This is a genomic window from Streptomyces vilmorinianum, from assembly GCF_005517195.1.
GTDB classification, from domain to species: Bacteria; Actinomycetota; Actinomycetes; order Streptomycetales; family Streptomycetaceae; genus Streptomyces; species Streptomyces vilmorinianum.
In genome coordinates this window covers 3887987-4001237 of record NZ_CP040244.1, presented here as the reverse complement: position 1 = coordinate 4001237, position 113251 = coordinate 3887987, and the positions used below count along the sequence as shown (strand labels likewise).

The window sequence follows — 113251 nt, the reverse complement described above, 5'->3', positions numbered from 1 at the left end:
CTTGGCGAGGGCGATGGGGTCGCTGTTCACAGGCGTGTTCTGGCTCATGGGGCCATCCTGGCCGCTGCCCGCCACCCGGCGTGAGTGCTAGAAATAGCATATGCCGCAAGGATCCTCGCATCACGGAGCGCACCGGGTCGTCGTGATCGTCGACGCGAACTCCAACCCCTTCGAACTCGGCTGCGCCACCGAGGTCTTCGGTCTGCGCCGCCCCGAGCTCGGCCGCGACCTGTACGACTTCCGACTCTGCTCGCCCGAGCCCCGCACCCTCATGCGGGACGGCTTCTTCACCCTCACGGGCGTCGCCGGGCTCGAAGCGGCCGACACCGCGCAGACCCTGATCGTCCCCAACCGCCCCGACGTCGAGGTACCCCGCCGCCCCGCCGTGCTCGACGCGATCCGCCGCGCCCACGCGCGCGGCGCGCGCCTGATCGGTTTCTGCAGCGGCGCCTTCACCCTCGCCGAGGCCGGGGTCCTCGACGGACGGCGGGCCACCGCCCACTGGCAGTGGGCGGAGTCCTTCCGCGCCCGCTTCCCCTCCGTACGGCTCGAACCGGACGTCCTGTTCGTCGACGACGGCGACATCCTCACCGCCGCCGGCAGCGCCGCCGCCCTCGACCTCGGGCTCCACGTCGTCCGCCGCGACCACGGCGCGGAGGTCGCCAACGCCGTCAGCCGCCGCCTCGTGTTCGCCGCCCACCGCGACGGCGGACAGCGCCAGTTCGTGGAGCGCCCGGTCCCCGACACACCCGACGAGTCCCTCGCCCCGCTGCTGGCCTGGGCGCAGGAACGCCTCGGCTCCCCGCTGACCGTCGCCGGCCTCGCGGCCCACGCGGCCGTCAGCCCGGCCACGCTCCACCGCCGGTTCCGGGCCCAGCTCGGCACCACCCCGCTCGCCTGGCTCACCGGCGAGCGGGTGGCCCTGGCCTGCCGGCTCATCGAGCGCGGTGAGTCCCGCTTCGACGTCGTCGCCCGCACCAGCGGCCTCGGCACCGCCGCCAACCTGCGCGCCCTGATGAACCGCGAGACCGGGCTCTCCCCGTCCGCGTACCGTCGCCGCTTCGGACCGACGGCGCCGACACCCTAGGAGCGGTACGGAGTGTGCTCCGCCGCCCAGTCCGCGAGCGCCCGGGCACAGTCGGCGACCGACTCCCGCCAGGTCCTGGCCGCGCCGTCGCCCGCCTCGTCGCTCACATGCTTGACGATCCTCATCGGCACCCCCGCGAGACCGGCGGCCGTCGCCAGGGCGTAGGCCTCCATGTCGACCAGCGGCGCCCGGGCGGCGAGCCGGGCCCGGGCCGCCTCGTCGGAGATGAAGGCGTCGCCCGTGGCCAGGGTCACGTCACCCCCGTCCGGGAGGGTCAGCGGGTCCCCGTAGGTCTCGCCGGTCAGCGTCGCGAGCAGCTCGCCGTCGAGATCGTGCTGGATCACCGTGCCCACGACGTGCGTCCCCGTCCACCCAGGTCGCAGCGCCCCGGCGGTCCCGAGGTTCACGACACCGGACGGGCGCGGCCCCCGGCCCAGTACCGTCGCGAGCGAGGTCGCCGCGTTCACCTTGCCCATCCCGGTCAGCAGGATCGGCAGGTCCGTGTCGAGGAACTGCGCCTCCTCCTTGACGGCCAGGACGAGCAGGGGCCGGTCGGCCGTGATCTCTCCGATGAGTTCCATGCCCCAAAGCTACCTGCCGGGACTTCCCGGCCGTGCTGAGAGACGATGGAGGTGTCCGTATGCGCCAAGGAGATCACCATGGCAACCGGAACAGTGAAGTGGTTCAACGCGGAGAAGGGCTTCGGCTTCATCGCCCAGGACGAGGGCGGCCCTGACGTCTTCGTCCACTACTCGGCCATCGCGACGACCGGGTTCCGCGAGCTCACCGAGGGACAGAAGGTCGAGTTCACCGTCGTCCAGGGCCCGAAGGGCCCCCAGGCCGAGAACGTCACCCCGGCCTGACAGAGGTCACATAGTCCAGCGCTCGCACAGTCCAGCGCTCACATAGTCCAGCGCAGCACCGCCCCCAGGCCGCCCGCCGGGCCCCGCATCCCCTCGGGGACCAGGAGCACGTCGCAGTCGGCGGCCGCGGCGGCCCGCAGGACCGCGTCGTCCGCGCGCGCCTGCTCGGGCCGGGGAACACCCATGGCCCGCGCCTCGCCGCGCTGCACGGCCACCTCGTCGACGCCCGGGCCGATCCAGACCTGGCGGCCCCCGTCGGAGGCCTCGGGGGTGATCAGCAACGTCGCCACCTGGTGGTTGCGCGCCGCGTCCACGACGGCCGGAATCCCCTCCGCGGCCTCCCCGGGCCCGGTGTCGACGGACGACTCACGGTGCTCGCCCGGCTTGCCCCGCCCCCGGTGGAAGCGTTCGAGCGCCCTGCGGAGCCGTTCCCGCGTGTACGTCTCGCAGGCCTGCGCGATCTCGCGGTCGAGGCCCGACGGCGAGGCGCCGGGTGACCGGCCGCCGCCCTCCGCCTCGACGGTGACGTCCTGGACGCGCTCGGGCAGCCGGTTGTACACGGCCCTGCGCTCACGGGGGTCGCCGGTCAGGACCAGGAGCTCGGCGCCGCTCTGCGGCCACTGCTGCACGATCTCGGCCGCGATGGTGTCGGCGGTCTCGTTCCAGGTGTTCTCGACCTTGTTCCGGTAGTGCCATTCGTACCGGTCCGCGGGAATGCTGCGGTGTCCGCGGCCCTGCCACTCCTTGCCCTGCGCCTGGCCCATGCTTGCGCGGCTCTGGCCGTCGCGCAGCTCCAGATCGGCGCCCGTGCGGTCGATGTACGCCACCAGGCAGGCGGGCGCGTCGCCGCGCAGGGCGGCCAGCGGCGCCACATGGGGCAGGACGGACCACGTCGCCTCGCCTGCGGGCGGGGGAACGGCGAGCGGGACGTCCAGGACGACCTCGGCGCCCGCGGCGAACAGGGCCCGGCCCGGCGGTGTCCCGGCGACGGGCTCGTGGGCCAGCCGCGCCATGACCGCCTTCGTGGTGTAGCCGTCGGCGCCCGCGTCGATGAGCTGCGTGGCGATGGAGCGCTCGCGAAGCTTCTGTATCTTCGCCGCGTCCTCGGTGGCGCGGGTCGTCTCGATGTACACAGAGGCCCATGGGCCGGGCCGGGCGAAGAGAGGCTTGAGGAAGCCGAGTTCCATGATGTCCCCCAGACGCGTGGAGTCCGGTACAGCCGGCTTGTGCGGACGGTCCCCGATTCCGTACGGAGCGTGGTGACCGCCGGATCCCGCTCAGCGGTCAGGGGCCGTCCACATCGCGCGGATGCCCCTCGCTCCCCGTGCCAAACGGCCGGTGCCGGAGTCAGTCCAGCCGGTCCGTGGGCGCGTACGGGCGGAGCTCGCGCACCGCCCGCTGCGGATCCGGGTCGGTGACGGCAAGGCGGCCGAAAGCGGCGTCGCGCCGCAGCTCGACGCAGACCACAGGCTCGCCCGGCTTCACCGCCGCGAAATCGCGACCGTCCGGAAGGACGCGGACACCCACGCACAGCCGGTCGGGGATCCAGAGACCTCTGCCCCGCAGTCCGCGCAGGGCGCGCCACCAGTCCGGTTCGACGCGCACCTCGCGCAGGGCGGACAGCGGCACCCGCACCGTGCGGCGGCGGGCGGCCAGTGTCTCCCGCAGGGACAGCCGGACGACGATGTCCGTGCCTTCCACCGAGACCCTGGCCATGACGCCTCACCGACCGTTCACGACGACAATCTCCTTCCATGATCGGGCCGCGTATGGGTAGGTGCCAGACGGGGACCGGGCTGAGGAGAGGGCCATGTCACGCGCAGTCGGTATCGACCTCGGAACGACGAACTCGGTGGTGTCCGTCCTGGAGGGCGGCGAACCCACGGTCGTCACGAACACCGAGGGCGCCCGGACCACGCCGTCCGTGGTCGCCTTCGCGAAGAAGGGCGAGGTGCTGGTCGGCGAGGTCGCCAAGCGGCAGGCCGTGACCAACGTGGAGCGCACCGCGCGGTCGGTCAAGCGCCATGTCGGCGACGCGCAGTGGCGCTTCCCGGAGAGCGGGGACATCGACGGCCGGCGGTACACCGCGCAGGAGATCTCGGCGCGTGTGCTGCAGAAGCTGAAGCGGGACGCCGAGGCCTATCTGGGCGAGGACGTCACGGACGCGGTCGTCACCGTGCCCGCGTACTTCAACGACAGCCAGCGCACGGCGACGAAGGAGGCCGGCGAGATCGCCGGTCTGAACGTCCTGCGGATCATCAACGAGCCGACGTCCGCGGCGCTCGCCTACGGCCTGGACAAGGAGAACGACCACACCATCCTGGTCTTCGACCTCGGTGGCGGCACCTTCGACGTGTCCCTCCTGGAGATCGGCGAGGGACTGGTCGAGGTGAAGGCCACCAACGGTGACACCCACCTGGGCGGTGACGACTGGGACCAGCGGATCGTCGACCACCTCGTGAAGCAGTTCAAGAACGGCTACGGCGTGGACCTGGCCAAGGACAAGATGGCGGTGCAGCGTCTGCGGGAGGCCGCGGAGAAGGCGAAGATCGAGCTGTCGGCGGCGACGGAGACGTCGATCAACCTGCCGTATGTGAGTGCGTCCGCGGAGGGCCCGCTGCACCTGGACGAGCGTCTGACGCGCGCTCAGTTCGAGCAGCTGACCGCCGACCTCCTTGAGCGCTGCAAGGCGCCGTTCCACCAGGCGGTGCGGGACGCCAAGATCAAGGTGTCCGACGTCGACCATGTGATCCTCGTCGGCGGATCGACGCGCATGCCCGCGGTCACGGAACTGGTCAGGGAGTTGACGGGCAAGGACCCGCACAAGGGTGTGAACCCGGACGAGGTCGTCGCCATCGGTGCCGCGCTGCAGGCCGGTGTGCTGAAGGGTGAGGTCAAGGACGTCCTGCTGCTGGACGTGACGCCGCTGTCGCTTGGTATCGAGACCAAGGGCGGCATCATGACCAAGCTGATCGAGCGCAACACCACGATCCCGACCAAGCGGTCCGAGATCTTCACGACGGCCGAGGACAACCAGCCGTCGGTGCAGATCCAGGTCTACCAGGGCGAGCGTGAGATCGCGGCGTACAACAAGAAGCTCGGGATGTTCGAGCTGACCGGTCTGCCGCCGGCCCCGCGTGGTGTGCCGCAGATCGAGGTCGCGTTCGACATCGACGCCAACGGCATCATGCACGTGACCGCGAAGGACCTGGGCACGGGCAAGGAGCAGAAGATGACCGTCACCGGTGGCTCCTCGCTGCCGAAGGACGAGGTCGACCGGATGCGCCAGGAGGCCGAGCAGTACGCGGACGAGGACCACCGTCGTCGCGAGGCCGCCGAGACCCGTAACCAGGGCGAGCAGCTGGTCTACCAGACGGAGAAGTTCCTCAAGGACAACGAGGACAAGGTCCCCGGTGAGGTCAAGGCCGAGGTCGAGACCGCCGTCGCCGAGCTGAAGGAGAAGCTCAAGGAGGAGTCCGCCGAAGGAGACCGGACGGCGGAGATCCGTACCGCCACCGAGAAGGTCGCGGCCGTCTCCCAGAAGCTCGGCCAGGCCATGTACGCCGACGCGCGGGCCGCCCAGGCCGCCGGCGGAGAGGCCCCGCACGGCGAGGCCAAAGCCGACGGGGGTGGCGGCGACGAGGACGAGGTCGTCGACGCCGAGATCGTCGACGACGAGGACGAACGGAGGAAGGGCGGCGGGGCCTGAGGCGTCAGCGGAAGGACAGGCCTCGTTCCGCCATGACCTCCCGAAGCACGGTCAGCGCTCCGGGTCCCACGCCGTGCAGTGCGAGGAGTTCGCTCTCGGGCACTCCGGCGAGCTCTTCGAGCGTGGTGTACCCGGCCGCGGTGAGCGCCCGGGTGGCGGGCGCGCCGATGCCGCGTGGAGGGTCCGTGCCCGGTGACTCGTTCGGCTTCGTCATGCCGCGATGGTGGCACGTACGGAGTCAGACCGGCAGCAGCCGGCCGATCAGTTCGCCCAGCTGCCGCGCGTTGCGGGACGGGTGCATCTCGACCAGCTCGGCGTAGGCGAGTGCGGCCGAGTCGCCCGTCGACCAGAGCGAGGGCGCCTCGGGGTTGAGCCAGTGGACGCGGCGGGCCCGGTCAGCGATGAGCTTCAGCGCCGGGAGGTTCGGGTCGCTCATGTTCGTCCGGGCGTCGCCGAGGACGAAGACCGCGGTGCGCGGGCCGACGGCGTCGGCGTACCGCTCGGCGAACTCGCCCAGCGCGGTCCCGTAGTCGCTCTGCCCGTGCCAGCCGGTCACCTCGGCCTCGTCGAGGATGCGCGCGCCGAGGCCCGCCGGGTCGGCCGAGCCCCGGGCGATCAGGTCGGTCACCTCGTCGACCCGGTTGACGAAGGCGAACACCCGTACCCTGCTGAACTGGTCGTGCAGCGCCTGGACCAGCAGCATGGTGAAGTTCGCGAACCCCGCGACGGACCCCGACACGTCGCAGAGCAGGACGAGCTCCGGGCGCCCCGGACGGCGGCGCCGCAGCACCGGCCGCATCGGTACGCCCCCGGTCGACAGCGAGCCGCGCAGCGTCCGCCGCAGATCGATCTGCCCGCGCGCGGCGCGCCGTCGCCGGGCCGCGAGACGGGTCGCGAGCTTCCGTGCCAGCGGCCGCACCGTCGCGCGCAGTTCGTCCAGCCGGTCCCGGCCCGCGAGCAGGAAGTCGACGCTGTCCGCGGTGCCCGCCACCGCGCGCCGCGCGACCCGGTCCCGGCCCTGCCGCTCGGCGACCCGCCGGCGCGCCTCCGTCCGTACCCGCTCCCGGAAGGCCTCGATACGGCGCCGGATCTCGTCGTCCGTCAGCCGGTCGGTGAACTCCGGTCCGTCCACGGCGGCTTCCCCCAGCATGGCCCGTACACGGGCGAGCAGTGTCTCGGGGCGCAGCCGGGCGAGCGTCTGGTACGAGGACCAGCCGTCGGAGTCCGGTGCGGAGCCGTACCCGCCGAGGCCGCCCACCGCCTCGCCCGCCAGCCGCGTCAGCGCCTGCCGGTCGTCGGAGGCCAGCGCGGCGGCCAGCCGCTCCCGCAGCGCGGCCGTGTCGAACGCCTCGTCGGCCGGCTCCGTCTCCCGCCCGTCGGTGAGCGGAAAGTACAGGTCGAAGACCCGGTCGAAGAGCGCGCGTTGCCCCTCCTTGTGGAGCAGCGTGGCGGCGAGCGCCTCCCGCATCCGTTCCCGGTCGGCGAAGCCCACGGCCTCCAGGGCGTGGCCCGCGTCCACGCTCTCGCCGGTGCCGATGGACAGGCCGTGCGCCCGCAGCGCGTGCACGAGACCGGTGAGCCGGTCCGTCACCCCCGCCGGCGGCGTGCTCACACCGCGTCCAGATCGAGCTTCGCGGCCGCCTTCAGGATGTCGTCCTGGTGTTTGAGGAGGACGCCCAGACTGTCGCGTACGACCGTCTCGTCGAGCGTTCCGGCGCCGAGGGCGAGCAGGGTACGGGCCCAGTCGATCGTCTCCGCGACCGACGGCACCTTCCGCAGGTCCATAGCGCGCAGCGCGCCGACCACCCGTACCACCGACGCCGCGAGGGCCGCGTCGAGCCCCGGCACCTTCGCCGTCACGATCCGGCGTTCCAGCTCCTCCTCCGGGAAGCCGATGTGAAGGAAGAGGCAGCGGCGCCGCAGCGCCTCGGACAGCTCGCGGGCGGCGTTGGAGGTCAGGACGACGAACGGGCGCCGGGTCGCCGTGATGGTGCCGAGCTCGGGAACGGTGATCTGGAAGTCGCTGAGCACCTCGAGAAGCAGCCCCTCCACCTCGATGTCGGCCTTGTCGGTCTCGTCGATGAGCAGCACCGTCGGGTCCTCGGAGCGGATCGCGGTGAGGAGGGGGCGGGAGAGGAGGAACTCCTCGCCGAAGATGTCCGTACGGGTCTCGTCCCAGGACTCGTCGCGGCCGGCCGTGATGCGCAGCAGTTGCTTGGCGTGGTTCCACTCGTACAGGGCGCGCGACTCGTCGACGCCCTCGTAGCACTGGAGCCGGACCAGACGGGCGCCCGCGACCTGGGCGACGGCCTTGGCCAGCTCGGTCTTGCCGACCCCGGCGGGGCCCTCGACGAGGAGCGGCTTGCCCAGCCGGTCGGCGAGGAAGACGGTGGTGGCGACGGCGGGCGAGGCGAGATAGCCGGCCGCGGCGAGGCGCTCGGCGACATCGTCGACGGAGGTGAAGTACCCGGTCGTCATGGCGTGGTCTCCCCGGAGCCGCAGAATTCCGTACTGGCCAGTAGCTGTGTGGTACTTGATCAGTTCGCGCACGGCTCCACAACCGTCCCGACCGCAAGTGCGGCGAAGGTCACGGGGGTGGGCCGGCCGATGCGGCGCGCGGTCGCGCGGGGCCGCTGGTCCAATGGAAGAGTGCGCTGCTCGGGGCGTCACGGCGGTGGAGGTGCGGTGTCGGAGCGAGCGGGGGCGCAGGCCTCCCTGGTCGAGGAGCATGCCGCGGTGCTGGCCAGGCTGCGTGCCGCGACGGACGCGATCGGGGAGATCGGCGCCCACCTCGACGAGACGGCCGTCTGCGAGGACCTGGCCGCGTTCCTCTGCCGCCACGGGTACGAGGCGGCGGCCGTGGACGTCCGGCCCGAGGAGGGCGCCACCTGGGTGCGCGCCGCGATGGCGGGCGATCCGAAGCTCGTGGACCGCCTGGAGCCGCGGCCGCACGCCGGGGCGGCACGGACGTATGCGGACGTGGCCCCCGGAGGCGTCGCCGTGCGGGTCCTGACGGTGCCCCTGGAGTGGCGGGACCGGGTCGTCGGTTCCGTGAGCGCGGTGAGCGCGCGCACCGGCGGCTTCACGGACCACGAGACGGCCATGGTCCACGACGCGGCCCGGCTCGCCGCCGTGCACCTGGGCCACGCCCGCCGGCTCGCCGCGACCGAGCGGACCGCGTTCCATCTGCAGCAGGCCCTCGTCGCGGAGCCGGGCCGGCCGCACCCCAATCTGGAGATCGCCGGCCGCTATCTGCCGGCCGGCGCCAGAACGCTGGTGGGCGGCGACTGGTTCGAGACCGTACGGCTCCACTTCGGCCGCAGCCTCCTGGTGGTGGGGGACGTGATGGGGCACGGCCTCGACGCGGCCGTCGACATGAACGCGTACCGTTCGGCGCTGCGGGACGTGGCCTCGACGGATCTTCCGCCCCATCGCGTGCTCCGCCAGCTCGACTCGGTCGTCGCGGACGACGGCGGCATGCGGCCGGCGACCTGTCTGCTCGCCCAGGTCGACCCGGCGCGCCGCGTGGCCACCTTCGCCAGCGCCGGGCACCTGCCGCCCGTGATCGTCGCCGCGGACGGCTCCGCCGACCTCGTCGAGCTCCCCGTCGGCCCGCCGCTGGGCACGGGCGTCGGCGGATACGAACCCGTGAACCGGACCCTGGCCCCCTCCGACACGCTCGTGCTCTTCACCGACGGACTGGTGGAACGGCGCGGCGAGGACATCGACGTCTCGCTCGCCCGGCTCTCCACGCTCCGTCTGCGCGCCGGTTCCGGCCCCGAGGAGGTCGTGGAGGAGGTCCTGGAACGGCTCGACGCCCGCCACGCGGAGGACGACGTCGCCGTGCTCGCGGCCCGGCTCCGCGAACGCCCCGCGCCCTAGCGCGACGGGGGAGCGGAACGCGCCCGAACCACCGCCAGGAGGAGGCCTTTTGTGACACCGTGCGCGCCGTGTGTCACGACAGGGGGCGCGTTTCACGCATCGGCGCGATTCTTTCCCCCGGACGCTTGTGCAAGGCCGTCCGTCCCGGCACGCTCCTGGGTATGAACACAGCCAGGCACGCCAGTGAACGTCTGATGAGCTGGCCCTCGCTGGTCCCCGGCCGCGCCCAGTGCGGCGCCGAGCTCGGTCTGCGCACCGCGACACACGAGATCGTGCACTTCCACGGCGAGCACGAGGCCGACGTCCACCTCACCCGCGCCATGATCGCGAAGCTGCGCCCCGCCCTGCTGGGGTCGAGCGCCGTGCGACTGCGCGCCGGCTCGGGCTGGGTGACGGTCCGTCTGGACATGGGCTCCGACATCGACCTCCTCGCGACCCTGGTGAGCGCCGCGCTCCAGGCCTCCAGCGGAGGCCCGGACCTCGCGCCGGACGGCTGCACCCGCGCCGGCGCGCTCACCCCCGGCGCGGGCGGCCGCTGAGCGCGCTCGTCACACCGCTCTCGTACCTCCGTTCGCCTACCCCCGTTCGGCGGCATGCCGGAGGGGTCCCGGCGCCCGGCGGGTAGTCCCCGTGGCATGCCCCCCACTTCCGGTGCGCCCCGCGACGGTGCCCCCGCCGAGCACGGTCACTGGCTCCACCGGCTCCACCGATCCCTCCTGACCTCGGTCATCGGGCTCGCCTGGAACCGCGGGCGCGAGGTGGAGCTGATGCACCGCGCGATGGGCTTCGCGGCGCTCAGCCTCCTCACCCTCGTCCCCCTGCTCATCGTCGTCGCCGCCGCCGACCTCGCCCGCGGCCAGGGCTTCGCCCGCTGGCTCATCCAGGGACTCGGCGTCTCCGAGGTCTCGCAGGAGGAGGTCGAACTGCTCTTCGGCAAGCCGGGACAGGCGCTGCAACGCACCACCGCCTTCGGTCTCGCCGCCCTCGCCGCCTTCGGTGTGACCTTCGGATCCGCCGTCCAGACCGGCTACGAACGGGTCTGGGACCTGCCCACCGCGCGCTGGCACACCATGTGGCGGCACGTCGTCTGGCTGGCCGTCCTCGTCGCCGCGCTCCTCCTCTTCGTCGCCACCCCCGCACCCGAGGAGTCCTCCGTGGCGGCCACCTTCGCCATCGCCCTCGGCGACGTCATCGGCGCCTTCCTCTTCTTCTGGTGGTCCCAGCGCTTCCTGCTGTGCGGACGCATCCGCTGGCGCGCGCTGGCCCCGGGGGCGCTCTGCACGGCCCTGGGGCTGTTCGGGCTGCGGATCTTCTCCCAGTTCGTCTTCTCCCCGCTGATCGCGTCCAACGCGGTGACATACGGTCAGTTCGGCACGGTCCTCGTGCTGCAGTCCTGGCTCGTCGGCGTCGGTTACGTCGTCTACGGCGCCGCCCTCGTCGGCCGCCTCATCCACGAACACCTGGTCCGCCGCCGGATCGACCGGCTCCCGGCCGAACTGCCCGACGACCTCGCGTGAGAGGGGACGGGCGCACAGGTCCTCACGTGGTCCGTCGCCCCCTGATCACACGATCCGGTGGACATGATCGCGGGGCGCGGGACGGGGGCGGCGGGACCGGTTGGATGGGGTGATCCACCCGGCCCGTCGAAAGAGAGCTGACCCATGGCGAACACCTGGCTGCCGCCCGCCGAGTACATCGCGACGCTGCCGAGGGCGACGGCGTACGCCTGTCTGTACTTCACCGACACCGACGGCCGGCCCCTCCAGCTGCGCGCCACGTACAGCCCCGAGCTGTGGCAGTGGCCCGGCGGCAACATGGACCCGGGCGAGACGCCGTGGGAGACGGCGGTACGCGAGTGCCACGAGGAGACGGGCATCGTCTTCGGGGGCGAGCCGAGGCTCCTCGGCACCCACTTCGTCGGCCACCGCGGCGAGGAGTGGCCGGCCAACCACATCGGATTCATCTTCGACGGCGGCGTCCTGACGGACGAGCAGCTCGCCGGGATCGTCCTCGACCCCGACGAGCACAGCGAGTTCCGCCTGCGCACCCTCGCCGAATGGGAGCGGGAGATGGCACCGGGGAACTTCGCGCGGCTCGCCGAGATCGACCGTGCCCGCCGTTCCGGCACGACCGTGTACGTGGAGACCGGCGCCGACACCTGAGCGGCGCGGCGGGGGCCGTCACCGGGACGGCCCCCGCGGTCTGCCCCCTCGTTCAGGCCCGGCAGCCGACCGGGTGGTTGATGTCGAGCACGAAGCGCTCGGGGGAGTGGAGCGTGAAGGTCTTGTAGCTGGGCTTGGTGTCGAAGGCCGCTCCGATGCTCACCACACCCTCGAAGTCGCCGGTCAGGGCGACACCCTTGAGCGTGGGCAGATAGATCTTCAGGAGCCGGGGTCCCTGGTAGACGGACTGACCGGACTCGTTGTGCGCGGCGGCGGGGGAGAGCCTGATCTCCAGGAAGTACTTCCCGGCGAGCGGCACCCGCTCGCCCGATCCGTCGTAGTACAGCGCGCTGACCGGAGTCACGGTGACCGGGGGCATCGTGCCCCGGACGTCGATGACGAGCCGGTCGAAGGAGGCGTGCCCGCCCCAGCGGGCGTTGACCACCAGGGCGGTCGAGGGCTGGGTCGTCGCCCGGGACTGCTCCGTGGAGGCGCCGGCGGGGATCGTCGCACCGATCCCCGCGGCCAGAAGAATGCCGGCGGCCACAGCCGCGAGGCTCTGACGGTGAAGCATGACGTCCCCCAATTTCTGTTGCTCCGGGGACAGTGGTGTCACTAGGAGAGACATCCACCTCAACCATACGGTTGCAGTGCAATTGTGGGGAATCATGATCATATGTGGGGAAGTGTGGCGGTCGAACTGGCGCCGGGCACCGGTATCGCCGCCCTGGCCTCGCCGATTCCGTTCGTCCGGGCCGCAGGCCGTAACCCACGGGCCGCTCGACAGTTGACCAGGGCATGAAGAAGCGCAGCATGCTCGCCATCGCCTCCCTCGCCGCAGGGGTCGTCACGGCCCTCGTCACCCCGCCGCCGAACGCGTCCGCGGCCGAATCCGGCGCGACCGGTGCGCCCGGCGTGACCGGCCTCCTGCAGGAGGACGCCGGGGTCGGCTCACTCGTGGAGGAGACCGCCCCGCTGGTCACCGACAGCGGCCTCAAGACGCCGGACGTCGGCGGACTGGCGTAACGCCCCCGGATCCCCGTACGCCGCGCAGGTGTACGGGGATCCGCCGTGTCAGGGAAAGCTCGCGACGGAGGCAGGCGGGTGAAGACGGTGACGCGCCCGGCCCTGCGAGGGGCAGCCCCTGTGCGCGGTGCGTGACTGGGAATGACAGGATGTCCCCATGAGCAACAACGTTTACTTCGACATCACGATCAACGACGAGCCCGCCGGCCGGATCGTCTTCAAGCTGTTCGACGACGTCGTCCCCAAGACGGCGAAGAACTTCCGTGAGCTCGCCACCGGCGAGCACGGCTTCGGGTACGCCGGCTCCCCGTTCCACCGTGTCATCCCGCAGTTCATGCTCCAGGGCGGCGACTTCACCCGGGGCAACGGCACCGGTGGCAAGAGCATCTACGGCGAGAAGTTCGAGGACGAGAACTTCACGCGGAAGCACGACCGGCCGTACCTGCTCTCCATGGCGAACGCGGGCCGCAACACCAACGGCTCCCAGTTCTTCATCACCACCATCGTGACCGACTGGCTGGACGGCAAGCACGTCGTCTTCGGCGAGGTCGTGGAGGGCCAGGACCTGGTCAAGAAGATCGAGGGCCTCGGCTCCCGCTCCGGCGCCACCAGCGCCAAGATCGTCGTCGCCGAGTCCGGCGTCGTCGAGGCCTGAGAAGGACCCGTCGCCGTACTTCCGCACCCCTGAGGGGCGTGCACCCGACCGCCCCCGCGAAGCAGTTCGCGGGGGCGGTCTTCCGTTCACGTCAGGACGCTCGGAACGGTCCGACGCTTCAGGACGCCCCGGGCCGCCGCCGCGCGTAATCCGGATGCGCTCGTCCGCTCCCGCCGGTATGGTCGGAGAACGCGAACGTCGAGCCGGGAGGTGAGCCCAGATGAACGACCAGCACTCTGTACGGGCCCTCCCTCGCGCCGTGTCTGTCTGACCGCACCGGGAGTGCCCGCCGGCCGAGCACTCCTGAGCGAAGGAACCATGACTGTCACGCCTTTCCGGATCTCCGTGTCCGACGACGTCCTGCACGATCTGCGCCACCGTCTGCGCCGCACCCTCTTCACCGAGCCGTCCGACTCCACCTACTGGGCCGCCGGTACCGACCCCGGCCGCCTGCGGGAGCTCGTCTCCTACTGGGCGGACGGCTACGACTGGGCGAAGGCGGAGGAACTCCTCAACACGTATCCCCACCACCTCGCGGAAGTCGCCGGACGCCCGGTGCACTTCGTCCATCTGCGTGCCCGCCGCCCCGAGGGCGCCCCGGCACCCCTGCCGCTGATCCTCTCCCACGGCTGGCCGAGCAGCTTCGTGGAGATGCTGCGCGTCGCCGAGCTGCTGGCCGACCCCGCCGCTCACGGCGGTGACCCGGCCGACGCCTTCGACGTCGTCGTCCCGTCCCTGCCGGGCTTCCTCTACTCGGCCCTGCCTGCCGGGCCGTTCACCCGCCGCGGGGTCGCCGAGACCTGGCACACGCTGATGACCCGGGCCCTCGGGTACGCGCGCTTCGGCGCCTTCGGCGGGGACATCGGCGGAGGCGTGACGCAGTGGCTCGGCGCCCTCTACCCCGGCGAGGTCGCCGGCGTCCACATCACCTCCGCCGTCGTCACCGGCGACTTCGAGGCGCATCCGCCCACCCCCGAGGAGCGCACGTACCTCGACGCGCTCACCGCCTACGACTCCGGCGACCAGGGCTACAGCGAGATCATGTGCACCCGGCCCGACACGATCGCCGCCGCCCTGAGGGACTCACCGGCCGGACTGCTCGCCTGGATCGCCGACAAGTACCGGGACTGGAGCGACTGCGCCGGGGACCTGGAGTCCCGCTGGGACAGGGACACCCTCCTGACGGTCGCCACCCTCTACTGGGCGACCGGCACCATCGGCTCCTCGTTCCGGCAGTACTACGACTACCACCACAACCAGCCCGTCCCGCCCGTAGAGGTCCCCGCGGCGGTCACCCTCAGCCATGAACCCGCCTGCGCCGGCTTTCCCCGAAGCCTCGCCGAGCGCACGCTCCACGACCTGCGCCACTGGAGCACACCGGGCCGCGGCGGCCACTTCATGGCCCACGAGGAACCGGAGCAGGTGGCCGCCGAACTTCGGGCCTTCTTCCGCCCGTTGAGGTAGGCGGCAGCCGGTGACAGGTCAGATCAGGGGCGCTCGACAGCCAGGGCCCGGACCAGCGCCTCCGTGAACCCCTCCGGGTTGTCGAGCATCAGATTGTGCCCGGCCCTCGGCACCTCGAACACCGGGACGCCGAGCGCGCGTATGCGCTCGGCGTCGGCATCCGGGAGGCTGTACTCGCCGACCAGGAAGGCCCGCGGCCGGTCCAGAGCGGCCAGCAGCTCCCCCTCCGCGGGCGAGGACCCTTCGACCAGGGCGACCGCGCTGCGGTGCACCGCGAGCGGATCGGCGAGCCGCAGCCGCGCCGCGTAGTCGGCCCGGTCCACCCAGGCCGGCATCCCCGCGAAGCCCTCCCGGACGAAGGACTCCTCGTCCTGGGCGGCGACCGGTGAGCTGAACATGCCCCCGCCGGGATACAGATTGGGCTCGGCCACCACGAGCCGGGCGATCAGATCGGGCCGCGCCGCCGCCAGCTGGACGGCGACGGCGCCGCCCATCGAGTGCCCGATCAGCTCCACCCCGGCGAGCCCCCGGTGCTCCAGGACCCGCGCCACGGCCGCGGCCTGCGACGCCATCCGGTAGTCGAAGCCACGCGGGCGGTCGCTCAGGCCGAACCCGAGCAGATCCACCAGGAGCGCCGGTCCGCCGCCCAGCGAGGGACGCGTCGCGATGTGCGCGAAGTCGGAGGCGCCCGTGCACCCGAGGCCGTGGAGATAGACCCGTGCGGGGCCGTCACCTCCCGGCAACTCGATCCACCTGATGTACGCCTGCGCGTCCGTCAGGAACAACTCCCGCATGACCAGCCCCCCGTACCGTGCCGTGTGCCGTTCTCGTACCGACCCGATCAGCGTACGGGGCGGCACCGACAACGCCGGATCGAGCGCGCGCGTCGCCTCAGGCGGGATCGCCCTCGCCTTCGCCCTCACCCTCGCCGTAGCGCCGCTCGAACTTCGCGATCCGGCCCTCGGAGTCCACCGTGCGCGCCTTGCCCGTGTAGAACGGATGGCTCTCGGAGGAGATCTCGACGTCGACCACGGGATACGTGTTGCCGTCGTCCCACTCGATCGTCTCGGCGCTGGTCGCCGTGGACCGGGTCAGGAAGGCGAACCCGGCGGAGCGGTCGCGGAAGACCACGGGCCCGTACTGCGGCTGCTCGTCCTGATGCACTCGTCCTCCTCGGGCTGCCTGCTGATGCCCCCAGCCTCGCCGTACGGCGCCCCGCCGACCAGCGCCACGAGGCCGACCGGGTGAACGCTAGGCGAGGTTCGCCCACCGGGCGGCCAGGAGGAGGGCGATGTCGTCCGGGCGGTCGGTGGCCTGACGGGCGTCGCGGACCAGCCGGTCCGCCGTCTCCGAGAGGGAGACCGCGCCCGTGGCGGAGAACGTGCGCCGCAGGCGCTCGATGCCCTCGTCGATGTCGTGGCCCGGCTGCTCCACCAGTCCGTCCGTGAACAGCGCCAGGACCGCCCCCGGGGCCAGCCGCAGCTCCGTCACCGGGTACGAGGCCTGATCGTCGATCCCGAGGACCAGTCCGCCCGGGAGCTCCAGCACCCGCGTCGTGCCGTCCGGCAGCCGTATCAGAGGCTGCGGATGCCCGGCCCGTACGGCCTGGGTGGCACCCGTCTCCGGATCGAGCACGACGTAGCAGCAGCTGGCGAACTGCCCCGGATCGAGGTCGATCAGCAGCCGGTTGGTGCCCCGGACCACGTCCTGCGGCGGGAGGCCGCCCAGCGCGAAGGCCCGTACCGCACTGCGCAGCTGTCCCATCGTGGCCGCGGCCGCGACGCCGTGGCCCTGGACGTCGCCGACCACCAGCGCCAGCTGCCCCTGACCCGTCTCGATCACGTCGTACCAGTCGCCGCCCACGTCCATGCCCTGGGTGCCGGGCAGATAGCGCGCCACCGTGTCCACCTTGTCGCGGACCGGCAGCCGGCGGGGCAGCAGGGCGTCCTGCAGCCCGCGGGCGAGGGCGGACTCGCTGTCGTACCGCCGGGCCCGCTCGAGGGCCTGGGCGATGAGTCCGGCGAGCGCGGTCAGGACCGTGCGCTCCTCCGGGCTGAAGCCGCGCGGCCGGTCGAAGCCGAGGATGCACGAGCCGACGGGGCGGCCCGAGGCGATCAGCGGCAGGAACGCGCGGGCTCCCGTGTTCGCGTCCAGGGGGAGGTCCGGATACGCGCGGCTCAGCTGCTGCATCGACTCGTAGAACAGCGGGCGGCCGGTCGTGAGCGTCTCGACGCCCGGCATCCGGGCGTCGAGGCCGACCCCGTCGAAGGGCTCCAGGAAGCCCGTCGGGAACCCGGTCTCCCACGCCAGGTACAGATGGCGGTCGCTCAGCAGATAGATCGCCAGCTGGCGGCCGCCGAACGCGGGCAGCAGCTCGTCGGTGACCACGGCCGACACCTGACGTGCCGTCACCGCCTCGGTCAGCGCGATGGCGAGCGCCACCGGCCGGTACAGCGCCGAGGCCTGGTCCGCGGGGGATCCGAGACCGACGTCGGGGCGGGCGAGCGAGCCGGGCTGGTAGGTGGGGTCGCGCTCCGGGCGGAGCACCGTCGTGACGCCGTCGTGGCCCGGGTAGAGCGACACCGACAGCCACGCCCGCTCGCCCGTGTGGGCCAGGAAGTGCACGGGCTCGTCGGACAGGAGCGCGGCCCGCAGATGTTCCTCGTACGCGGGATGACGGAACCACGGCAGGGCGTCCCACAGGGTCGACCCGGCGAGCGAGGAACGGGGGCGGCCGAGGAGGGCCTCGGTGAGGTGGTTGACGTAGGTGATCCGGCCCAGGCGGTCGATCGCCAGGATGGCCTGCGGCAGCCGGTCGGTGGCGTCGGAGCCGATCAGGCCGGTGCCGAGGTCGACCAGCGAGCCCGACAGCCGGCCGGGACGGTCGCCCGGACTGGCGCGGGCGGAGACCTCGAGGAGGTGGAGCCCGCCGTCGGGCCCCTTGAGCCGGATCCTGCGCGCCATCTGGGCGCCGGACTCCGCCGCCCGGCGGGCCATGGTCCACAGGGCGTAGCTGTCCTCCGGCGCGAGGCGCGCGGTCAGCGCCTCGAAGGTCCCGGGGAAGGGGGTGTCGTCACCGAGGATGGCCCGCAGCCCGGCGTCGGCGGTGACCGTACCGGTGTCGAGGTCCCAGTCGAAGTAGCCGATCCGCACGGGCTTCGTGCCGCCCGAGGGCAGCTGGACGCACACCGGCTCACCAGGCCATTCGACGGCGTGCCCGGCTTCGGCGAGACGCGCCAGGGAGGCCCCCAGCCGCTGGGCCTCCCGCGCCATCCGCGTGCGGTCCCGGGAATTGACCGGGACCCCGGGCGTGGGCGTGCGCAGCACCACGAGCACCCCGAACCGTTCGCGGCCGCTGACGACGGGCGCGTACAGGGAGGCGAAGGGGAACGGGAGGCTCGCCACGAGCTGCGGGAACTGCCGCATGGCCTCTTCGACGTCGGCCAGATGGACCGGCTGGCCCGAGCGATGGGCCTCGGCCACGGGGAACGGCCGGTTCGCGTGCATCCGCCACCAGGGCCGGAACAGGGCGCCGGGCAGCCCGGCGAGCACGGCCATGCGGAGCAGGCCCGGCGTCCCGGACCGCAGGTAGACACCTCCGGCGTATCCGCCGACCGCCTCGATCGTCCGCAGCGCCGCTTCGGAGAGGACCAGCGGCAGCGCGTCGAGCAGCCGCCCGTCGGTGTCCGTCCTCCCGGGTGGGTCCCCGGTCTCGGCCGACGGGTCGTGGCCGGCCACGCCGTGCGAGGTCACACAGTCAGGATGCTCCCCGGCCACGGGGCACCGCATCTCGGCCCGGGGCGCCGCGCGGTGCCAAGTCCGTGCGTACCGCCCGGTACGCCGCCTCGGGCCCTCGCGACGTCCGGGGGCGCACGCGCGCTCACCCCGCGCCGACGCGCGGGGCCGGCACCGTTGACCCGGCCGTCGGGGCTCGCGAGACTTGATCGCCGACGTCGGCGCCACGATGACGGCGTGCACAGGGACGGCGCGCACAGTGACAGAGCACTTCCACCACCTCGTGACCAGGGGGCGTGATGACGGGCCAGGTTCTTCCGTACGACGTACAGGGCAGGGGACCCCGGCGGGCCCTCCTGCTGCACAACTGGTTCGGCGACCGCACGACCTTCGACCCCTTGCGCGCGCACCTGGACGAAGAGGCCGGCACGTACGCGTTCCTCGACTGCCGCGGCTACGGCGAGGCGATCGGCACCGAGGGCGCGTTCACCATGGAGGAGGTCGCCGCGGACGCCCTGACCGTCGCCGACGACCTGGGCTGGGACTCCTTCACGGTGATCGGCCACTCGATGGGCGCCAAGGCGGCTCAGCTGATGCTCCTCGACGCGCCCGCGCGGGTCCGCTCGCTCATCGGGATCTCTCCGGTGTCGGCGGCCGGCTTCCCGCTCGACGGTGAGAGCTGGGAGCTGTTCTCCGGGGCCGCGGAGGACCACGCCCTGCGCCGGGTCATCATCGACACCACCACGGGCGGACGGTACGACGACGCGTGGCTCGACCGGCTCGTGGCGCGCTCGGTGGAACGCTCCTCGGCCACGGCCTTCCGCGCCTATCTCGACTCCTGGTCCCGCACCGACTTCCACCACCGTGTCAAGGACAACCCGGCCCCCGTCCTGCTCGTCGTCGGTGCCCACGATCCGGCACTGGGCGCCGCGGCGATGGAGGCCGGCTGGCTCCAGTGGTATCCGAACGCCCGCCTCGAAGTCCTCGCCGACGCGGGCCACTACGCCCCGGAGGAGACCCCGGAGGCGCTCGCCACGGCCATCGAGGACTTCCTCGCGGCCTGAGCCTGAGCCTGAGCCTGAGCGGGCCGCGCCCCGCAGGGCAAGACCGCCGCGGACCAGCGCGGGCGGCGCGGACCGGCGCGGGGCGGGTTCGTGCGGGAGCATGGACGGGAGAGGCAGGTGTCATGGATCCGTCCGACGCGTCCGTGATCACGGTGGTGGTCGCCGCCGCCGCGCTGGTGTGCCGAGCCGCGGTCCTCGAGATGCGCGAGCCCGGCACAGGCCGCCGCGCGTGGGCCTTCGCCACCGACCGGCGCGCGCTGGGCACCGGCCTGGCGACGGCCGTCGCGCTCGGCGCCGTGGGCTGGGTGACCGTGGGCGCGGGCGCGGCGGTGTGGGCGGGACTGGCCGGGGTGCTCGTCGCCTCCCTGACGGCTCAGCGCCGCACCCCCGGGGAGTGAGCGCCGGGCCGGGGCTCAGGCGGGACATCCGCACGACTCCCGGTACGTGAGCTCCGGCTGGAGCCGGATCGAGCGGTGCCGTGAGGTCAGGGTGCCGTCCATCCGGCTCAGCAGCAGCGACATCGCGGTGCTGCCGATCTCGTACGCCGGCTGTGTGACGGCCGTGATCCCCGGACGGAACAGGTCCATGTACGGGAAGCCGTCGAAGGCGGCGAACGCCACGTCCCCCGGGATGTCCAACTCCCGTGCGCGCAGCGCCTGGAGAGACCCGATCGCCGTCTCGGTGCTCACCGCCACGAGCGCCGACGGCGGCTGCGGGCCGGCGAACAGCTCGTGTACCCGCGCGCGCGTGTCGGCGGCGAGCCCGCTGCCCCACAGCACCAGCTCGTCCTCGTACCCGATCCCCGAGGCGGCGAGCGCCTCCCGGTACCCCCTGCACCGTTCCTCTATCGTCGCCACCGCCCGGTCGCCCGCCGCGAGGGCGATCCGGCGGTGACCGTGCCCGACGAGGTGCCGTACCAGCTCGCCCATGGGGTCGGCGTTCTCGACCCCGACCTGGTCCGTGGGAAGCGCGCCCAGGCGGTCCATCACCACGAGCGGGATGCCCTGGGCGCGCACGGCTTCGAGCCCGGCCCGTTCGGACCGGCCCACGGGGGCGACGACCAGGCCGTCCACCTTGCGCTCCGCCAGAACCCGCAGTGCGCGCCGCTCCAGGGCGGGATCCTCACCGGAGTTGGCGAGGAGCAGGGTGTAGCCGGCCTTCGTCGCCTCGTGCTCCACCCCGCGCACCATCTCCGCGAAGGCCGGCTGCGCCACATCGGAGACGATCAGGCCGATCGAGTCGGTGCGGGAGCGGCGCAGCGCCCGCGCCACGCTGTCGCGCTGGTAGCCGGTGGCGCGTATCGCGTCCTCGACGCGCTCCCTGGTCCGCGGATTCACCGGTCTCGTCGCGTTGATGACATGGGACACCGTCGAGGTGGACACCCCAGCCAGCCGTGCGACGTCGACGATCGTCGCCACCGTTGCTCACCGCCCGTCGTCGCCGTCCGACGAGCCTGTCTCATCGAAACGTTTGCGTGCTTCTTGCCGGATCGTGGCACGGGCTCCTCGGGAGCGTCAACGGTCCTGCGCTGCCGTTCTGTTGAGCGTCGTGGAAATGATCGGTGCGCACCGTCTTGACAGCCGCGTCATGCCGGGTACTTTTCATCGAAACGTTTGCCACCCGCTGAGCGACCGGCCCATGACGCCGCGTCAGCAGAGGTGGCCCCCCCCCACGCGTACGTCCTCACCCTCACGGAGCGGAGAACCAAGAATGTCAACGTTGACACCAAGAGCCGGCGGGCCGGGACCGCGTCGTATACGCCGCCGGCTCACCGGCACGGCCCTGGCCGGCGCACTGCTCGCCGCCACCGCGACCGGATGCGGAGCGGCCGTCGACGGAACCGGCGGCCAGGGCTCCGGGTCCGGCCAGGGCGTCATCACGCTCTCGATGCAGAACCCGAACATCAAGGACCAGGACCCGGCGACGTACGCGCTCGTGGAGGCCTTCAACGCCAGAAACCCCCAGCTCAGGATCAACCTGGTGGGGCAGCCCGTCGAGCAGCACCAACAGCAGATGACCATCGCCGCGCAGAGCGACACCCTGCCCGAGGTCTTCTGGGTCTACGACTCCCTGGCCAGGAACATGGTCAAGGACGGCAAGCTCCTCGACCTGACCCCGATCCTCGAACAGAAGGGGCTGGGGCAGAAGTTCAAGCCGAGCATGGTGGACGGCTTCCGCCAGGGACAGGTCCAGTACGGAGTCCCGTACCAGGCCCTGGTCACCGGCTTCTACTACAACAAGCAGATCCTCGACCGGCACGGCGTTCCCATGCCGCGTACCTTCGACGACCTCCTGGCCGCCTCGAAGAAGCTCAAGGCGGCGGGCATCGTCCCGATCGCCAAGGGCGCCAACAGCTCGGCCTTCAGCGTCTGGTCGTTCCTGACCATGCTCAGCCGGCACGGTTTCGAGGAGAAGACGCCCGCGATCCTCGACGGGACCCTCGGCTACGACAACCCCGACTTCCTGCGCTTGTACGAGCACATCGCCGAACTCGCCGACGCCGGGGCCTTCCCCTCCAACGTCTCCACCCAGACCTACGCCCAGGCCGTCGCGTCCTTCACGGCCGGCAAGGCGGCGTTCCTCGACTCCGGTGTGTGGGAGGCCGCGAAGATCCAGAAGAGCCCGGTCGGACCGCACACCGGCTTCTGGGCCGGACCCGAGTTCCCCGACGGCGTCGGCGACCAGCGCCTCGCGATGAACGCCCCGTCCGCCCCCTTCGTGGTCAGCGCGAAGGTGAAGAAGGACGACCGCAAGTACCGGGCCGTCGAGGCGTTCCTGCACTTCTACTACAGCGACGAGGGCCAGCAGATCCTCGTGGACAACGCCCAGCCGCCGGTCACCACCTACCGCCCGAAGGTGAACACCGCACGCGACACCGTCTTCGCCGCGGTCCTCGACGAGGCGGGCCGGCCCGGCTGGTCCAGTCCCTCCGTCCAGCCCGACCTGGCGGTCTCCGCGGCCACCGCCAGCGCCATGTACGACAGCCTCTACGGCGTCATACAGAAGGCCCTCACGCCGAAGGAAGCCGTCGAACTCGTCCAGCGCAGCATCACCTAGGCCTCGCGGCCCTGCCCGTACGACAGGAACGGCATGAACTGGCTCACCACACGCCGGCAGTTCACCCTGATGATCGCCCCGGCGTTCCTGCTCTACACCGTCTTCATGGTGTACCCCATCCTGTACTCCCTGTACTACAGCTTCACCGCCTTCGACGGCGTCTCCTCACCCGAGTTCGTCGGGACGGAGAACTACCGCGCCATGGCCGACGACAGCGCCTTCTGGACCTCGCTCCGCAACACCGGTGTCATCCTCGGCCTCTCGCTCCTCCTGCTGATCCCGCTCGCCTTCCTGCTCGCCGTTCTCCTCAGCGGCCAGGTGAAGGGAAGCGCCGTCCTCAGACCGCTCGTCTTCGCACCGGCGATCGTCGCCCCGATCCTGGTGGGACTCGTCTGGATCTTCATCCTCGACCCGGACATCGGCCTCGCGAACGCCTTCCTCCTCGCCGTCGGAGTACCGGCGCAGCCGCAGTGGATCGGGGGCAGCACCCTCAGCCCGTACTCCGTCGCCCTCGTCCATCTCTGGCAGCAGATCGGCTTCGTCGTCACGATCTTCTACGCCGGGATCCGCATGCTTCCCCGCGAGGTCCTGGAGGCCAGCACCCTCGACGGCGCCAACCGGTTCCAGCAACTGCGCCACATCGTCGTACCGATGCTGCGCGAGACGTTCGGCATCGTCACCGCGCTCGTGGTGACAGGCGTGTTCAAGGTCTTCGAGCTGGTCTACGCCCTGACCGGCGGCGGGCCCGCCCACCTCTCCGAGGTACTGGTCAGCTACATGTACCACATCACCTTCACCACCCAGCAGTACAGCTACGGCATGGCCCTGGCCGTCGTCGTCTTCCTGATCGGCGCCGTCGCCTCCGCCCTCACCCTCGCCGGAATGCGCAGAAGGGCGGCAGCGCGATGAACGAGCCCAGGAAGCCGCGGACGGGACGGATCGTCGCCACCGCCGCCGCGTATCTGATCACCTTCGTGATCCTCTTCCCGCTGCTGTGGATCGCGCTCCTGTCCTTCCAGTCGAACGAGAACATCCTGAACCGCTCGTTCTCGCTCGACGATCTGAGCCTGGCGAACTACCGGCAGGCCACGCAGACGCTCAACCTGCTGGTGATGTACAAGAACACGCTGATCCTGGCGTTCGTCTCGGTGACGGCCGGGCTGGTGATCTCGTTCATGGCGGCGTTCGCACTCACCCGCATGGTCTTCCGTACCACCAGGCGGCGTGTCCAGAGCTCCCTGCGCTACTACTTCCTCGCCGGGCTCGCCGTTCCCGTCTACGTCCTGCTCTTCCCGGTCTACCGGATCGACATCGCGCTCGGCCTCTTCGGCACGCACGCCGCGCTGATCCTGCCGTACATCGCGGTCACGATCCCCTTCAACATCCTGCTTCTCACCGGATTTCTGCGGGAGTTCCCGGAAGAGATCGAACAGGCCGCCCTCATCGACGGGGTCGGGCTGTGGGGCATGGCCTGGAAGGTGGTCTTCCCGCTGATGCGCCCCGTGCTCGCCACCCTGGCCATCCTCAACGTCATCTACGTCTGGAACGAGTTCCCGTTCGCGGTGACGCTCATCAACGACCCCACACTGACCACCGTCTCGCTCGGCGTCTCGCAGTTCCAGGGCGTGTACAGCGTCGACTACGGCGCCATGATGGCGTCCGCGACGCTCGTCCTCGTCCCCCAACTGGTCGTCTACGCCCTCTTCCAGCGACAGGTCATCTCCGGAATGACGGCCGGCGCCATCCGCTGAAGCCCCACCCCCCGCCCCCATCCCCCCGCCCCCATCCCCTCGCACGCGATGTGGAGGAACCCCGCCATGCCCTCGTACCCGTCCCGCCGCACCCTGCTCGCAGGAGCGCTGACCGCCGCCGTCGCCGCGCTCGTCCCGAGCCCGCCCGCACTGGCCTCGCGCCGCCCGGCCGGTGCCACGCCGCCCGCGACCTCGCCGCCCGCGACCTCGCCGCGCCGAGCGGCGAACGCTCCCGCGTACCAGCCGATCGTCGGCCTGCTCTGAAGCCCTTCCCGCGCCCTACCCATCTCTCCCGAGAGGACGACAGCGATGGCTGACACCGTCTACGACGTGACCACCTGGCCCGGGGCCTCCGTCGACGCCCGCACCGACATCGGCAGGGTCGTCAACGAGATCATCGCGGACATCAAGACGCGCCAGACCACCCAGAACACCCGGCCCGGCGCCGTCGTCTACATCCCGCCCGGCCACTACGACCTGAAGACCCGCGTCGTCGTCGACATCGGCTTCCTCACCGTCAAGGGATCCGGTCACGGCTTCCTGTCGGAGGCGATCCGCGACGAGTCGGTCACCGACTCCTGGGTCGAGACACAGCCCGGCGCGAGCCACATCAGGGTCGTGAACACCGACGGACACAAGGAGGCCTTCCTCGTCCAGCGCACCGGCGCCCCCGCCACGGTGGGCCGGCTGGGCAGCGTCGTCTTCCAGGACTTCTGCCTGGACGGAGTGGCCTCCACCAAGCCGTACACGCCGGGCAACACCAAGACCGGCATCTCCGTACAGTCCGATAACGACGCGTTCCGCATCGAGGGGATGGGCTTCGTCTACCTGGAGCACGCGATCGTCGTGAAAGGCGCCGACGCGCCGAGCATCACGAACAACTTCATCGCCGAGTGCGGCAGTTGCATCGAACTCACCGGCGCCTCACAGGTCGCCAAGGTCACGAACAACTTCCTGATCAGCGCCTGGGCCGGCCACTCCCTCTTCGCGGAGAACGCGGAAGGGCTCCACTTCTCCGGCAACACCGTGCTGTGGGCGGCCAACCTCACCCTGCGCAACAGCCACCGTGCCTCGATCACCTCCAACAAGCTGCTCAGCAACTTCCCGAGCATGGTCGCCCTCCTCGACGGCAGCTCGGAGAACCTGATCTCCGCCAACCACTTCCGGCGCGTGCACGGCGACGGCAGCAGCACGCGCTACGACGACCTGTACGGCCTGGTCCACATCGAGGGCGGCAACAACGCCGTGACCGCGAACCACTTCTCGTACGACGTCCCTCCGGCGAACATCACCCCGGCCGGCGCCGCCCCCACGATCATCCTGGTCAGGAGCGGCGCCGCCAACTTCCTCTCCGGGAACTGGCTGGTCGGCAACGTGCCGGTGAAGGTCGTCCTGGACGCCTCCTCGACCGGGACCCGCGTCCTGCACAGCGCGCTCGCCTCGCAGCTCACGGCGTACACCACCGACCACGCCTTCGTCGCCACGCCCTGAGATCCGCGCCGAGTTCCGCCGAGTTCCGCCGAGATCCGCCGAGATCCGCCGAGTTTCCCTGAGTTCCTGAGCTCCCCTGAGACCCGCATCCCCGAAAGGCACACGCATGTCCCCGCTCGACCATCTCACCCGGGCCACGTCCGCCCGCACCGTCCGCGTCTCCAGCTGGGACCAGCGCGGTCGCAACCAGGACTACTGGACCACCCCCGCCCACTCCTCCCGGGTCCTCGCCGACATCGAGGGTCCGGGCCGCATCACCCACATCTGGATGACGCAGTTCTGCCGCCGCGCGTACGGCCCTGGTCTGATCGACCCGCTGGAGGCCGACACCGTCGCCCCCGTCATGGAGATCCACAACGCGCTCGGCGTCAACTGGGAGGAGCCCGACCCCGACTACTACCGCAAGGTCCTCATCCGGATCACCTGGGACGACGAGGAGCAGCCGGCCGTCCTCGTCCCCCTCGGAGACTTCTTCGGTGTCGGACACAGCATGCCCAACAGCTACCAGTCCGCCCTCTTCACCGTCTCCGCCAAGCCCGAGGAGTCGCTCGTCTTCGGCGGCAGCGCCGCCCTCAACTGCTGGGCCCCGATGCCCTTCGACCGGCGAGCCCGCATCGAGATCGTCAACGAGAACGACCTGCCGCTCCAGCAGTACTTCTACATCGACTACGAGCTGTACCCCGAGGACCTGCCCGAGGACACCCTCTACTTCCACGCCCGCTGGAACCGCAGCAACCCCTGCAACGGCTGGGGTCCCGACCTCCAGACCAACAGCCCCGAGGTGAACATCGTCGACGACACGGGCGAGGACAACTACGTCGTCCTCGACGTGGCGGGCCGGGGCCACTACGTCGGCTGCAACCTCTCCGTCCACCACCGACAGGGCAGTTGGTGGGGCGAGGGCAACGACATGATCTGGATCGACGACGACTTCCGCGAGGACGGCACCACCGTCTTCCCGCCGTCCCTGCACGGCACCGGTACGGAGGACTACTTCAACCACGCCTGGGGCATGCAGCGCAACGCGTACCTCTACCACGGGGCGATCGTCCACGAGGGAGACGTCCCCGGCTACGCCGTCAACTACCGCTTCCACGTGACCGATCCGATCCGCTTCGAGGAACGCATCAAGGTCTCCGTCGAGCACGGCCACGGCAACCATCTCTCCGACGACTGGGCCTCCACGGCGTACTGGTACCAGACGCTGCCCTCGCCGGCTGCCTCGATCCCGCCCGTCGAGGACCGCCTCCCCGTGCGTCCGGCCGCCCCGGCGCGACCCGAACCCTCCCCGCGCCACGGCACGGTCGCCGAGGAGATCGCCGAGATGCGCGCCCTGCGGGACGCGCGCTGGCAGCGCTACCAGGAACGTCTCGCGGAGCGGACCCGGCAGCGCGGCGCCCGCTCGCTCGCCGAGTCCGAGGCCAATGTGCGCCACTCCGCCGACCTCCGCCGCCGCTTCGACGCCCGGACCGGCCGCGTCGCCCCGGCCGGGGACTGACGAACCCCCCGGAAACGCACACGGACGAACTCCCGGAAAGGCACACCACCATGACGACCACCGGACCGGATCCCCATCTGCCGGCCGTCCACCTGCGCCCCCCGCGCGGCTGGGTCAACGACCCCAACGGCCTGGTCTTCCACGACGGCCGCTACCACGTCTTCTTCCAGTACAACCCCCACAGCGCCCGCCACCAGGACATGCACTGGGGCCACTTCACGAGCACCGACCTGCTCCACTGGGAGCCGCTGCCGATCGCCCTCGCCCCGGACCCGGCCCCGGACGGGGACGACGCCGGCGGAGTGTGGTCCGGCAACGCCGTCTCCCACGAGGGGCGCCTGAGCGTCTTCTACGCGGCCAGACACCCCGACCGCTGGTACCAGCCCGTCGCCGGAGCCGTCTCGACGGACGGGATCACCTTCACCAAACACACGGACCTGCTCGTACCCGAGCCGCCCGACGGCCTGGTGATGTTCCGTGACCCCTACGTGTGGCGGGACGGCGACCGCTGGCGGATGCTCGTCGGCGCGGCCCTCGCCGACGGGCGGGGCGCCGCCGTCCAGTACACGTCGGACGACCTGGAGAAGTGGACCCACCAGGGCATCTTCTTCGCGAGCGCTCCCCGGCCCCTCGCGGGAGGCGCGGACACGGAGGAGGGCTGGGAGTGCGCCCAGTACGCGCCTTTCGGGGACGGCCGCGGCGCGTTCCTGGTCTCCGCGTGGGACCCGGAGGAGGGAGCGCGGTGCACGGCGGCCTGGACCGGGCACGAGGCCGCCGGCGGCTTCGGGGGCGGCTTCGGGGGCGCCTTCGAGCCGGACGGGGAACCCCGGCGTCTCGACCACGGGCCGGACTTCTACGCGCCCGCCCTGCTGCCCGCCCCCGACGGACGCACGCTGATGTGGGCCTGGAGCTGGGAGGCCCGCGACGAGCCGCGGGTCGGTGCGCCGAGCGCGTGGACGGACGCGGCCGGCTGGGCGGGGATGCTCACCCTGCCGCGCGAACTGAGCCTCACGGCCGAGGGCCGCCTCGCCCAGCGCCCCGCCCGTGAACTCCTCGGACTGCGCGGCGCCCGCCTCCTGGAGTCCTCCTCGGCCAGCGGCCCGGCGGACCTGGGCCCGATCGGCCCCGCGACGGACCTGGTGGCACGGCTGGAGGGCGACGCCGGACTCCGCGTGGTGACCTCGGCCGACGGCGCCGAGTACCTGGAGATCCGGCGCGACCCCGGCACCGGCGAGATCGCCGTCGACCGGACCCACGCGTCCCTCGACCCACGCGCCCGGCGGGGACACTGGCGCCTGCCCGGCCCGCGGGGAGACGCCCCGGCCGAGCTCCGCGTCCTCCTGGACCACTCGATCGCGGAGCTCTTCACCGCCGAGGGCGAGGCGCTGACCGTGCGCTTCTACCCGGTGGGCGGGGCAGCGTGGCGGCTGCGCTCGACGGGCACCAGCACCTCGCACTGCACGGTGGACGCCTGGGAACTGGGGAGTAGGTTCGGTTCCTGTAACGGACCCTGACGAGGAGCAGCGCCAGTGACCACCGACAACCGCATCGGACCGCCCTCTTTCGGCAGCGAGCGCGACACCCTGCGGGCCTTCCTCGACTACCACCGCGCGACGCTCGCGAGGAAGTGCGAGGGGCTGAGCGACGAGCAGCTGCGGGAGCGGTCGATGCCCCCGTCCACACTGACGCTGCTCGGCCTCGTGCGGCACATGGCCGAGGTGGAACGCGCCTGGTTCCGCAGGGTCTTCGAGGACCACGACGCGCCGATGGTCTGGTCGCAGAAGGTGGACTTCCAGGCCGCCTACGACGCGAGCGGGTCGACGAGGGCCGAGGCGTTCGCGGCATGGGAGGCGGAGGTCGAGCACTCCCGCCGGATCGAACACGAGGCGGAGTCCCTGGACCTCGCCGGGCACCAGCCGCGGTGGGGCGAGGACGTCTCCCTGCGGATGGTGATGGTGCACGTCCTGCTCGAGTACGGCCGCCACAACGGGCACGCGGACTTCCTCCGCGAGGGCGTCGACGGCACCGTCGGCGCCTGAGCCTGCGGGGGCCGCTGCCGCACCGCTGGCAGCGGCTTCAGGCCGGTGGGAGGCTGGGCAGAGGAGGCCGAACGGCTGAGGAGTGACCAGCTGAGGAGTGACCATGAGCGCAGCCCCGGCGGCCGCGCGGGTGGACGAGGCAGCCTTCCAGGAGCTGGAGCGATCCTTCTCCGGCAGGCTGGTCCGCGCCGGCGACCCCGCCTACGACGAGGCCCGGCGGATCTGGAACGGGTCCATCAGCAAGTTCCCCGCCCTCATCGCGTACTGCACCGGGGTCGCCGACGTCGTCGCGGCACTGCGCAGCGTGCGCAGCAGCGGACTGCCGGTCGCCGTCCGCAGCGGAGGCCACAGCTTCCCCGGCCAGTCGCTGTGCGAGGGCGGGATCGTCATCGACCTGTCGGCCATGAACGGGATCCGGGTCGATCCCGAGAACCGTACGGTCAGGGCCCAGGCCGGCGTGCTGCTCGGGGCGCTGGACCGCGAGACGCAGCACTTCGGGATGGCCGTGCCCGCGGGAATCGTCACGCACACGGGCCTCGCCGGGCTCACCCTCGGCGGTGGGATCGGCTGGCTGATGCGGAAGTACGGGCTCACCGTCGACCAGCTGCTCTCGGCCGACGTGGTCACCGCCGACGGGACCTTCGTCACCGCGAGCGAGAACCGCGAACCCGAGCTCTTCTGGGGCCTGCGCGGCGCGGGCAGCAATTTCGGCGTGGTCACGGAGTTCGAGTTCCGGCTCAACCCGGTGGGGCCGACGGTCCTCGCCGGGCCGATCCTGTGGCCGCTGGAAGAGGCCCCCCACGTGCTGTGCTTCTACCGGGACTGGATCACCGACGTCCCGGACGAGCTGACGACCATCGTCGTCCACCGCAAGGCCCCACCCCTCCCGGCGATCCCGCCGGAACTGCACGGCAGGCCCGTCATCGCGGTGATCAGCTGTTACGCGGGGGACATCGAGACGGGCCAGGAGGTCCTGCGGCCGCTCAGGGAGTTCGGGACGCCCCTGCTCGACCTGTGCGCGCCCAAGCCCTATCTGCAGCACCAGTCCATGTTCGATCCGTCGTTCCGCCATGGATGGTGGTACTACGTACGGTCCTGCGACATCGAGCGGCTCAGCGACGAGGTCATCGGCATCAGCGCGGCGCACGCCCTGCAGCTCCCCTCCCCGCTCTCGACGTGCAACATCTTCCACCTGGGTGGTGCGGTCGCCCGTGTGGGTGAGGACGAGACCGCGTGCAGCGGGCGGGCCGTGGGCCACACCTTCAACATCAACGGCAACTGCGTCGACGCCGAGGGCTTCGTCGAGGCGCGCACCTGGGCGCGCGAGTGGTGGTCCGCGCTCGAGCCCTACCACGCGGGTGTCTACGTCAACTTCCTCATGGACGAGGGCGCGGAACGCGTCCAGCAGGCCTACGGGGCCGACAAGCTCCGCCGCCTGCGCGACCTCAAGAAGGAGTACGACCCGGCCAACCTCTTCCGCTCCAACCAGAACATCGCCCCCTCGGCCTGACGGCGCCGCCGTGACCGGGCGAGTGTCAGTGGTGGGTGCGATGCTGCCGGTTATGGACGAGCTGATGCGAGGCCGCGTGTACGGCGCCGACCATGACGATCCCGATCCCGGCCCCCGACCGGGGCACGACTACCGCGAGCTGGTGGCAGGCCCCCTCGACGGCCTCCTCCTCGACGTGACCGGCTGGACGCCGGAGCAGCTGGCGGAGGGGGCCGCCCTCGCCACGGAGATCGGCGCCTACGGCCCCGGCGGCCACGCCCGCTACGGCCCGCGCGAGGGCGACACGCAGCGCTGGGACTGGGAGGGTGACACCCGCTAGCTCCGGCCGCCTTCGGGCCAGGGAAAACCGAGCCGCTCCGCGTACTCCCGGCTGCCGCCCCCGATCCGGGCGAAGGTCTTCGGATCGGTCGTCTCCAGACTGTACGCCCGGTGGAGCGGTATCTGCTGCCGGGCGACACCATCCCGTGGATCAGCCTTCGCCTGCCCTGAGCGCGGCCGGCAGGAACCGGGGTTCCGGCCGGCCGCGGGGTCATGCGCGGGCGTCCGTCACAGCGCCGGGTAGGCGTTCTTCATGAGCTCCTGGAACTGGGCCGAGAACCACTTGCCCGCGAGCGGGGCGTCCGGCAGCGAGCCCGACATGCTGTTCCCGTTACGGATGTTGCCCGGGTACGTCGGGTCGCACATCCGGTCGAAGCCCTTGCCCTCGTCGTTCGGGATCTCCTTGGAGGCGCCGTCGGACTCGCCCGGGGGCTTCATCCAGACGTACGCGTCGATGCCCGCGGCCGGGGCCGCCTGGGGCCGTTCGCCGAGACCGGCGCCGGACTGGTTGCACCAGTTGCCGGGGTTGAAGCGACGGTCGTAGCGGCCGCCGTTGACGTACGTGTCGACGCTGGTCAGCGCGCCCGGGCCGGTGGGCCGGGCGGTGCCGCCCCAGCCGTTGCGGGAGGTGTCGATCAGCATGCCGAGGTTGGTGTCGAAGCCGAGCGAGACGAGCTTGGTGCGCATGGCCTGGGCGTAGGACAGCTCGTCCGTGTACCGGTTCCAGTCCACCCACTTCGACTGGCGCACCGACACGCCGTTGACGGAATCCTCGATCGTGAAGTGGTCCTCCTTCAGCGCGCTGTAGTTGGCCGTGTTGACGATGAAACCGTGGACCTTGGAGACCGTCGAACCCTCCGCGGTGGCGGCCGTCTTGAAGAGCTCTGCCGAGGCGCCGAAGTTGTCGTCCCAGCCGAGCCAGCCGTGGTGGCCCGCGTCCACGTAGTTGTAGACGTTGGCGATCGAGCCCAGCTTGTTCAGCGCGTAGCCGACGCCCTTGATGTAGTTGCCGTTGGCCTTCATGACATCGCAGTTGGCGGTGGCGGTCGGGCGGCCGGACACGTTGGTCACCAGGTTCGGCAGGGAGTCGATCTCGACCGTGGTGACGATCCGCAGGCCCGCGTACTTCGGGTCGGCGAGGATCGCGGCGATGGGATCGATGTACTCGGTCTTGTACCGGTCGATCTCGGTCGGGCCCAGCTCGCCGTTGGAGGCGAGCGCGGCACAGTCCCGTCCCGGCAGGTTGTAGATCACCAGCTGGACGACGAGCTCGCCGCTGCCCTTCTGGGCCAGGGCCTCGTCGAGGTGGTCGCGCAGCCCCATGCCGCCGCCCGCACCGTTGATGGCGGCTATGCGGTCCAGCCAGACGCCCGTGGGCTGGTTCGAGACCTTGGTGCCACCGGGCTCGGCGGCGGCCTTCGCCGACCACTCGGGGTTCACGTAGACCTTGGCTCCCGCGTACGGGTTGTCCGCCTTGGAACCGGCCGGCGGCGGGGTCGTCGGGGGAGTGGTGGGCGGCGTGGTCGGGGGAGTCGTCGGCTCGGTGGTGCCGGTGCAGGCGACCCCGTTCAGTGTGAAGGTCGCGGGGACGGCGTTGGTCCCGCTGTAGGAGCCGTTGAAGCCGAAGGAGGTCGAACCGCCGGTCGACAGCGTGCCGTTGTACGACATGTTCGTGGCGGTGACGGCGGCGCCGGACTGGGTGATGGTGGCGTTCCAGCCCTGGGTGACCTGCTGGTTGCCCGTGTAGGACCATCCCACGGTCCACGCGGACACCGGGTCCCCGAGGTTGGTCACGATCACGTTCGCGCCGAAGCCGGTGTTCCACTGGTTGGTGATCTGGTAGTCGACCTTGCAGCCGGCGGCCGCGGCCCCGGCGATGCCGGTGCCCATGGCCGTGGCGGTGGCGCCGGTCGCGGCGATGAGGCCGAGGGCCGCCAGGAGGGCGGTGCGGCTGGTTGTGCGGCTCATGTTCGTGGGGTGCCTTTCAGTTCAGGGCGCGCAGATGGTCGCGCAGCCCGATGCCGAATGCGGTGGGTGTGCCGTCGTACGAGGTGATCAGCGCCGGTCCCGAGGAGCAGTTCCAGGTGTTCCAGGTCCAGCCGAGATAGGAGAGCCCGCGGTCGTCGAACCACTTCATGACGCGGTCGATGAAGCCGTGACCACAGGTGTTCTCGCCGATCTCTCCCGCCACGAGGGGGACCTGGGCGGCGACGGGGGCGAGGGTGCCGTCCCAGCACGCCTCGCTGGAGCAGGTGTTGAAGTTGTAGACGTGCCAGGCGGCGGCGAGATTGGCCGCCGGGTCGGTGGGGGCGTGGGTGAGCCACTGGCTGAGGTCGTTGGAGTACGCGATGCCGGGGACGAGGACGAGGTTGCGGGCGCCGGTCGCGCGCACCGCGTCCACCAGATCCTGCATGCCGGCGACCTCGTAGCCGATGCCCGGGCAGGTGCCGCCGTCGCGCCAGCACGTCCATGCCTGGGCGGTGGTGGACGTCGCCCGGTCGGGGTAGGGCTCGTTGAAGAGGTCGAAGACGATCCGGCGGTCGTGCTTGAAGGTCTCGGCGACCGAGGTCCAGAACGCCGGGGTGTACCGGGCGTTCGGCATCGGCTTCTGGCAGGACGCGTGCACGTCCGAGCAGCCCGCCGAGTTGCCGGTGTACTGGCCGTACGTCCAGTGCAGTTCGACGACCGGGGTCATGCCGTGCGCGAGGACGCGGGCGACCAGGTCCTTGACCGCGTCGACGTAGTTCGCGCCCCGGTACTCGGGTTTGATGTTGTCCAGGCCCAGCCAGCACTCCTCGTTGAGCGGGATACGGACGGTGTTGGCCTTCCAGTCCGCGATGGCACGGATCGAGGCGTCGTCGACGGGGCCGTCCCAGATGCCGTACCCCTGGACGCACATGAACTCGCCGCCGGAGCGGTTGACGCCGAGCAGGCGGCGGGTGGCGCCGTTCTGGTCGGTGAGCCGGTTGCCGGAGACGCTCAGCTCGGGCGCTCCGGTGACGGGGTCGGGCGGGTCCGTGGGGTCGGTCGGTGTGGGTGTCGGTGTCGGGGTGGGTGTCGGAGTCGGGGTGGGTGTGGTCGGGTCCGGCCCCGGATCGACGTTGCAGGCCGTGCCGTTGAGCGTGAAGGACGCGGGTGCGGTGTTGGCGCCCGACCAGGAGGCGATGAATCCGGCCGTGACGCTCGCGCCCGTACCGAGGGCGCCGTTCCAGCTCTCGTTGACGACGGTCACCGCCGAGCCGGACTGGGACCACGTGCCTCCCCAGCCCTGGCTCACCTTCTGACCGGCGGGAAAGTCGAAGCCGAGGCTCCAACTCGTCAGCGCCGTACTGTTGTTGGTGACGGTTACGGACCCCTGGAAGCCGCCGGCCCACTCGCCGACGACCTGGTAGCCCACCGTGCAGGGAGGTGCGGCCGCGGCTCCTGAGGCCGTACCGACCACGGCGAGAGCGGTGCTCGCCATGGTGAACGCCGCTCCGGCAAGCAGCGCGGACAGACGCGGGGGGTGTCGCATGAGCGACTCCTTGCAGCGAGGGCGCGTACCTGACGACGCGCCGACTGACGGAATCGCTCCCACTGGTGCGGCCAGACCGTAGCGGCAACTGGTGCCAAGCAAAAGAGGAGTTGACGAAATTCCTCGTCGAATGTCTTCGACTCTTCACGCGCCTTGACGGCCCAGCACCCCAACTGCACAGTGGGAGCGCTCCCACTGGTTCAGAGCTTGTGCCCATGCCTTCGCACACCCCACCTCCCCGAGCCGCGAGGAGATCCCCCCGCCATGCCACCAGGACGATCACGCAGGCTGCTGACCGCGCTGGCCGCCACGCTCTCCCTGCCCCTGGGCCTCACCGCCGTCAACGGCACCACCGCCCACGCGGCGGCGGTCCAGTGCAGCGTCGACTACACGACCAACGACTGGGGCTCCGGCTTCACCGCCGAACTGACCCTCACCAATCGCGCCACGACCCCGCTCGACGGCTGGACCCTGACCTACGACTACGCAGGCGACCAGAAGCTCACGAACGGCTGGAACGGCACCTGGTCCCAGTCCGGCAAGACCGTCACCGTCGCCCACGCCGACTGGAACAGGACCGTCGCGGCCGGGGCGGCCGTCACCACCGGCGCCCAGTTCACCTACAGCGGCACCAACACCGCCCCGACCGCCTTCGCCGTCAACGGCACCCCCTGCACCGGCGCCCACCAGCCCCCGGTCGCCGTCCTCACCAGCCCGGCGCCCGGAGCCGTCTTCACCGAGGGAGACCCGGTCCCGATGGCCGCCACCGCGGCCGCCGCCGACCAGGCCACCATCGGCAAGGTCGAGTTCTACAGCGACACCACGCTGCTCGGCACCGACACCACGGCCCCCTTCTCCCTCGGCGCCACCGGCCTCGCCGCCGGCTCCCACTCCCTCTACGCCAAGGCCTACGACAGCCTCGGCGCCTCCGCGGAGTCGGCCCCGGTCGGCATCACGGTCGCCGCCGGACCGGCGCTCGTCGCCACTCCGGCCCAGTTCGGCGTACGCCAGGGCGCCACCGGCACGTTCGACCTGAAGCTCTCCACCCAGCCGTCGGCGAACGTCACGGTGAGCATCGCCCGCACGTCCGGCAACACCAACCTCAGCGCCACCCCCGCCACCCTCACCTTCACCCCGGCGAACTGGAACACCGCCCAGAAGGTGACCGTGGCCGCCGCGGCCACCGGCACCGGCTCCGCCGTCTTCACCACGACCGCCCCCGGCCACGCCAAGGCCGAGGTCACCGTCACCCAGCTGGCCGCCGACTCCACCTACGACGCCCGCTTCCTCGACCTCCACGGGAAGATCACCGACCCGGCCAACGGCTACTTCTCGCCCGAGGGCGTCCCGTACCACTCCGTCGAGACGCTGATCGTCGAGGCCCCCGACCACGGGCACGAGACGACCTCGGAGGCGTACAGCTATCTGATCTGGCTCCAGGCGATGTACGGCAAGATCACCGGCGACTGGACCAAGTTCAACGGCGCGTGGGACACCATGGAGAAGTTCATGATCCCCACCCACGCCGACCAGCCGACGAACAGCACGTACAACGCCTCCAAGCCCGCCACCTACGCACCCGAGCACGACCTGCCCTCGCAGTACCCGGCCCGGCTCGACGGCGGTGTCACGGCCGGCGCCGACCCGATCGCCGGCGAACTCAAGAGCGCGTACGGCACGGACGACATCTACGGCATGCACTGGCTGCAGGACGTCGACAACGTCTACGGCTACGGCAACGAGCCCGGAAAGTGCTCCGCCGGACCGACGGCGACCGGACCCTCGTACATCAACACCTTCCAGCGCGGCCCGCAGGAGTCCGTCTGGGAGACCGTCCCGCACCCCACCTGTGACAACTTCACCTTCGGCGGACGCAACGGCTACCTCGACCTGTTCACCGGGGACGCCTCCTACGCCAAGCAGTGGAAGTTCACCAACGCCCCCGACGCCGACGCCCGCGCCGTCCAGGCCGCCTACTGGGCCGACATCTGGGCCAAGGAGCAGGGCAAGGGCGCCCAGGTCACCGCGACCGTCGCCAAGGCGGCCAAGATGGGCGACTACCTGCGCTACGCCATGTTCGACAAGTACTTCAAGAAGTCCGGGAACTGCGTCGGACCGACCACCTGCCCGGCCGGCACCGGCAAGGACAGCGCCCACTACCTGATGTCCTGGTACTACGCCTGGGGCGGCGCCACCGACACCAGCGCCGGCTGGTCCTGGCGGATCGGCTCCAGCCACGCCCACGGCGGCTACCAGAACCCGCTCGCCGCCTACGCGCTGAGCGAGTACGCCCCGCTGAAGCCCAAGTCGGCGACCGGCGCGGCGGACTGGGCGACCAGCCTCGACCGGCAGCTGGAGTTCTACCGCTGGCTCCAGTCCGACGAGGGCGCCATCGCCGGCGGCGCCACCAACAGCTGGCAGGGCCGCTACGCCCAGCCCCCGGCCGGAACCCCCACCTTCCACGGCCTCTTCTACGACGAGAAGCCCGTCTACCACGACCCGGCGTCCAACCAGTGGTTCGGCTTCCAGGCCTGGTCCATGGAGCGCGTTGCCGAGTACTACCGGCAGACCGGCGACACGGCCGCCAAGACCGTGCTCGACAAGTGGGTCGGCTGGGCGCTGTCGAAGACCACGATCAACCCCGACGGCACCTACCGCATCCCCTCCACCCTCCAGTGGTCCGGCGCCCCCGACACCTGGAACGCCGCGAACCCCGGCGCCAACGCGGGCCTGCACGTCACCGTCACCGACTACACGGACGACGTCGGCGTGGCCGCCGCCTACGCCAAGACCCTGACCTACTACGCCGCCAAGTCCGGGCACGCCGAGGCCGGGCGGGTCGCCAAGGCCCTCCTCGACGGCATGTGGACCCACCACCAGGACCCGCTCGGCGTCGCCGTCCCGGAGACCCGCGCCGACTACAACCGGTTCGACGACCCCGTGTACGTACCCAGCGGCTGGACCGGCACCATGCCCAACGCCGACCCGGTGAACGCGAACTCCACCTTCGCCTCGATCCGCTCCTTCTACCAGGACGACCCGGCCTGGCCGAAGATCGAGGCCTACCTGGCGGGCGGCGCCGCGCCCGTCTTCACGTACCACCGGTTCTGGGCCCAGGCGGATATCGCCCTGGCCATGGGCGCGTACGCGGAGCTGCTCGAATAACAGCCGCCCCGCCAGGAGACGGCTCCGTGTACGACGAGGCCGGACAGACCCGTTCACCGGGCCTGTCCGGCGACTCGTCCGTCTGGACATGCCGCTGAGCTGCCGCTTAGGGTCGGGGCGAGGCATCGGGCATGCTCCGCAGCCTCGCCCGGAAACTGCCGCGGAGAAGTGAATGGTCACCCTCGCCGATGTCGCCCGCCACGCCGGAGTGTCGGCCAGCACGGTCAGCTATGTCCTCAGCGGCAAACGGTCCATCTCGGCCTCCACCCGCGAGCGCATCCAGCGCAGCATCGAGGAGCTCGGCTACCGGCCGCACGCCGGCGCCCGCGCCCTGGCCAGCAGCCGGACCCAGATCCTCGCCCTGATGATGCCGCTGCGCGTCGACCTCTATCTGCCGGTGATGCTGGAGATCGCCATGGCCGTCACCACCACGGCCCGCGCCCACGGCTACGACGTCCTGCTCCTCACCGGAGAGGAGGGGCCCGAGGCCGTGCGCCGGGTCGAGGGCAGCGCGCTCGCCGACGCGATGATCGTGATGGACGTGGAGCTCGACGACCCGCGGCTGCCGTTCCTGCGGCAGGCCGAACGGCCCGCCGTGCTCATCGGACTGCCGGCCGACACGACCGGCCTGAGCTGCGTCGACCTCGACTTCGAGGCGGCCGGTGCGCGGTGCGTGCACCATCTCGCCGACCTCGGCCACCGGCAGATCGCCGTGCTCGGCGAGCCCCCCGCCGTCTACGCCCGGGGGACCGGCTTCGCCGAGCGCACCCTCGCGGGGCTGCGCGGCGCGGCGGACGAGCGGGGCGTCGGGCTGCTGCACCGGCCCTGCGAGGGCACCTACGCCGCCGTGACGGCCACCGTCGGCCGGATCTTCGAGGAACGCCCCTCCACCACCGCCCTCGTCGTCCAGAACGAGGCCGCCGTCGAACCCCTCCTCGCCCTGCTGCGTCAGCAGGGCCGCGCGGTGCCCGAGGACGTCTCCGTGGTCGCGGTCTGCGCCGCCCAGGTGGCCGCGCAGGCATCCGTACCGCTGACCTCCGTCGGCGTCCCGGCCCAGGAGATGGGCCGCCGCGCCGTGGAACGCCTCGTCGCCCACCTCGACGGGACGGAGGACTCCGGCACCGTGCTGATCGCCCCGGAGCTGACCGTACGGGCCAGCTCGGGACCCGCCGCCGCCCCGGCGCCGTCGACGTCCGGCCGTACCGAGAGAGCGCGCCGTGGTCACAGCCGTCGATGACGCCGCGACGGAGTTCCACGACTTCTTCGAGCGCCACTACGCCGAACTCGCCCGCCTCGCCCATCTGTTGACCGGGGAGGTCGACGGCGCCGACGACCTCGCGGCGGACGCGATGGTCGCGCTCTGGCACCGCTGGGACCGGGTGCGCGCGGCGGACCACCCCGTCGCCTACGCCCGGGGCGTCGTCGCCAACCTCGTCCGCAGCCGCATCCGCGGCGCCGTACGGGAGCGCCGGCGGATCGCGCTCTTCTGGGACCGGCGCTCCGAGCACGTCGACGACCCGGACATACCGGTGGTCGTCGACGTACAGACCGCGCTGCGCGCCCTGCCGTTCCGCAAGCGGGCCTGCGTGGTCCTGCGGCACGCCTTCGACCTCTCGGAGCGGGACACCGCGCTCGCTCTGGGCGTCTCGGTCGGTACGGTCAAGAGCCAGACCTCCAAGGGCATGGCGGAACTGCAGCGGCTGCTCGGCCCCCGGGCCACCACGGAACTGCTCGGCGGGAGGCACTGATGGACGACGACGCGATCCGCCGCCGGCTGCGCGAGGCGGCCGAGGCACACCGGCCCGACCGCGCCCGCATCCTCGCCCGCGTCGAGCGAGGCATCGCCGCGCCGCCGGAGGGCCCCGCCGACCGCCGGCGTCTGCCGGCTCCCTGGCCCCGTGCCCTCGCCGCGGCGGCCTCCGTCGCCGCGCTCCTGGTCGTCGGCGGCTTCGGGGCGGCCCAACTGGCCGGCCGGGACGATCCGCCGGCGGTCTCGCCCGCCCCACCGCCGCAGACACCCCTCCCCGCGCCCCGGGCCTCGGGCGCCGTCGACCCCGGCAGCAACCGCTGGTGGGCCCAGAGCAATCTGACGCTCGACACCCCCACCCGACTGAGCACCCTCACCGTCGAACTGCGCATCGCCCAGACCGGAGGCGTCGCGAGCACCGGCCACTGGCGCACCAGGGACGCCGAGGACTTCGCCGTCACGGTACGGGAGGAGGGCCCGGCGCTCGTCTACCGCTGGACCCTGAAGCCGGGCCGCACGGTCCCGCCGGGACGCCATGTCTTCGCCGGCCAGTACAACCACGCCGAAGGGGAACGCGACGCCACGGGAGACGCCTTCACCATCGCCACGACCGGCAGCGGCGGTGAACCGGTCACCGTACGCGGGGACTTCACGAACTCGGCCCGCTAGGGCGGCAACCCTTCGGCCGCCCGCGGCGACCGGAGGGCGCGGGGAATCACCCCGCGCCCTCCACCGAAGGGATCCGATGAGCTACCAGGGGAAGACACCCACCCGCCGCAGCGTCCTCGGCGCGGGCACCGCCGGTGCCGCCGCCGTCCTCGCCGGCGGCGGCCTGCTGGCCGCCGCGCCCACCGCCTCCGCCGCGGGCTTCGGCTGGAGCGACGACGGCAGCCAGTACGTGATCGACACGGGCGCCCAGCTCGTCTTCAAGGTGTCCAAGTCGACCGGCGACCTCACCTCCCTCGTCCACCGGGGCAAGGAGTACGAGGGTTACGGCGGCAAGCACTCGCACGTCGAATCGGGCCTCGGCGCCTCGACCGTCACCCTCTCCCAGGTGGGCGCCACGATCCTGGTCACCGTCGTCCACGGCACGCTGAGGCACTACTACGCCGCCCGCAGCGGCCGGAACAACGTCTATCTGTGGACCGACAAGGCCGACACCTCCTTCACCGCCACCCGCTTCATCGCCCGCCTCAAGCCCGGCGTCTTCCCGGGCGGGGGCCCGGACTCCTGGGTCGAGGCGGCGGACACCGTCATCGAGGCAGGTGACGTCTGGCGGCGGTCCGACGGACACACCCGCTCCAAGCACTACTCCGGCGTGCGCGTCGCCGACTACGACTACGTCGGATACACGACGGGCACGGTCGGCCTGTGGATGGTCCGCTCCAACCACGAGAAGGCCTCCGGAGGCCCCTTCTACCGCTCGCTGCTGCGGCACTCCAACGAGGGCGGTGTGGGGCTCTACGAGATTCTGCACTACAACCAGTCGCAGACCGAGCCGATGCGGTTCGGTCTCCAGGGCCCGTACGTCCTCGCCTTCACCGACGGCGGCGCCCCCGATCCGGCCCTGTTCGCGGCGAACCACGACACCGCGTGGGTGGACGGTCTCGGCATCGCCGGCTGGGTCGGCGCCGCCGGGCGGGGCAGGATCGCGGGCGTGGGCCTCAGGGGCATGGACGCGAACCACCCGTACACGGTCGGGTTCGCCAACCCCGACGCCCAGTACTGGACCAAGGCGACCGCGGGCACGGGCGCGTTCTCCTGCCGCGGCATGCTGCCGGGCACGTACACCCTGACCGTGTACAAGGGGGAACTCGCCGTCCACACCGGTTCGGTGACGGTCACCGCCGGCGGGACCGTCGCGCTGAACACCCTCACGATCGGGGGCGATCCGAGCGGCGCCCCGGCGATCTGGCGGATCGGCGACTGGAACGGCACCCCGGGCGGCTTCAAGAACGCCGAGCTGATGACGACCGCCCATCCCTCGGACGTCAGGGCGGCGTCGTGGACCGGCAACGTCGTCCTGGGCTCCGGGGACCCGTCCGCCTCCTTCCCCTGCTATCTGTGGAAGGACGTCAACGACGGGATCCTGGTGTACTTCCGGCTGACGGCCGCCCAGGCCGCGGCCGCGCACACGCTGCGCGTCGGCGTGACGACCGCGTACATCAACGGGCGGCCCCGGGTGACCGTCAACGACTGGGTGTCGGCGATCCCCTCGCCGCCCACGCAGCCCTCGACCCGCTCGCTGACCACGGGCTCCTACCGGGGCAACAACCACACGTTCACCTTCAGCGTGCCCGCCTCCGCCTGGCAGACGGACCCGGGGCAGTACAACGTGCTGAAGCTGAACATCGTCAGCGGCTCGACCGGGACGGGGTTCCTCAGCCCGGGCACCGCGATCGACTGCATCGACCTGCTGGTCTGACCGGGGCGTCATGGGGAGGGGCCAGATCTCTCCCCATGACGCCGGTCCGGTCAGTTCATCGTCGAGCCGATGGTGGTCGACCCGGTCGTCAGGAACGTCGTCGCCGGCAGCGAGCCGTCGGCCTTGCGCGCGCCGTACGCCGTGGTGGCGTCGGTGCTCAGGAAGGGCGGGGTGGCGATCCCGGAGTCCCAGTTGTTGCCCGCGGAGACCACCGAGGAGCCCCGGTTGGCCAGGCCCGAGCCGTTGCCCACCGCGAGGTTCTTGCCGAGCCGGGCGGCGCCCGTGGCGAAGTAGTAGCCCCACTTGCCGTTGGCGTACGCCGTCGTGCGGTTGATGACGATCGCGCCCCTGTTGCTGTTCTCCGTGAAGCCGTTGCCCGCGTTGTCCCAGGCGGCCGAGTTGTTGACGACATGGGCCACCACCTCGCCGTCACCCCCCAGTTTGTAGCCGTTGCCGTCGCCCGCGAAGGCCGTGTCGGACCAGCGGTTCCTGCCGTTGCCGAAGGCCCAGGTGTGCTCGACCGTCAGGGGGCTCGACCAGGACCACAGGTCGATGCCGTCGTCGGAGTTGTTGAAGAGCCGGGCGCCGGTGATCAGATTGCCGGTCCCCGAGCCGTACTTCACGGCGAGACCGTCGGCGTTCTCGCCGTGGTTGGCGGCGTCGTAATGCCCGTACGAGTCCAGGTTCCTGACGGTGTTGTCGTTGGTCGCGTCTCCGGTGAGCGTGAAGCCGGAGTCGCCGCCGTTGATCGTCCGGATGGTGTTCCGGCCGCAGATGGATGCGGCTGCTCGCGGTGCCGTCGGCGGTGGACTGGAGCGTCGCGGTCGGGTAGTAGGTGCCGCCGCGGACCTGGATGACCGTGCCGGGTGTGGCGTTCTTGACGGCATCGGCCAGTGCGGCCGAGGTGGACACGACGACGGTGGCGGCCTGGGCGGGGCCGGCCAGGGCGCCGAGGCCGGCGGTCGTGGCGAGCAGGGTGAGGGCGACGGCCGTGGTGCGCGTGGCTGCGTGACGAGACATGACGTGCGGGTCCTTATCCGTGGGTCAGGCGCGGACGGGGGTGAGGTTCCAGTCCCCGAGGTACGTGCTCCTGGTGGCCGACTCGGCCTCGTCCGGGGTCAGTTGGGGCCGGTTCTCCGGGACGGTGACCTCGGCGCCGGGACCGGTGTTGCGGTACTCGGCGAAGCGCTGGGCCTGCCAGGGGTAGGCCTCCCGCATGTTCGCGTACGGCGCCACGGCGTCGATCCCCGGGCCGAGCACGCTGTCGCGCACGACGAGCGACGGCCACGCGGTCGTGTCCGAGCTCGGCACCCAGGGGCGGGCCAGCTTGTAGAAGGCGTCCGGGGCCTCGCTGGTCACCCGGCAGCGGGTGGCCAGATAGCCGTACGGATTGCCGCGGGCCGTGGACGGGGCGAAGACGAAGCCGTGCGGGGCGGCCGCGAGGTCCGGGCGCAGCAGCGTCCGGAAGTGGCAGTGCTCGAAGACCGCGCGGGCCCGGCCGAAGACGAAGTCGACGTCGCCCTCCACGTAGCAGTGCGCGAAGAACTGGCGGGCGACGGCGGCCAGGGACATCGAGTCGGCGTACAGCGTGTCCTGATGGCCGAGGAACCGGCAGTGGAAGAAGGCGGACCGGTCGCCCTGGACCTTGATCGCGACGGCCTGGGTGCCGGGGTTCCCGGGGAGGTCGGTACGGAGGAAGTCGTTGGCGAAGGTGATCCCCCGCGCGGTGAACCCGTCGGCCTGGACGGTGGTGGTCGCCGAACCGCTCGTGCCGTAGGTGCCGCCGTCCGGACGGGTCGTGCCGGCCGCGTTGTCGTACACCACGACCACGTCACGCGGGTCCTCACCCGCCCCGAGCCAGGTCATGTCCGTACGGGCGGGGCTGACGGCGACGGTCTCGCGGTACGTGCCGGGGGCGAGGACCAGCGTCCAGCCGGAGCCGCTCGCGGCGGTCACCGCGGCTTGCACGGTGGTGTGGTCGCCGAGGCCGCCGGGATGGACGTACAGGGTGCGCTCGGTGAGCCGGGCGGAGGGGGAGCCGAAGCGGCCGAACGGCCCCGCGGGGCGGGCGGAGGCGGGCGCCGCGGCCAGACCGAGGGAGAGCAGTGCGCCGGCGCTCGCGGTGAGCAGCGCCCGACGGCTGGGCGAAGGCATGACAAAGCTCCTTGGGTGAGGGGAGGGAACGCACGGGACGAACAGGGGAGGCGGGGCCGGCGAGGCCGGACGGGGCCCCGGTGGGGCCGCCCCGGCCTCCGGTCAGTGCAGCTTGCCCGCGCCCGCGCAGTGGTCGACCAGGCCGGGCACCGCCTGCGGGACGTCGACCCGGGCGCGCAGCACCGGCGTCCAGCCGGCGCCCTCGCGCAGGATCTCGCCCGGGAACTGCGCGTTGTGGACCGCGAGCAGATCGACGGACCGGCCGTTGACGTGGTTGCCCGCCGTCGTGACCGGGGCGTCCTTCCACTTCTTCAGGATCCGCCCGGCGCCGATGCCGGCCGGTAGCGTGAACGCGTTCTTCTCCGCGACCAGCCGCGACTCCAGGCCGATGCCGAAGCTGTACACATAGCCCGACTCCGGGACCACGAAGTGGTTGTTGTACGCGTCGACCTGGCCGAAGCGGACCCGGGGCGCCCGCTCGATCACGTTCTTGAAGAGGTTGTGGTGCAGGGTGACCCGCAGCTTGCCGCGGTCGGTGGCGCCCGCGCTGTCGCTGTTGCCGATCATCAGCGTCTTGTCGTGGTCGGCGAAGACGTTCCAGGACGCGGTCACGAGGTCGGCGCCCCGCACGATGTCCAGCTCCCCGTCGTGCTGCTGGTAGATCTCGCCGTAGTACGAGGGCAGCGAACTGTCCGGGTGGGCACCGTCGGTGAAGGTGTTGTGGTCGATCCAGACATGCGTGGAGCCGTACACGACCATGCTGTCGTACTCGGAGTTCCACGCTCCTGTCGCACCGTCGGTCGGGTCCCACTGAGGGAAGCAGTCCAGCGGGCTCTCGACCGTCAGGTTGCGGATCACGACATTGTCGACGCCCTGGATCTGCAGGCTGCCGCCCACGATTCCGGCGTCCCTGCCGACACCCACGACCGTGGTGTCGGCGGGGATCTTCACCTTGATCGCCTTGCCCTGGGCCGTGGCGGAGGCCGCCCGCAGATCCTCCTGCGGACCACTGACCTCGTTCTCGTACCCCCAGACCGCCGGGTCGTAGTCCGCGAGGTACCGGGCGAAGTCGTAGCCGGGCGCCTCGAAGGCCGAGCAGCCCGCGGCGGTCGCGTTCAGCGTCCCCACGACCTTGACGATCCTGGGCTCGGTCCCGGGCGTCTCGAGCGCGGCCCGGAACTCCTCCCAGGTCGTGACGGTGAAGACCCGCGAGGCGTCGGCGGCCGCGCCCCCGGTCGTCCCCGTGCCCTCCGAGGCCCAGCCGTCCCCGGCCGGCAGCGTCCCGCGGGCCGGATCGGATGCGGCATGGGCGCCGGCCGTGGGGCCCGTGACGCTCAGGACGAGCGCGGTCGCGCCCACCAGCCACAGCTTGTTCTGACGTCTCACGTTCGGCTCTCCTCGGCATCGGGCCAGGTGATCCACCGGGTGGGGATCTCCTCGTCGAGTCGGCGCGTGTCGCTCGGTCCGAGCACGCGGGTGTGCAGCAGCTCGGCCGCGACCAGCCGCGCGACGGCGATCGCACCCGGCGGGTTGAAGTGGGTGTTGTCCTGCTCGGCCGGCGTCCAGTTGAAGTACGCCTTGGTCGTCTCCGGGCCGAGCTTCTGCCACAGCGCCAGCGACAGCTCCTGGACGTCGAGCAGCTCGACCCCTTCCTCCCGGGCCACCTCGCGCATCGCGGCCGGGTACTCCCCGAGGGTCCGCAGGGCGGTGCCGCTCGCGTCGAACCTCCGCCGCTCCACGGAGGTGGCGAGGACGGGCCGCGCCCCGCGCTCCCTGGCCCCGGCGACGTACCGGCGCAGGTTGTCCTGGTAGGTGGTCCAGGGCTCGGTGTAGCGGCTGGGGTCGGTGATCTTCTGGTCGTTGTGGCCGAACTGGATCAGCAGGAGGTCGCCGGGACGGATCGCCTCCAGGATCACGTCGAGCCGCCCCTCGTCGAGGAAGCTCTTCGTGCTGCGTCCGTTGATCGCGTGGTTGGCGACCGCGAGGTCCTGGTGGAGGAAGAAGGGGAGCGCCATGCCCCACCCGGTCTCGGGCGCGGCGTCGGCGTACTTCTGAGCTGCGGTGGAGTCGCCGGCGATGTACAGCGTGCGCATACGGTGATGTCCTCGGGGGAGCGCCGCGGCCGGGGCCGCGGCCAGGGCGAGCGCGAGGCCCGCCGCGGCCGCGACCACCTGACGGCGGGTCGGTGCGGCGGTCACTTGTTCTGCGACTTCCACTCGGCCTGCGCCGCGTTGAGCTGCTCGGCCAGCGTGTCCAGGAACTCCTTGGCGCCGGACTTGCCGAGCAGCACCTTCTGGAACCCGGGCTCGTTGTCGGCCTTGGAGATGGTGTTCCAGTCGGGCAGGTGGTACGGCAGCTGCACGATGGTGGCCTTGCCGCTGAACAGCACCTCGGCGGCGAGCTTGGTCGGCTCGGCCTTCTGGATCCAGGCGTCCCGGGCCGCCTCGGTGTTGGCCGGGATCGCGCCGGCCGACTCGTTCCACTTGCTGTTGGACTGGTGTGAGACGGCGAACTCGATGAACTTCCAGGCCGCCGCCTTGTTCTTGCTGGAGGAGAAGAGCCCCAGGCCGTCGACGGGGTTGGACACCATGACCCGCGTGCCGTCGTCCAGCGTCGGGTTGGGGATGCCGCGGAACTTCTCGGTGCCCAGCGCCTTCACATGGTCCTGGTAGGAGCCCAGGTTGTGGTTGAGCATGCCGATCTCGCCGCTGTCCCACTGCGCGACCATCTTGGTGAAGTCGTTGTTGACGTCGGCCGCCGGGGTGTTCTTCTTGAACAGCGCGACGTACCGCTCCAGAGCCGCCACGTTCTTCGGGTCGTTGACGGTCGTCCGGTCCCCGTTCCAGAAGCTGGTGATGCCGCTCTGGCCGTACATCGCGTCCAGCGCCTGGGCGATGGAACCGGCGCCGCCGCGAAGGGTGTAGCCGAACCTGTTCTTGTCCTTGGCCGTCAGCTTGTCGGCGGCCGTGTAGAACTTCGACCAGGTGCTGGGCTCCTCCAGACCGGCCGCCTTGAACAGGTCGGTGCGGTAGTAGAGGACACCGTTGCTCGCCGAGGTCGGGACCGTGAACAGCTTGCCCTGACCACCCGCGCTCTTGACGCTGTCGAGCATGCCCGCGTTGAGCCTGCCCTTGAGCGAGCTGCCGGCGATCCGGTCGTCCAGCGGCTCCAGCGCGTTCTGGGCCGCGATCCCGGCGAGCATCGCCGCCCCGACGCCGCCGACGTCCGGCAGGCCCCCACCCTGGATGGCGGTGTCGTACTTGGACTGCACCTCCTTCGAGGCGATCCCGACGTAGTTCACCTTGATGCCGGGGTTCGCCGTCTCGAAGTCCTTGATGATCTCCTTCCAGATGTCGGTGCGGACACCGCCGTTGTTGTCCCAGAAGGTGATCTCGCCCTTGCCGGAACCCTCGTTGCCCTTGTCGCCGGCGGCGCCGCTGCCGTCGTCGCCGCAGGCGGTGACGGTCAGGGCGAGCACGGTGGTCAGGGCGAGGGCGCCGGCGGCTCTGCGCCGCCCGTTGCGGAAGACGGTCATCGTCGGCTCTCTTCTCTCGGGGGAATCTCACTCGGGGTGATACGGAAGGTGGTGAAGACCGCGGTGCCGACGGGGCCCGTGCCCGTCGGGGCGGCCGCGAACAGGCCGAGCAGGGCGCCGACCCAGCGCCACGGCGTGGCGGCGAAGACCTGGCCGGAGGGCGTGAAGCCGTCGCCCGTGTCGGCGGAGAACCGGCAGCGGGCCCCCGCGCCGATCTCGATCCTCAGCCGGGCCCGGCCCTCGGGGGCGGGCCGCGCGAAGGCCGCGTCCCGCTCCCGCCCGGCCGAGACCGGCGCGAAACGGTGCACCAGACGGACCGAGCCGTCGGCCTCGCGCCGCAGCCCGATCCAGGTGTACGCGTCGCCGAGCACCGCGAGCCCGGCGCGGGCGCCCGGCTCCTCGGCGTCCAGGCGCAGTTCGACCTCGACGACGCAGGGGCGGGCGGGCATCCGCTGGGTCAGGACGTGCGGCAGCCGGCGCAGGTCGTCGCTCTCCTCCGTACGGCCGCAGCTCAGCCGCAGACCGTCCGCGGAGTGCAGGGTCGTCCAGCCCTCCCGGGGATTGGCCGTCCACTGCCACTGCCGTCCGAAGCGGCCACCGGGGAAGTCGTCGTCGGCGACGGGGGCCGACGGCGGCTGCGCCGGCAGCGCGGGCTTCGCGTGGACGAGGACGGGGGCGCCCTCGTCGCCGAGCACCGGCCAGCCGTCGCCGTCCCAGCGCATCGGCTGGAGATGGACCACCCGGCCGTACGCGCCGCGCTCCTGGAAGTGCAGGAACCAGTCCTCGCCCCGGGAGGTACGGACCCAGCCGCCCTGGTGCGGGCCGTTGACGTCCGTCCCGTCCTGCTCCAGGACGACCCGCTCCTCGTACGGGCCGAAGAAGCCACGCGAACGGAAGGCGCCCTGCCAGCCGGTGGCCACGCCCCCGGCGGGGGCGAGGATCCAGAACCAGCCGCCGTGCCGGTACAGCTTGGGGCCTTCGAGGGTGAACCAGCCCGGGATCTGATCACCGTCGACGATCGTCTTGCCCTCGTCGAGGAGTTCGGTGCCGTCGGCGCTCATCCGGTGGCCCGTGAGCCGGTTGCTGATGCCCGAGCGGGACTTGGCCCAGGCGTGCGCGAGATACGCCTCGCCGGTCTCCTCGTCCCACAGCGGGCACGGGTCGATCATGCCCCGGCCCGCCTTCACCAGCTGCGGGGTGGACCATCCACCGCGTACGGAACGGGAGTTGATCTGCCAGATCCCGTGGTCCGGGTCGCCCCAGAAGATCCAGAACCGGCCGTCGTGGTGGCGCAGCGACGGCGCCCACACCCCCCGGTCGTGCTGCGGCGAGGAGAACGACGTCTCCGGCAGCAGCCGCTCCAGGGCATGGCCGACCAGGGTCCAGTTGACCAGGTCGCGGGAGTGCAGCAGCGGCAGCCCCGGGGCCCGGCCGAAGCTGGACGCGGTGAGGTAGTAGTCCTCGCCGACCCGCAGCACATCGGGATCGGACCAGTCGGCGGCCAGGACCGGGTTGCGGTACGTGCCGTCGCCCAGGTCACCGGTACGCGCGGTGTCGCTCACGCGGTCACCGCCTTGCGCACGAGCGCCGCGGCCCCGTCACGGTCGAGGCGCCCGTCGGCGACGACGGTGACCACACGGCGTACCACCGTCCCGCCGGCCGCGACCACCAGCCGCTCACCGGAGGCGAGCGAGGAGCCGACCCCCGGGTACTCGGCGGCGCGCACGAACCACGGATCGCGCCGGGTCTCCTCGGTCGCCCCGGCGAAGACCAGCGTCCACCCCCGGCCCGCGAGCGCGACCCAGTCGGCCCGCGCGCCGTGCGCCGCGGCCTCGCCGTCCGCGTCCGGACCGAAGACCTCCGGCACCTCGCTCTCCAGCGGGGCGCGCCAGAAGAAGCCGCCGTAGGCCGCGCCCGGCCGGCCGTTGGTGGCCGGGCTGCCGAAGGAGAGCTCCTCGCCCGAGACGTTGGCCAGCGAGAACGTGAGGTCGAGCGCCCAGGCGGAGTCGTGGAGCGCGGTGGCCGCGACCGTCCGGTGCTCGCGGAGCAGGACCCGCTCCCCGACGGCCCAGCCGAGCTCCTCCACGAACCCGTCCGGGTCCCGGAGCTTGAACCCCTCGTGGCGCTGGACGCCGTGGTTGTCGAGCTCGGTCGGCCCCTGGCCGCGGACGAAGGTGCGTCCGCCCCAGAAGTTGAACCCGGCGACGTCGGGCACGGCGACACCGGCCCCGAGGTGGTGCGGATGGTCCTCGGGCAGCTCCTCGGTGACCGTGACGCCCGCGAGCGTGGAGACGGGATGCAGATACGGACGGGGGAAGTGGTCGGGCGCCAGGTCGGGCGAGCGGACGTACCGGGCGACCGTACGGCCGGCGCAGCGCAGCACCGTCGGGGGATTCATCGGGATTCCGCCTTCGGGGACAGGGCCCAGGGGGCATCGAGCTCGGAGAAGAGGCTGAGGGTGTCGGCGCTCGCCGCGACCAGGCCGTCGACACCGGGTACCACCCGGCGCGGGGCGCTCTCGCCCGGCTCGGTGCGCCAGGCGTGGGCCGGGATCTCCCGCGGGTCGGGCGCGAGCCGGACGGCCTCCACGACCCGCATGAAAGCCCCGGTCGCGTCGGGCGGCACGAGCAGGTCGGCGCCGTCGGTGAGATGGGCGACGAGGTTCTCCAGGAGGTCGCTCACCCCGTGGAGGGACTCCTCCGGGCCGTGCCCGGCCCGCTGGAGCAGCATCCGGTCCTGTTTGTACCAGAAGGTGATCCGGCCCCGGCTGCCGTGCACGACCACGTACGGCTCCGAGGACCTCTCGGCGCACAGCGTCGCCGCCACACTGACCTGGGTGCCACGCGAGGTCAGGACGCGGACGCAGGAGGTGTCGTCGGACTCCACCGCGTTGGCCCGCAGCAGCTCCGTCTCGATGTGCTCGACGTCCTCGGCGCGCGTACTGCCGTCCAGGGCGAGCGCGGTGGCGACGGCGTGCGCGAGCGGATTGGTGAGCGCGCCGTCGACGACGTCGACACCGTCGAGCCGCCGGCGGCCCGCCCAGGGAGCGCGCCGGAAGTACGCCTCGTCACGGACCCAGGCCCCGGCCCCGCCGACCCCGAGGAGCTCGCCGATCGCACCGTCCTCGATCAGCCCGCGGATCGCGGGGACGGCGTGCGAGCCGAGCGACTGGAAGCCGATCTGACAGGCCACGCCGGCCGCGGCCACCCCGTCCGCCATCCGCCGGAACTCGGCGTACGACGGAGCCGGAGGCTTCTCCAGGAGCAGGTGCGCTCCGTGCCGGGCGGCGATCAGGGCCAGGTCGGTGTGGGTCTGGATCGGAGTGCAGACGATCGCGATCCGGGCGCCCGTCGAGGCGAGCAGCGCGTCGAAGTCGGCGGACTGCTCGGGTGCGCCGAAGCCGTCCAGCTCCGCGGCGTCCAGCGGCCGCAGCTCGCAGATCCCGGCGAGCCGGACAAGACCCATCCGTTCGAGCCGGAGGATGTTGACGAGGTGGGAGCGGCCGTGACCGCGGGCGCCCGCGAGGACGACGGGGAAGGGGGTGTGCGTGCTCATCCCTTCACCGCCCCTGCGCTGAAGCCGGTGACCAGCCACTTCTGGATGAAGGCGAAGACGATGACGACGGGCAGGGCCGCGATCACACCGCCCGCGGCGAGCGCGCCCAGATCGACGCTGTCCGCGCCCATCAGGGTGTTGAGCCCGACCGGGATCGTCTGCTTCTCCTGGCTGCTGAGGAACATCAGCGCGAACAGGAAGTGGTTCCAGGAGTGGACGAAGGCGAAGGAGCCGACGGCGACCAGGCCGGGGCGCAGCAGCGGCAGCACGACGATCCGGAACGCGGCGAACCGGCTGCAGCCGTCGACCCAGGCGGCCTCCTCCAGGGAGTACGGCACGTTCCTGATGAACCCGCTGATCAGGATCATGGAGAGCGGGAGCTGGAAGACGGTCTCCGCGATGATGACGCTGCCCAGCGAGTTGATCATGCGTAGTTCGGCGAAGATCTGGAAGAGCGGGACGAGCAGCAGCGCGCCCGGCACGAACTGGGAGCAGAGCAGGGCCAGCATGAAGCCCTTCTTGATCCGGAAGTCGAAGCGGGCCAGGGCGTAGCCGCCGGCCAGCGCGACCACCGTCGTCGTCACCAGGGTCGCGAGACCGATGAGCAGGCTGTTCTGGAAGAAGGTGGCGAAGGCGCGCTCGGTCCACACCTTCTCGAAGTGCGCGGTGGTCATCGGCCATGGCACGAGCGAGGTCGAGCCGGCCGGGCGGAGCGCGAAGAGCAGGATCCAGTAGAAGGGGACGAGGGTGAAGACGAGATAGACGCCGAGCGGGAGGTAGATCTGCCGGCGGGGGACCTCGTCCCAGGCGCGGCGCCGCCTGCCGCGTACCGGCCTGGCCGGGCGCCCGGGCGGCGGGGCGTCGGCGGCGGGGGGAGGACCGGCCGGGCCGGCCGGTGTGCGGGTGTCCTGGACGATCACTTGCTCTCGCCTCCGAACTTGCTCAGGCGCAGATAGACCATCGAGCAGAAGAGAAGGATCACGAAGGCCACCGTCGTGAGGGCGGAGGCGTAGCCGAAGTTGTGCGCGTCGACACTGGTGTTGGCGATGTACAGCGGCAGAGTCGTCGTCTCGCCCGCGGGGCCGCCGCCGGTCAGGGTGTAGAGCAGGTCGACGTTGTTGAACTCCCACACCGCGCGCAGCAGCGTGGAGAGGATGATCGCGTCCTTGAGGTGCGGCAGCGTGATGTGCAGGAACTGCCGCAGCCGGCCGGCCCCGTCGACCTCGGCGGCCTCGTAGAGGTCCTTCGGCACGGACTGGAGGTCGGCGAGGATGAGGATCGCGAAGAACGGCACGCCGCGCCACAGGTCGGCGACGACCACGGCGGGGAAGACGGTCGCGGTGTCCGACAGCCACGACGTGCCGTACTCCCCGACGCCCAGATCGGCGAGGTAACGCGTGATACCGGTCTGGGAGTTGTAGAGCAGCACCCAGATCGCCGAGGTCAGCACCCCGGACACGGCCCACGGGGAGAAGACCAGCGCCCGGCCCAGGGCCCGGCCGACGAACGTCTGGTTGACGATCAGCGCGAGCGCGAGCCCGAACAGCAGCTGCAGGGTCACCTCGACGGCGACCCACTTCAGGCTGAAGGTCAGCGTCCCCCAGAACTGCGGGTCGTCGGTGAAGATGCGGGTGAAGTTGTCGAAGCCGGCGAAGCCGTTGCGCCAGGGCTTGGTCGGGTTGTAGTGCTGCAGGCTGTAGGAGAAGACGCTGAGCACGGGGTAGGCGATGAAGCCCAGCATCAGCAGCGCGGCGGGGGCGATCAGCAGATACGGCAGACGGCGTGGTGCCGCTCCTGTGCGGCGGCCGGAGGCCTTGGGGGCCTTGGCTGCCTGGGGCGGTTCGGTCACGGCTGTGGCCATGACGGCGGCTCCGTTCTCGGGCGCGAAGCGCTTCGCAGACAGTGTTCGACATCACGAACAAGGGGGAACGAGGGGCGGGACCGGGCCCGGGCGCGTCAGCTCGCGTACGGGTCCGGGGTCGTTCCCGGCCTGGCCAGGAACGCGAAGTCGCAGCCGGTGTCGGCCTGGGAGATCTGCTCGGTGTACAGCGCGCCGTAGCCGCGCTCGTAACGGGCGGGCGGGGCGGTCCACTCGGCGCGCCGGCGTTCCCACTCCTCCTCGGAGACGTCCAGATGCAGGGACCGGGCCTCGACGTCCAGGGTGATGAGGTCGCCGGTGCGCACCAGGGCGAGCGGCCCGCCGACGTACGACTCCGGCGCCACGTGCAGCACACAGGTGCCGTAACTGGTGCCGCTCATCCGGGCGTCGGAGATCCGCACCATGTCGCGCACCCCCTGCTCCAGCAGGTGGCGGGGGATCGGCAGCATGCCGTACTCGGGCATCCCCGGACCACCCTTGGGGCCGGCGCCCCGCAGGACCAGGACGTGGTCGGCGGTGATCCCGAGCTCCGGGTCGTCGATGGTCCGCTGCATCGTGCGGTAGTCGTCGAAGACCACGGCCGGTCCCGTGTGCTTGAGCAGACGAGGGTCGGCGGCGATGTGCTTGATCACCGCGCCGTCCGGGCAGAGGTTGCCGCGCAGCACCGCGACCCCGCCCTCGTCCGCGAGCGGACGGGCGCGCTCCCGGATGACCTCCTCGTTGTGCACGAGGGCGCCCTCCAACTGCTCGCGCATCGAGGGGTGCGCGACCGTCGGCCGGTCGAGATGGAGCAGATCCGTGAGCCGGGAAAGGAAAGCGGGCATGCCGCCGGCGAAGTGGAAGTCCTCCATCAAATACCGCCCGCCCGGGCGGAGATCGGCGAGCACCGGAACCGTCCGGGCGATCCGGTCGAAGTCGTCCAGGGTCAGCGTGACCCCGCAGCGCCCGGCCATCGCGATCAGATGGATGACCGCGTTCGTCGATCCGCCGAGCGCGAGGACGGCGGCGACCGCGTCCTCGTACGCCTCGCGGGTCAGGATCCGGGAGAGCCGCAGGTCCTGGTGTACCAGCTCGACGATCCGCATCCCGGAGGCGGCCGCCATCCGGTCGTGACCGGAGTCGACCGCCGGGATCGAGGAGGCGCCCGGCATCGTCACCCCGAGCGTCTCCGCCGCGGCGGTGAGCGTGGAGGCCGTGCCCATCGTCATGCAGTGACCGGGGGAGCGGGCGAGCCCGCTCTCCAGCTCGGCCATCTCGCAGTCCCCGATGAGACCGGCCCGCTTGTCGTCCCAGTACTTCCACATGTCCGTACCGGAGCCGAGGGTCTCACCGCGCCAGTGGCCCGGCAGCATCGGCCCCGCAGGAACGAACACCGTCGGCAGGTCCACCGAGGCCGCGCCCATCAGCAGCGCCGGGGTCGACTTGTCGCAGCCGCCCATCAGCACCACGCCGTCGACGGGGTAGGAGCGCAGCAGCTCCTCCGTCTCCATGGCGAGGAGGTTGCGGTAGAGCATCGGGGTCGGCTTCTGGAAGGTCTCCGAGAGGGTGGAGACGGGGAACTCGAGGGGGAAGCCGCCGGCCTGCCACACGCCCCGCTTCACCGCCTGGGCGCGGTCGCGCAGATGGACGTGGCAGGGGTTGATGTCGGACCAGGTGTTGAGGATCGCGACGACCGGCTTGCCCAGGTGCTCCTCGGGGAGATAGCCGAGCTGGCGGGTCCGGGCGCGGTGGCTGAACGAGCGCAGCCCGTCCGTGCCGTACCAGCGGTGACTGCGCAGGTCCTCGGGGCGGCGGGGGCCCGGCGGCTGCGCCGCGTGCGGGGCGGTGTCGCTCATGACTGCCACCCGGTGGCTATCGAGGCGACCTCGGCGCGGTCCGGCTCGGGCAGTTCGCGGCTCGGCGGGCGGATGTCGCGGCGGCACAGACCCAGCGCGGCCAGCGCCTCCTTGACGACGGTGACGTTGTCGGCGCCGCCGTTGGCGGCCCGCAGCTCCTCGAAGCGCCGGATCCGCTCCCACACCTTCATCGCGGTCGGGTAGTCGCCGGCGCGCAGCGCGTCGAGCATCTCCAGGGACACCGAGGGGGCCACGTTGACCAGGCCCGAGGTGAAGCCGGTGGCGCCGCTCGCGAAGTACGAGGGGGCGTACGGCTCGGCGAGCCCGGCCACCCAGACGAAGCGGTCGAGACCGGCGTCGCGGGCGAAGGCGGCGAAGCGCGCCGCGTCCGGGACGGCGTACTTGACCCCGATGACGTTCGGGCACGCGGCGCCGAGCTCGGCCAGGCGCGCCCCGCGGAGCTGGGCGTTGCGGATGTACGGAACGATGCCGAGCTCGGGGACGGCCTCGGCGATCGCCCGGTGGTAGTCGACCCAGCCGCCCTCGGAGACGTACGGGTGGACGGGCTGATGCACCATCAGCATCCGTGCTCCGGCCTCCCGGGCGTGCCGGGCGGCGGCCACGGCGGTCGGGACGTCGTGGCCGACACCGACCAGGACGGTGGCGCGGTCGCCGGCCTCCTCGACCGTCAGCTCGGTGACGCGCCGGCGCTCCTCGGGAGTGAGGGCGTAGAACTCGCCGGTGTTCCCGTTCGGCGTGAGCGTCCGGACGCCGCCGTCGATCAGCCGGCGCAGCAGCGCGCGATGGGCGGCGGTGTCCACCGTGCCGTCCTCGGCGAACGGGGTCACGGGGATCGCCACCACATCGGCGAGCGCGGTCTTCTCGGTCTGAAAGGTCCTGGTCACTCGGTCACTCACCGTCTTCGGGGAAGGCGCGTCGGACGAAGGACGCGATGTGGTCGTGCACGGCGAGGCCCGCGCCGGCGGAGTCGCCCGCGGCGGCGAGCCGCAGGATCTGTTCGTGCTCGGCCGCCTCGCGCTCCCAGGACGGTGTCGCCGCCCAGGCCACGGTGGAGACCAGGGCCGCCTGGTCGCGGACCTCGTCGAGCATCCGGCCGAGCAGCGGATTGCCGCAGGGCAGATACAGCGCCCGGTGGAAGTCCCGGTTGGCCAGGGAGCGTTCGGCCGGGTCGGCGGCCGCTGCGGCCCGCCGCAGCGCCTCGTGCGCCTCGTCGAGCGCCGCGGCGGAGGCGACGGTACGGCGGACCGCCTCCGGCTCCAGGAGCAGCCGTACGTCGTAGACGGCCCGCGCCATGTCGGCGTCGACCATGCGGACCGTGGCCCCCTTGTACTGGCTCATCACCACGAGACCGCTGCCGGCCAGCGTCTTGAGCGCTTCGCGCACCGGGGTCTTCGACACTCCGAAACGGGCGGCGAGTTCGGTCTCGACCAGGGCCTGTCCGGGGCTGAGGCCGCCGGTGAGTATGTCGTGTTTGATCGCCTCCAGGACGTACTGGGTGCGGGACGGGATGGGACTGGGGGCGAAGGTCATGACGCACTCTCAGATCTCATGTATCGCGTCTCATATATGACGTACGAAGTGCAACGCGCTTGAAGCTAGGGGGGTGTCGATGTTTCGTCAACGCTTCGCGCAGGATTCTTAGAAAGCGCTTGCTGGATTGCTTGGGCGCATCGATACGAAAGCGGCGCGGCGCCCCGGTCCGGGGCGCCGCGCCGTGTCACGGCCGGGGGTTCAGCGGACGGCGAGCAGATGCTCCAGGGCCAGCTGGTCCAGGCGCTCGAAGGCCATCGACCGCTCGGCCGCCGCCGTCACGTCGAACTCCTCGTACGCTCCGGTGTCCGCGAGCAGACCGGCCAGGCCGTCGGCGGCCGTGGGGACGGCGAGTTCGGGGAGGCGGGAGGCGGTCAGGGCCTCCTGGACTTCCGGGTCGGCGCGGAAGGCGGCGGCGCGCTCCTTGAGGATCAGATAGTTGCGCATACAGTTCTTCGCGGACTCCCACACCCCGTCGAAGCCGTCCGTGCGCACCGGCTTGAAGTCGAAGTGGCGCGGCCCCTCGTAGCCGGCCGTCTCCAGGAGGTCCACCAGCCAGAACGCCTGGCGCAGATCCCCGGCGCCGAACCGGAAGTCCTGGTCGTACTTGATGCCCGACTGCCCGTTGAGGTCGATGTGGAAGAGCTTGCCCGCCCACAGCGCCTGGGCGATCCCGTGCGGGAAGTTGAGCCCGGCCATCTGCTCGTGGCCCGTCTCCGGGTTCACGCCCACCAGTTCGGGCCGCTCCAGGCGCTCGATGAACGCCAGCGCGTGGCCGATCGTCGGCAGGAGGATGTCGCCGCGCGGCTCGTTCGGCTTCGGCTCGATGGCGAAGCGCAGGTCGTAGCCCTGCTCGGTGACGTACTGGCCGAGCAGGTCGAAGGCCTCCTTCATCCGGTCCAGGGCCACCCGCACGTCCTTGGCCGCGCCCGACTCGGCGCCCTCGCGGCCGCCCCAGGCCACATAGGTGCCGGCGCCGAGCTCGACGGCGAGGTCGATGTTGCGGATCGTCTTGCGCAGCGCGTAGCGGCGCACGTCGCGGTCGTTGGCGGTGAAGGCGCCGTCCTTGAAGACGGGGTGGGTGAAGAGGTTCGTCGTGGCCATCGGCACCTTCAGGCCGGTGCGCTCCAGGGCGGTCCGGAAGCGCTTGACCACGGCCTCGCGCTCACCGTCGGGAGCCCCGAAGGGGATGAGGTCGTCGTCGTGGAAGGTCACGCCGTACGCCCCGAGCCCGGCCAGCCGCTCGACCGACTCGACCGGGTCGAGCGCGGGCCGGGTGGCCTCGCCGAAGGGGTCACGGCCCTGCCAGCCGACGGTCCACAGGCCGAAGGTGAACCGGTCCTCGGGGGTGGGGGAGAAGCGTTCCGACATGGTCTGTCCCTCTTGTTGCCGTTCGCGGGGGAAATCGAGATGCGGCGAGGTCTGGTCGCCGTATTTGTTTTCTGAGATAACTAATACGGCACGGTGCGACACCGCGCCAGAGCCGCGGCCGGACGAGCACCGGCCGAAGCCCGAGGAAAGGTGAGGCCCCATGGCGGCGACGCCCCCCGCGCCCCCGGTCGTGATCGGCGTGGACAGCTCCACCCAGTCGACCAAGGCGGCCGTCGTGCACGCGGCCACCGGCGCCCTGCTCGCCGTCGGCCGCGCCCCGCACACCGTGACCGGGACGGACGGCGCCCGGGAGAGCGACCCCGAGCAGTGGTGGTCCGCGCTCCGCGAGGCCGTCGCCGCCGGCCTCGCCGCCGCGGACGTGCCCCCCTCGGCCGTCACCGGCATCGCCGTCGCCGGACAGCAGCACGGCCTGGTCGTCCTCGACGCCGCCGGCCGCCCGCTGCGCCCCGCCCTCCTCTGGAACGACACCCGCTCCGCGCCCCAGGCCGCCGAGCTCACCGCCGCCCTCGGCGGCCCCGACCCCTGGCTCGCCCGGACCGGCTCCCTGCCCGTCGCCTCCATGACCGCCGCCAAGTGGCAGTGGCTGCGCACCCACGAACCCGCCGTCGCCGCCTCCGCGGCGGCCGTCCGGCTGCCCCACGACTTCCTGACCCAGCGCCTGTCCGGCGTCGCCGCCACCGACCCCGGGGACGCCTCCGGCACCTGCTGGTACTCCACGGCGACCTCCGCCTACGACCCGGAGATCCTCCGGCTCCTCGCCCTGGACCCGGACCTCCTGCCCGTCGTCGCCCCGAGCGGGGCCACCCGCGTCGGCACCCTCACCCCGGCCGCCGCCCGCGCCCTCGCCCTCCCGGCCGGCGTCGCCGTCGCCGCCGGCACGGGGGACAACATGGCGGCCGCCGTCGGCCTCGGCCTGGGCGGCGCCGGACTGCTCGACCACCCCGTCGTCAGCCTCGGCACCTCGGGCACCGTCTTCGCCGCCACCCGCACCCGCCCCGCCGCACCCGGCCTCGCCGGATTCGCCGCGGCCGACGGCACGTACCTGCCCCTCGGCTGCACCCTCAACTGCACACTGGCCGTCGACAGGTTCGCGGCGCTCCTCGGCCTCGACCGCGAGGACACCGCCCCGGGCGACGGCCTGGTCGTCCTGCCCTACCTCGACGGCGAACGCACCCCCGACCTGCCGCACGCAACCGGCCTGCTCACCGGCCTGCGCCACACCACCACTCCCCGCGCGATCCTCGGCGCTGCCTACGAGGGCGCCGCCTTCACCGTCCTGCGCGCCCTCGACGAACTCCTCACCGCCTGCGGCCTCGACCCCTCCGACAAGGAGGTACGCGAGCGCCCCCTGCGCCTGATCGGCGGCGGCGCGCAGGGCCGCGCCTGGACCGACACCGTCCGCCGCCTCTCCGGCCGGCCCCTGGTCGTCCCGGCCGCGAGCGAACTCGTCGCCCTCGGCGCCGCCGCCCTCGCCGCGTCCGCCGCGACCGGCGAGGACCCGGTCGCGCTCGCCACCGCCTGGGGTACCGGAGACGGCGAGACGCTCCCCCCGGTCGCCCGCGACGAGGAGACCTGGCACCGGATCGCCGGCGTCCTGGACCGGGCCGCCCCGAGCCTCCTCGCCTGACCCGCCCCCCTTCGCACCCCCCTTCTCGAGGACCACGATGAAGTTCACCGACGGCTTCTGGCTGATGCGCGAGGGTGTTCACGCCTCGTACGCCACCGAGGTACGCGATCTGCAGCCCGGCACCGACCACTTCACGGCGTACGCGTCCGTCAAACGGGTCGAGACGCGGGGTGACACCCTCAACTCCGCCCTCATCACGGTGGAATGCTTCTCGCCCGCCGAGGGCGTGATCGGCGTCCGCCTCACCCACCACGCGGGAAAGGCCCACCGCGGGCCGGACTTCGCGCTGCCCGGGGAGGGCACGGGAACCGCCGCCGTTCGCCGTGAGGGCCCGGTCACCGAGCTGACGAGCGGCCCGCTCACCCTGCGCCTCGACCGCTCCGCGCCCTGGGCGCTGGAGTTCCTGGGCGCCGACGGCCGCGCCCTGACCTCGACAGGACGCAAGGGCACCGCTTCGTCACCACCGGCGACGGAACCCACCACATGATGGCCCAACTCGCCCTGGGCGTCGGGGAGAACGTCTACGGACTCGGCGAACGCTTCACCCCGATCGTCAAGAACGGCCTGGTCGTTCGGCCTGCGGCTGACCACGTCCCGCACCACGCCCTACGACGAGGCGACCGTCGCCTCCTTCGTCGACGGCATGGCCGAGCGGGACATTCCGCTCTCCGTCTTCCACTTCGACTGCTTCTGGATGCGCGCCTACCAGTGGTCGGACTTCCGCTGGGATCGCGATGGCGATCTCCATCATCACGGGCACGTACATGTCCGTGCGCAGCGGCACCATCAGGGCGATGATGCGGGACCTGCTGCTGGCCAGCGCGCGGCCCCGGCGTGCGGGTGGTAGCCGAGGCGCTCGATGCTGTCGCGGACCGCTGCCGGGTGACGGCGGAGATGGACCGCTTGCCGCTGAGGACGTAGCTCACCGTGCTGGCCGACACCCCGGCGTGCCGGGCTACCTCGGCAAGGGTGACCATCCACACTCCCGATCCTGTGAAGCGCTTCGATTTCTACAGCTCTGGATGAGAAGGGCTCTGAACAGCTAGACCGTATCTCGGAGGCTTCGCGGGTGTCCAGGCGTTGGGTCAATCTGTCGAATCGCTTCGACAGCGCCACAGCGCACGTCGAGGCTCAGGCGGCGGGATGCGGAACGACCGCGACCGGGCAGTGCGCGTGGTGCAGAACCGCATGGGCGACCGACCCGATGAGGAGCGACTCGATCCGGTGCCGGCGATGACGGCCCACCACGACGAGCCCGGCCTCCCGGGAGCCCTCGACGAGCTGCCCCGCCGCGTCCGACGGGACGACGTCGGAGACGACCTCGACGTCCGGATGTCGCTCGGTGAACGGCCGCAGACGCTCCTCCTGCCGTTGCGTCGTGTCCCGTACGAGATCGGTGGTGTCGTCCGCGGGCATGAGCGGCGGCACCTGCAGCATCGGCGCGGGCGGACTCGCGAGCATGACCGGCGAGGGCGGCAGCCGGTAGGCGGTCACCACCTCCAGGGCCACGCCCCGCTGCGCCGCGGCCTCGAACGCGAAGTCGAGGACCTCGTCGGCGGTCTCCTCCGGGTGGAGACCGACCAGGATCCGGCCCGCCTCCGTTCCGCTCTCCAGCGACGCCGCCCTCGCCTCGTGCGGAACGACGACCACCGGGCACGGCACGGAGGAGGCGAGCGCCCGGCTGGTGGAGCCGAGCAGCAGGCTCTTGAAGCCGCCCCGCCCGCGCGAGCCGACGACCAGCATCCGACCGGCCCTGGCCACGCCGAGCAGGGCGTCGGTCACGGTGCCGTCGAGCGACTCGTACCGTACGGGCACGGTCAGGCCCCGCTCCTCCATCCAGGCGCGGACGCCGTCCACCACGGCGTCCGGGATCTCGGGGACCTCGCCGAGGGAGGCGATGCGCGCGGCCCCGAGCTGGAAGGCCTCGGAGCGCACATGGGCGACGAGGAGAGGGGTGTCGAGGTCCTGCGCCGCGCTCAGAGCCCACTCCAGGGCCCGCTGGCTGTGCTCGGAACCGTCCACACCGACGACAACAGGCTTTTCGCTCATATCCGGATCATTCCTGAGAGATCCGGCGTCACGCCACTGCGACTCCCGGGGCGCCTTCTACGGGGTGCCGCGCGTGCGGACCGCGGTGAGGACGCAGCTGTGCCCGTACCGCCAGACGCACCCCACCGCCCCGAAGCCCGCCTTGCGCATCAGCTCCGTGTGCTGCTGCGCCGTCAGGCCGTTGTCGCTGCCGAGGTCCAGGCCACGGACCTCCCGCTCGGCGAGGAGCTCCCCGAACCGGCCGTCGGCGGCCAGGCCCGCCCACCATCCCCGCCAGTCCTCGGGCGGCCGGCTTCCGCGGCGTGCGTCGTGGCCCGAGGCCACCGCGGCGGCGAGCCGTCCGATCTCGTCGTCCTCGGGGAAGAGATGATCGGCGTTGACGAGCACCCCACCGGGCCGCAGCAGCTCGTGGACCTCCTCGTACACCGTGGCCAGGACGTCCACGGGCAGATAGTGCAGCGCCGTCGTGGAGACCACGGCGTCCAGCGGGCCGACGGCGGACAGCGCCGCCGCCCAGGGCCCGGCGCCGATCGGAGCGTCGACGAACCGGACCGCCTCCCCGTGCACCGCACTCCCCAGGGCCAGCAGCAGCGGGTCGTGGTCGACCGCCAGGACGCGGGCGTGGGGGAGCCGGGCCGCCAGCCGGGCGGCGAGCGAGCCGGGTCCGCAGCCGAGATCGGCGACGACGGGACGCCGCGTCCCGCGTGTGCTGTGGGCGACCACGTCCCCGACGACGTGGAAGCGTTCCTCGCGGGCGGTCGCGTAGAGCTCCTGCTGGCGTTCCCAGCGGTCCACCCAGAGACGGGCCGGGTCAGCCGTCACTTTCCGTGCCATGGTGCGTCCTTGCTGTTCGTGCGGTTCGTGCGGTTCGTGCGGTTCGTGCGGTTGGTGCGGGCGGTGCAGGCGCTGCAGGCGGTGCAGTAGGTGCCGGTTCGGGGGAGGCGGGCGCTTCGAGCGTGCCCGTCGCGGCGACCACGGCCGCGACGGCGGTCGCCGCGGCGGCCGCGAGGAAGCCCCACATGTGGCCGTCCGGCCGGTCGACGACGACACCGGTGACCGCGGAGCCGAGCGCGGCCATGGAGAGGTTGACTGTGGTGAGCCACGTGTACGCCTCGTTCAGCATGCGTTCGGGCACGACCCGGGAGACCAGCTCGGCCTCGACCGTCAGCGCCGGGGCTATGACGGCGCCGGAGACGAAGAGGACGGCGCCGAGGGCGTACGAGTTCGGCATCAGGGCCCATACTGCGTACCCGGCGGCGAGTGCGGCGAGCAGCGCCAGGAAGCGCCGGCCGAGGGAACCGCGGAAGGTACGGCTGCCGTACCACAGGCCCGCCGCCGCGCTGCCGATGCTCCACACGGCGATGAGGATCCCGGTCACGCTCTCCGCCGAGGCCCCGTCGTGCGCCTTGGTGTACGCGGCGATGGCGACGGGCGAACCGCCGAAGGAGAACGCGATGCCCGCCGCGCACAGCAGCAGCATCCGCAACGCGGGTTCCCGCAGCGGACCGATCCCGCGGGCCCCCTTCGTACCGCCCGAGGGCAGCGCCCGCATGGCCTGCCCCCGCGCCACCACGAACGTGCCGAACCCGGTGCACAGCGAGGCGAAGACCAGGGCGGCCGCGGGACCCGCCGTACCGCCACCGGTGCCCAGTGCCTCGCCGAGCGGGGTGCCGAGGAGCATGAAGGCGGAGAACAGCAGCGGCCCGACGACGAAGACCAGCTCGAACAGGGTGGATTCGGCCGCCATGGCGGCCTGCCGCACGCCGCCGCGCCCGCTCTCCTCGTTGGTCAGCGTGGTCCACGCGGCCCGCAGGGCGGGGCTGATCGCGGGGAACGCGGCGCCCGAGAGCGCGGCGACGCCGCACAGCACGCCGAGCGGCAGCCGGGCCAGGACCGCGGCGAGCAGCACCAGTTGGAGGGCGGCGTAGGCCGCGGCGTACAGCGGCAGGACCCGGCCCGCGCCGTAGCGGTCCGCGAGACGTCCGGCGACGGGCGCCGTAGCCGCCGTGGCGAGCGAGATCGTGGCGCCCACCAGACCCGCCTCGCTGAACCCCCCGGTGGTCTCCTTCACCAGGAGCAGCCAGGCGAGGACCGTGACGCCCTGCCCGAGGCGGGCGACGACTCCGCCCACCAGGAGCAGGGGAGCCCCCGGCACCCGCCACAGCCGCGCGTACTGGGCCATGCCCGTCATCGTGTGCCTCCAGAGGTCGCGCCGGCCGCGCCGGCCGCGCCGGCCGCGCCGGCCGCGCCGGTCACGTCGCCCGCCCCGGCCGCGCCGGTCTCGCAGGTCTCACCCGTCACCCGGAAATCGCGCGCGGTCGCCTCGACGGCGGCCTGGACGGCCGCGCTGTCCGGACCGCGGAAGCGGAACCGGCCCCCGACGTGTTCGTAGTACGCGTCCGCGGCGGGCAGCACGTCGCCGGGGCGCAGCAGCTCCTCCGCGTACGGCCCGGGCCGGCGGCCCGTCATGGGGATGACGCCGGTGATCCGGCAGGGGCGGGCCGCCGGGGCCGGCGCCAGCAGCCACCCGGCGGTCTCCGCCCGGGGCGCGGGCGCCCAGGGCGGCGGCTCCTCGCCCAGGGCGATCCGGAACGCGGCCTCCATCAGGTCGTACCCGTGCACCTCCCGCCACACGTACGGGATCTCCGCCCCGCCCACGCGCGCACCGACCTCCAGGAACGTCACGCGGGGACCCGACGGCGCCTGCGCGTCCACGAACACCTCCAGGTGGAAGGGCGTGGGGGAGGAGGTCAGCGCGCGCAGCGCCCGGAGGGCGAAGTCGCCGACCGCCGCCACGACCTCGGCCCGGTCCTCCTCGACCGAGCCGAGGGTGGACCCGTGCCGGAAGCCCAGACAGGAGTCGAGGTAGCGGGACGCCTTCCAGCAGAGCAGCTCGCGGCCGTCGAAGACGCCGTCCACGTGGTGGACGGGATGGGGGTTGTGCGCCTGCGCGATCAGTGGCCGGTCCTCGGCGAACGGCACGGTGTCCAGGTCCCGTTCGTCCGCCGCGACGACCACCCCCTCACTGCTGCTGGACGCCACCGGCTTGACCACGACGGGCCAGCCGTGGATACGCGCGAAGTCGCGCACGGCCGCCGCGTGCGGCGCCGGCGCCGTCGGCTGCACCGCGAGCCCCGCGCGCGCCACGGCCGCCGTCATCAGCTGCTTGTCCCGGAACGGCAGCAGCTCGGAGGGGTGTCTGCCGCGGCAGTTCCACTCCAGGGCCACCTGGGCCGCCACCAGGAGATCGTCCTCCTTGAGCGCGACCACCGAACGCGGGGCCCCGTGGCGGGCGGCGAGAGCGTCGACCTCCTTGCGGATCCGCGCGAGGTCGTCGGTGGCGGGCACGACGACGACCTCGGCCGCCGGGGCCGGCACGGCCGTCGCGCCGACCTCGGTGGTGACATACGTGACCGTGTACGCCTCGTGGTCGACGTACCGGTCGTAGTGCGCGTAGTCCGCCCGCCACCGGTGGAGGACCACGACGTGCGGCCGCCTCACGCGGCGCCTCCCGGGTCCGCCAGGCGGTAGAACCCCGCACCGTCCAGGTAGTGCACGGTGTTGAGGTCCCTGGCGAGCACATGCTCCGAGGCGTGCGCCAGGCCGATCATCATCGGCTCGGTCGTGTCGTCGACCGTCAGCGGGAGCCGCCCTCCCTCGGGGACGGCGATGTGCACGTTGTGGAAGCTCTCCAGCGCCTCCACCTGCGGCAGCAGCGGATACCCGGCGAGCGTGCCACTGACCGGAGAGGTCAGATAGGCCATGGCGACGTGCCGTTCCACCCGGTGCGCGTCCCCGACGGTGGCGAGGAAACGCTCCGGGCGTAGATAGGCGTCGACGGTCCGCTCGATCTGCGACTCGCCGGCCGCCAGCCGGGCGAAGTACGCGGCGTCCGCCCCGCACAGCCGGATGCCCGCCTCGACCAGACGCGGCCCGTCCGGCGTGAGCATGATCTCCAGATGGGCGGGCCCGTGCCGGACCTCCAGGGCGTCGAGCACGTCGAAGCCGTACTCGACCAGCCGGGCGCGCTCGGCGGAGCCGGGGTGCGTGGAGACCGCCGCGCTGATGCGGTCGGTGACGCCGTTGGCGGAGATCTTCATGTACCGCCACACGTCGGTGCACCGGTGACGCCCGTCGCGGCTCACGGTGTTGACGACGTACTCGGTGCCCTCCAGGTGCTCCTGCACCACGACGCCTTCGTTGCGGAAGGAGAAGATGTTCGTCGCGGCCATGATCTTCTCGTAGGCGGCGGCGGTCTCCTCCGGACTCGCGCAGAAGCTGACGTGATCGTTGCCCGCGCTGCGGACCGGCTTGACGACGGCCCGGCCGCCGAGTTCGCGGTGCCAGTCGGCGGCGTACCGTGCCGATACGGCCAGGTGCTGGCGGGTGCCGGGCAGTCCGGCCGCCTTGATCGTCTCGATCTGGGTGTGCTTGTGGCGGCGGGCGGCGCTGAGCCGGGTGCCGTTGGTGGCGAGGCCGAGGGCGGCGCTGAGCCGGTCGGCCAGCTCCACCCCCAGCTCGCCGCCGGTGAGCACGGCGGCCGGCCGGTGCGCGGCGACCGCCGCCAGCGTGGTCTCGAAGGCGCCGTAGTGGACGATGTCGTCGGCGAACTCCTCGGTGCGGAAGGAACTCCGGTAGACCGGGGGTACCTCCGGTGTGCTCTGGACCCGGACCACGGGGTGGCCCTCCTCTTGGAAGGCACGGGCCAGGCGCAGCGTCGGCGCGTACACGTCGACCATGACGACCGGGGCCTTCTCCCCGCCCTGGTCGTCGGCGTTGTCGTCTCGCATCGGTTCTCTCAGCTCTCCCGGTCGAGGCCGGCGAGGACCTCCAGCAGGTGGTCGATGTCGTCGGGGGTGTTGTAGACGTGCAGGCTGACCCGGACCGAGGAGTCCTTCTCGCCCGCGTGCCCCTGGCAGTGACCGTCCGCGCGGACCATCAGCCCGTGGCTGGCGAGGATGAACCCCAGGTCGTTGGAGCCGATGGAGCGGTGCCGGAAGGTGACGATGCCCTGGCGGCGCTGCACCGTGGACTCGGCGGTGAGGCTGAGCGGGCAGCCGAGGACCTCGTACGAGCCGAGCCTGCTGAGCCCGTCGGTGAGGCGGACGCCGAGCCCGACGGTCCACTGTTCGATCCGCTCCAGGCCCGCGTCCTCGAGCCAGTCCAGCGCGGCGTGCAGGCTGACGACGCCGCTGGTGTTGGGGCTGCCGCTCCACCCTCCCGGCTCGAACGCGGGCCCGCGCGCCCCCCGGGCCCAGACGGCGCCGACGCCGGGCAGGGCCATCGCCTTGTGGCCGGAGAAGACGGCGAAGTCGACGTCGAGGGCGCCCAGGTCCACGGGCTTGTGCCCGATGCTCTGCGCCGCGTCCAGGCAGACGACGACATCGGGGCCGACCACGGCACGGATGCGGTGCACGTTCATGTCGGCGCCGTAGACGTGGTGGACATGGGTGGCGGCCACGAACCGCGTGCGGGCGGTGACCAGTCGGGCCAGCGCCTCCTGGTCGTAGTCGCGGGAGTCCGTCTCGTACGGCATCTCCCGTACGGCGATCCGCACGCCGCGCTCGGCGAGCAGCCGCTGGGCCTCCAGCCACGGCACGGCGTTGGCCTGGTGGTCGGCGAACGGGACGACGATCTCGTCGCCGTCACGCAGGTACGAGGTGAGCCAGTCGCGCGCGACGGTGCGCAGGCCCTCGGTCGTCCCGCTGGTGAAGTGCACCGTGGACCGGTGCGGCGAGGGGTCGCGCAGGAACGCCTTCAGCCGCTCCCTGGCCTGTTCGACGATCTCCGTGGTCCGGTTCGCCCACGGGTACGTGCCCCGCCCGGCGTTGGCGTTGGTGGTGGTCAGATAGCGGTGCACGGCGTCGAGGACGGCCTGCGGCTTCTGGGCGGTGGCGGAGCTGTCCAGGTACCGCACGTCGGGGTGGCCTGTGACGATGGGGAACTGGGCGCCCAACTCAGCCTGCCAGGGGGCGAGCTCGGCGAGCGGCGGCGCGGGCGCGGACATGGTGTCGAGAGGCAGTGTCATGTCAGTCCCTCACCAGCGGAGCGCCGGCGTCGCGCCAGGCGATGATGCCGCCCTCGAGACTGCGCACGTCGCTGTGGCCCATCCGGGTCAGCAGCGCGGCGTAGCGCACGGACTGCTCGCCGACCGGACAGGCGAGCAGCACCGGCCGGCTGCGGCCGAACGGCAGCCCGCCGTACAGGAGTTCCGCGAAGATCTCGTCCACGATGTTCACCGAGCCGGGGATGTGCAGCGCGTCGAAGGCGAAGGCGCCCCGCAGGTCGACCACGAGCGGCCGTGCCTCGTCGATCCACCGCCGGGCCCCCGCGGCGTCGATCGTGGTGGCGGCGGCGAGTTCGGCCTTGGTGAGCGTGGCGACGGAGTTGCGGCGGGCGGGCTGCCGCAGGAGCTCGGGCCGCCGCTGCCGTACGTAGCTCATATAGCTCTCGACGCGGTCGCAGACGATGAAGACGGCGGTCCTGCGCTCCTCGCCGGTCAACTCCTCGTCGATGCCCCGCAGATGGCGGACCGCGCCGAAGTAGGCGGCGCCACCGGTGGGGCCCGCGAGCATGCCGCAGCGGCGGACGAGCGTGAGCATGCCGTCGATGGCCTCGTCCGCGGAGACGGACTCGATCGTGTCGTACGTGGCGGGGTCGAAGAGGCCCACCTCGTGGACCTCGTCGATGTTCCGGATGCCCGGGATGAAGTCCGACTTGTGGGCGACCAGGCCGATGACGCCGACGTTCGGGTCGTGGCCACGCAGGGCGCGGACGGTGCCGGTCGAGGAGCCCGCCGTACCGACCGCGGCCACGAAGTAGTCCGGGGCCCGCCCGCCCAGGTCCTTCACGATCTCGGGGCCGGTGGCCGCCTGGTGGGCCTCGATGTTCAGCGGGTTGTAGTACTGATCCGTGTGCACGTAGCTCTCGCCGTCGGCGGAGAGCATCTGGTGGATCTTGGTGAGCGGATCCTCGGTGTTCGTCGGGTCCAGGCACTCGGCCTGCCCGGGGAGTTCCTCGATCTCCGCGCCCAGGAGCAGCAGCAGGTCCTTGATCTCGGGGACCTTCATCCGGTTGGTGACGCTCTTGAACGGCAGCCCGTGCATGCCGGCGATGACGGCGAGCGCCTTGGCGGTGTTGCCGCTGGACAGCTCCACGACCGTACGCGTGCCCGCGCCCGCGCCGTCGCCGTCCCGGTCGGAGCCGGCCGCGAGCAGCGGCTGGACCATGTTCCAGGCCGCGCGGTCCTTGACGGAGCCGAAGGGGTTGAGCATCTCCAGCTTGGCGTAGAGATCGATATGACGCAGTCCGTGAATCTCCGGTGCTATGCGGACGAGCGGAGTATCGCCGATCGCATCGGTGATGGTGTCGTACTTCAACAGTCTTCCCCCGTGGAAGTGATGGGCCAGTAGTTCTCGTCGAGGCACCACTGCCAGCTGTCGCCGTCCCTGTAGGCGGCGACCTTGCGGGCGATGGGCTGGTGCAGCGCGTGGTCGGCGCTGAAATCCATGAAGTAGCCGGCGGTGTTGGCGAAGGCGAGCAGGTCGCCGACGGCCGGGCGCCGGGGCAGGAAGACCTGCCGACGGGTGAGGAAGTCCGCCTCCAGGCAGAGGTTTCCGATCAGGTACACGCCGACCGGCCCGCTGTCGTCCTCCCCGTGCGCGCCGGGCCGCGGCACGAGCACCGGGTCCATGAGGACGCCGTGCTCCTCCAGGCTGACGTCGGAGGCGTTCATCTCCAGACGTACGAAACAGTCCCCGCCCGGAGTGTCGCGGACCTCCAGGACCCGGGCGAGTGCGACACCGCACTGGTCGACCAGGGCGCGGCCCGGCTCGATGTGCAGGTCGTAGAGGTTCTCCAGGAGCAGCGTGGCCAGCGGGCGGCCCAGCGACTGGCCGCGCGTCGCGAGGAGTTCGTCGAAGTAGCGCGGACCGGACACGGGCCGATGGGCCGGGTAGAGACCGAGCGCGCCTCGCAGCGTCCCGCCTTCGTTGCGCAGCCCGTACCCGTGCCCCTGCCACGTCAGCGCGGGCCGCCGGCCGAGCACCGCGTTGGTCAGCTCCGAGGTGTACGCCTCCCACTGCGCGCCGTCGGCGAGGTAGTCCACGCCGAAGCCGCCGCCGATGTCGACCACGCGGGGACGAAGTCCCCTGGCGGCGCACTCGTTCATCACCCGCAGACAGCCCTCGAACGCGGTGGCCTTCTCGGCCGCTCCGATGGTGTCCAGGTGGTAGGCGACCCCCAGGAAGTCGAGGGACTCGCGGTGCTTGTCCAGGATGTCGAGGAGTCCGGTGGCCGCGGAGGCCGGTGTGCCGAAGCGGCTGCGCCGGCTCAGCACGGTGACCCCGGTGCTGTCGAAGTCCGACAGCCTGAGCAGGACGCGTACGGCGGGGAGCCGGTGCTCCTCGACGAGAGCGGCGAGCGTACGGAGTTCGCCGGCGGAGTCGACGTTGACGATGACACCGCTGCGTGCGGCCAGCCACAGGAACTCGGGGCTCTTCGGGCCGGTCGCCATGATGCGCTCCGGCGCGAAGCCGCAGCCGAGCGCGTGCTGCAGCTCGCGCAAGGAAGCGATGTCGATATGGGCGGGCGTGGCGGCGAGGCGCCGTACGAGCGCGCTGGAGCGGTTGGCCTTGTGGGCGAAGTAGACGGTGCCGGCGAGCCGGTGCTTGTCGTAGACCTCCTGGAACCGGCCGACGTTCTCGGCGATCTGGTCGGGCAGCACGATGTTCAGCGGTGAGCCGAGCGCACGCGTGAGCCGGTGGAGGAGCGCGGTGTCTTCGAGGAGGGACGCGAGCCGGGGCTCGAGTCGTGGGGCGAGATACAGCGGAGTGCTCATGAATGTGCGGACTCCCGGTCCTCTCGTAGGGGTGGACCCGGCGCGGACTCACCACGCTGCGGGGCCTGTTCGACCCTAGTACGCAACGACAATCATTTTCAATGAAGGAATGCAGTGCGCCGCTTGTGGAGGGCGCCGTGGCACGCGACGTATCGGGCGGCGCCCGGATCGGCCTCCCGCAGGAGCGGCTGCTCCCCGGTGCATGACTCCCGCACCCGCGCGGAGAGCGAGGGGAAGAGGGGGCAGCGATTCCGGAAGGCGCAGCCGGCGTCCCCGCCCGTCGAGGACGGCGGATCACCGCGCAGCACCACCCGGTCGCGGCCGCGCTCGCGCACCGGATCGGTCGTGGGCGAGGCGTCGACGAGCGCCTGGGTGTACGGGTGCCGGGGCCGCCCGAGCACGTCGCCGGCCGGGCCGCTCTCCACCACCCGCCCGAGGTACATCACGGCCACGTCGTCGGCCGAGCGGCGCACGAGACGGATGTCGTGGGACACCAGGACGTAGGAGAGCCCCATGTCCGCGCGCAGGCCGTCGAGCAGGTCCATCACCCCGGCCCGCAGGGGAACGTCGAGAGCGGACACCGGCTCGTCGAGCAGGATCAGCTCCGGCCCGGTGGACAGCGCCCGCGCGATGGCCACGCGCTGGCGCTGTCCGCCCGACAGCCGGCCCGGCCGGACCTGCGCGACGCTCACGGGCAGCTCCACCCGGCGCAGCAACTCCTCGACCCTGCGCTCGCGTTCGGCGGGCGGAGCGCCGCGCAGGGCGAGCGGCTCCGCGACGATGTCACCGACCCGCATGCGGGGGTCCAGCGAGGCCGAGGGGTCCTGGAAGACCACGCTCATCCGGTGCCTCAACTCCCGTCGCGCACGCGGAGTCAGCGCGGCGAGGTCGTGGCCGAGCACCTCGATCCGGCCGGCGGCGGGCGGACGCAGCCGCAGGATCTCGTGGAGCGTGGTGGTCTTCCCGCACCCCGACTCCCCGAGCAGCGCGAGCGCCCGGCCCTCCCGGACGGTGAGACTCACCCCGTCCACGGCGCGGACCGGCAATGGGCGCCCGCGGTTCCCGCGGCGGGGCGCGTAGTGACGCTTCAGCCCCTCGACCCGCAGCACGGGCACGCCGCCCGGCTCCGCCACGTGCCCCCCGGCCATCGAGCCTTCATGAGCGGGCTCCGCGACGGCCGGTCGTTCCATACGGCGTGTGGAATCGAGGAGTTGGCCCAGGCCCGGCCCGGCCGGCCGGTCACCCGACAGCAGCGCCCGCACCTCGCCGTGCTCGGTGAGCGTGCCGTCGCGCATGACCGCCACCCGGTCGCAGGACCGGGCCACGACCCCCAGGTCGTGGGTGATCAGCAGCAGCGCGCAGCCGCTCTCCTCCCGCAGGTCGTCCAGCAGATCGAGGATCTGTGCCTGGACGGTCGTGTCCAGGGCGCTCGTCGGCTCGTCGGCGATGAGCAGCTCGGGACCGGCGGCGATCGCCATGGCGATGGCCACGCGCTGCCGCATCCCTCCCGAGAACTCGTGCGGAAACGCCCGCGCCCGCCGGGCCGCCTCGGGAATCCCGACCTGGTCGAGGAGACGGACGGCCCGCTCCCGTGCCGCCGCGCGCGGCACCCTCCCGTGGATCCGTACCGCCTCGGCGATCTGCCGGCCCACCGCCGTCACAGGGGTCAGCGCCGCCAGCGGGTCCTGGAACACCATGCCGATCCGCCTCCCGCGGATCCGGGACATCTCACGGTCCGGCAGGCCCAGCAGCTCAGCCCCGTCGAACCGCACCGACCCGCGGACCTCCGCCCGCCCGGGCACCAGCCCGATCAGAGCCGAGGCCGTCACCGACTTCCCGGAACCCGAGGGGCCCACGACGGCGAGCGCCTCTCCCCGCCCGAGCGTCAGATCCACCCCGTGCACCGCCCGCCCGCGCCCCGTACCCGCGATGCCCGACGCACCCGAGGCGAAGGTGACCGACAGATCCGTCACCTCCAGGAGCGGCCGCGCCCCCTCCTCACCCGCCATGACCGTCCTCCCCGTCCAGTACGCGCCGCAGCGCCTCACCCAGCAGCCCCACGGCCGTCACCGTCACCACGAGGAAGCCGACCGGGGCCAGGAACACCCACGGATACGTCAGCGCCGAACCGCTCCCCACGGCCAGCAGCGTCCCCAGCGACACATCGGGTGGCTGGATCCCGAAGCCGAAGTAGCTCAGGCCCGCCTCGCCGAGGATCGCCGCGCCGACGTGCAGCGTGCAGTCGATCACCAGCAGCGGCACCAGATGCGGTACGAGATGCCGGCGCAGGATCCACCCCGCCGGCGCCCCCATGAAGCGGGCCGCCGTCACGAACTCCCGCCGGCGCAGACCCACCGCGCGGGCGCGGACGACCCGCGCCGTGAGCATCCACTGGAAGAGGGCGATGACCAGGACCATCCACAGCCAGGACCGCTCCCGCAGCGCCGGCGAGAGCACCGCGACCACCAGGAACGACGGCAGGACCAGGAGCATGTCCACGCCCCACATCAGGGACCGGTCGACCCCTCCGCCGGCGTACCCCGCCGTCAGCCCGACCAGCGTCGCGAGCAGCGTGGAGAGCCCGGCCACGAGCAGCCCGATGACCAGGGACTTCTGCAGCCCCCTCAGGCACTGCGCGAGGACGTCCTCGCCGAGCCGCGCCGTACCGAGCCAGTGGTCGGCGGACGGCGGCAGCAGGGCCGCGCCCGGGTCCTGGGTGACGTGGTCGTACGGCCACAGCCACGGCCCCACGACCGCCGCGCCGGCCAGGAACAGCAGCAGGACCGCGCCGCAGAGCGCGAGCGGACTGCGCACCAGCCGGGCCGGTACGGAAGCCGGAACGGAAGCCGGCACGGAGACCGGCGGCGAAGCCGGCGCCGATCTCGCCGTGGTCACGAGGCCGCCCTCCGTATCCGCGGATCCAGCACGGCAAGCAGCGCGTCGCCGAGCCACCCCGCCAGAACGACGAGGACGGCGATGAAGAGCGTGACCGTGGCGACGACGGTGGCGTCCTGCTCGTGAATTCCGGTGAGCAGCCAGTCGCCCATGCCGTTCCAGCCGAAGATCCGCTCGGTGAACACCCCGCCCGTCAGATGCAGCCCGAAGGTGAACGAGAACAGGGTGACCATCGGGATCAACGCCATCCGGACGCCGTGCCGCACCACCGCGGTCCCGCGCCGCAGGCCCTTCGCCCGCGCCGCCCGGAGGAAGTCGCTGCCGAGCACGTCGAGCATCGCCGCCCGCTGGTAGCGGCTGTAGAAGGCGGCCTGCGGCAGCGCCACGGCCAGCGTCGGCAGCGCCAGATGCCGCAGCCGGTCGCCGACCGCCGCCCACCCGGTCAGGTCCGCACCGGGCGTGGTCTCGGCGGAGAAGTACAACAGCTGGGTACCGGCGGCCTCGTTGACCGGCAACCAGGCCATCTTCAGGACCGTCCCCAGGACGAACACCGGCACCGAGAGCAGCACGAGCGAGCCGACCAGCGACACCCCGTCGCTCACCCGGCCGCTGCGCAGCGCGTTCCACACCCCGACCACCACCCCGGCGGCCATCGCGAGCAGACTCCCCGCGAGGAACAGCCGGACGCTGGTGCCGCAGCGGCGCCAGAGCTCGTCCGCGACCCGCTGCCCGCCGACCGTCTCCCCGAAGTCGCCCCGCGGCACCCCGGCCAGCCAGTCCAGGAAGCGCGCCGGCAGGGGAGTGTCGAGCCCCAGGCGGTGCGCCCGCGCGTCGATGACGGCCTGCGGCGGCCGCGGCTGGTGCCCCCTCAGCTCCGCGAGCGGGTCGAAGCTGAGGGAGGCCAGCAGATACGCGGTGAGGGTGGCGGCCAGACACAGCCCCAGCCGCCAGGCGAGCCGTCGCGCCAGGTGGACGGCCGTCGCGCTCACCGCCCGCCTCACTTCAGGAACCCGGCGCTCTCGAAACCGTACGAACCCAGGCCCCGCGCCCCGTAGTTCGCGAGCTCCGCACGGACCGCGTACGCGCCGGAGCCGGCGTAGAGCGGCAGGTGGTGCGCATGCTTCCAGGCCAGTACGTCGATCCGGTTCGCGATCTCGCGCCGCTTGCCGGCGTCGAGCTCGGCCAGACCCCGGTCGTACAGCTCGTCGATCCCGGGCACATGGATCCGCCCGAAGTTGCTGCCGAAGTCGTCGCCCTTCGGCTTCTGGAACACCGGCCGGTCGTGCGCGAACGGCGAGGCCGACTTCGTCCACTCGAACGCGATGAGATCGAAGTTCCCCGGCAGCAGGTACCCGTCGTAGAAGTTCTCCAGCGGCACGGTCCGCGTGCGCGCCTCGATGCCGACGGCCCGCAGCTGCTCGGTGACGAGGCCGGTGACCGTGCGTCCCACGGGCGTGGCTTGACCGATCAGCCGCAGGGAGAGCCTGCGGCCGTCGCGCTCCCGGTAGGGGCCGTTCGGCTTCCAGCCCAGGCGGTCGAGCTCCCGGCCGGCGGCCGCCGCGTCGAAGGGCAGCGTCGCGGAGTTGTCCCGGTAGCCGGGGTCGCCCGGCGGCAGAATGTGATGGCCGACGGGCTTCGCCCCGGGGACGATCCGGCCGACGAGCGCGTCGGTGATCGCTTTCGGGTCCACGGCCTGGGCGACGGCCCGGCGCAGCGGCTCCTCGGCGAGCGGGGCGCCCGCGGCCCCGTTGAAGGTGAGCTGCCCGGCCAGCCGCTCGGGCGCCTGCCGGATCTCCACCCCCGGCATGTCCCGCGCCCGGGTGAACAGATCGAGGTCCGCGCCGATGGGATAGACGTCGATGCCCCGGTTGGCCAGCTCGTCGGCGCGGGCGGCCGGGTCGAGGACCCGCAGCACGACCTGGTCCAGAGGAGGCCGGCGCGCCCACCACGAGGCGTTGCGCCGCAGCGTGACGGTCTTCCCGGTCCGGTCGATCCGCTCGACGGCGAAGGGACCCGAGGTGACCGACGGCGCCTCCAGCCAGCCCTTGTTGAAGGAACGCGCCGACGCCGTCAGCTCCTTGGGCACCAGCGGGCGGAACAGCCCCTGCCACTCCGCGAACGGCCTGCGCAGCGTGACCACGGCCACCTTGTCCGAGGCGCCCCGCTCGACCGACACGATGTCCGCGTACCCGACGTCGCTGTACCCCTCGTACGCCGTGTCCCGGCCGCTCAGCGCCTGCCACTGGCCGCGCAGGTCCTCCCAGGTGAGGGGCCGGCCGTTGCTCCAGACCGCCCGGTCCGCGAGGGTGTACGTGATGACCTGCGGCGACGTCGAGGTCAGCCTGGCCGAGGTGAAGAACGCCTTGTTCAGGGCGTGTTCGCCGTTCGGCGCCTCCGTGAAGGCGCTCGGCAGGATCGCCTCGGCCAGCTGCCAGGTCACCACGCGGGCACCGTTGACCTGGACAGGGTTGTAATTGGTGGGCAGCGCGTCCACCGGTACGCGCAGTGCGCCTCCGTCGCGCAGCGCCTCGACGGGCCGGGCGTTGATGTCCTGCTCGCCGCGCGCGGCCGGTGCGCCCCGCGCCCCGCGGTCGGGGCCGGACGGGCCGCCGCACCCGACCAGCAACGCGGCGGCGCAGGCGGCCGTCACCATGGCCGCCGTGATCGGCCTCAGGGTCCTGGACATGGTGCTGCGTCCCCTCCTTCGGGCCCTCCTGGGCCGTTCATCTCGCTATGCGGCGGTCGAGGCCGTGGTCGAGGTCCTGGTGGCGGGTTTCAGGCGTGCCGCGAGGCCGTGGCGTGGTGCGAGGAGCCAGACCAGCGCGAACAGGGCGGTGAGCACGACGACGACCGATCCGCCGGCCGCGAGGTCGTAGGCGTAACTCACGTACAGGCCGGCGAGGCTGCCGGCGCAGCCGATCGCCGAGGCGAGCAGCGTCATCGCCCACAGACGCTCCGTCAGGAGCCGGGCCGTCGCCGCCGGGGTGATCAGCAGGGCCAGGACGAGGATGTTGCCGACCGCCTCCAGCGACATGACGATCGTGGCGGTCACCACGCAGTACAGCGTCAGGTCGAGCGGGAGGACGGGCAGCCCGGCCGCCCTGGCCGTCTCGCGGTCGAGGCTGACGGCGACCAGCTCCTTGCGCAGCGCCAGGACGACGGCGACGAGGACCGCGCCGATGCCCGCGACCCGCCAGACGTCGGAGGAGTCGACCGCGAGGACCTGGCCGAAGAGGAACGAGGACAGATCCGTGGTCCAGCTGTCCCGCGTCGACACGAGCACGATGCCGAGGCCGAACGCGAAGGCGAAGAAGACACCGATGACGGTGTCCTCCTTCAGCCGGCGGTTCTGGGAGACGAAGGCGATGAGGACCGCCGTCGTCGCCCCGGCCGCCGCGCCGCCGAGGAGCAGATTGCCCTCGAAGGCGTACGCGAGCGCCACCCCGGGGAAGGCCGAGTGGGCCACCGCGTCGCCGATGAACGCCATGCCGCGCAGGACCACGTAGACCCCCACGACCCCGCACACCAGGCCGACGATCGCGGCGACCGCGAAGGCGCGCCGCATGAACGGCAGCTGCCACGGGTCGGTGAAGAAGGCCAGCAGCTCGCTCATGCGACCGCCTCCGGACGGATCGCCCGGTCGAGACCGAAGGCCCGCAGCATCTGCTGCGGATCGGCGAGGAGACCGGGGCCGCCCTCGGCGACGACCGTTCGGTTCAGGAGCACCACCCGCTTGCAGGTGCGGGCGGCCGCCGCCAGGTCGTGCGTGGTCATCAGCAGTCCTCTGCCGTCGGCGGCCAGCCGGCCGAAGAGTTCGTCGAGCAACTCCTGCGTGGGGACGTCGACGCCGGTGAACGGCTCGTCGAGCAGCAGCAGCCGGGGTTCGCACGCGAGGGCGCGCGCCACCAGGACGCGCTGGCGCTGCCCTCCCGACAGCTCCCCGAGGGGACGGCGGCGCAGCGCGGTCAGCCCGGCGAGCTCCAGGGCCGCGTCCGCGGCCGCCCGGTCGTGGGCCCGCGGCCGCCGGAGCCAGCCGATCGCCCTCGTACGGCCGCTCAGTACGGCGCCCGCCACGTCGATGGGGAAGTCCCAGGCGAACTCGTGGCGTTGGGGTACGTAGCCGACCCGGCCGGTCGTGGAGATCGCGCCGGCCGATGTCGCGGTGAGCCCGAGCGCCGCGCGAAGCAGTGTCGTCTTCCCCGCCCCGTTGGGCCCCAGCAGGCCGACCAGTTCTCCCGCGGACACGGTCAGCGAGGCGTTCTCCACGGCGGTGCGGCCGGTGAGGACGACGGAGACGGAGTCGATCCGCAGCAGTTCCTCGTCGGTGGCCGTCATGCGCCGCGCCTGCGGGTGAGGACGACCGCACCGGTCCCTACGACGGCGAGCGCGGCGGCCGTCCCGCCGAGGAGCACGGTGGAGCCCGCGCCGGTGGACGCCATGGAGCCTCCGGCGCGGGAACCTCCGGTCGCGTCGCCACCCGTCGTACCGCCGGTCGCCGACCCACCGGTCGAGGCGCCGCCACCCGTCGACGTACCGCCCGTGGAAGCCGCGCCACCGGTCGTCCCGCCGGTCGTGCCGGCGGTCGTGCCGGCGGTCGTGCCGGCGGTCGTTCCGCCCGTCGTGCCGCCGTCGGAGCCGCCCGCCGGGACCTTCGCCGGGTCGGTCGCCCCCACCGCGAACGCCACCGTCTCCGTGTCGCTGACCTTCGCGCCGTTCGCCAAGGTCCCCGACATCGAGAACGTCAGCCGGTACACGCCCTCCTCGCCGAAGGCCCAGCCGCCGTGCGCGTGGGTGTTCTGCGGTACGCCGAAGGCGTCCGGGACCCCGTCCCCGCTGTCGAACCGGACCGTCGCGCCGGACAGGCCGTCATAGTTGTACAGCGCGAAGTTCCCGGGGCCCTCGGCCTTCACCAGCTTGAACTCGACCTCGCCCTTGGCGGCCCCCGCCGCGATGTTCTCCGTCGACCAGCCAGGCCAGAGCAGCCCCGGCTGCTGCACCTGGTCGAGCAGCCAGACGGGTGCGCCGGGAGCGCCCAGGAACGCGAAGTCCTTGTTCGCCGGAACCGTCCTGCGGGCCTCCGGCTTGACGTGCAGCACGACGGAGGACGGCTCGCGCCAGACCGTCGTGCCCGGGACCGTCCCGTCCTTGACATGGATCTGCATCGTCCCGTCGACCACGCGCGCGGCGATGTCGATGTGCCCCTCGTCCAGGACCTTCCGCGCGGTCTCGACCGGCTCGGCGGGCGCGGCCACGAGCCGGGGCGCGGCGGCCGGAGCGGCCGGCTCGGCGACGGCGGGACCCAGCGGGACCTCAGGAGCCTCCGGGACTTCGGGAGCCTCGAAAGAGGGAGGGGGAGTGGGGGCGGGGGTGGCGACGGCCGCGTCCCCCACCCGTACGGTGTATCGGACCTCCGCGCTCAGCGGGCCGCTGCCCTCCGCCCCCGTGTCCGCTTCGGCCGTCAGGGTCACCAGATAGGTCCCGGCCGCGTCGAACGCCCAGCGCGTCTCGCCTCGTGCCCCCGCCGCCAGGTCGTACCCGTCCGGCAGGCCGTCGGAGCTGTCGAACCGTACGAGGGGCGGCGTACCGTCCCGCGCGTCCTCGGCCGCGTACGCCTTCAGCGTGCCGGGACCCTCGACGCCGGTCAGCGACCAGCGCACTCCGTCGCCGCGCACGGCCCCGGCCGGCAGGCCGGTGGTGTCCCAGAGCGGGCTCAGCTCCCAGACGTCCGTGCCGTCCGGCCCGGACACGCGATGGGTGTCGTCGACGTCGAGGACGCCGCCCGCCCCCAGGCTCAGCGTGCCGTCGGCCAGCGTGACCGGCGCCACGACGGGCGCGCCCTGCGCCGCGTGTTCCGCCGTGTTCTCCGTCGGCGGGACGGTCATCGCCGTCCCCCCGAGGGCCAGCGCGCCCGCCGCCGCGAGAGCGATCCTGCTGTTCCGTACGAGCCTCATCGGGCTCAACTCCCCTCCTGGCCCAGGCAACGGGCCAGTTCCTTCGCGTTGTGGCGCATCATCGAGACGTAGTCGTGGACCGTGTCGTCGAAGGAGTCGCCGTAGATCGTGCAGATGCCGACGCCCTCGTCCTCGGCGACGCGGCGCAGGACGTCCGCGCGCGCGGCCAGGTTGGGTTCGAGGAAGACCGCGGGCACCTTCTGCTCGCGGATGGTGTCGCGGAGCCTCTCGACCTCCGCGGCGCTCGGTTCTCGGCTCGGCACGGGCACCACGAAGCCCGCGACCTCCATGCCGTAGGCGTGGGCGAGGTAGCCGAAGGCGTCATGCGTGGTGATGAGCTTCCGGTGGGCCGCCGGAACGCCGGCGAGCGTCCGGGCGACGTGGTCGTCCAACTGGGCCAGCTGCTTCAGATAGCGCGCGGCGTTGCGCTCGTACGTCGCCCTGCCCTTCGGGTCGGCCTTGATCAGCTCGGCCTCGATCCGGCGTACGTACGCCTCCGCGTTGGCGACGTCCTCCCAGGCGTGCGGATCCATCTCGCCGTGCACGTGCTTGCCGATGACGGCCTGCGGCAGTACCCAGATGTCCGCGCCGGGCTTCCCGAGGAACCGGTACGCGCCCTCCTCGGGCACCGTCTCCTTCGCCCGGTCCGGCACGGAGAGCACGACCGAGTCGGCGGGGTGGTACGTCCGCTTCCCCGTCGCCGGATCGTCGGCGCGCACCTGGACGGACCGGGTCCGCGCGTTGAGCGCGACGTCCGCGTGGCCGCCGTCGAGCACGGTCGTGCCGACCGGGGCCGCGGTCCCGCCCACGACGAAGGTGATCGTGCCGCTGCCGACCGGCGTGGTCGTCCCGTCCAGCGCCTCGGTCCTGCCCTGCACGGTGAGCCGGTACGTACCCGGCTCGCTGAACACCCAGTTGACGTGGGTGTGGGCCTCCGGCGGCAGGGTGAAGGAGTCCTTCGCGTCGAAGCCGTCGGTGGAGTCGATGTATCCCTGCGGGGTGCCGAGCGTGTCCGTCAGGTACACGTGGAGGTCGCCCGGTCCCTCCAGCGCGGTGGCCGTCGTACGGACCTGGGTACCGTCGCCCGGGACCTCCCCCTCGACGGCCCAGCCGAGCCAGAGGACGCCCAGGCCCAGGTCCTCCTTGAGCTTGATGACCGAGCCGCCGTACTGCTCCAGCTTCTCGCTGATCGGCACCTTGGGCGTGCCCTCGGGCGCGTTGGTGTGGATCATCTTCATGATGCCGGGCTCCTCGAGGAGCAGGCCGTTGCTGAAGACGAGGTCGGAGCGGGCGATCCTGGCCGCGTCGCCGGGGCTCGGTTCGTACGAGTGCGGGTCGCCGTGGTGCGGGACGACGGAGCGCACGTCGACCCGGTCCCCGCCCACGTTGCGCACGAGGTCGGCGATGATCGCGGTGGTGGTGGAGACCGTCAGCTCCGCGGAGCCGCCGCCGGAGCCGCCGGAGCCGCCGGGACCGCAGCCCGCCGCCAGCGCGGCGGCCAGCGCGGCGCCCGCGACGGCCGTGCGGGTGCGCCTCATCACGCGGCCTTCCTGCGACGCACGTACAGGACGGCGGCGCCGCCGGCGAGGACCGCGGCGACGGCGATGCCGGCCGGGAGCGCGACGCCCGCGCCGGTCGACGCGAGCCTGCCGCCCGGGGCGGGAGCCGCGGTGGGCGCCTGGGCCGGGGACGTGGTCGGCATGGACGTCACCGGGGGAGTGGCGGACGGCGTCGGGGGGCCGGTCGGGGTGGGCGTCGGCGCCGGACCGTCCGTAGGCGCGGACGTGGATGTCGGCGTAGCCGTGGGGGTCCGTGTGGGTGTGGGCGTCTGACTGGGCGTCGACGTCGGCGTGGGCGTCGGGGTGGGCGTGGATGTGGGCGTCGGCGTCGGGGTGGGTGTCGGCGCGGGCGTCCCGGTGCCCGGCTCGACGGTCGAGGGATCCACATCGCCCACGACCACGGCCAGCGTCTCCCGGTCGGAGACCTTGGCCCCGGACGGCAGGGTGGCGGTCATCTCCATGGTGATCCGGTAGACGCCCTCGGTGTCGAAGATCCACAGCGGGTGGGCATGGGTGAACGCCGGCAGGGACACGGAGCCCGGTTCGGCCTTGGCGCCGTCGACGGTGACGCCGATCCGTATGCCCCAGTCGGGGTCGTCCGTCCACTGCCCGAGGACGAACCGGCCGGGGCCCTCGATCTCGGGGAAGGTGACGCTCACCGGTCCCGAGACATCGGCGGGAAGGATCTCCATGGTGTTCCAGCCGGGCCACAGCAGCCCTTCCTCCGACTCGAAGTCCTTGTCGACCCAGAGGCTTTCGCCGGGTTCCCCGAACCCCTCGAACTGCGGCACTTCCTCCCGCGGAGGGATGACGATCTCGTGGCGGGGATCGAAGTGCAGCAGCACGTCGGAGGGTTCACGCCAGACGGCCTGACCCGCGACCGTCCCGTCCTTGACGAGGTACTCGAGCCGCCCGTTCCGGAGCCGCGCCGCCAGGTCCAGATGGCCGCCGTCGAGCACGACCCTCTCCCCGGCGGGCGCCTCCCTGGGCGGTGTGTCCGCGGCCCGCGCGAGTGGCGCGGCGGCCAGCAGGGACAGGACGGCCGTGAGAGCGGCGGCTCTCGTCGTACGTGGCGGTAGCGAGGCCCGCATCGGGGGCGTCTCCTTCGGAGCGAGGGGAGAGGGCGGTTCGGCGAGTCGGGGCCGGGGGGCGGCCCGGCGGCGGGTCGGGCCGCCCCCCGGTGTCTGTGATCAGCCGACCTGGAAGGTGTAGGTGGCCGAGGTCGGACCCACCGGTGTGCCGTTCGTCAGCGTGCCTCGGACGGAGAAGGTCGCGGTGTACGAACCGGCCTGGGTGAACACCCAGTTGGCGTGGTCGTGCTCGCCCGCGGCGACGTCTCTGGTGTTGGTGAGGGTCGCGTCACCGCTGTCGTAGGAGCGGTTGCTCTTCGGGCACAGGCCGTTCTTGTACACGGTGAGCTTTCCGGGACCCGTGACGGATTCCAGCTTGACCTGCACCTTGTCGTTCTGGAACACGCCGGTGGCGAGGTGCTCGCCGGAGATGCCCGGCCACAGGAGGTTGGTGTTCTCCACCTGCGGCAGCCGGTAGACGGTGGAACCGGCCGTGCCCAGGTGGCTGTAGCACGTCCCGCTCGGCACGGTGTAGGCCGAGGCGGGCAGCGCCCGGAGGACCACATCGGCCGGCGCGTACTCGACGTCCGGCGTGACCGACTCGTCGTGCACGTGCAGTTCGAGACCCACGCCGTCGTACTCGACGTCGAGTACGTCGACATGCCCCTGGGAGAGAGTCGTTCCGGCCGCGTGGGCGACGGTGAGTCCGCCGACGGCCATGGCCGCGGCGATGGAACCGGCGACGGTGAGAGTGCGCGTGAAGGCACGCAAAGGAAGCCCCCCTTGAAGACGATTGATGGTGCGCGAACAAGTAAGACGATAATCGTTTTCATTAGCGGGGTGCAAGTGTCCCACGAGACAGGACGGCCCGGCGGAGAGCCGGGCGTGGGGGAGGGCTGGGCGTGGGTGTGGCCGCGGCGCGGGTGGTCATGCCGCAGACGCGGAGGGATCACCCGCGTCGCGCGCCCGGGCCTACCCGGACGTGGTGAAGCGTGCCCGCCACAGGTCGCGGAGCAGCGCGATCTCGGCCATGTGGTGGATGAATTCGAGTTTGGCCGCCGCCGGCACCGCGAGGAACGGGTCGTCGGAATCCGAGCCGTACGGGTACTGGGAGAAGCCGACCGTGTCGAGCTGCTCGTCGGTGAGGGCGGCGACGCTGTCGCGCCGGCGGTCGATCAGCGCCCAGAACCGCTCGAGTGCCAAGGCGGCGGAGGGGGTGAAGTCGACCAGCAGCTGGGGCTCCTGCCGCCGTTCACCGAAGGACCACTCCCGTTGACCCGCGAAGCAGGAGCGCAGGTGCCCCAGCCGCCACGCGATGGTGGTGACCGGCGTTTCGTCGGGCTCCGGCGCACCGGTGTGGGCGAGGACCTGCTCGACCCGCTCGACGCTCACGCTCCAGTCTTCGGCGATCTTGGCGACCGTCATGCCGCTCGCGGCTTGCCGGGCGACCTCGGCGTACTCGCTCGCCGGGATATTCGGTGCGCCCTTGTCGAGCACCCACTCGCCCGGCCCGTACGCCCTGGGCGTCGCCGCCTCGCCCCGGCGCCGGATCGACCAGGAACCGGCCACCGGCTCCCAGAGGTACTCCTCGTCACCGAGCCCCGTCAGCCGCACCTGGGCCATCTCCCTGGCCTGGTCGAACTGGTCGAGCAACAAGCCCAGAGGGTCCGTCCGCGCGCCCTCGGTCCCCATCACCGGCTCCCCTCGTCGTCGCGTGGCGTACCTCGCCGCGACAGACGGAAGTCAACGGCTCACCTCATGGGGCGCGAGCGTTTTCCGGCGGAGGAGTCACAATGGTGGCGGCGGGACCCGAGAGGCGGATCAGTGAGTCAACAACACGCGCGGTACGACGTCGTGGTGATCGGTGGCAGCGGAGTGGACACCGTCATCCGTGTCGATTCCCTGCCGGTCCCGCTCGCCGACTCGGTCGCCGTCGGTCCGATCGAGGAGTGGCCCGGCCACACCGGGGGAAACGTGGCCCTCGGCACCCGCGCCCTCGGCCTGAAGGTCGTGCTGCTCGACTGCGTCGGCGACGACTGGACCGGGGCGCTCGTCCGTGAGCGCATGGCCGAGGGGGACGTCGAGTTCGTCCCGGTGATCTCGCCCGCCGGCACCCGGCGCGCGGTGAACCTCGTGGACGCGACCGGGCGCAGGATGTCCTTCTACGACGCCCGGGACCCGGCCTCCCTGCGCATGCCCCGGGAGTTCTACCTGCCCCGGCTGCGGCGCACGCGCCATGTCCACGTGTCCATCATGAACTTCGCCCGGTTCCTGTACGACGACATCGAGGACCTCGGCGTCCCCGTCTCCACCGATCTGCACGACTGGGACGGACTGGCCGACCACCACCGGGAGTTCGCCCTCCGCTCCGACCTGGTCTTCCTCAGCGCGGCGGGCGCGGGCGAGGGAACCACGGCGCTCATGCGGGAGATCCTGCGCGAGGGCCGCGCGCGGACCGTGGTCGCCACGGCGGGGGCGGACGGCTCCTACGTCCTGACCAGGGACGGGGGCCCCACGCCGCACCACATCCCGGCGGTCGCCCCCGACGCGCCCGTCGTGGACTCCAACGGCGCCGGCGATGCCTTCGTCAGCGGCTTCCTCTACGGCAGGCTCGCGGGCCGCGACGTCCTGGACTGCGCCCGACTGGGCGCGGTGGCCGGAGCCCACGCCTGTACGGCCCCGGGCTCCACCGCCCTCATCGGTCCGAAGGCGCTCCTGCGGGCCGTGGCGGACTGATCCCGGACCCGGACACGGACCCGGACCCGGACACGGACCCGGACCGCGGTCGCCGGCCTGTCCACATCGGCGGCCGCGGACATCCCTGGCTCCGTCAGGCCGTGAAGGGCGGCAGCGCCGCGAACTCCGGTACCACCTCGACGCCCTCCGCGAGCGCCCCGAGCACGCCCCTCACCCGGGTCAGCGGATGGTCGGGGAACTGGGCGTCGTACTGCACGTGATCGGCGGCGTGGAACGGCAGTCCGCCCGTGACCTCCGGGGCGTAGGGATGGGCCCGGAAGAACGCGCCGGGGCCGACCTGTGCCATCACCATGGCCTCCCGCATCCCGGTCATCCCGCGCTCGGGTGCCTGGATCTTCACCACCGTGCTGCACTCCGCGCGCGGAACGGTGAAACTACCGATGAAGACCTGCCCGTTGGGCTGCCCCGGCAGCGGCAGCTTCAGTATCTGACGCAGCGCGGGCAGCTCGCCCAGCGACTTCACCGATGCCTCGATCAGCCCGCCGCCGGCGTCCGCCGTCATGCGGGTCAACGCGGCCCGCAGCGACGGGCCGTCGTCCAGCGACGCGGGCAGATCGGGGCGCAGCGCGAAGAAATGCAGCGACAGCACGTCGCCCGCGTCGCTGACCCAGACATCGGGTTCGACGAGTCGGAATCCCGGCAGGTCGACACCAAGAAGAGCTCTCATGACCGGTGATGATGACACCCGTACCCCGCGCGGGAGAACGCAGGGTACGGGCACCGGTTCACGGGCGAACGGCCGCTACCGCAGCGACGCGTGGCGCAGTGCGTCCGGGGCGAGCAGCCGGTCGGGCAGGACCGGCGGATGCTGCGGAGCCGCGCGGCGGGCGGCCGCCGCGGCCCCGGACAGGGCCCCGTCCACGTGCGCGTACAGCGCGGCGGTCACGGGGTCCGGCAGCGGGCGGCCCTGGTCGTCGAAGCGCTGGTACTTCATCAGGTTGTAGCCGATGGCGACCTGACGGCGACCGTCCTCCGTGGACAGGGCCCACGTCCCCGCGCCGAAGACGGCGCCGTCGTGGCCCCAGTACCAGCCGCCGCTCGGCAGCTTGAGCGTGTAGATGCCCAGGCCGTAGCGCATCTGCGCCTCCTCGCCCGGCTCCGTCTCGTACGCCGGCACGGTCGTCTTCATCTCGCGCAGCTGCGCCGCGCCGAGCAGCCGGCCGCTGAGCAGCGCGCGGTAGAAGTCGTTGAGGTCGCTCGTCGTCGAGACCATGGCGCCGGCCGTGCCGGCCCAGGACATGTCGTAGACGCTGTAGTCGCGCGGCGGGTCTATCAGACCGTAGAACGACTCGTACATCCGGGCGTGCGGTCCCTTGAGGGACGCCGAGCGCGGGAAGTACGTGTGGCGCAGGCCGGCCTTGCGGATGACGTTCCGGGTGATGTACGCCTCCGCCTCCTGGCCGGTCACCCGCTCCAGCAGCAGCCCCGCGAGGATGTAGTTGGTGTTGGCGTACGAGAACGTGCCGCGCTCCACGACGGGCGGCGCCGCGAGACCCAGGCGGGCGAGTTCCTCGGGGGCGATGTCGCGGAAGCGGTTCTCGTCGAGGGTCTTGCCGGGGTTCTCCAGCAGGCCGGGGAAGGCGGGAAGCACGTAATCGGCGATCCCGCTGGTGTGGTTGAGCAACATCCGCACGGTCACCTGCCGCCCCCGCTCACCGGGAACGACGTCGGGCAGATACCGGCCGACGGGAGCGTCCAGATCGATGCGGCCGGCGGCGGCCTGCTGGAGCACGGCGACGGCCGTGAAGGTCTTGGTGACGCTGCCGATCCGGTGCTCCAGGTCGGGCCGCGTGGGCCGCTGGGTGCCGACATCGGCGAACCCGGTGGCTCCCCGCCACCGCGCGGAGCCGTCGCGGACCGCCGAATAGGCGCCGTACATCCCCGCCTTGTGGAAGGCGTCGAGCGAGCCGCGCAGCGCGGCGCGGTCCAGACGGTCGAGGGACTGGACCTGGACCTGGGACTGGGACTGGACCTGGCCGGCGACCGGGGAGCCGTGGCCAGGGCCGAGGCCGGCGGCCTGTGCCGGTAACGCCGCGGCGGACAGGGCGAGCACGGTCGCCGCGGCGACGGCGTACAGGCGGGGTGAGGACATGGGTGGATCCTGCTTCCTTCGGTGACTGCGGTGATTCCATCCTGGTCGTGAGGGTTCGGCCGGTCCTCCACCCGCGGGAGGATCTTGTTCACAGGAAAGACATGACAATTGTCAGGAGTGGCACACTGGCCGCTGATCGTCCCGAGGAGCCCACCGTGCCGATAATCCGCACTCTGCGGCGCACCGTCCGCCGTGCCTACCGCCGGACCGTCGACCTGAGCCACCCGGCGCGCTCGCCGCTCGGGAGCTCCGTGGTCAACTGCGTGTTCTACGAGGACGGGGCACGGCAGAAGGGGGCGTGTCCCGCGGACGAGGCGGTGCGCCGGGTCCGCGGCTCCGGTGACGGATTCGTCTGGATCGGGCTGCACGAGCCGTCCGTTGAGGAATTCGCCGGTCTCGCCGAACTGTTCGGGCTGCATCCGCTGGCCGTCGAGGACGCCGTGCACGCCCATCAGCGGCCGAAACTGGAGCGGTACGACGAGACGCTCTTCGCGGTCTTCAAGACGGTCCGCTACGTCGAGCACGAGGAGCTCACCGCCACCAGCGAGGTCGTCGACACCGGCGAGCTCATGGTCTTCACGGGACCCGACTTCGTCATCACCGTACGGCACGGCAGGCACGGTTCGCTCGGCCCGCTGCGGGAGACCCTGGAGGCCGACCCCGAGCAGCTGGCCAAGGGACCGGCCGCCGTCCTGCACGCCATCGCCGACCACGTCGTGGACGACTACCTGGCCGTCGCCGACTCCGTGCAGAACGACATCGACGCCGTCGAGACAGCCGTCTTCAGCGAACAGGCGTCCCGCGGCGACGCCGGCCGCGTCTACCAGCTCAAGCGCGAACTCCTGGAACTCAAGCGGGCGGTGACACCGCTCGACCGCCCTCTGCAGACCCTGGCCTCGCAGCCGCTGCCGCTCGTCTCCGCCGACATCCAGCCGTACTTCCGCGACGTCGCCGACCACCTGTCCCGGATCACGGAGCAGATCACGTCGTTCGACGCGCTCCTCGACTCGATCCTGCAGGCGCATCTGGCGCAGGTGACCGTCGCCCAGAACGAGGACATGCGCAAGATCACGGCATGGGCGGCGATCGTCGCCGTCCCCACGATGGTCTGCGGGGTGTACGGCATGAACTTCGAGCACATGCCCGAGCTGCGCTGGACCTACGGCTATCCGCTCGTCGTCGGAGCGATGGTCGTCGCGTGCTTCCTGCTCCACCGGAGCTTCCGCCGCAACGGCTGGCTCTGACGGTCCGCCACCGCCGGCCCGCGTTCGGCGTCACCGCGGTGTCAGGACCGAGCGCGCAGGGCGGCCGTGTGGGCGCGGACCTGTTCGGGCGTGAGATAGGCGTCGACGTGCTCGAAGTCGGCCAGTGTGCCGGACCTGGACGCCAGGAATCCCGTACGGACGAAGTCGTCACCGGCCACGGCGTTGAGCAGCCAGTTGGTCATCACCCGGGTCTTGGCGACGTTGGTGCGCAGCGCCGACCAGTGGTAGGCGCGGGCGACCGCCTGGGCGGGTGTGCCGTGGAGTTCGACGCCGAGCGGCTTCGAGACGGCGTCCCGGCCGCCCAGGTCCACCACCAGGCCCAGATCCCGGTGGTGGTACGGGTACGTCTGCTCGCCCCGCAGCGTCGCGATGAGGTTGTCGGCGACCTGCTTGCCCTGACGAAGGGCGTGCTGGGCGGTCGGCGGGCAGACGGCGCCCTCCACCTTCCCGGCCAGGTCCGGCACCGCCGCGGCGTCGCCGAGGGCGTGCACCCCGTCCATACCGGGGACGGCCATGTCGGCGCCCACCACGAGCCGGCCCCTGTGCGTCTCCGCGTCCAGCGTGGCGATCAGCGGGCTCGCGGCGACACCGGCCGTCCAGATCAGGGTGCGGCTGGGCAGCACCCGGCCGTCGGTGAGCGTCACGGCCTCGTCGTCCACGGAGGCGACCGAGACCCCGAGCGAGACCTCGATCCCGCGCCGGCGCAGAATCTCCAGCGCGGCGCTGCCCAGCCGCTCGCCCAGCTCGGGCATGAGCTTGGGCGCGACATCCACCAGATGCCACCTGATCAGGTTCGGGTCCAGGCGCGGATAGCGCTTGACCGCGTTGTGGGTCAGCCGCTGCAGACAGGCGGCCGTCTCCGTCCCCGCGTAACCGCCGCCCACCACCACGAACCGCAGCCGCGCCGCACGCTCCTCCTCGTCCTGCCCGGCGTCGGCGAGATCGAGCTGGGCGATCACGTGGTCACGGATGTACACCGCCTCGGCGAGCGTCTTCATGCCCCGCGCGTGCTCACTCAACCCCGGGATGTCGAACGTGCGCGTCACGCTGCCGGGCGCCAGCACGAGGTGGTCGTACGGCTCGTCGACGAGCTCGCCGGTGATCGTGCGGATGACACAGACCTTCGCCCGGGTGTCCACGCCGACGGCGCCGCCCGGGATGATCCGCGTGCGGTGCCGCTCGCTGCGCCGCAACGACAGCGCGACCGACTGCGGGGTCAGGACCCCGGCCGCCACCTGGGGGAGCAGGGGGAGATAGAGCTGGTACGACAAGGGCGAGAGGAGCGAGATCCGCGCCTCCCTGTCGGTGAGACGCCGCTCCAGGCGCCGTACACAGGCGACCCCGGCGAACCCGGCGCCCACCACGAGAATCCTCGGTCGCGTCATGCTGCCCGCCTCCCTGCTCGTCGGTCTTCGAGAGCTGACCAACAGCTACTAACCTCTCCGGCCGACCGGGAACCCGGGCCGTCCGCCGAAGGGGTGACACGGGAACCCGGTGGCACGACAGGAATCATTTCATATTGTGATAAAAGGGATGAACAGGGACGGGGTGTGAGAACGGAGCCGAGGGCCGTGGGGAGACCTGAGGGCACAGACACCACCGGGCAGGCGGCGCCGCTCGCCGTCGCCGACTCCGCCGTCCTTCTCTTCGACGAGGGCGGCACCGTCGTCGGGCGCCCCCACGCGGCGGAGCGGCTGCTCGGACATCCCGGGGCGGAGCTGAGGGGCAGACACGTCGACTCCCTCCTCGCCCCGGGCGAGGCCGCACGCCTCCCCGCCATCGCCGAGAGCAGCGCGAGGGACGGCGGCTGGTCGGGCGTGCTCCTGGCACGTCACCGGGACGGAGGAAGCGTCCCCGTCGACGTCACCGTGGTGCCGCTCCCCGGAGAGGCCGGCCCGGCGCGCTGGCTGGCCATGGCCGTGCGCGCGGAGCGGACCCGCAGGCCGGACATGGAGCCCGCCCTGTTCGAGCGGATGCTCAGACAGTCGCCCGTCGGCATGGCGCTCGTGGACACCGAGCTGCGGTGCGTCTGGTCCAACACGGCCCTGGAGCTGTTCGGCGGCGGCCGCTTCGAGGAGCGCCGCGGCCGGCGCCTGGCGGAGATCCAGCCCGGGCTCGACGCGGACCTCCTCGAGGCGAAGATGCGCCAGGTGCTGGAGACCGGCGAGCCGGTCATGGGGTACGAGCACGTGGGGCGTACCCGGGCCGATCCCGACCGGGACCACGCCCACGCCATGTCGTTCATCCGGCTCGACGACGACAACGGCCGTGCCCTAGGGGTCTGCTACTCGGTCGTCGACATCACCGACCGCTACCGGGCGCGCCTGCGCCTGGCCCTGATGGCCCGGGCGAGCGAGTGCATCGGGCGCAGCCTGGACGTCATGGCCACGGCCCAGGACCTGGCCGACGTGGCGGTGCCGGGCCTCGCGGACTTCGTCGCCGTCGACCTCCTCGACTCCGTGCTCAGGGGCGCGGAACCGCCCACGGGCCCGACGGCCGGCGCCACCGCCGTACGACTGGTGCGCGCGGGCGGACAGACCGTGCGCGCCCGCGCCGCCGAGCAGGTCGTGGAACCGGGCGAGCCGGCCGCGTACCGGCCGGCGTCGCCCCAGATCGGCTGCCTGGCCCACGGCCGCCCCTGGCGTGCCGCACGGCTGGACGCCGCCGCCAGGGAATCGGCCCTCCCCACCCCGGAGACCGCCGACACCGGCGAGACCCCCGGCCCGCGTACGACCACCGCAGCAGGGGCGGCCACCCCCGCCGAACCCGTCGCCCACACGGCGATCGTCGTGCCGATCCTCGCCCGCGGCGTCACCCTCGGCGTCACCACCTTCTTCCGCGCGCGGCGCGACGAGGCGTTCGACGAGGACGATCTGCGGCTCGCGGAGGAACTCGTCGCCCGCGCCGCCGTCTGCCTCGACAACGCCCGCCGCTACGCCCGCGAGCGCGCCGCCGCACTCGTGCTGCAGCGCAGCCTCCTCCCGCACGGCGTACCGGCACAGGAGGCGGTCGACGCCGCCTCCTTCTACCGGCCGGCCGACGAACTGTCCGGACTCGGCGGCGACTGGTTCGACGTCATCCCCTTGTCCGGGGCCCGGGTCGCCCTGGTGGTCGGCGAGGTGCTCGGGCACGGCATCGAGGCCGCAGCCACCATGGGCCAGCTCCGTACGGCCGTACGCACCCTCGCGGACCTCGATCTCTCGCCCGAGGAACTCCTGGCCCACCTCGACGACCTCGTCGTCCAGGTGACGCGGGAGGGGCGGGAGGCCGACATCGTCGGCGCGGCCACCCCCGGGGCCGTCGGAGCCAGCTGCCTGTACGCCGTGTACGACCCGGTCAGCCTGCGCTGCGACCTGGCGAGCGCGGGACACCTCGCGCCCGCCGTCCTCGCGCCCGACGGCACGGTCGGCTTCCCCGAACTCCCCGAGGGCCCGGCCCTGGGCATCGGCGGACTGCCGTTCGAGTCCGTCGAGCTGCCCCTGGAGGAGGGCAGCGTGCTCGCCTTCTACACCGACGGCCTGATCGCCGCCCCCGGGGCCGGCAAGGACGGGCTGCGCCGCGTCCTGGAGTCACGGGACCTGCCCCTCGACCAGCTCTGCCGGAGCGTCGTCGACGAACTGGCGCCCAGCAGGCCGTACACCGACGACGCGGCCCTGCTGCTGGTCAGGACCCGCAGCCTGGCGGCCGGACAGGTCGCCGTATGGGATCTGCCCGCCGACCCGGCCGTCGTCGCCCGCGCCCGGGTGATGGCCGCGCGCCAACTGGCCGCCTGGGGGCTGGAAGAGCTCGCCTTCACCACCGAACTCGTCGTCAGCGAACTGGTCACCAACGCCATCCGGCACGCCTCCGGACCGATCCGGCTGCGCCTCATCCTCGAACGCACACTGATCTGCGAGGTGTTCGACGCCAGCAGCACCTCGCCCCATCTGCGGCACGCCCGCACGACCGACGAGGGTGGCCGCGGCCTCTTCCTCATCTCCCAGTTCACCCGGCGCTGGGGCACCCGCTACACGGCCGAGGGCAAGGTGATCTGGGCCGAGCAGCCCCTCGACCGGGACGAGACGGCCCTCGACGGGACCTCCGGCACGGCTCTTTGACGATCTTTATTCGATTGCCCGTTGCCGGGCCTCGTGCGACGGTGTGCTGCTGCCGCGCGGAGAGCCCGCCGGCGACGAGAGCGGAGATCAGCCTGTGCGAGCGCGTGCCGCCGACGAGACCGTGGTGACGAAGCAGGGATCGGTACGGGGCACGGTCGTCGACGGCCTCCGGATCACGCTGGGCATCCCGTACGCCGCACCGCCGTTCGGCGCCCGGCGCTTCCAGGCGCCCGCGGCCGCCGCGGCCTGGGACGGGGTGCGGGACTGCACCCGCTTCGGGCCCGTCGCCCCGCAGTCCGCGGAGCTGCCCGGCGCCCCGGTCTGGCGCCCGGACCAGGAGGACGTGCTCAGCCTCAACATCTGGTCGCCGACGGACGCCCAGGGCCCGCTGCCCGTGCTCTTCCTCATCCACGGCGGCGCGTACACCTTCGGGTCCTCGGCCCAGCCCGACTACGACGGGACCGCCCTGGCGCGGGCCGGCCTCACCGTGGTCACCTGCAACTACCGGCTCGGCTTCGAAGGGTTCGGGCACGTGCCCGGCTTCCCCGACAACCGAGGCCTGCTCGACCAGATCGCGGCGCTGGAGTGGGTACGCGACAACATCGCGGCCTTCGGCGGCGACCCGGACAACGTGACGGTGGCCGGGCAGTCCGCCGGCGGCGGCTCGATCGCCTGTCTGATGAGCATGGCCCGCGCCGACGGCCTCTTCCGGCGCGCCGTCGCGCACAGCGTCCCCGACGCCACGTTCCCGCCCCGGCTCGCCGCACAGCTGACCCGCGAGGTGGCCGACGCCGCGGGCGTCGCCCCCACCGCACAGGGCCTGCTCTCCGCGAGCCCGCAGGCCCTCGTCGAGGCATCGGACCGGGTGGTGGCGCGGTACGCGGCCGACCCCTCGTCGGGCTTCCTCCACTACGACACCGTCCTCTACGGCCCGGTGCTCGACGGCGAGGTGCTGACCCGCGACCCGCTCGACGCCCTGGCCGACGGCGCGGGACGGCAGGTCGACCTCCTGGTGTGTCACACCACCGAGGAGTACTGGCTGATGCGCGAGGTCGGCTCCATGCCGGCGGTCACCACCGAGGAGGGGATCCGGCGATTCGCCGAGGACTACGGTCTTCCCCCGCGCCTCGTCGAGGAGTACCGCGTCCTCATGCCGCAGGCCCCGGTGCTCGACGTGTTCCTCGCGATCGCGGGGGACGGCCTCTTCACCGCCCACACCGTCCACCTCGCCGAGGCCCATGCCCGCGCGGGCGACGGCGGTGGCCGCACGTACCTGTCGCGGTTCGACCGCCGGCGCACCCGCCCCGACGGCAGCCGGGTCAGGGCCTGGCACGCCGCCGACGTGCCCTTCGCTCTCGGCACCCTGGAGGCCACGGGCGTCGACTTCCTCACCGGCGGCCCCGCCGACGCGGACGACCACGCCCTGTCGGGGCGCGTGGTCCGCGCCTGGGCCGCCTTCGCGGCCACCGGAGACCCCGGCTGGGCCCCGCTCACGGACCCGTCCGCCCCCACGGTCCACGTCTGGGACGTCCCCCGCGACCGCACCGAGGGCGCGAGCGCCGCCCACGCCCTGTGGCGCGACGTGCGGATCGCCGCCACGGGATAATCGCCGGGACAGACGAAACACCCGACAGGCCGGGCCGGTGGCGGCACGGCAGGAGATGGAGAACCCGTGGACGTCCAGCACTTCGAGCGGATCACCGCGTTCATCGAGGCACGCCTCCGCCCGCTGTTCGACCCCGAGACCGGCAGCGACCACGGATTCGGCATGGACGACACCTCCCGCGCCCTGCGCGCCCTCCTCGGCACCGTGAAGGCCGCGGCGGCGGTCAAGGGCCTCGCCGACCAGCGCGCGACGGCCGACCCGGCGATGCGCAACATCATCGACCAGGCGCTCGAACACAACTGGGACGTCCTGCGCGGCGTCGCCCGCAACTGGGAGGACCACCCCGACTTCGTCCGCGCGTTCAAGCTCCACGCCTGGGACCTCGACGAGACCCCCGCCACCACGGCCTGACACAGCCGACCTCACGGGACGCTGTCGTGACACTCCGTCAGACTCTGCCCCCGGTCGGGTGAGTGCGCGGCTCCGGCGACAGGGGCGGGTGCGGAGCGGGTACGTATCGCCGCATTGCCGTCCCCCAGCGTCGGAGGATGCTGCCCCATGCCCGTCAGGAAGGTCCGACCCGGCCCGCGCCTGGTGACCGCCGCGCTGTGCGCGACGCTCGCACTCGTCGGCTATATGAAGGTGTCGCCCGAGGACTCCGCGCCGGCCGCCGCACCCGGCCCGCGCCCCGCCGCGGCCAAGAACGCCGGCCCGGCGGCGGCGCCCGGCTCGCCCGGCTCCGCCGCGTTCGGGGCCGGCGCGCCTCCCGGAGTCGGGCCGGTGACCCGTACGAGGATCCCGGACGGCACGAGCCAGGCGCTGGTGGTGACGGGCGGCTCGCACGAGACCAACGTCGCCACCGCCGTGCTGTACGAGCGGGACGACGCCGGGAGATGGCATCGGGCCGCCGGGCCGTGGAGCGCGCACAACGCGCTGCGCGGCTGGGCGACCGAGCACTGGGCGGACGATCTGCGCACCCCGATCGGGGTGTTCAGGCTCGGCGACGCCGGCGGGCGGCTGCCCGACCCCGGCGCGCTGCTGCCCTACGACCAGTCCGAGGAGTTCGCCTCCCCCGGCACCGGGTTCCTCGGCGAGCCCCTGGAGGGCTCCTTCGACTACGTGGTCGCCATCGACTACAACCGGACACCCGGAACGACTCCCCTGGACAAGGAACGGCCGCTCGGACAGGAGCGCGGCGGCGGCGTGTGGATCCACGTCGACCACGGCGGCCCGACCCAGGCGTGCGTCTCCCTTCCCGCCGACGCCATGCGCCGGCTCCTGCGCACGCTGAACCCGGCCAGGGAGCCGGTGATCGTCATGGGCCCCGCGGCCGAGATCGCGCGATGACCGGCCGGCCTCGCCCTCCCGAGGGAGCACGAGGCCGGCCGGCCGAGCCGAGAAGGGGGGATCAGCGGTGGGCGAGCCAGGAGGCCGCCGGCAGCAGCCTGCTGTCGTAGTCGAACAGCGCCTGGTTCTCCCAGCCGTTGCCCGACGACGGGTCCGCCGGGTTCCAGCCGTTGCCGGTCACGGCCGTCCAGGTCGGCTCCCAGTAGACGACACCGAGCCCGCGGCCGTTCGGCACGGCCTCCACCACGTTCATCACGTCCCGCAGCCAGGCCGACTGACCGGCCGAACTCGCCGCGTACCCGGAGACCAGCTCACCGGTGGTGTCGATGATGTTCTCGTGGCTGTCCTCGCTGTCCAGCCGGAAGGGGTACGCCGTCTCGGCGACCATGACCTTCTTCCCGTAACGGGCGGAGATGTCGTCCAGGTTGGCCTGCAGATCGGACAGCGCCCCGTGCCAGTAGCCGTAGAACGACAGCGCGATGACGTCGTACGGGACACCCTGCGCGGTCGCGTTGTCGAACCACCAGCGGTACAGGCTGTTGTCGCCGCCGTGGGCGAGGTGCAGCGCGATCTGCGTGGACGAGGAGACCGCCTTGGTGGCGTTGATCCCCGACTTCAGCAGCCCCGCGAGCTGCGACCAGTTGTCCGTCGAGCCCTGCGGCCACAGCATCCCGGTGTTGATCTCGTTGCCGATCTGCACCATGTCGGCCGTCGTGCCCTGCGCCTTGAGGGCGTTCAGCACGTCGTACGTGTGGTTGTACACGTCCGTCGTCAGCTGGCTGTACGAGTGCGAGGCCCACGCGGCGGGCTTGCTCTGCGCGCCGGGATCGGCCCACGTGTCGGAGTAGTGGAAGTCGACGAGGAGCTTCATGCCCTGCGCCTTGACGCGCTGGGCCGTCGCCAGGACCCGGGCCTTGTTGTTGTAGCCGTCGGCCGGATTCACCGACACCTTCAGGCGGCCGTAGGTGGCGCCCGCCGACTTCAGCAGCGACACGGGGTCGGCCGTGGCCCCGGCCGCGGTGCGGTACGTACCCCCGAGGTCCTCGCTCTTCTTCAGCGAGGAGATGTCGACGCCCTTGACCGTCAGCCCCGTCGAGCCGGCGGCGAAGGTGAGGTCGTCGACGTTGAGCCACTGGCCCGCGGCGGCGTTGGAGTTGACGCTGATCGTGCACTGGCCGCTCGTGACGTTGACCGAGGTGACCAGGCGTATCCAGGCGCCGTTGGGGGTGGGCGGCAGATCGGTGCGCTGCTCGGCGGAGCCGCAGTTGCGCAGCGCGAGGTAGGCGGAGCTCTGGCCGCCGCTGGAGCGCACCCAGGCGCTCAGCGTGTAGCTGCCGTTGGTCAGACCGGAGAGGTACTGGTACGTCTCCACCTGATAGGCGGAGGAGGCCCAGTGACTCAGCCGGTAGCCGCCGCTGTGCCCGCCGGCCTCCGTGAACGAGGCCGCGTTCCGGCCCGTCGCGGAGTAGGTGGACCAGCCGGACGGCGTGGCGGTTCCGGTGCCGTCGGCCTCGAAGCCGGTGTTGGTGAGCGTCGAGGCCGCCTGGGCCGGCTGCGCGGGCAGCGCCGCCAGGAGCAGCGCGCCGAGCGCGGAGGCCACGGCGACTCTCGATCGTGTACCTGACATGAAGGACCGCAGGGTGCGGGGAACGGCGTACATCGTCGATGTCCCTTCGACGGTGGAGGGAGGGGGCGGTGGTGCGGTGGTGCCGTTCACCCGGGGGCGCGCGTGCGAGACGCCCGCCCCCGGGGAGTCATGAGGGGGGAAGGAGGGTCAGGCGTCGAGCCGTACGACGCGGACCGACCCGGCCGGGACGGCGAGGTGACCGGCCGCGCGTTCGCCGTGGAGGAGCTCGGTGCCGGGGGAGTCCAGCGGCACCTTCGCGTCCTGCGCGGTGTGGTTGAGCGCGAAGAGGTAGTCGCCGCCCGTGCCGGAGCGGCGGACGACCTCGACGTCCCGGGGGAGCGTGTCGCGCGGCGCGATCCCCGCGTCCGCGCAGGCGGCGCCGAGGATCTCGTCGAGCGAGGCCGCGTCGAGCCGGGTGGAGACGTACCAGGCGGTGCCCTTGCCAAGACGGTGCCGGGTGACGGCCGCCCGCCCGGCGGCCGGCCCGTCCGCGTACGTCCACACGGGCTCCGCGCCGCGCTCCACCACGAACTCGGTCCACACGTCGGCGGGCAGCGTCGCCCCGCCCGGGCCCGAGATCCGTACCGACTCGCCCGCGCCGAGCGGGGACCACTCCTCCACGGTCAGACCGAGCACCTCGCGCAGGGCGCCCGGGTACGCGCCGGGGTGCACGGCGTCGTGCTCGTCGACGATCCCGGAGAAGTACGAGACGACGAGCGTCCCGCCGTTCTCCACGTACGCGCGCAGGTTGAGCCCCGCGGCCTCGGTGGCGAGGTAGAGCGCGGGGACGACGACCAGCGGGTACGCCGACAGGTCGTGCTCGGGGTGGGCGAAGTCGACGGTCAGGTGCCGGTCGTAGAGCGATTCGTAGAAGCTGTCGGCGCGCTCGCGCGCGTCGTGGTCCTCGGTGGGGCGCCACTCCAGGCCCTGCGCCCACCACGACTCCCAGTCCCACACCATCGCGACGTCCGGGACGGTGCGCGTGCCGCGCAGCGTGGCCAGCGAGTCGAGGTCGGCGCCGAGCCGGACCACCTCGCGCCAGACCCGCGAGTCCGTGCCGGCGTGCGGCAGCATCGAGGAGTGGAACTTCTCGGCGCCGCGCCGGGACTGGCGCCACTGGAAGAACATCGCGCCCTCGGAGCCGCGCGCGACATGGCCGAGGGAGTTGCGGGCCATCTCGCCCGGGCGCTTGGCGGGGTTGCGCGGCTGCCAGTTCACGCCGGACGTGGAGTGTTCGAGCAGCAGCCACGGGGCGCCGCCCGCCACCGAGCGGGTCAGGTCGGCGGCCATCGCCAGGTTGACATGGGTGCGGCGGCCGTCGGTGATCAGATAGTGGTCGTTGGTGACGAGGTCGACCTCGCGGCCCCAGGCCCAGTAGTCCACCGAGTCGCACTGGCTGAGCGCGGTCATGAAGTTGGTGGTGACCGGGACGCCGGGGGAGAGGCGGTGCAGGATGTCCCGTTCCGTGACGAAGTTCTCCCGCATGGTGGCGTCGGCGAAGCGGCGGTGGTCGAGCTGCTGGGCCGGGTTGCCGACGGTGGGGGTCAGGCGCGGCGGGTCGATCTGCTCGTACGAGGTGTAGCGCTGGCCCCAGAAGGCGGTGCCCCAGGCCTCGTTGACGGCGTCGACGGATCCGTACCGGCCCTCGAGCCAGCGCCGGAAGCGGGCCGCGCAGGTGTCGCAGTAGCAGGCACTGACCGGGACGCCGTACTCGTTGTGCACGTGCCAGAGGGCGAGCGCGGGATGGACGGCGTACCGCTCGGCGAGCTTCGTCGTGATCCGTGCGGCGGCCTCGCGGTAGGCCGGGGAGCTGTGGCAGATCGCGCCGCGTGAGCCGAAGGAGTACCGCACGCCCTCACGGCTGACCGGCAGCGCGTCGGGGTGGGCCCGGTAGAACCAGGCAGGCGGCACGACCGTGGGGGTCCCCAGGTCGACGCGGATGCCGTGCTCGTGCAGCAGGTCCAGGACCCGGTCGAGCCAGCCGAAATCGTATGCGCCCGGCTCCGGCTCGAGCAGGGCCCAGGAGAAGATTCCGACGCTCACCATGGTGACGCCGGCCTCGCGCATCAGCCGGACGTCCTCCTGCCAGACGCTTTCCGGCCACTGCTCGGGGTTGTAGTCCCCACCGAAGGCGAGCCGGTGCAGGCCTTGGGGAGTCATGTCCGGCATGGGTTGTCTCCTGAACGTCAGAACTCGATCATCTGTGAACGTACACACATCGGATCTCGATGTGGCAACGCAACATAACCGCACACGATCCACCATTGACAAGTGTCCGGAACGTTTCTCTACTGTGAACGCTCACAGATGCATGGCCGGTCCTCCCGCAACGGGAGACCGCTCGTCAGGGGAGGGGCTCCATGCCCATCGTTTCGCGCCACCGTGTTGTCGCCACCGCCACTGCCGTCGCCCTCGGCGCCGCCGCACTCACCGCCTGCGGCTCGCCCGAAGGCGAGGAGCAGACCGCGTCGGGTCCCGTCTCGCTCACCTACTGGGCCTGGGCGCCCAACATGGACAAGGTGGCGGCGATCTGGAACAAGAAGAACCCGGACATCAAGGTCACGGTCCAGAAGCAGGCGTCCGGCGACGACCTGGTGACGAAGATCATCACGGCGTCCAAGGCCCACCAGGCCCCCGACCTCGTCCAGGCCGAGTTCCAGGCCCTGCCGACGCTGGTCAGCAACGACGCCCTCGCCGACATCTCCAAGGAGGTCGGCGACGCCAAGGACAAGTTCGCCCCCGGTCTCTGGCAGCAGACCACCCTCGGCTCCGACGCCGTCTACGCGGTGCCCCAGGACTCCGGGCCGCTGATGTTCTTCTACCGGACGGACCTCTTCAAGCAGTACGGCCTGAAGGTCCCCACCACCTGGGACGAGTTCGCCGCCACCGCCAAGGCCCTGAAGGCCAAGGCCCCCGACAAGGCGCTCACCACCTTCTCCTCCAACGACGCGGGCCTGTTCGCCGGCCTCTCCCAGCAGGCGGGCGCCCAGTGGTGGACCACCCAGGACCAGAAGTGGAAGGTCGGCGTCGACGACGCGGCCACCAAGAAGGTCGCCGACTTCTGGGGCGGCCTCGTCAAGGAGGGCGCCATCGACAACCAGCCGATGTACACCCCCGCCTGGAACAAGGCCCTCAACACCGGGCAGCAGATCGCCTGGGTCAGCGCCGTCTGGGCCCCCGGCGTCCTCACCACCGCCGCGCCCGACACCAAGGGCAAGTGGGCCATGGCCCCGCTGCCCCAGTGGGACGCGGCCAAGCCCACCACCGGCAGCTGGGGCGGCTCCACCACCGCCGTGACCACCGACTCCCGGCACAAGGCGGCCGCCGCCACGTTCGCGACCTGGCTGAACACCGACCCCGAGGCGCTCGCCGCCCTGGTCAAGGAAGCCGGCATCTACCCGGCCGCCACCGCCGCCCAGACCGGCGGCGCGCTCGCCCAGGCCCCCGACTTCTTCGTCAACCAGCCCGACTTCTACACGCGGGCCGCGACGATCGCGAAGACCACCGCCCCCGCCGCCTGGGGCCCCAACGTGAACGTCGCCTACACCTCCTTCAAGGACGAGTTCGGCAAGGCCGCCAAGGCCAAGTCCGACTTCGCCGTCGCCCTGACCGCCATGCAGGCCGCCACCGTCGCGGACCTGAAGAAGCAGGGCTTCGAGGTCGCCCAGTGACGCAGCCCACCCAGGGCGTGCGCCGGTCGTACGGGGTCAAGCTGGCCCCGTACGGCTTCCTCCTCCCGGCAGCCGTCCTGTTCGCCCTCTTCTTCGCGCTGCCCATCGGCTACGCGATCTGGCTCAGCTTCCACAAGATCGAGGTCAAGGGCCTCGGTCTGGGCAAGGGAGCCAGGAGCGAGGTCTGGGCCGGTCTGGAGAACCACACCGCCGCCCTCACCGACTCCGAACTCGGCGCCGGCGCCCTGCGGATCCTCGGCTACGGCGCGATCGTCGTCCCCGTCATGCTCGGCCTCGCCCTGCTGTTCGCGCTCCTGCTCGACACCGAACGGGCCCGCGCCCGCTCCTTCTCCCGGCTCGCCATCTTCCTGCCGTACGCCGTCCCCGGCGTCATCGCGGCCCTCATGTGGGGCTTCCTGTACCTGCCGGACGTCAGCCCCTTCTCCTACCTGCTCGACACCCTCGGGCTGCCGCAGCCGGACCTGATGGACGGCGGACCGCTCTACCTGGCGATGGCCAACATCGCCGTCTGGGGCGGCACCGGCTTCAACATGATCGTCATCTACACCTCGCTGCGGTCGCTCCCCGCCGAGGTCTACGAGGCCGCCAAACTCGACGGCTGCTCGGAACTGCAGATCGCCCTGCGGATCAAGATCCCCATGGTGGCGCCCTCGCTGGTGCTCACCTTCTTCTTCTCGATCATCGCCACCCTCCAGGTCTTCAACGAGCCCATGACGCTCCGGCCGCTCACCAACGGCATCCCCACCACCTGGAGCCCCCTGATGAAGGTCTACAACGACGCCTTCACCGGCGGGAACATCCACGCCGCCTCGGCCACCGCCGTCGTCCTCGCCGCGGCCACCTTCCTGTTGTCCTTCGGCCTCCTGCGGGCCTCCAACCGTCGTACGAAGCAAGGAGCCACCCGATGAGCGGGCTCGCCTCCCCGCCGCAGGTGCGCAAAGCCGCCCCGGCCGCCGGCGCCACCCCCGGAACCTCCCTGGGCCCTCCCCCTGCCTCCGGCGGGGGGACCCCCAGCCCGCGCCGCGCCGCCCTGCTGCCCACCGCGGCCCTGGTCCTCGGCGCGCTCTACTGCCTGCTGCCCATCGCCTGGGTCCTGGTGGCCTCCACCAAGTCGGGCGCGGACCTCTTCTCCACCTTCACCTTCCTGCCCGGCGACGGCTTCGGCGACAACCTCGCCGACCTGGCCGCGTACCGCGACGGCCTCTACTGGCGGTGGATGGCCAACTCGGTGTTCTACGCCGGACTCGGCGCCGTCCTGTCCACCAGCGTCTCCGCCCTCGCCGGCTACGCCCTCGCCGTCTACCGCTTCCGCGGCCGCGAGACCTTCTTCAACCTGATCCTCTCGGGCGTGCTCATGCCCCCGGTGATCCTCGCCATCCCGCAGTACCTGCTGATGGCCGAGGCCGACCTGACGGACACGTACCTCTCCGTCCTGCTGCCGCTGATCCTCTCCCCGTACGGCGTCTACCTCGGCCGGATCTACGCTGAGGCCGCCATCCCCATGGAGCTCGTCGAGGCCGGCCGGATGGACGGCGCGGGGGAGTGGCGGATCTTCCTGCGGATCGCCGTCCCCATGATGTCGCCGGGCCTGGTCACGATCTTCCTCTTCCAGTTCGTGGCCATCTGGAACAACTTCCTGCTGCCGTTCATCATGCTCGGCAACGACGAGAAGTTCCCCATGACCGTGGGGCTGTTCACCCTCCTCAAGCAGGGCGCGGGCCAACCCGCCCTCTACACCCTGGTCATCACCGGCGCGCTGCTCGCGATCGTCCCGCTCATCGCCCTCTTCCTCGTCATTCAGCGGTTCTGGAGCCTCGACCTGCTGTCCGGCGCCGTAAAGTCCTGAGCACAGGGGAACAGGGGAACAGAGCATGAGCACAGCAGCGAACAGGCGCCGCCCGGCGACGATCCACGACGTGGCGCGCGAGGCGGGGGTCTCGCGCGGCACCGTCTCGCGCGTCCTCAACGGCGGGCACTACGTGAGCCCCACGGCGAAGGCAGCCGTGGACGCCGCGATCCGCAGGACGGGCTACGTCGTGAACCGGCACGCCCGCTCGCTGATCACCGGCAAGTCCGACTCGGTGGCGTTCCTGCTGACCGAGCCCCAGGAACGGTTCTTCGAGGACCCCAACTTCAACGTGCTGCTGCGCGCCTGCACCCAGGCGCTGGCCGCACAGGACATCCCGCTGCTGCTGATGATCGCGGGCACCGAGGCCGAACGCCGGCGCAACCTGCGCTACATCGAGGCCGGGCACGTCGACGGCGTCCTGCTGGTCTCCAGCCACTCCGGCGACCCCGTGGTGGCCCAGCTGCACGACGCGGGCGTCCCCGTCGTCGCCTGCGGCAAGCCCCTCGGTCAGACCGCCAAGATCGGCTACGTCGCCGCCGACGACCGCGACGGCGCCCGGGACATGGTGCGCCATCTGTACGAGACGGGCCGCCGCCGGATCGCCACCGTCACCGGCCCGCTCGACACCCCGGGCGGCGTCGAGCGCCTCGCCGGATACCGCGAGACGCTGGCCGAGTACGGTCTGCCCGCCGACGAGGCGCTGATCGCCACCGGCGACTACAGCCGCGCGAGCGGGGAGACCGCGGCCGCCCTGCTCCTGGAACGCGCCCCGGACATCGACGCCGTGTTCGTCGCCTCGGACCTGATGGCCCAGGGCGTGCTCGACGCCCTCGACCGCGCCGGACGCCGGGTGCCCGAGGACGTCGCCGTCGGTGGCTTCGACGACTCGCCCGCCGCGGTCTCCTCCCGCCCGCCGCTCACCACGATCCGGCAGCCCTGGGACCGCATCAGCACCGAGATGGTCCGCACGCTCCTCGCCCGCATAGCCGGGGAGGAGCCGGCCGCGGTCATCCTGCCCACAGAGCTGGTTCACCGCGAATCCACCTGAGCTTCGGTCAGTGGTAAGACGATCCACACGCGCCGCCCCCAAGTGGGGGCGGCGCTTCCTTTTCTGGCATCTGATCAATTTCCGTCACGTACCGATTATTTTTGGCCACCTCGCGGGCGAAATCGTCACTCTGTGGAGATCGCCGGTAACTTCAGGGCGTCGCCGCCACACCAGGGGCACACGGCCCCGACGGGACTAGCGGCCCGAAGGACATCTCTTCCTTTGACGACAGCGACCGACAGCTTCAAGGTCCAGCCGTACACGCAACACTGCCAGGTGATCCACACCGAAGGCGCCCACGCCGTCATCGGCATCTCCCCCGGAAACGGCTACTTCTCCGCCCAGCGGGTGGCCGACCTCGCCGCCTGGGGACTGCGCACCTTCGAACAGGCCGACCTCATCTACACCGACCTGCATGTCGCGGACATGTACGAGGCACTCGGCTACCCGCCGGACGAAGCCCGCCGCAAAGCGGTCAAGAACCTCCGCGGCGTCCGCGCCAAGGTCAACAACGCCGTCGCCACCCTCGACCCCGGCGGTGAACGGCTCCGAGGACGCCCCATGTCCGCGCTCCTCGACATCCCGGCCTACCGGCACCTGCGCAAACACCTGGACGATCTCCTCGCCACGGACGCGGAGTTCCTCACCACCTGCGACAAACTCGTCGCCGCCTTCCTCTCCTCGAAGGTCCTCGAAGGGCAGACACCCACCGCCCGCCAGCGCGAGGTCTGCCTCCAGTACATCTGCGCCGAGGCACCGCTCTTCCTGGACACCCCCGCGATCCTCGGTGTCCCCTCCTCTCTCAACTGCTACCACCAGCTCCTGCCGATGGCCGAACTCCTCTACTCCCGCGGCTCCGGACTGCGCGCCTCCCGCAACCAGGGCCACGCCATCGTCACCCCCAGCCTCGGAGACCACCATGACCACTGACACGCCGGACACCCTGCTCGACTTCCCGTTCTCCGCCCGCGGCGACCGCCTCCCGCCCGAGATCGAGTCCCTGCGCGCCGAACCGGTCACACGCGTCCGCACCATCGCCGGCGACCCGGCCTGGCTCGTGTCGTCGTACGAGCTGTGCAAGCAGGTCCTCGAAGACCCGCGCTTCTCCCTCAAGGACACCTCCGCGCCCGGCGTCCCCCGGCAGTACGCGCTGACCATCCCGCCCGAGGTCGTCAACAACATGGGCAACATCACCGGGGCAGGGCTCCGCAAGGCCGTCCTCAAGGCCATCAACCCCAAGACCGACGGCCTCACCGACTGGATGCGCGCCCACGCCTCCACGCTGGTCGACGACCTCCTCGCCTACGGCGCACCCGTCGACCTCCGCGGCCGGTTCGCCAACCCGTACGCCGAACACCTCCACTGCCGCATCCTCGGCATACCCGAGGCCGACGCCCCGCGCCTCGCCGCCAGCCTCGACATCGCGTTCATGAACTCCGCCTGCCCCGTCACCGGCGCGCGGCTCAACTGGGACCGCGACATCGCCTACATGACCGAGCGGCTCGACGACCCGGCGACGCGCGGGCTCATGGCCGAACTCGCCGCCCTGCGCGGGGATCCCGACTACGCCCATCTGACCGACGAGATGCTGGCCACGGTCGGCGTCACGTTCTTCGGCGCGGGTGTGATCTCCACCATGGGCTTCCTCACCATGGCGGTCTTCTCCCTCCTCCAGCACCCCGAGGTATGGGCACAGCTCCGCGAGGACCCGGGCCTGATCTCCGGCGCCGTCGACGAGCTCCTGCGCGTCAACCTGTCCATCGCCGACGGACTGCCGCGCCTCGCCCTCGAGGACGTGACCCTCGGAGACGTCGAGGTACGCAAGGGAGAGCTCCTCCTCGTCCTGGTCGAGGCGGCCAACACCGACCCCGCCGTGTTCCCCGACCCCCACACCGTCGACATCAGGCGCCCCAACGCCGGCACGCACCTCTCCTTCGGCGGGGGCCAGCACTACTGCCCGGCCACGGCCCTCGGCAAGAAGCACACCGAGATCGCCCTGGAGGTACTCCTTCGGAAGATGCCCGACCTGCACCTCGCGGTCCCGGTCGACCAACTGGTCTGGCGTACGCGCTTCATGAAGCGCATCCCCGAACGCCTCCCGGTCGCCTGGTAAACCGCCGCCGACGACAGAGGCGTGGTGGCATGCTGACGCCATGGGGGATTCACACAGCCATGCCTCTGTCCGCCACAGCTACGACACGGTGGCCGAGGAGTACGCGCTCCGGCTCCACGAGGAGCTGGCGGGCAAGCCGCTGGACCGGGCGCTGCTGCGCGCGCTGCTGGAGCGCTCGGAGCCGGGCACGGCCGTCGCCGATCTGGGGTGCGGTCCCGGACACGTCGCGGCCTGGCTCGCCGCACAGGGCGCGACGGCGGTCGGCATCGATCTGTCCACCGGCATGATCGAAGCCGGCCGCCGCCGGTATCGCGACGTGGACTTCAGGGAGGGCGACCTGCTCGCCCTCCCCGCCGCAGACGAGGAGTTCGGGGCGGCCGTCGCGCTCTACTCGGTCATCCACCTCGCCCCCGGGGAGCTGCGCACGGCCTTCACGGAGGCCCGGCGCGTGCTGCGACCCGACGGGCTGCTCCTGGTGGCCTTCCACGTCGGCGAGGAGCTACGGCACCTGGACGAGTGGTGGGGCCACGAGGTGGACGTCGACTTCCACTTCCACGAGCCCGCCCGCATCGCCGGCCTGCTCGAGGAGGCCGGCTTCACCGTGGAGATGCGTATGGAACGCAGCCCGTACGCCCACGAGGCCGACACCCGCCGGGCGTACCTCCTGGCCCGCCGCGCCGCCGCCTGAGGGCGCGGGCGCGCGGTTACGACCTGCGGCGGGGCTTGCCGCGCTTGGCGCCCTGGGAGGCCTTGGCGCCCTTCGTGCCCTTCGTACCCTTCGCGGCCCTCGCGCCGCCGGAACCGGAGGATCCGCTCCGTGTGCCCGTGCCCGTGCCCTTGCCCGTCGATCTGCCGGCCGCGGGCTTGGCCTTCGGCTGGGGCGGGGGCTGGGCCACCGTGCGTCCTCGGGTGCTGTTGACCGTCCGCCCGCGCACGATCCCGATGAACGTCTCCACGAGGTCCGTGGTCTCGTCCTGCGGCCACGACAGGGCGACACGCGACTCGGGGGTGTCCGAGAGGGGGCGGTAGGTGAGGTCCTTGCGGTGGTGCAGACGCGCGAGCGACTGGGGGACGACGAGCAGCCCCACCCCCGCCGCCACGAGCTCGACGGCATCCGCCGTCGTCGCCGGGCGTTCGATCGCCGGCAGCCCCGGCGGACGCTCCCAGTCGAGGGTGTCGTCCAGCGGATGCAGCACGATCTCGTCCGCCAGATCCTCCGGCGACACCTCGTCGACGGCCGCCACGACGTGGTCCTTGGGGACCACGACCACGGTCGTCTCGGTGTAGAGGGGGATCGCGCTGAGGTCCGTACGGTCGACCGGCAGGCGTACGAAACCCGCGTCCGCGCCGCCGCCCCGCAGCAGGGCGAAGGCCTCGCCGGCCGGTACCTGGACGAGGGGCAGCGGAATGTCGGGCAGGCGTTCGTTCCAGATCCGCACCCACTTCGTGGGCGTCACTCCCGGGACGTAGGCGAGCCGGAACGAAGGGGGTTCTTCCTGGCCAGTCACCCCGCCAGGTTACCGGTCGTGGTCAGAGGTAGCTCACACGCTCGATACCCTTGACACCATGACGTCGCACCAGACCACCCAGACGATGAAGCCCGCGACCGCGGCGAAGAAGCTGGGTGTGTACCTCGAGGCCACCCCCGCCGAGTTCCAGGAGGGTGTCGTATCGCGCGCCGAGCTGAACGCCCTGCAGACCGATCCGCCCGAGTGGCTCAAGGAGCTGCGGCGGGGCGGCCCGCACCCCCGGCCGGTCATCGCGGCGAAGCTCGGCATCTCCATCTCGGGGCTCGCGCGGGGCGGCATCACGGACGCCCTCACCACCGAGCAGATCGAGGCGCTGAAGAAGGACGACCCGGAGTGGCTGCGGAAGGAGCGCGCCACCCAGGCCGAGGTCCGGAAGGAAGCGGCGCGGATCAAGGAGAAGAAGGCCGAGCAGGCCGAGAAGGCTGCCCGGTCGCGCTCCGACCGCTGATCATCCGCTGACGAGGGCGGGCGCGGGCCTGTGAGACCCGCACCCGCCCTCTCGCGTATGCGGGCGCAGGCCACTACTCTCCAAAGTGGCTATTCACTTTGTTGAGTACGAGAGAGGTCGGTTGATGCACCCCTTCCGCAAGGCCGTCGAGAACCGGGACGAAGCGGCCGTGACGGCCCTCCTGGCCGAGAACGTCGTGTTCACGAGCCCCGTCGCCTTCAAGCCGTACGCCGGAAAGCCGATCACGGCCGCGATCCTCCGAGGCGTCCTGCGCGTCTTCGAGGACTTCACCTACGTCCGCGAGATCGGGAACCCCGACGGCCGCGACCACGCCCTCGTCTTCACGGCCACCGTGAACGGCAAGCGGATCCAGGGGTGCGACTTCCTCCACTTCGACGAGGAAGGGAAGATCGACGACCTGACCGTCATGGTCCGCCCGCTCTCCGCCGCGCAGGCGCTGGCCGAGGCGATGGGCGCCCAGTTCGACCGGATTGCCGCGGAGGCGGCCGCCGGGCGGTGAATCACTTCGCCGGCTGAGTCCCGCTACCGGACCGGCAGCAGCTCGGGGCGCTTGGCCGTGCGGCCCTCGCCGGAGGAGCGGCCGCGCAGCCGCCGGCCGATCCAGGGGCCCAGGAAGCCCGCGACCCACCGCAGCTCGGCGGCCGCCGCCGTCAGCCCGGAGGGCGGTGGGCCCGGGCGCGCCGGAAGCGGGTGGGTCCACGCGTCGCTGCTGCCGGGAAGGCCGAGAGCGTCGGCGACGGCGTCGGCGATGCGCTCGTGGCCGAGCGGACTGGCGTGCAGGCGGTCCGGGCTCCACAGGCGGGCGTCGGTGACGACGGGGTGGGGGAAGGTCTCGGCGACGGCCACGCCGTGCCGGCGCGCCGCCTCCCGGATGCGCGCGTTGAGCGCGGTGACGCGGGGCCCGATCGGCCGCGCGAGCGGGATGATCCGCGTGGTGTCCGGGAACGTGACCGTCGCCACCCGTGCGCCCTGGGCGGTGAGTTCGGCGAACATCGCCTCCAGGTGACCGGCCACCTCATCGGCGTCGAACCGGGGCCGGAGCAGGTCGTTCATGCCCGCGACGACGGTGGCCACGTCCGGGCGCAGCGCGAGCGCCGGCCCGAGCTGCTCCGCGCGTACCTGTCCGGCGAGGCGGCCTCGAACGGCCAGGTTGGCGTAGGTCAGTCCGGGGCTGGTGGCCGCGATCAGCTCGGCGAGACGGTCCGCGCAGCCGCGCAGTCCGGTGGTGTCGTCCCCGTCCCCGAGGCCTTCGGTCTGACTGTCGCCCAGGGCGACGTAACGCGTGTACGGGCCGTTGTGCATGAGCCTCTCGCTCCTCCGTGCGGCGTCGGTGCCGGTGTGGCACGCCTCGATGGTACTCACCAAAGTGGATATTCAATTCGGTGATTACAAGTCCAGGATCGACGGGACTGTCAGTGGCCGCTGCGAAGATCGGCACATGACCGACCGCACTGCTTCGATCGCCGCCTACTGGGACGCCGCTGCCGCGGCCTTCGACGACGAACCGGACCACGGACTGCGCGCCGACCGCACCCGCGCCGCATGGACCCGGCTCCTGCACGGCTGGATACCGTCCGAACCGGCCGACGTCCTCGACATCGGCTGCGGCACGGGATCGCTGTCCCTGCTCCTCGCCGAGGCCGGCCACCGCGTGACCGGCTTCGACCTGGCGCCGAAGATGGTGGACCAGGCGCGCGCGAAGCTCACGGCCGCCGGCCTCACGGGCCGCTTCCTCACCGGTGACGCCATGGCGCCCCCCACCGCGGAACAACGCTTCGACCTCGTGCTGTCACGGCATCTGCTCTGGACCCTGCCCGACCCCGAGGCCGCGCTGCGCGCCTGGGTGAGCCGGCTGCGGCCGGGCGGCCGACTGGTCCTGGTCGAGGGGCGGTGGCGCGAGTCGGGCCAGAGCGGCGTGCCGTACGTCGCCGGAGCCGAGTCCCTGCCGTGGAACGGCGGCATCGGCGCCGAGGACCTGGCCGCCGCCGTACGCCCCCTCGTCTCCGGGCTGCGCGTCGAGCCCCTCGACGGCGACCGGCACAGCGACCTGTGGGGCAAGACCGTGGACGACGAGCGGTACGCCCTGATCGCGGACGTATGACGCGGGCCGCGCGGGCGCTCAGCGCCGACGGGCGACGGGGTAGCGGTGGAACGGGCCGTCCTCGATGGGGAGTTCCGGCCGCCATGTCCTGAGCGCCTGCGCGGACGGCGGGAACAGCGGCTGCGGGAGGGCGTCGGGGGAGATCCACTCCCAGCGCCGGATCTTGTCCGGTTCGGCGACGGCCGGGGTGCCGCTGAAGGCCCGTACCACCGCCACCGCCGTCATCCGGGTGAGCTCCGCCGACGTGAGCGTGTCCAGCAGGATCCCGATGATCTCCACGTCGGCGACATCGGCCACGAGCGTGGTCTCCTCGGCGAGTTCACGGACGGCCGCGCTCTCAAGGGACTCGCCCGGGTCGACCTTGCCCCCCGGCAGCTCCCACGCGCCCGTGGGATGCAGACCCAGGAGCACCCGCCCCGCCTCGTCGGTCACCACGACGCCCGCGCCGAGCGAGGCCTGCGCGGTCGGCGGCTGGACGTTGCGACGGGGCGTGGGCGGCTGCTCGGCGGCGGACATGACGACTCCTCGGAGGCTGGGGCGCGTACCGGCCCCAGCCAACACCATGCGGCGGCCGCTCAGCGAAACGCGGAGACCCCGGCGAAGAACACCGCGAGCGACGTGCACGCCGCCCCGCCCCCGATCAGTGCCGCCTGCGCCCGCCCGTTCCCGGCACGCCGCGCGGCCCAGCCCGCGCAGCAGGCGAGATGGAGCGCGACCGACAGCGCGAGCAGCAACCAGAGCAACTGGACCTGACTCATGGCGATCCCTTCGGTGTTGGCCCCGCGTCACGATCGGCGGGGTCGCATGCCGAGAAGATCCGTGTCCCGGCCGCCGTCCCGCTGCCTTCTGCCTCGGAGTTGGACACACCGGACGGCATCACCCCACGTCGGGGACGTACGCTTCCCTCTGTCCAGGGACGCCCTGGACACGACCTTGGACACGCACGCGATGGACGGGACAGGCGGGGCAGGGAGCCGGTGGAGGACAGCCGAGCAGCACGACCAGGCAGCGGGGCGGAGGAGTTCGAGGACGAAGACTTCACCACCCGGATCAGAGCCCTGGGCGCCTTCCACGCGGAGCATCTGACGGAACGGGCGCCCTACCGCTTCCTCGCCCGCCACGCCGGTGTGTCGCCGACCACGGTGAGCGACTGGCTGCGAGGGGAGCGCTTCCCGCAGGACGCCGGCAAGCTGAAGGCCGTCGTCCGCGCCCTGCGGGCCGCGGCGCTTCAGCTCGGGATCGCCGAAGCGGAGGGCGAGGCCGTACGCCTCCTCGACGCGGAGGAGTGGGCCCGCGTCCACCGCGCCGAGGCCGCCCGCCGCGCCGGCACCGTCGGCCACGCCGTCCTGCGCGCCCAGGCCAGGGCGGTCCTCGCCCGAGCCCAGCCCGCCCGGACCGAGCCCGCCCGGACCGAGCCCGCCCGGACCGAGCCCGCCCCGGCCCCGGCCGCCGGCCTTCTGCCCGCACTCGCGGCCCCGCCCACCCCCCGACGTACGGATGCGCCGCCCGTCCCCGGCGCGCGACGGGTCGAGGACTGGAACCCGCGCCACCTCGGCGTCAAGCCGGCCGTCGAGGTCCCCGGCGCTCCGGGCGACCTCCCCCTGTACATCCCACGGGACCACGATCACGTACTGCGCCGCGCCCTGCGGGAGACGAGAGCCGCGGGCGGCATGCTGCTCCTGGTGGGGGAGCCCTCCACCGGAAAGAGCCGCTCCGCCCACGAGGCCGTACGCGCCGAACTCCCCGGCTGGTGGCTTCTGCGGCCGAAGGACACCGCCGCACTCGAAGAACTCGCCGATGCGGCGCCACCGGCAGCGCCCGGTCTGGTCGTCTGGCTCGACGACCTGGACCGCTTCCTCTCCGCGCACCCCACTCCGCCGGCCACGCCCCTCTCCGCCCACACGCTCGTACGCCTCCTGGACCCGGGCAGGCCCACGATCGTCGTGGCGGCGCTCTGGCCCGACCAGTACGACCGCCACAGCAACCCGGAGCGCGCCGACGAGGGACGCGGCGACGAGCCGGGCAACGGCGCCCCGTCCCCGGCCCGCGACATCCTCGCCCTGGCCGTCACCGTCGACGTCGCCGAGGAGTTCAGCGACTCCGAGCGCGAACGCTCCCGGAAGATCGCCGAGAAGGACCCGCGCGTCGCCGCCGCGATACAGGTCTCCGACTTCGGCGTGGTGCAGACCCTCGCGGGCGCCCCCGTCCTTGAACGCCGCTGGTGCCACGGCAACGTCTACGGACGTGCCCTGATCGACGCCGCGATCGACGCTCGCCGCCTCGGCTCCCCGGACCTCGTGACCGCCGCGTTCCTGCGTGCCGCCGCCCCCGGATACATCGGTTCCACGGCGTGGGCACGCGCCACCGAGCAGTGGTGGGAGGACGGACTGCGCCACGCCACGAAGAGAGTGGACGGCGCCACGGCCGCGCTCTCGCCCAGGGCCGGCACCGAACCGGGCAGCGTCGTCGGCTACACCCTCGCCGACCATCTCCTGCACGTCGGGAGCCGGCGTCGCCGGCTCGCACCGGTGCCCGAGACCACCTGGCGCGCGCTGCTGGCCACGTCGGCCCCTCACGACCTGGTACGGATCGGCTGGAGCGCGGAATGGCGCCTGCTGTACGAACTCGCCGACACGTTCTACGCCGCCGCCGGGCCCGACGGCGCGGTGCACCGGGCCCGGCTGCTGCGGACCCGGGGACGAACGGCCGCGTCCCGCGCGTTGCTGGAGTCCCTCGCGGCCGACGGGCACCACGAGGCGATCACCCACCTCGTACAGGAACACACCCACGGGAAGGCGGAAGAGGACGATCACGAGGGACGGATCGCCCGACTGCGGCCGTACGCGAGCTTCCATGACGGGGCGGCCGAAGCCCTCGCCGGAGCGCTGGAGGCCGCGGGCCAACGCGGTGAGGCGATCGTCGTGTGGAGGCGGCTCGCCGAGGCCGGTGACGTACACGCCGCTCGCCGGGCCGCGCAGGCACTGGACAGGGACGGCCGCCGCGAGGAGGCTCTCGCGCTGCTGCGTGAGCATGCCGGGCGCCACTCCGACCTGCGGGAGGAGCTGGCCCGCCTGCTCCTGGGCGACGGAACGGCGCCGCGTGTCGCCGAGGCCGAACGCCTGCTGCGGACCTGGTTCGCGCAGGACCCCCGCGCCTACGCCTGTGACGAGCTGCTGGCCGGGCTGCTCGACGACGCGGGCCGCCTCGACGACCTGCAGGAGCTGGCGACGCACGGCTCCCAGGTTGCCAGAGGCCGCCTGACGCGGCACTGGGTGGCACGTGCCGTCGAGGAGCCGGAGGTCGCGGCCCACGCCTTGGCGCTGTGCGCGGAGTGGAAGCCCTCGCCGTACGGCCCGTGGGCGGAGCTTCACCTCTGCCGCGAGCTGGGACTGCTGGAGGAGGCATGGGAGTTCGCGCTCGGCTTCGAGCGCGACCACGGCTCCAACGACGATCTCGACGCGGTCGTCGCGGAGCTGCTCGTGGACGCGGGCCGCTGGGAGGACGTGGTCGCCCGCGCGGACGCGGGCAACTGGCGTGCCCAGCAGGCGATCGCACGGACCCTCGTCGAGCAGGGCCGTATCGCCGAGCTGGAGGCGCGCGCGGCCC

General features: G+C 72.1%; 100 protein-coding genes and 3 pseudogenes (2 of these 103 cut by a window edge). 46 read left to right on the top strand and 57 right to left on the bottom strand.

Features of this window, described 5'->3' with window-relative positions:
* A protein-coding gene (locus FDM97_RS18820) for a cupin domain-containing protein (RefSeq protein ID WP_432816229.1) crosses the window boundary here: on the bottom strand, positions 1 to 48 show its beginning. It extends 366 nt beyond the left edge of the window; 48 of the gene's 414 nt are visible here — the first part of the coding sequence; the start codon lies at positions 46 to 48; its stop codon lies beyond the left edge, outside the window.
* Positions 49 to 100: 52 nt separating this feature from the next.
* Here FDM97_RS18820 and FDM97_RS18815 point away from each other — a divergent pair, with 52 nt between their 5' ends.
* Positions 101 to 1087, top strand: a complete 987-nt coding sequence (locus FDM97_RS18815) for a GlxA family transcriptional regulator (RefSeq protein WP_137991557.1) — start codon at positions 101 to 103, stop codon at positions 1085 to 1087.
* Here the strand turns inward: FDM97_RS18815 and FDM97_RS18810 are convergent.
* Positions 1084 to 1668 (bottom strand): nucleosidase, encoded by a 585-nt coding sequence (locus FDM97_RS18810; RefSeq protein ID WP_137991556.1) that lies wholly within the window; start codon positions 1666 to 1668, stop codon positions 1084 to 1086. The two genes, FDM97_RS18815 and FDM97_RS18810, sit on opposite strands and share 4 nt — an antisense overlap.
* Before the next feature lie 78 nt (positions 1669 to 1746).
* On the opposite strand from FDM97_RS18810, the gene FDM97_RS18805 reads away from it, so the two are divergent.
* Positions 1747 to 1950 carry a cold-shock protein gene (locus tag FDM97_RS18805; protein WP_137991555.1) on the top strand — a complete coding sequence of 68 codons (204 nt, stop codon included), beginning with the start codon at positions 1747 to 1749 and terminating at the stop codon, positions 1948 to 1950.
* A gap of 38 nt (positions 1951 to 1988) precedes the next feature.
* Here FDM97_RS18805 and FDM97_RS18800 read toward each other — a convergent pair whose 3' ends face one another.
* Both FDM97_RS18800 and FDM97_RS18795 read right to left on the bottom strand, forming a co-directional pair.
* A complete protein-coding gene (locus FDM97_RS18800; RefSeq protein WP_137991554.1) occupies positions 1989 to 3137 on the bottom strand; it encodes a baeRF2 domain-containing protein in 1149 nt (382 codons plus the stop codon).
* A 160-nt stretch (positions 3138 to 3297) separates the two neighbouring features.
* The gene (locus FDM97_RS18795; RefSeq protein ID WP_137991553.1) at positions 3298 to 3666 is read right to left on the bottom strand and encodes a hypothetical protein; all 369 of its coding nucleotides are present in this window, start codon (positions 3664 to 3666) and stop codon (positions 3298 to 3300) included.
* Positions 3667 to 3760: 94 nt separating this feature from the next.
* On the opposite strand from FDM97_RS18795, the gene dnaK reads away from it, so the two are divergent.
* Positions 3761 to 5659 (top strand): molecular chaperone DnaK, encoded by a 1899-nt coding sequence (gene dnaK / locus FDM97_RS18790; RefSeq protein WP_137991552.1) that lies wholly within the window; start codon positions 3761 to 3763, stop codon positions 5657 to 5659.
* A 4-nt stretch (positions 5660 to 5663) separates the two neighbouring features.
* Here the strand turns inward: dnaK and FDM97_RS18785 are convergent, their stop codons facing one another.
* The 3 genes from FDM97_RS18785 to FDM97_RS18775 are packed head-to-tail and all read right to left on the bottom strand — an operon-like array spanning position 5664 to position 8137.
* Positions 5664 to 5873 carry a helix-hairpin-helix domain-containing protein gene (locus FDM97_RS18785; RefSeq protein WP_137991551.1) on the bottom strand — a complete coding sequence of 70 codons (210 nt, stop codon included), beginning with the start codon at positions 5871 to 5873 and terminating at the stop codon, positions 5664 to 5666.
* Between the two features lie 24 nt (positions 5874 to 5897).
* On the bottom strand, positions 5898 to 7271 hold the full coding sequence (locus FDM97_RS18780) for a vWA domain-containing protein (RefSeq protein WP_137991550.1): 1374 nt from the start codon (positions 7269 to 7271) through the stop codon (positions 5898 to 5900).
* Positions 7268 to 8137 (bottom strand): AAA family ATPase, encoded by an 870-nt coding sequence (locus tag FDM97_RS18775; protein ID WP_137994898.1) that lies wholly within the window; start codon positions 8135 to 8137, stop codon positions 7268 to 7270. The genes FDM97_RS18780 and FDM97_RS18775 overlap by 4 nt, the downstream gene beginning before the upstream one ends.
* Before the next feature lie 207 nt (positions 8138 to 8344).
* Here FDM97_RS18775 and FDM97_RS18770 point away from each other — a divergent pair, with 207 nt between their 5' ends.
* From FDM97_RS18770 to FDM97_RS18755, 4 genes are all read left to right on the top strand, one after another.
* Positions 8345 to 9541 (top strand): PP2C family protein-serine/threonine phosphatase, encoded by a 1197-nt coding sequence (locus tag FDM97_RS18770; protein ID WP_254705661.1) that lies wholly within the window; start codon positions 8345 to 8347, stop codon positions 9539 to 9541.
* A gap of 161 nt (positions 9542 to 9702) precedes the next feature.
* Complete coding sequence (locus tag FDM97_RS18765; RefSeq protein ID WP_254705660.1) at positions 9703 to 10080, top strand: luciferase domain-containing protein; 378 nt, start codon at positions 9703 to 9705, stop codon at positions 10078 to 10080.
* A gap of 96 nt (positions 10081 to 10176) precedes the next feature.
* The gene (locus FDM97_RS18760; RefSeq protein WP_137991548.1) at positions 10177 to 11058 is read left to right on the top strand and encodes a YhjD/YihY/BrkB family envelope integrity protein; all 882 of its coding nucleotides are present in this window, start codon (positions 10177 to 10179) and stop codon (positions 11056 to 11058) included.
* A 144-nt stretch (positions 11059 to 11202) separates the two neighbouring features.
* The gene (locus tag FDM97_RS18755) at positions 11203 to 11703 is read left to right on the top strand and encodes an NUDIX domain-containing protein (protein WP_137991547.1); all 501 of its coding nucleotides are present in this window, start codon (positions 11203 to 11205) and stop codon (positions 11701 to 11703) included.
* 52 nt (positions 11704 to 11755) lie between these two features.
* Here FDM97_RS18755 and FDM97_RS18750 read toward each other — a convergent pair whose 3' ends face one another.
* Positions 11756 to 12277 carry an AMIN-like domain-containing (lipo)protein gene (locus FDM97_RS18750; RefSeq protein ID WP_137991546.1) on the bottom strand — a complete coding sequence of 174 codons (522 nt, stop codon included), beginning with the start codon at positions 12275 to 12277 and terminating at the stop codon, positions 11756 to 11758.
* A 224-nt stretch (positions 12278 to 12501) separates the two neighbouring features.
* Between FDM97_RS18750 and FDM97_RS18745 the strand changes: the two genes are divergently transcribed.
* The 3 genes from FDM97_RS18745 to FDM97_RS18735 all read left to right on the top strand — a co-directional run bounded on the left by FDM97_RS18745 (position 12502) and on the right by FDM97_RS18735 (position 14848).
* Positions 12502 to 12729: a hypothetical protein gene (locus tag FDM97_RS18745; RefSeq protein ID WP_254705659.1), complete on the top strand. Its 228-nt coding sequence runs from the start codon at positions 12502 to 12504 to the stop codon at positions 12727 to 12729.
* A gap of 157 nt (positions 12730 to 12886) precedes the next feature.
* Positions 12887 to 13384, top strand: coding sequence for a peptidylprolyl isomerase (locus FDM97_RS18740; RefSeq protein WP_137991545.1), 498 nt, complete (start codon positions 12887 to 12889; stop codon positions 13382 to 13384).
* Between the two features lie 318 nt (positions 13385 to 13702).
* A complete protein-coding gene (locus FDM97_RS18735) occupies positions 13703 to 14848 on the top strand; it encodes an epoxide hydrolase family protein (RefSeq protein WP_137991544.1) in 1146 nt (381 codons plus the stop codon).
* A gap of 23 nt (positions 14849 to 14871) precedes the next feature.
* Here the strand turns inward: FDM97_RS18735 and FDM97_RS18730 are convergent, their stop codons facing one another.
* The 3 genes from FDM97_RS18730 to FDM97_RS18720 all read right to left on the bottom strand — a co-directional run bounded on the left by FDM97_RS18730 (position 14872) and on the right by FDM97_RS18720 (position 18601).
* A complete protein-coding gene (locus FDM97_RS18730) occupies positions 14872 to 15642 on the bottom strand; it encodes an alpha/beta fold hydrolase (RefSeq protein ID WP_137991543.1) in 771 nt (256 codons plus the stop codon).
* A gap of 97 nt (positions 15643 to 15739) precedes the next feature.
* Positions 15740 to 16012, bottom strand: a complete 273-nt coding sequence (locus FDM97_RS18725; RefSeq protein ID WP_137991542.1) for a type B 50S ribosomal protein L31 — start codon at positions 16010 to 16012, stop codon at positions 15740 to 15742.
* Positions 16013 to 16099: 87 nt separating this feature from the next.
* Entirely contained in the window at positions 16100 to 18601 is a 2502-nt protein-coding gene (locus FDM97_RS18720; RefSeq protein ID WP_254705658.1) for a SpoIIE family protein phosphatase, read from the bottom strand.
* A 281-nt stretch (positions 18602 to 18882) separates the two neighbouring features.
* On the opposite strand from FDM97_RS18720, the gene FDM97_RS18715 reads away from it, so the two are divergent.
* Both FDM97_RS18715 and FDM97_RS18710 read left to right on the top strand, forming a co-directional pair.
* Positions 18883 to 19647 carry an alpha/beta fold hydrolase gene (locus FDM97_RS18715; RefSeq protein WP_137991540.1) on the top strand — a complete coding sequence of 255 codons (765 nt, stop codon included), beginning with the start codon at positions 18883 to 18885 and terminating at the stop codon, positions 19645 to 19647.
* A 122-nt stretch (positions 19648 to 19769) separates the two neighbouring features.
* Entirely contained in the window at positions 19770 to 20045 is a 276-nt protein-coding gene (locus FDM97_RS18710) for a hypothetical protein (RefSeq protein WP_137991539.1), read from the top strand.
* Positions 20046 to 20060: 15 nt separating this feature from the next.
* On the opposite strand, the gene FDM97_RS18705 is transcribed toward FDM97_RS18710, so the two are convergent.
* Entirely contained in the window at positions 20061 to 21065 is a 1005-nt protein-coding gene (locus FDM97_RS18705; RefSeq protein WP_137991538.1) for a LacI family DNA-binding transcriptional regulator, read from the bottom strand.
* Between the two features lie 292 nt (positions 21066 to 21357).
* Between FDM97_RS18705 and FDM97_RS18700 the strand changes: the two genes are divergently transcribed.
* The 10 genes from FDM97_RS18700 to FDM97_RS18655 all read left to right on the top strand — a co-directional run bounded on the left by FDM97_RS18700 (position 21358) and on the right by FDM97_RS18655 (position 31312).
* A complete protein-coding gene (locus FDM97_RS18700) occupies positions 21358 to 22704 on the top strand; it encodes an ABC transporter substrate-binding protein (RefSeq protein WP_137991537.1) in 1347 nt (448 codons plus the stop codon).
* A 33-nt stretch (positions 22705 to 22737) separates the two neighbouring features.
* A complete protein-coding gene (locus FDM97_RS18695; RefSeq protein ID WP_137991536.1) occupies positions 22738 to 23613 on the top strand; it encodes a carbohydrate ABC transporter permease in 876 nt (291 codons plus the stop codon).
* Entirely contained in the window at positions 23610 to 24455 is an 846-nt protein-coding gene (locus tag FDM97_RS18690) for a carbohydrate ABC transporter permease (RefSeq protein WP_137991535.1), read from the top strand. The genes FDM97_RS18695 and FDM97_RS18690 overlap by 4 nt, the downstream gene beginning before the upstream one ends.
* A 66-nt stretch (positions 24456 to 24521) precedes the next feature.
* Positions 24522 to 24719, top strand: a complete 198-nt coding sequence (locus FDM97_RS18685; RefSeq protein WP_137991534.1) for a hypothetical protein — start codon at positions 24522 to 24524, stop codon at positions 24717 to 24719.
* A gap of 45 nt (positions 24720 to 24764) precedes the next feature.
* On the top strand, positions 24765 to 25946 hold the full coding sequence (locus tag FDM97_RS18680) for a right-handed parallel beta-helix repeat-containing protein (protein WP_137991533.1): 1182 nt from the start codon (positions 24765 to 24767) through the stop codon (positions 25944 to 25946).
* A 106-nt stretch (positions 25947 to 26052) separates the two neighbouring features.
* On the top strand, positions 26053 to 27444 hold the full coding sequence (locus FDM97_RS18675; protein WP_137991532.1) for a glycoside hydrolase family 172 protein: 1392 nt from the start codon (positions 26053 to 26055) through the stop codon (positions 27442 to 27444).
* A 50-nt stretch (positions 27445 to 27494) separates the two neighbouring features.
* Positions 27495 to 28958, top strand: coding sequence for a glycoside hydrolase family 32 protein (locus FDM97_RS18670; RefSeq protein WP_137991531.1), 1464 nt, complete (start codon positions 27495 to 27497; stop codon positions 28956 to 28958).
* A 15-nt stretch (positions 28959 to 28973) separates the two neighbouring features.
* Positions 28974 to 29483, top strand: coding sequence for a DinB family protein (locus FDM97_RS18665; RefSeq protein ID WP_137991530.1), 510 nt, complete (start codon positions 28974 to 28976; stop codon positions 29481 to 29483).
* A 103-nt stretch (positions 29484 to 29586) separates the two neighbouring features.
* On the top strand, positions 29587 to 30993 hold the full coding sequence (locus FDM97_RS18660; RefSeq protein ID WP_137991529.1) for an FAD-binding oxidoreductase: 1407 nt from the start codon (positions 29587 to 29589) through the stop codon (positions 30991 to 30993).
* 52 nt (positions 30994 to 31045) lie between these two features.
* Positions 31046 to 31312 carry a hypothetical protein gene (locus tag FDM97_RS18655; RefSeq protein ID WP_137991528.1) on the top strand — a complete coding sequence of 89 codons (267 nt, stop codon included), beginning with the start codon at positions 31046 to 31048 and terminating at the stop codon, positions 31310 to 31312.
* A 227-nt stretch (positions 31313 to 31539) separates the two neighbouring features.
* Here the strand turns inward: FDM97_RS18655 and FDM97_RS18650 are convergent, their stop codons facing one another.
* Together FDM97_RS18650 and FDM97_RS18645 are read right to left on the bottom strand one after the other, a co-directional pair.
* Positions 31540 to 33279: a glycoside hydrolase family 6 protein gene (locus FDM97_RS18650; protein ID WP_137991527.1), complete on the bottom strand. Its 1740-nt coding sequence runs from the start codon at positions 33277 to 33279 to the stop codon at positions 31540 to 31542.
* A 16-nt stretch (positions 33280 to 33295) separates the two neighbouring features.
* Positions 33296 to 34825 carry a cellulase family glycosylhydrolase gene (locus FDM97_RS18645; RefSeq protein ID WP_137991526.1) on the bottom strand — a complete coding sequence of 510 codons (1530 nt, stop codon included), beginning with the start codon at positions 34823 to 34825 and terminating at the stop codon, positions 33296 to 33298.
* 264 nt (positions 34826 to 35089) lie between these two features.
* Here FDM97_RS18645 and FDM97_RS18640 point away from each other — a divergent pair, with 264 nt between their 5' ends.
* The 5 genes from FDM97_RS18640 to FDM97_RS18620 all read left to right on the top strand — a co-directional run bounded on the left by FDM97_RS18640 (position 35090) and on the right by FDM97_RS18620 (position 42162).
* Positions 35090 to 37990: a glycoside hydrolase family 48 protein gene (locus tag FDM97_RS18640; RefSeq protein ID WP_137991525.1), complete on the top strand. Its 2901-nt coding sequence runs from the start codon at positions 35090 to 35092 to the stop codon at positions 37988 to 37990.
* Between the two features lie 172 nt (positions 37991 to 38162).
* A complete protein-coding gene (locus FDM97_RS18635; RefSeq protein WP_137991524.1) occupies positions 38163 to 39227 on the top strand; it encodes a LacI family DNA-binding transcriptional regulator in 1065 nt (354 codons plus the stop codon).
* Positions 39208 to 39738, top strand: a complete 531-nt coding sequence (locus FDM97_RS18630; protein WP_137991523.1) for a SigE family RNA polymerase sigma factor — start codon at positions 39208 to 39210, stop codon at positions 39736 to 39738. The genes FDM97_RS18635 and FDM97_RS18630 overlap by 20 nt, the downstream gene beginning before the upstream one ends.
* Positions 39738 to 40406: a hypothetical protein gene (locus tag FDM97_RS18625; RefSeq protein ID WP_137991522.1), complete on the top strand. Its 669-nt coding sequence runs from the start codon at positions 39738 to 39740 to the stop codon at positions 40404 to 40406. The genes FDM97_RS18630 and FDM97_RS18625 overlap by 1 nt, the downstream gene beginning before the upstream one ends.
* A 76-nt stretch (positions 40407 to 40482) precedes the next feature.
* Positions 40483 to 42162, top strand: a complete 1680-nt coding sequence (locus FDM97_RS18620) for a rhamnogalacturonan lyase B N-terminal domain-containing protein (RefSeq protein WP_137991521.1) — start codon at positions 40483 to 40485, stop codon at positions 42160 to 42162.
* A gap of 50 nt (positions 42163 to 42212) precedes the next feature.
* Here FDM97_RS18620 and FDM97_RS18615 read toward each other — a convergent pair.
* The 14 genes and pseudogenes from FDM97_RS18615 to xylA all read right to left on the bottom strand — a co-directional run bounded on the left by FDM97_RS18615 (position 42213) and on the right by xylA (position 58042).
* A pseudogene (locus FDM97_RS18615) lies at positions 42213 to 43182 on the bottom strand (right-handed parallel beta-helix repeat-containing protein).
* A gap of 24 nt (positions 43183 to 43206) precedes the next feature.
* Entirely contained in the window at positions 43207 to 44316 is a 1110-nt protein-coding gene (locus tag FDM97_RS18610; protein WP_137991520.1) for a pectinesterase family protein, read from the bottom strand.
* 102 nt (positions 44317 to 44418) lie between these two features.
* A complete protein-coding gene (locus FDM97_RS18605) occupies positions 44419 to 45702 on the bottom strand; it encodes a pectate lyase family protein (protein ID WP_137991519.1) in 1284 nt (427 codons plus the stop codon).
* A complete protein-coding gene (locus FDM97_RS18600) occupies positions 45699 to 46514 on the bottom strand; it encodes a rhamnogalacturonan acetylesterase (RefSeq protein WP_432816228.1) in 816 nt (271 codons plus the stop codon). Before FDM97_RS18600 ends, FDM97_RS18605 begins: the two co-directional genes overlap by 4 nt.
* The gene (locus FDM97_RS18595) at positions 46511 to 47851 is read right to left on the bottom strand and encodes an ABC transporter substrate-binding protein (protein WP_137991518.1); all 1341 of its coding nucleotides are present in this window, start codon (positions 47849 to 47851) and stop codon (positions 46511 to 46513) included. The genes FDM97_RS18600 and FDM97_RS18595 overlap by 4 nt, the downstream gene beginning before the upstream one ends.
* The gene (locus FDM97_RS18590) at positions 47848 to 49413 is read right to left on the bottom strand and encodes a glycoside hydrolase family 43 protein (RefSeq protein ID WP_254705657.1); all 1566 of its coding nucleotides are present in this window, start codon (positions 49411 to 49413) and stop codon (positions 47848 to 47850) included. Before FDM97_RS18590 ends, FDM97_RS18595 begins: the two co-directional genes overlap by 4 nt.
* Positions 49410 to 50249: a DUF6807 domain-containing protein gene (locus FDM97_RS18585; protein ID WP_137991517.1), complete on the bottom strand. Its 840-nt coding sequence runs from the start codon at positions 50247 to 50249 to the stop codon at positions 49410 to 49412. The genes FDM97_RS18590 and FDM97_RS18585 overlap by 4 nt, the downstream gene beginning before the upstream one ends.
* Positions 50246 to 51406 (bottom strand): Gfo/Idh/MocA family protein, encoded by a 1161-nt coding sequence (locus FDM97_RS18580; protein WP_137991516.1) that lies wholly within the window; start codon positions 51404 to 51406, stop codon positions 50246 to 50248. The genes FDM97_RS18585 and FDM97_RS18580 overlap by 4 nt, the downstream gene beginning before the upstream one ends.
* Positions 51403 to 52323 carry a carbohydrate ABC transporter permease gene (locus tag FDM97_RS18575; protein WP_137994893.1) on the bottom strand — a complete coding sequence of 307 codons (921 nt, stop codon included), beginning with the start codon at positions 52321 to 52323 and terminating at the stop codon, positions 51403 to 51405. The genes FDM97_RS18580 and FDM97_RS18575 overlap by 4 nt, the downstream gene beginning before the upstream one ends.
* Positions 52323 to 53267 (bottom strand): carbohydrate ABC transporter permease, encoded by a 945-nt coding sequence (locus FDM97_RS18570; protein WP_137991515.1) that lies wholly within the window; start codon positions 53265 to 53267, stop codon positions 52323 to 52325. Before FDM97_RS18570 ends, FDM97_RS18575 begins: the two co-directional genes overlap by 1 nt.
* 95 nt (positions 53268 to 53362) lie before the next feature.
* Entirely contained in the window at positions 53363 to 55120 is a 1758-nt protein-coding gene (gene araD / locus FDM97_RS18565) for an L-arabinonate dehydratase (protein WP_137991514.1), read from the bottom strand.
* Positions 55117 to 56025 carry a dihydrodipicolinate synthase family protein gene (locus FDM97_RS18560; protein ID WP_137991513.1) on the bottom strand — a complete coding sequence of 303 codons (909 nt, stop codon included), beginning with the start codon at positions 56023 to 56025 and terminating at the stop codon, positions 55117 to 55119. The genes araD and FDM97_RS18560 overlap by 4 nt, the downstream gene beginning before the upstream one ends.
* Positions 56026 to 56029: 4 nt before the next feature.
* Positions 56030 to 56671 carry a GntR family transcriptional regulator gene (locus FDM97_RS18555; protein ID WP_137991512.1) on the bottom strand — a complete coding sequence of 214 codons (642 nt, stop codon included), beginning with the start codon at positions 56669 to 56671 and terminating at the stop codon, positions 56030 to 56032.
* Positions 56672 to 56872: 201 nt separating this feature from the next.
* Positions 56873 to 58042, bottom strand: coding sequence for a xylose isomerase (xylA, locus tag FDM97_RS18550; protein WP_137991511.1), 1170 nt, complete (start codon positions 58040 to 58042; stop codon positions 56873 to 56875).
* A gap of 160 nt (positions 58043 to 58202) precedes the next feature.
* On the opposite strand from xylA, the gene xylB reads away from it, so the two are divergent.
* Both xylB and FDM97_RS18540 read left to right on the top strand, forming a co-directional pair.
* A complete protein-coding gene (xylB, locus tag FDM97_RS18545; protein WP_137991510.1) occupies positions 58203 to 59690 on the top strand; it encodes a xylulokinase in 1488 nt (495 codons plus the stop codon).
* Between the two features lie 37 nt (positions 59691 to 59727).
* Positions 59728 to 60420 (top strand): annotated as a pseudogene (locus FDM97_RS18540) (TIM-barrel domain-containing protein); the annotation flags it as partial.
* Here FDM97_RS18540 and FDM97_RS18535 read toward each other — a convergent pair.
* The 20 genes and pseudogenes from FDM97_RS18535 to FDM97_RS18440 all read right to left on the bottom strand — a co-directional run.
* A pseudogene (locus tag FDM97_RS18535) lies at positions 60403 to 60667 on the bottom strand (LacI family DNA-binding transcriptional regulator); the annotation flags it as partial. The pseudogenes FDM97_RS18540 and FDM97_RS18535 overlap by 18 nt on opposite strands.
* A gap of 154 nt (positions 60668 to 60821) precedes the next feature.
* Positions 60822 to 61739 carry a universal stress protein gene (locus FDM97_RS18530; RefSeq protein WP_137991509.1) on the bottom strand — a complete coding sequence of 306 codons (918 nt, stop codon included), beginning with the start codon at positions 61737 to 61739 and terminating at the stop codon, positions 60822 to 60824.
* Positions 61740 to 61796: 57 nt separating this feature from the next.
* Positions 61797 to 62573, bottom strand: coding sequence for a class I SAM-dependent methyltransferase (locus FDM97_RS18525; RefSeq protein ID WP_137991508.1), 777 nt, complete (start codon positions 62571 to 62573; stop codon positions 61797 to 61799).
* Positions 62551 to 63921, bottom strand: a complete 1371-nt coding sequence (locus tag FDM97_RS18520; RefSeq protein ID WP_254705655.1) for an MFS transporter — start codon at positions 63919 to 63921, stop codon at positions 62551 to 62553. The genes FDM97_RS18525 and FDM97_RS18520 overlap by 23 nt, the downstream gene beginning before the upstream one ends.
* A gap of 5 nt (positions 63922 to 63926) precedes the next feature.
* On the bottom strand, positions 63927 to 65240 hold the full coding sequence (locus FDM97_RS18515) for an ATP-grasp domain-containing protein (protein WP_175439160.1): 1314 nt from the start codon (positions 65238 to 65240) through the stop codon (positions 63927 to 63929).
* A complete protein-coding gene (locus tag FDM97_RS18510; RefSeq protein WP_217510246.1) occupies positions 65237 to 66529 on the bottom strand; it encodes an ATP-grasp domain-containing protein in 1293 nt (430 codons plus the stop codon). Before FDM97_RS18510 ends, FDM97_RS18515 begins: the two co-directional genes overlap by 4 nt.
* An 8-nt stretch (positions 66530 to 66537) precedes the next feature.
* Positions 66538 to 67767 carry an aminotransferase class V-fold PLP-dependent enzyme gene (locus FDM97_RS18505; protein WP_432816227.1) on the bottom strand — a complete coding sequence of 410 codons (1230 nt, stop codon included), beginning with the start codon at positions 67765 to 67767 and terminating at the stop codon, positions 66538 to 66540.
* A 1-nt stretch (position 67768) separates the two neighbouring features.
* Entirely contained in the window at positions 67769 to 69118 is a 1350-nt protein-coding gene (locus FDM97_RS18500) for a pyridoxal-phosphate dependent enzyme (protein ID WP_137991506.1), read from the bottom strand.
* On the bottom strand, positions 69115 to 70578 hold the full coding sequence (locus FDM97_RS18495) for a Y4yA family PLP-dependent enzyme (protein WP_137991505.1): 1464 nt from the start codon (positions 70576 to 70578) through the stop codon (positions 69115 to 69117). The genes FDM97_RS18500 and FDM97_RS18495 overlap by 4 nt, the downstream gene beginning before the upstream one ends.
* Before the next feature lie 98 nt (positions 70579 to 70676).
* Entirely contained in the window at positions 70677 to 72587 is a 1911-nt protein-coding gene (locus FDM97_RS18490) for a dipeptide ABC transporter ATP-binding protein (protein ID WP_137991504.1), read from the bottom strand.
* The gene (locus tag FDM97_RS18485) at positions 72577 to 73473 is read right to left on the bottom strand and encodes an ABC transporter permease (protein ID WP_254705654.1); all 897 of its coding nucleotides are present in this window, start codon (positions 73471 to 73473) and stop codon (positions 72577 to 72579) included. Before FDM97_RS18485 ends, FDM97_RS18490 begins: the two co-directional genes overlap by 11 nt.
* A complete protein-coding gene (locus tag FDM97_RS18480) occupies positions 73470 to 74462 on the bottom strand; it encodes an ABC transporter permease (RefSeq protein WP_137991503.1) in 993 nt (330 codons plus the stop codon). The genes FDM97_RS18485 and FDM97_RS18480 overlap by 4 nt, the downstream gene beginning before the upstream one ends.
* An 8-nt stretch (positions 74463 to 74470) precedes the next feature.
* The gene (locus FDM97_RS18475) at positions 74471 to 76159 is read right to left on the bottom strand and encodes an ABC transporter family substrate-binding protein (RefSeq protein WP_137991502.1); all 1689 of its coding nucleotides are present in this window, start codon (positions 76157 to 76159) and stop codon (positions 74471 to 74473) included.
* Positions 76160 to 76204: 45 nt separating this feature from the next.
* Positions 76205 to 77086: an anchored repeat-type ABC transporter permease subunit gene (locus FDM97_RS18470; protein ID WP_137991501.1), complete on the bottom strand. Its 882-nt coding sequence runs from the start codon at positions 77084 to 77086 to the stop codon at positions 76205 to 76207.
* A complete protein-coding gene (locus FDM97_RS18465) occupies positions 77083 to 77808 on the bottom strand; it encodes an anchored repeat-type ABC transporter ATP-binding subunit (RefSeq protein WP_137991500.1) in 726 nt (241 codons plus the stop codon). Before FDM97_RS18465 ends, FDM97_RS18470 begins: the two co-directional genes overlap by 4 nt.
* A complete protein-coding gene (locus FDM97_RS18460; protein ID WP_254705935.1) occupies positions 77805 to 79424 on the bottom strand; it encodes a TIGR03773 family transporter-associated surface protein in 1620 nt (539 codons plus the stop codon). The genes FDM97_RS18465 and FDM97_RS18460 overlap by 4 nt, the downstream gene beginning before the upstream one ends.
* Positions 79425 to 79429: 5 nt before the next feature.
* Complete coding sequence (locus FDM97_RS18455) at positions 79430 to 80962, bottom strand: anchored repeat ABC transporter, substrate-binding protein (RefSeq protein WP_137991498.1); 1533 nt, start codon at positions 80960 to 80962, stop codon at positions 79430 to 79432.
* Positions 80962 to 82074: a choice-of-anchor M domain-containing protein gene (locus FDM97_RS35855; RefSeq protein ID WP_175439159.1), complete on the bottom strand. Its 1113-nt coding sequence runs from the start codon at positions 82072 to 82074 to the stop codon at positions 80962 to 80964. The genes FDM97_RS18455 and FDM97_RS35855 overlap by 1 nt, the downstream gene beginning before the upstream one ends.
* A gap of 99 nt (positions 82075 to 82173) precedes the next feature.
* The gene (locus FDM97_RS18445) at positions 82174 to 82824 is read right to left on the bottom strand and encodes a choice-of-anchor M domain-containing protein (protein WP_137991497.1); all 651 of its coding nucleotides are present in this window, start codon (positions 82822 to 82824) and stop codon (positions 82174 to 82176) included.
* A gap of 201 nt (positions 82825 to 83025) precedes the next feature.
* Entirely contained in the window at positions 83026 to 83745 is a 720-nt protein-coding gene (locus tag FDM97_RS18440) for a DinB family protein (RefSeq protein WP_137991496.1), read from the bottom strand.
* Between the two features lie 132 nt (positions 83746 to 83877).
* Here FDM97_RS18440 and FDM97_RS18435 point away from each other — a divergent pair, with 132 nt between their 5' ends.
* Positions 83878 to 84789 (top strand): carbohydrate kinase family protein, encoded by a 912-nt coding sequence (locus FDM97_RS18435; protein WP_254705653.1) that lies wholly within the window; start codon positions 83878 to 83880, stop codon positions 84787 to 84789.
* A gap of 94 nt (positions 84790 to 84883) precedes the next feature.
* Here the strand turns inward: FDM97_RS18435 and FDM97_RS18430 are convergent, their stop codons facing one another.
* Both FDM97_RS18430 and FDM97_RS18425 read right to left on the bottom strand, forming a co-directional pair.
* Positions 84884 to 85477, bottom strand: coding sequence for a hypothetical protein (locus FDM97_RS18430; protein ID WP_137991494.1), 594 nt, complete (start codon positions 85475 to 85477; stop codon positions 84884 to 84886).
* Positions 85478 to 85552: 75 nt separating this feature from the next.
* Complete coding sequence (locus tag FDM97_RS18425) at positions 85553 to 86902, bottom strand: serine hydrolase domain-containing protein (protein WP_137991493.1); 1350 nt, start codon at positions 86900 to 86902, stop codon at positions 85553 to 85555.
* Between the two features lie 155 nt (positions 86903 to 87057).
* On the opposite strand from FDM97_RS18425, the gene FDM97_RS18420 reads away from it, so the two are divergent.
* Positions 87058 to 88146, top strand: a complete 1089-nt coding sequence (locus tag FDM97_RS18420) for a magnesium and cobalt transport protein CorA (RefSeq protein ID WP_175439158.1) — start codon at positions 87058 to 87060, stop codon at positions 88144 to 88146.
* Positions 88147 to 88187: 41 nt separating this feature from the next.
* On the opposite strand, the gene FDM97_RS18415 is transcribed toward FDM97_RS18420, so the two are convergent.
* Positions 88188 to 89552, bottom strand: a complete 1365-nt coding sequence (locus tag FDM97_RS18415; RefSeq protein WP_137991492.1) for an NAD(P)/FAD-dependent oxidoreductase — start codon at positions 89550 to 89552, stop codon at positions 88188 to 88190.
* 186 nt (positions 89553 to 89738) lie between these two features.
* Here FDM97_RS18415 and FDM97_RS18410 point away from each other — a divergent pair, with 186 nt between their 5' ends.
* The 4 genes from FDM97_RS18410 (at position 89739) to FDM97_RS18395 (ending at position 95217) form a co-directional block, all read left to right on the top strand.
* Entirely contained in the window at positions 89739 to 92264 is a 2526-nt protein-coding gene (locus FDM97_RS18410) for a SpoIIE family protein phosphatase (RefSeq protein WP_137991491.1), read from the top strand.
* Between the two features lie 94 nt (positions 92265 to 92358).
* Entirely contained in the window at positions 92359 to 93870 is a 1512-nt protein-coding gene (locus FDM97_RS18405; RefSeq protein ID WP_432816226.1) for a carboxylesterase/lipase family protein, read from the top strand.
* A gap of 66 nt (positions 93871 to 93936) precedes the next feature.
* Positions 93937 to 94281, top strand: a complete 345-nt coding sequence (locus FDM97_RS18400) for a hypothetical protein (RefSeq protein ID WP_137991490.1) — start codon at positions 93937 to 93939, stop codon at positions 94279 to 94281.
* 147 nt (positions 94282 to 94428) lie between these two features.
* On the top strand, positions 94429 to 95217 hold the full coding sequence (locus FDM97_RS18395; RefSeq protein WP_432816225.1) for a hypothetical protein: 789 nt from the start codon (positions 94429 to 94431) through the stop codon (positions 95215 to 95217).
* Positions 95218 to 95278: 61 nt separating this feature from the next.
* Here FDM97_RS18395 and FDM97_RS18390 read toward each other — a convergent pair whose 3' ends face one another.
* Together FDM97_RS18390 and FDM97_RS18385 are read right to left on the bottom strand one after the other, a co-directional pair.
* Complete coding sequence (locus FDM97_RS18390; protein WP_175439157.1) at positions 95279 to 96844, bottom strand: glycoside hydrolase family 53 protein; 1566 nt, start codon at positions 96842 to 96844, stop codon at positions 95279 to 95281.
* A gap of 147 nt (positions 96845 to 96991) precedes the next feature.
* Positions 96992 to 99013 carry a beta-galactosidase gene (locus FDM97_RS18385; protein WP_137991488.1) on the bottom strand — a complete coding sequence of 674 codons (2022 nt, stop codon included), beginning with the start codon at positions 99011 to 99013 and terminating at the stop codon, positions 96992 to 96994.
* A gap of 191 nt (positions 99014 to 99204) precedes the next feature.
* Here FDM97_RS18385 and FDM97_RS18380 point away from each other — a divergent pair, with 191 nt between their 5' ends.
* From FDM97_RS18380 to FDM97_RS18350, 7 genes are all read left to right on the top strand, one after another.
* On the top strand, positions 99205 to 100515 hold the full coding sequence (locus FDM97_RS18380; protein ID WP_137991487.1) for an ABC transporter substrate-binding protein: 1311 nt from the start codon (positions 99205 to 99207) through the stop codon (positions 100513 to 100515).
* On the top strand, positions 100512 to 101444 hold the full coding sequence (locus tag FDM97_RS18375; RefSeq protein ID WP_137991486.1) for a carbohydrate ABC transporter permease: 933 nt from the start codon (positions 100512 to 100514) through the stop codon (positions 101442 to 101444). The genes FDM97_RS18380 and FDM97_RS18375 overlap by 4 nt, the downstream gene beginning before the upstream one ends.
* Complete coding sequence (locus FDM97_RS18370) at positions 101441 to 102382, top strand: carbohydrate ABC transporter permease (protein WP_137991485.1); 942 nt, start codon at positions 101441 to 101443, stop codon at positions 102380 to 102382. Before FDM97_RS18375 ends, FDM97_RS18370 begins: the two co-directional genes overlap by 4 nt.
* 25 nt (positions 102383 to 102407) lie before the next feature.
* Positions 102408 to 103433, top strand: coding sequence for a LacI family DNA-binding transcriptional regulator (locus FDM97_RS18365; RefSeq protein ID WP_137991484.1), 1026 nt, complete (start codon positions 102408 to 102410; stop codon positions 103431 to 103433).
* Positions 103434 to 103655: 222 nt separating this feature from the next.
* Positions 103656 to 104363 carry a cyclodityrosine synthase gene (locus FDM97_RS18360; RefSeq protein ID WP_217510245.1) on the top strand — a complete coding sequence of 236 codons (708 nt, stop codon included), beginning with the start codon at positions 103656 to 103658 and terminating at the stop codon, positions 104361 to 104363.
* Complete coding sequence (locus FDM97_RS18355; RefSeq protein ID WP_137991482.1) at positions 104353 to 105546, top strand: cytochrome P450; 1194 nt, start codon at positions 104353 to 104355, stop codon at positions 105544 to 105546. Before FDM97_RS18360 ends, FDM97_RS18355 begins: the two co-directional genes overlap by 11 nt.
* Before the next feature lie 40 nt (positions 105547 to 105586).
* Positions 105587 to 106234 carry a class I SAM-dependent methyltransferase gene (locus tag FDM97_RS18350; protein WP_137991481.1) on the top strand — a complete coding sequence of 216 codons (648 nt, stop codon included), beginning with the start codon at positions 105587 to 105589 and terminating at the stop codon, positions 106232 to 106234.
* A gap of 16 nt (positions 106235 to 106250) precedes the next feature.
* On the opposite strand, the gene FDM97_RS18345 is transcribed toward FDM97_RS18350, so the two are convergent.
* Entirely contained in the window at positions 106251 to 107054 is an 804-nt protein-coding gene (locus FDM97_RS18345; RefSeq protein ID WP_137991480.1) for a LysR substrate-binding domain-containing protein, read from the bottom strand.
* Between the two features lie 58 nt (positions 107055 to 107112).
* Between FDM97_RS18345 and FDM97_RS18340 the strand changes: the two genes are divergently transcribed.
* Both FDM97_RS18340 and FDM97_RS18335 read left to right on the top strand, forming a co-directional pair.
* Complete coding sequence (locus FDM97_RS18340; RefSeq protein WP_137991479.1) at positions 107113 to 107523, top strand: DUF5997 family protein; 411 nt, start codon at positions 107113 to 107115, stop codon at positions 107521 to 107523.
* A gap of 124 nt (positions 107524 to 107647) precedes the next feature.
* Positions 107648 to 108043 (top strand): nuclear transport factor 2 family protein, encoded by a 396-nt coding sequence (locus FDM97_RS18335; RefSeq protein ID WP_137991478.1) that lies wholly within the window; start codon positions 107648 to 107650, stop codon positions 108041 to 108043.
* Between the two features lie 23 nt (positions 108044 to 108066).
* On the opposite strand, the gene FDM97_RS18330 is transcribed toward FDM97_RS18335, so the two are convergent.
* Positions 108067 to 108846, bottom strand: a complete 780-nt coding sequence (locus FDM97_RS18330) for an SGNH/GDSL hydrolase family protein (protein WP_137994887.1) — start codon at positions 108844 to 108846, stop codon at positions 108067 to 108069.
* A 136-nt stretch (positions 108847 to 108982) separates the two neighbouring features.
* On the opposite strand from FDM97_RS18330, the gene FDM97_RS18325 reads away from it, so the two are divergent.
* Positions 108983 to 109645, top strand: coding sequence for a class I SAM-dependent methyltransferase (locus FDM97_RS18325; RefSeq protein ID WP_137991477.1), 663 nt, complete (start codon positions 108983 to 108985; stop codon positions 109643 to 109645).
* Positions 109646 to 109663: 18 nt separating this feature from the next.
* Here the strand turns inward: FDM97_RS18325 and FDM97_RS18320 are convergent, their stop codons facing one another.
* Both FDM97_RS18320 and FDM97_RS18315 read right to left on the bottom strand, forming a co-directional pair.
* Positions 109664 to 110161 (bottom strand): nucleotide triphosphate diphosphatase NUDT15, encoded by a 498-nt coding sequence (locus FDM97_RS18320; protein ID WP_137991476.1) that lies wholly within the window; start codon positions 110159 to 110161, stop codon positions 109664 to 109666.
* A 59-nt stretch (positions 110162 to 110220) separates the two neighbouring features.
* Positions 110221 to 110403: a hypothetical protein gene (locus tag FDM97_RS18315; RefSeq protein WP_137991475.1), complete on the bottom strand. Its 183-nt coding sequence runs from the start codon at positions 110401 to 110403 to the stop codon at positions 110221 to 110223.
* A gap of 219 nt (positions 110404 to 110622) precedes the next feature.
* Here FDM97_RS18315 and FDM97_RS18305 point away from each other — a divergent pair, with 219 nt between their 5' ends.
* Positions 110623 to 113251: the 5' portion of a hypothetical protein gene (locus tag FDM97_RS18305; RefSeq protein ID WP_175439156.1), read on the top strand. 497 nt of this gene lie beyond the right edge of the window; only the first 2629 of its 3126 coding nucleotides appear in the window; its start codon is at positions 110623 to 110625; its stop codon lies off the right edge, out of view.

What these genes read in the sequence shown, in the direction of transcription:
- FDM97_RS18740 (WP_137991545.1), top strand. Translation starts at nt 12,887, where the DNA reads ATGAGCAACAACGTTTACTTCGACATCACGATCAACGACGAGCCCGCC.
- FDM97_RS18735 (WP_137991544.1), top strand. Translation starts at nt 13,703, where the DNA reads ATGACTGTCACGCCTTTCCGGATCTCCGTGTCCGACGACGTCCTGCAC.
- FDM97_RS18570 (WP_137991515.1), bottom strand. Translation starts at nt 53,267, where the DNA reads ATGGCCACAGCCGTGACCGAACCGCCCCAGGCAGCCAAGGCCCCCAAG.
- FDM97_RS18580 (WP_137991516.1), bottom strand. Translation starts at nt 51,406, where the DNA reads ATGAGCACGCACACCCCCTTCCCCGTCGTCCTCGCGGGCGCCCGCGGT.
- FDM97_RS18650 (WP_137991527.1), bottom strand. Translation starts at nt 33,279, where the DNA reads ATGAGCCGCACAACCAGCCGCACCGCCCTCCTGGCGGCCCTCGGCCTC.
- FDM97_RS18585 (WP_137991517.1), bottom strand. Translation starts at nt 50,249, where the DNA reads ATGAATCCCCCGACGGTGCTGCGCTGCGCCGGCCGTACGGTCGCCCGG.
- FDM97_RS18370 (WP_137991485.1), top strand. Translation starts at nt 101,441, where the DNA reads ATGAGCGGGCTCGCCTCCCCGCCGCAGGTGCGCAAAGCCGCCCCGGCC.
- FDM97_RS18800 (WP_137991554.1), bottom strand. Translation starts at nt 3,137, where the DNA reads ATGGAACTCGGCTTCCTCAAGCCTCTCTTCGCCCGGCCCGGCCCATGG.
- FDM97_RS18785 (WP_137991551.1), bottom strand. Translation starts at nt 5,873, where the DNA reads ATGACGAAGCCGAACGAGTCACCGGGCACGGACCCTCCACGCGGCATC.
- FDM97_RS18315 (WP_137991475.1), bottom strand. Translation starts at nt 110,403, where the DNA reads ATGAGTCAGGTCCAGTTGCTCTGGTTGCTGCTCGCGCTGTCGGTCGCG.
- dnaK (WP_137991552.1), top strand. Translation starts at nt 3,761, where the DNA reads ATGTCACGCGCAGTCGGTATCGACCTCGGAACGACGAACTCGGTGGTG.
- FDM97_RS18660 (WP_137991529.1), top strand. Translation starts at nt 29,587, where the DNA reads ATGAGCGCAGCCCCGGCGGCCGCGCGGGTGGACGAGGCAGCCTTCCAG.
- FDM97_RS18730 (WP_137991543.1), bottom strand. Translation starts at nt 15,642, where the DNA reads ATGCGGGAGTTGTTCCTGACGGACGCGCAGGCGTACATCAGGTGGATC.
- FDM97_RS18710 (WP_137991539.1), top strand. Translation starts at nt 19,770, where the DNA reads ATGGATCCGTCCGACGCGTCCGTGATCACGGTGGTGGTCGCCGCCGCC.
- FDM97_RS18765 (WP_254705660.1), top strand. Translation starts at nt 9,703, where the DNA reads ATGAACACAGCCAGGCACGCCAGTGAACGTCTGATGAGCTGGCCCTCG.
- xylA (WP_137991511.1), bottom strand. Translation starts at nt 58,042, where the DNA reads ATGTCGGAACGCTTCTCCCCCACCCCCGAGGACCGGTTCACCTTCGGC.
- FDM97_RS18670 (WP_137991531.1), top strand. Translation starts at nt 27,495, where the DNA reads ATGACGACCACCGGACCGGATCCCCATCTGCCGGCCGTCCACCTGCGC.
- FDM97_RS18645 (WP_137991526.1), bottom strand. Translation starts at nt 34,825, where the DNA reads ATGCGACACCCCCCGCGTCTGTCCGCGCTGCTTGCCGGAGCGGCGTTC.
- FDM97_RS18455 (WP_137991498.1), bottom strand. Translation starts at nt 80,962, where the DNA reads ATGAGGCGCACCCGCACGGCCGTCGCGGGCGCCGCGCTGGCCGCCGCG.
- FDM97_RS18415 (WP_137991492.1), bottom strand. Translation starts at nt 89,552, where the DNA reads ATGACGCGACCGAGGATTCTCGTGGTGGGCGCCGGGTTCGCCGGGGTC.
- FDM97_RS18625 (WP_137991522.1), top strand. Translation starts at nt 39,738, where the DNA reads ATGGACGACGACGCGATCCGCCGCCGGCTGCGCGAGGCGGCCGAGGCA.
- FDM97_RS18750 (WP_137991546.1), bottom strand. Translation starts at nt 12,277, where the DNA reads ATGCTTCACCGTCAGAGCCTCGCGGCTGTGGCCGCCGGCATTCTTCTG.
- FDM97_RS18815 (WP_137991557.1), top strand. Translation starts at nt 101, where the DNA reads ATGCCGCAAGGATCCTCGCATCACGGAGCGCACCGGGTCGTCGTGATC.
- FDM97_RS18680 (WP_137991533.1), top strand. Translation starts at nt 24,765, where the DNA reads ATGGCTGACACCGTCTACGACGTGACCACCTGGCCCGGGGCCTCCGTC.
- FDM97_RS18510 (WP_217510246.1), bottom strand. Translation starts at nt 66,529, where the DNA reads ATGCGAGACGACAACGCCGACGACCAGGGCGGGGAGAAGGCCCCGGTC.
- FDM97_RS18390 (WP_175439157.1), bottom strand. Translation starts at nt 96,844, where the DNA reads ATGTCAGGTACACGATCGAGAGTCGCCGTGGCCTCCGCGCTCGGCGCG.
- FDM97_RS18635 (WP_137991524.1), top strand. Translation starts at nt 38,163, where the DNA reads ATGGTCACCCTCGCCGATGTCGCCCGCCACGCCGGAGTGTCGGCCAGC.
- FDM97_RS18620 (WP_137991521.1), top strand. Translation starts at nt 40,483, where the DNA reads ATGAGCTACCAGGGGAAGACACCCACCCGCCGCAGCGTCCTCGGCGCG.
- FDM97_RS18755 (WP_137991547.1), top strand. Translation starts at nt 11,203, where the DNA reads ATGGCGAACACCTGGCTGCCGCCCGCCGAGTACATCGCGACGCTGCCG.
- FDM97_RS18465 (WP_137991500.1), bottom strand. Translation starts at nt 77,808, where the DNA reads ATGACGGCCACCGACGAGGAACTGCTGCGGATCGACTCCGTCTCCGTC.
- FDM97_RS18430 (WP_137991494.1), bottom strand. Translation starts at nt 85,477, where the DNA reads ATGAGAGCTCTTCTTGGTGTCGACCTGCCGGGATTCCGACTCGTCGAA.
- FDM97_RS18745 (WP_254705659.1), top strand. Translation starts at nt 12,502, where the DNA reads ATGAAGAAGCGCAGCATGCTCGCCATCGCCTCCCTCGCCGCAGGGGTC.
- FDM97_RS18775 (WP_137994898.1), bottom strand. Translation starts at nt 8,137, where the DNA reads ATGACGACCGGGTACTTCACCTCCGTCGACGATGTCGCCGAGCGCCTC.
- FDM97_RS18690 (WP_137991535.1), top strand. Translation starts at nt 23,610, where the DNA reads ATGAACGAGCCCAGGAAGCCGCGGACGGGACGGATCGTCGCCACCGCC.
- FDM97_RS18335 (WP_137991478.1), top strand. Translation starts at nt 107,648, where the DNA reads ATGCACCCCTTCCGCAAGGCCGTCGAGAACCGGGACGAAGCGGCCGTG.
- FDM97_RS18760 (WP_137991548.1), top strand. Translation starts at nt 10,177, where the DNA reads ATGCCCCCCACTTCCGGTGCGCCCCGCGACGGTGCCCCCGCCGAGCAC.
- FDM97_RS18330 (WP_137994887.1), bottom strand. Translation starts at nt 108,846, where the DNA reads ATGCACAACGGCCCGTACACGCGTTACGTCGCCCTGGGCGACAGTCAG.
- FDM97_RS18715 (WP_137991540.1), top strand. Translation starts at nt 18,883, where the DNA reads ATGACGGGCCAGGTTCTTCCGTACGACGTACAGGGCAGGGGACCCCGG.
- FDM97_RS18495 (WP_137991505.1), bottom strand. Translation starts at nt 70,578, where the DNA reads ATGAGCACTCCGCTGTATCTCGCCCCACGACTCGAGCCCCGGCTCGCG.
- FDM97_RS18595 (WP_137991518.1), bottom strand. Translation starts at nt 47,851, where the DNA reads ATGACCGTCTTCCGCAACGGGCGGCGCAGAGCCGCCGGCGCCCTCGCC.
- FDM97_RS18525 (WP_137991508.1), bottom strand. Translation starts at nt 62,573, where the DNA reads ATGGCACGGAAAGTGACGGCTGACCCGGCCCGTCTCTGGGTGGACCGC.
- xylB (WP_137991510.1), top strand. Translation starts at nt 58,203, where the DNA reads ATGGCGGCGACGCCCCCCGCGCCCCCGGTCGTGATCGGCGTGGACAGC.
- FDM97_RS18695 (WP_137991536.1), top strand. Translation starts at nt 22,738, where the DNA reads ATGAACTGGCTCACCACACGCCGGCAGTTCACCCTGATGATCGCCCCG.
- FDM97_RS18795 (WP_137991553.1), bottom strand. Translation starts at nt 3,666, where the DNA reads ATGGCCAGGGTCTCGGTGGAAGGCACGGACATCGTCGTCCGGCTGTCC.
- FDM97_RS18505 (WP_432816227.1), bottom strand. Translation starts at nt 67,767, where the DNA reads ATGACACTGCCTCTCGACACCATGTCCGCGCCCGCGCCGCCGCTCGCC.
- FDM97_RS18810 (WP_137991556.1), bottom strand. Translation starts at nt 1,668, where the DNA reads ATGGAACTCATCGGAGAGATCACGGCCGACCGGCCCCTGCTCGTCCTG.
- FDM97_RS18490 (WP_137991504.1), bottom strand. Translation starts at nt 72,587, where the DNA reads ATGGCGGGTGAGGAGGGGGCGCGGCCGCTCCTGGAGGTGACGGATCTG.
- FDM97_RS18470 (WP_137991501.1), bottom strand. Translation starts at nt 77,086, where the DNA reads ATGAGCGAGCTGCTGGCCTTCTTCACCGACCCGTGGCAGCTGCCGTTC.
- FDM97_RS18385 (WP_137991488.1), bottom strand. Translation starts at nt 99,013, where the DNA reads ATGCCGGACATGACTCCCCAAGGCCTGCACCGGCTCGCCTTCGGTGGG.
- FDM97_RS18350 (WP_137991481.1), top strand. Translation starts at nt 105,587, where the DNA reads ATGGGGGATTCACACAGCCATGCCTCTGTCCGCCACAGCTACGACACG.
- FDM97_RS18555 (WP_137991512.1), bottom strand. Translation starts at nt 56,671, where the DNA reads ATGACCTTCGCCCCCAGTCCCATCCCGTCCCGCACCCAGTACGTCCTG.
- FDM97_RS18325 (WP_137991477.1), top strand. Translation starts at nt 108,983, where the DNA reads ATGACCGACCGCACTGCTTCGATCGCCGCCTACTGGGACGCCGCTGCC.
- FDM97_RS18520 (WP_254705655.1), bottom strand. Translation starts at nt 63,921, where the DNA reads ATGGCCCAGTACGCGCGGCTGTGGCGGGTGCCGGGGGCTCCCCTGCTC.
- FDM97_RS18340 (WP_137991479.1), top strand. Translation starts at nt 107,113, where the DNA reads ATGACGTCGCACCAGACCACCCAGACGATGAAGCCCGCGACCGCGGCG.
- FDM97_RS18640 (WP_137991525.1), top strand. Translation starts at nt 35,090, where the DNA reads ATGCCACCAGGACGATCACGCAGGCTGCTGACCGCGCTGGCCGCCACG.
- FDM97_RS18475 (WP_137991502.1), bottom strand. Translation starts at nt 76,159, where the DNA reads ATGTCCAGGACCCTGAGGCCGATCACGGCGGCCATGGTGACGGCCGCC.
- FDM97_RS18425 (WP_137991493.1), bottom strand. Translation starts at nt 86,902, where the DNA reads ATGTCCTCACCCCGCCTGTACGCCGTCGCCGCGGCGACCGTGCTCGCC.
- FDM97_RS18460 (WP_254705935.1), bottom strand. Translation starts at nt 79,424, where the DNA reads ATGAGGCTCGTACGGAACAGCAGGATCGCTCTCGCGGCGGCGGGCGCG.
- FDM97_RS18530 (WP_137991509.1), bottom strand. Translation starts at nt 61,739, where the DNA reads ATGAGCGAAAAGCCTGTTGTCGTCGGTGTGGACGGTTCCGAGCACAGC.
- FDM97_RS18365 (WP_137991484.1), top strand. Translation starts at nt 102,408, where the DNA reads ATGAGCACAGCAGCGAACAGGCGCCGCCCGGCGACGATCCACGACGTG.
- FDM97_RS18440 (WP_137991496.1), bottom strand. Translation starts at nt 83,745, where the DNA reads ATGGGGACCGAGGGCGCGCGGACGGACCCTCTGGGCTTGTTGCTCGAC.
- FDM97_RS18380 (WP_137991487.1), top strand. Translation starts at nt 99,205, where the DNA reads ATGCCCATCGTTTCGCGCCACCGTGTTGTCGCCACCGCCACTGCCGTC.
- FDM97_RS18685 (WP_137991534.1), top strand. Translation starts at nt 24,522, where the DNA reads ATGCCCTCGTACCCGTCCCGCCGCACCCTGCTCGCAGGAGCGCTGACC.
- FDM97_RS18655 (WP_137991528.1), top strand. Translation starts at nt 31,046, where the DNA reads ATGGACGAGCTGATGCGAGGCCGCGTGTACGGCGCCGACCATGACGAT.
- FDM97_RS18700 (WP_137991537.1), top strand. Translation starts at nt 21,358, where the DNA reads ATGTCAACGTTGACACCAAGAGCCGGCGGGCCGGGACCGCGTCGTATA.
- FDM97_RS18320 (WP_137991476.1), bottom strand. Translation starts at nt 110,161, where the DNA reads ATGTCCGCCGCCGAGCAGCCGCCCACGCCCCGTCGCAACGTCCAGCCG.
- FDM97_RS18675 (WP_137991532.1), top strand. Translation starts at nt 26,053, where the DNA reads ATGTCCCCGCTCGACCATCTCACCCGGGCCACGTCCGCCCGCACCGTC.
- araD (WP_137991514.1), bottom strand. Translation starts at nt 55,120, where the DNA reads ATGAGCGACACCGCCCCGCACGCGGCGCAGCCGCCGGGCCCCCGCCGC.
- FDM97_RS18805 (WP_137991555.1), top strand. Translation starts at nt 1,747, where the DNA reads ATGGCAACCGGAACAGTGAAGTGGTTCAACGCGGAGAAGGGCTTCGGC.
- FDM97_RS35855 (WP_175439159.1), bottom strand. Translation starts at nt 82,074, where the DNA reads ATGCGGGCCTCGCTACCGCCACGTACGACGAGAGCCGCCGCTCTCACG.
- FDM97_RS18355 (WP_137991482.1), top strand. Translation starts at nt 104,353, where the DNA reads ATGACCACTGACACGCCGGACACCCTGCTCGACTTCCCGTTCTCCGCC.
- FDM97_RS18395 (WP_432816225.1), top strand. Translation starts at nt 94,429, where the DNA reads ATGCCCGTCAGGAAGGTCCGACCCGGCCCGCGCCTGGTGACCGCCGCG.
- FDM97_RS18610 (WP_137991520.1), bottom strand. Translation starts at nt 44,316, where the DNA reads ATGCCTTCGCCCAGCCGTCGGGCGCTGCTCACCGCGAGCGCCGGCGCA.